Source organism: Paenibacillus sinensis, assembly GCF_019904155.1.
GTDB lineage: Bacteria > Bacillota > Bacilli > Paenibacillales > Paenibacillaceae > Paenibacillus_AQ > Paenibacillus_AQ sinensis.
On record NZ_JAHCMB010000113.1, the window covers coordinates 1 to 88,647 of the forward strand.

The following is an 88,647-nucleotide window of genomic DNA, read 5'->3' on the forward strand; positions in this document are numbered from 1 at the left end:
AAAAAGAGCGAGCCATCTGTACGATGACCTGCTCTTTTTCTTCATTTTTGGGCCTGTGCCTTATCTTAATGACATTGCCGAAGCGGGGGTTCTTTCCGGCTGTGCCTCTTGAATTGACCGTTCTTCATGCCGTGGGCTAATCCCTCGAATAGATTTCAAGGTCGTGAACAGACCAGTAATTTCCGCCGGACCCGGTCTGCACCACTCTTACATAACGCGCCTTCACCTTGGAGAAGGAGTACAGATACTGATCTTTTTTGCCTTTTCCGGTAAAGACCAGATTCCAGTTCTTCCCGTCTGCCGATACATAAATGGCTACCCCTCTGGGATAATCGTATTCCGACCGGGAGCTGTCGAGCAATACCGCCTCAATGCTGTGCTCCGTTCCCATGTCGACCTGAAGGCTCTCGCCTGAGGTCATGTTCTTGCCCGTGTCCCAGCGTGAGCTCAGCTCGCTGTCGATGGCAGCCCAGGGATTCGAAGAATTATTCGTCATGTTGCTTGAGATCGTCCAGCCGGTCCGGTCCAGCGGCACAAGCCCGGTAGCGGTAATCTGGGCCTCCTTAGACAGCGCTTTCTTCCCGGTAATCCGGACCGCGTACCGGTATACAACCCCCTCCTTAACAGCCCGGTCAATGAAGCTCGTCGCTTCCAGACCGGACTCGATGGTCTTCAGTTCCCCCTGTCCCTCCGCCCGCAGCACATCATAGCTTGTGCCGGGGGCTTCATGCCAGTTCAAGCGTACAGCGGTTCCTCTGATCGCAGTCGCGGTCAGACTGTCCGGCGCCTTGTCGCCTACCTCCGTGGAGGGCTGAAGAATATATTGGACCGCTTCGCCAGGTGCAAGCGTCTCGGTAAAGGTCAGCTCAGGCGATGCCTTGAGGCCGGTGACGTAGCTGCGGGCTTCCTCATACGTGTCCCCGTTGCCAAAGCGTTCTCCTTCGTATACCGTCTGCTTCGGCATCGTCACCTTCACACTGACCTTCTGCGTCGTGTTCTCGAAATTCACGAGATTAACCAGCACCTTGTTTGAGGTCGCTCCTGATCCGGGCAGAGGCTCCAGCTTGGAGGTGTCCACCGGACGGATATAGACCAATTTATCAGCCAGTTCGTCTTTATTAAGCAGGTTATAGGTGAGCGGCGCTCCATGCGTGGCATAGGCCGTGCTCAACCGGCGCATAATACTTACCCGTGAATCCTCGTTCTCTTTTGTATAATAAATCTCCGTCTTAGCCGGATCATGGGTTCTCAGATTGATGTCCTTAAATTGAAACAGACTGTAATTGTAAAAGAAGGCGGCATGCTGCACGAACATATCCGCATACCCGATATGAGCTCTCATGATCCGGTCAAAAATGGCAGCGGTCGACTCCTTAGCCCCATAATGCCAATCATCCGTATGCGCATCCGAGGTGCCGAACTCAGTCACCAGCATTTTCTTGGGCAGTCCGTCTTCAGCTCCGCGGAAAGTCTTCAAATTCTCGGTGAAGCTTCCTCCGTCTTTGGCGGCAAATGATCCGCCGTACGAATGGCCGTTAGTCAGATCCGTGATGTTCTCCAGTTCAAGCCGCTGGGCGGGATCGCGCTCCCAGCCGTCCGGGCTCCCGCACTGCTGGACAGTTCCCGTCTGGTTCCCGCAGCGGCGGATTTTGTATTCAGCCGCATAGGCCCAGCCCGGGGCAACGGTCAGAAGATGCGGGGCGATCTTCTTGCCTTCCGTGTTCAGCCATTTGGCTACCGCCAGATTAACGGCCTTGGAGCGGTTGAACAGCCCCGGCTCGTTGTCAACCTCGGCATATTGGATGTAGGAACCGTACTTCTTGAAGTAATCGGTAAGCTTCTTCTTGGCGCTGTCCGGAAGGCTGCCATCCGGGTTCAGCTTGATGTCGCCGGTGTACAGATACAGCGCAACGGCCTGCATGTTGTACTCCGCAAGTGTCTTGTAGTAGTTCTCCATATCCGAATTGGAATTGCCGACATTGCTGGGGCCGCCTGTACGCATAATATTGCCGCTGTATGCCACTCCAAGCCATTTCATTATGTATGGCAGATGGGCGGTGGCGCCTGTATCATAATAAAACTGCTTGTTGGCAAGCATCGTTCCTGTATTTACGTAATTGCCATGAATGGGCTCGCTGATCGGCGAGCTCAGGGAGGCCAGACTAAGGTCGTCCCAGGTCCACCGGGTATACTGATCCTCTTCGCTCGAGGCATATTCGGAACGGGCCGCCAGCAGCCTGAGGGTATTCTCCCCGGTCTTCAGCTGTTCCTTCGGAATGTACAGCTCATAGGTCTTCCTGAACGGATACTCGACTCCCGTCCCTCCTACACCCGCAATCTGAATGATGCCCGACAGCTCGCGGTTGGAGAAGACCGCCATTTGGGGAACCGACTGGTTGGCATCCAGGATGCGAACCGTGAAGAGGACCCCGTTCTGCGGGATTTTGCTCAGATTATAGGTGATTGTCAGTTCGGGGTTGAGCTTGCCGTTGAGGCCCGAGGGCAGCTGCTTCAGCTGCGATGCGCCAAGTGTCTTCGCGTTCAGGCTGAGCGACTGCTTGGCGGACGTAGATGTCTTGGTGGAGAATTCTCCCGCCGAATCATCCTGTGTGCCCAGTTTCCAGATTACATTGGCTTCGGGAACGTCAAAGGCACTATCTTTGGCCGCGGAACTGGTTTCGTTATCTGTTGCTTCATTCTTTCCCAGAAAAGACACGGACAGCAGAAATAAGATGATTAGTCCTGAAAACTTGAGAAGTTCAGATAAAGGTCGTGTTGGTCTCGGTTCTCTCATTCCCTGTCCTCACTTTCAATAGGAAGTCTGGAGCCCGGTTCGATAAGGAGCCCGCTACTCAGGGAGAAACAGTGCCTGCCGGGGAATTACTTCCTCCTGCTTGCCCGGAACTGTCCATAGCAGCTTGATATTAGCTTTTCCTTTGCTCTCGAAGTATTCGACCCGAATGGCATGATACGTGTTTCCCTTGAGCTTCACGGTACCCGTCCGGGCAATGTCGTTCTGCAGAACCCAATTCTTGATAATCGGCTTGCCGTCGATCCACAAGCGCACGCCGTCATCGGCCACCAGCTTGAATGTGTAGGTCCCCGTTGCCGGAGCTTTAATGCGTCCTGTCCATTGAACTGAGAAATAGTCAGCCGGCAGTTCTTTAACCGGAGATTCTGTCTTCCAGGCAAAATTGATCGTGCCGTCTGTCCGGGTGTAGACAGGCTCTCCTTCCAGGAAACGATTGTTGAAGTACTCGCCTTTGAGACCGTTTATGCTGCCATTGCTCCCACCGCTGTTACTGCTGTTACTGCTGTTACTGCTCTTGCCGGCGCTGCTCCCGCTATTTTGCTTGGACTTGATAAAGTCCTCTCTCGAAAGCGTATAGCCCGATTTCATGAAGCTGCTGATCTTCTGCGTGCTGTTGTTCTCGGTGAGCATCTTCCCCCAGGTCATCACGTAGACCCATTGACTCTGCGTCTTGGCCAGCTGCTGCGGGTCTGGCAGTTCGCCGTTTTCACCAATGGCAATCGGCTTGCCATTTGCGAGCTTGAGCAGCTTATCATAATAGGATTGCTGATAATCGTTGTTATAGATGTCGGCTGCCAGGATATCAACTTTACCTGCTCCCGGGTAGTAATCCTCATAAGGCCCCGAATTGCTATTCGGCGCATTGGGATTCCATACCCATATCAAGTTATTTAATTTATGTTTACCCACAAAACGCTCATACATGATATCCCACAGCGCCGAAAAATTATTTTTTTGTCCCCACCAGAACCAGCCGCCGTTCATTTCGTGGTACGGCCGCCACAGCACGGGGACGCCGGCATCCTGCAGCATTTTTAAATATACCGCCACCTGGTCCAGATCTGCTATAAGTTGATTGTACTTGTCAGTTCCGGGTGTAACATAGGCGTTGAACTCATCCTGGCTAATCCATTTGGAGACATTGAACCAGTCGGGAGAAGTTCCGGGAAGATATTCATGGAACGTCATGGCGACGATTCCGCCGCCTTTATACCAATTAATAGCGCTCTGGATAACACCCCGGCGCTGCTTGTCGATCGTGTCTGCATCCTGGCCGCTTATGGGGCCGAGTTCATATCCGTGGAGGATGGCATATTGGCCTGTAAGCTTCTTCAGCTTGTTCATTTGATCGTCCGGAGCTTCCAGATAATCATGCTGGCCCGAGATAAGTCCTTTGCCGCTCTGGTCATACAAATACTGAAGCAGCTCCCGCGCTTCCTTGGTCGCGTTCGGATTAACCGGGGATTGCGCAGTTCTTGTAAGCGTACCGGTTGTAACGCCGGATGAAGGTGCAGATTGAAGTGAATCCATTTCCCTTGTAACCGTCTCTTCCAGACTGGTGCCGGAATTCCAGGGACGCAAGGTAACAAGCAGCATCAGACACAGCACGGCAGCGATAAATCGATACTTGCGGGGAATGTTCAATGTAATCTTCCTTTCTTGGCATATCTGCCGCCGGAAGGTTCCTTTCATATTCCCGGTCTGTCCCATCAACGGTGGTTGATAGTTCAGAGGCCCTGCTATAGAACAAGCAGGGCCCGGCAAGGCTCGAATGAACAAGGTTCGTTATTAGGTTGAAGTATCGGCTGCCGTGCAAGTGTGCCGGACAGCAGTATATTTAGAGCGAATCGGGAAGGAAGAATGCGGATTCGGGCACCGTCTCCTTGGCTTGGCTCGGGCTCTCCCACATCAAGCGGGCATTGGCGCTTCCCGTATTATCGTAATATTCGACTTTAATATCATACAGCTTGCCGGCTTCCAGGTCGATTCTGCCTTTTCGCTCGATCCCGCTCTGATTGGCCCAGCTGTAGATTACCCACACCCCGTTGATCATCACGCGGATGCCGTCATCGGATGTTGTGTAGAAAGAGTAATTCTCACTATATTGCGGCTTGATCTTTCCGCTCCAGCGCACCGCGAAACCGTCGGTATTCACTCCTGTTCCGGGCGATCCCGTCCCCCAATTGAAATTGACCTGGGAGGCATTCTGTACAAGGGCAGGTGTTCCGCTAAATTGGATATTGTTGAAATATTCGCCCAGCAGTCCGCTAACGGGCTTGCCGGCATTCGACTCGGTAGAACCCGAAGTCTGGCCGTCAGAAAGATTCAGGACCGGCGTTTGGATCAGTACCGGAGTTGGCTCCGGTGTTGGTGCTGCCGTCGGTGTTGGTGCTGCCGTCGGTGTTGCTGCCGGCGTCGGCGTTGGAGTAGGCTCCGGTGTTGGCGTCGGTGTCGGTGTAGGTGTTGCTGCCGGCGTCGGTGTCGGTGTTGGGCTAGTTGAAGATGCAGAAGTTGTCAGCGTTCCCGGAAGAAAGAATGCGGATTCGGGCACCGTCTCCTTGGCTTGGCTCGGGCTCTCCCACATCAGGCGGGCATTGGCATTTCCCGTGTTATCGTAATATTCGATTTTAATATCATACAGCTTGCCGGCTTCCAGGTCGATTCTGCCTTTTCGCTCGATCCCGCTCTGATTGGCCCAGCTGTAAATTACCCATACCCCGTTAATCATCACGCGGATGCCATCATCCGATATTGTATAGAAAGAGTAATTCTCACTATATTGCGGCTTGATCTTTCCGCTCCAGCGTACCGCGAAACCGTCGGTATTCACTCCGGCTCCAGGCGATCCCGCTCCCCAGTTGAAATTGACCTGGGAGGCATTCTGTACAAGGGCCGGTGTTCCGCTAAGCTGAAGATTGTTGAAATACTCGCCGGTCAGACCGTTGACGGCTATTCCTGACCCCGGCTCGGAACCATTCTCCTCAAGAGGAGGGACCGGAACGGTAACGGGAATATCACTCACCGGTGTCGGTGTTGGCGTCGGACTTGGCGATGGTGTCGGCGTTGGCGTCGGACTTGGTGATGGCGTCGGCGTCGGCGTTGGTGTCGGTGTAGGCGTTGCAGTCACCGCCTCCATCCCGGATATCACGTCATCCCGGGTCAGCGTAAGACTGCTGTTCATAAAGTTCTTAATGGTAGACGTGCTGTTGTTTTCATAGAGCATTTTGCCCCAGTTCATCATAAAGACCCATTTATTCTGTGTCTGGAGAACCTTCGACGGATCGGGCATCTCGCCGTTCTCGCCAATCGCGATCGGCTTGCCTGCCGCAAGGCTGAGCAGGCTGTCATAATGGCTTTGCTTATAATCATTACTATAGATATCCGCGGCGAGAACATCCACTTTATCGGCGCCCGGATACGTGTTTTCATAAGGATCGGACCATTGGCCGGGAGCATTCGGGCTCCATACCCACAGCAGGTTGTTCAGCTTGTGATAGTTCGTGAACCGGTCATACATAATATTCCAAAGAGCAGCAAAGTTGGACTTCTGTCCCCACCAGAACCAGCCGCCGTTCATTTCATGATAGGGGCGCCACAGGATGGGAACTCCCGCATCCCGCAGAGACTTCAGCGATACGGCTACCTTGTCAAGCTCCGCGATCAGACTGTTGTACTGCGAAGTTCCGGGCGTCACATATTTATTGAATTCCGTCTGGGAGATGCTCTTCTGAACATTACCCCATTCATAAGTCGTACCGGGCAGATTCTCGTGGAACGTCATGGCGACGATTCCACCCGCTTTATACCAGTTCGTTGCGCTCCATACGATATTCTTACGCTGAGCCGCTACAGCCGAGTCGCTCTGGCCGCCGATCGCGCCCATCTCATAACCATGGAGAGCCGCATATTTGCCGCTTGTTGCCTGAAGCTTGTTGCTGAATTCATCCGGGCTTTCGAAGTAGTCGTGCTGACCGGTAATGATGCCCTTGCCGGAGATCGAGTATAGATAATTCAGCAGTTTGACCGCCTGGGGCGAAGCATCCGGGTTGACCGGAACCCGGGCCGCGGATGCCGCCGAGGCCGTGGATAGATTGCGTCCGCCAAGTTCTGGGACAAACGTCAAAATCAGGCTAAAGGACAACAGCATGCAGAACAGCCGATACGTGCGGTTGGTTTTCAATTTCATCTTCCTTTCGGTAACCAGGCTGCCTCAGAGAGGCCCTTGGCTTTGCGTCCCTACCTCGCGATAGGTTTGCCTTTGTCGTATTGGAAGGATTAACCTTCTACCGTACATATCGACGCTATTCCGTTGTTATTAAAGGCTTATTGCGTGAAAGAGCAGGAAATAAGTCGAAAGACCTGTTTAAAATCTTTGAATTTTGGGTAATACATTACTTTTGTACAAGAAGCTCATCCGCCTCAAGGCGGATTCACTTTTATGAAATAAACTGCTGCAGCTCAATGTCTTTCCAGTCCAGCGTAATCCGGATGTTATCCTCTTCCACCAGCTCGGAGCCGGTCTGAACCTCGATAAACTCCACATCGGTCAGCGCCAGGATGCTGTGTTTCGTGCCGGCCGGAATGCGTACCACGTCGCCGGCTTTCACATTATGCTTTTTCTCATTAAGAATAATGCTTGCTTCCCCGCTGATGAACGTCCAGATTTCGCAGCGCTTCAGGTGATACTGGTAGCTGATGTTCTTGCCTTCCGCGATATAAATCCGCTTGGTCAGCGCCTCGTTGCCCTCTTCGTATTTCACGTAATCGATAACGCGATAATGCCCCCAGCGACGCTCTTCGTACATCGGCCGCTGCTCCGTGCCTTTCAGCACTTCCTTGATGCGCGGACTTTCCGATTTTGTTGTAACCAGAATGCCATCGGGGCTGGCTGCAACGATAATGTCCCGGGCTCCAATCACCGTGATCGGAATATCCAGTTCGTTGACCAGGCAGCTTGACGAAGCGTCCTCAGTCAGCAAACCGCGTCCAAGCTTGTTGGTCGCCATCTCCTCGGTGAGCGTATTCCAGGTTCCCAGGTCTTTCCAGAAGCCGTCATACGAATGAACGACGATATTCTCTTCGCGCTCCACGACCTCGTAATCGAAGCTGATGGAGGAGAGCAGCTTATACTGCTTCAGCATGTCGTCATAAGACAGCGGAAGTCCCTTCTGCTGGAGAATATCCAGCAGGTAGCCCAGCTTGAAGGCGAAGACGCCGCAATTCCACAACGCTCCCTGGGCGATGAGCTGTTCGGCGCGGCTGCGGTCCGGCTTCTCCTGGAAGCCTTTAACCTGCCTTGCTCCACCCTTGGACGCTTCCCCGTCCGGAATGATATAGCCGTATTTCTCCGACGCAAGCTCTGGCACAACCCCGATCAGCGCCAGATTCGCTCCGGTTTCGTCCAGCACATTCTCCAGCTGTGCCACGGCATCAAAGAAAGTGCCTTCCACATAAGGATCAACCGGCAGAATGGCGACCGTCTCGTTAGGGAGCACGCCTTCCACCGAATAGAGGTAGACCGCCGTCAGTGCGATGGCCGGGAAGGTATCGCGCCGCTCCGGCTCCACGATGATATTCACGCTGCCGCCGAGCTGGCTCTGGATCATCTCCACCTGTCCGCGGCCCGTCGCCAGATAAGAGGAATCGGCAAGACCGGCTTCGCCAAGCTGCCGCCATACCCGCTGAACCATGGATTCCGATTCGCCCGACGGACCTTCCAGCACCTTCAAGAACTGCTTCGAGCGGGAATCATTGGACAAAGGCCAGAGACGTTTTCCCGAACCGCCAGACAAGAGTACCAGTTTCATAACAAGCAACCTCCCTCAAAATGGTCAATTTAGGACTGCCGTCAGCGCTTAGACCGCGCCCGCCACGCTTGGTGAAAATCCGCTTAATCCGCCCATCCGGGGACGTCCAACCGAGAAATATTCCAGGCCGGTTCCTTCGATTTGCTCTTTGGAGAAGACATTGCGCCCATCGATCAGTATCGGCTTGCGCATGCCCGCGGACACGAGATGGAGATTGATGTCTTTGAAAATGCTCCAGTCGGTCAGCAGACACAGGGCATCGCTGCCCATAGCCGCTTCTTCCGGTACGGCGCACCAGTGAATATTAGGGTGATCGTAATCCTTCCGGAAATTATCCGCAGCGATCGGATCATATACCTTCACAATCGCTCCCTCGTTCACGAGCGCTTCGACGATTTCCCGCGCCGGCGATTCCCGGACATCATCGGTATTCGGCTTAAACGCAAGGCCCCAAATTCCGATGGACGTGCCCTGAAGGCTGCCGATCGATTCGTGGAGCTTCGAGAGGATCATGAAACGCTGGCCCTGATTAACCTCAACCACGGATTTCAACAGCTTGAATTCATAATCGACGTTACCGGCGATTTGAATCAGCGCCTTGGTGTCTTTCGGGAAGCAGGAGCCTCCATACCCAATCCCCGCTTGAAGGAAGGAAGAACCGATTCTCCGGTCCAGGCCCATGCCTTCCGCCACCTCTGTCACATCCGCGCCAACCTTTTCGCAAATATTCGCAATTTCATTAATGAACGAGATTTTGGTCGCCAGGAAAGCGTTGGACGCATACTTGATCATCTCGGCGCTGCGGATATCCGTTACGACAATGTTTTCGGTGAAGCCCTTATGCAGCTCCCGCATCATCGGCTCCAGAACCGGGTTGTCAAGACCGATGATGATCCGGTCCGGATGGAGCGTATCCTGAATGGCGGAGCCTTCGCGCAGGAACTCGGGAGCGGACACGATATCGAACGGATATCCGGTATTCGCGGCAATAATCTGCCGGATCTTCTCGTTCGTGCCGACCGGCACCGTCGATTTCGTCATTATAACCTTGTAGCCTTCCATGGACCGGCCGATTTCAGCGGCTGCGTTCTCGATGTACTGAAGATTTGCTTCGCCGTTCGGGAGGGACGGTGTGCCCACGGCGAGGATGACGATATCCGAGCGGCGCACCGACTCCTGAAGATCGGAAGAGAACGACAGTCGTCCCTCTTTCAGATTCAGTTCGATCAGCGCCTCAATGCCCGGTTCATAGATGGGCGATTTCATCTGGCTCAGTTTGGCTATCTTCTCTTCATCCTTGTCGACACAGATGACATGATTACCCCCAAGTGTAAAGCATACGCCGGATACGAGGCCGACATAGCCGGTGCCGATTACCGCCAGATTCATACCATCATCCTCCTTTTAAAAAGTTGACATATGCCTGCTCGACATATTGTTTGAACTGAACGATAAAGTTCTGTTCATCGAATTTCTGCGCGTGCTTCACGATTTTGCCGATGTCCCACGCGTAGGACTCCACCTCGGCGATTGCCCTTAGCAGGTCGTCAACCTCCTGCCTTTTGAAGAAGACACCGTTGACATACGGCACGATTGTGTCCAGTGCTCCACCCGCCTGATAAGCGATGACCGGTCTTCCTGCGGCGTTTGCTTCAAGCGGGGTGATGCCGAAATCTTCTTCGCCAGGAAAAATATAAGCGCGGCACTGGGCCATGAGCCCCGTAACCTGTTCATCATCCAGCCTGCCGAGAAACTGCACATTGCTCTTCGCCATGCCTTCCAGACGCTTGCGGTCGGGACCGTCGCCAACAATCAGCAGCTTCAGCCCGTTGCGGTTGAAGGCTTCCACCGCCAGATCGATCCGCTTGTAGGACACCAGCCGCGAGACGATCAGGTAATAATCGCCAATCGAGCTGGAGCTGGTGAAGCGGGCCGTATTGATCGGCGGGAAAATCACGTCGGCGTCCCGGTGATAATAATTCCGGATGCGGTTCTTGACGACCGAAGAGTTGGCCACGAACTGATTCACATTTTTGGAAGTCCGCTGGTCCCACATCTTGAGCTGCTGCATGTAGAGCTTCAGCACCCTTTTGAACAGACCGGAGTTGGACTGCCGTTCCATATAGGTGTCGTAATCCCAGGCGAACCTCATCGGAGTATGGCAGTAGCAGAGATGAAAGGTGCGCTTGGGAACCTGAATGCTCTTCATAAACGCGCTGCTGGAGCTCAAGACGATATCGAAACCGCGGAAATCCAGATCGCGAATAGCCATGGGATATAGCGGCAGCACCCCTTTGAAGTTAGCCTTCACTCCCGGAACTTTCTGCAGCCAGGAGGCCCGGATGTCCGCATCCTTGAGATTCTCGGTCAGGCGGCTTCCGTTAAATACCGTCGTGAAGATCGGAGCTTCGGGATACATCTGGTGAAAGACCTCCACCACCCTCTCCGCCCCGCCCATTTGGATTAAGTAATCATGCGCTATCGCAATTTTCATGTGAATCATCCTCAATGTTTGATGGAGCAATTGGTTTCGCCAGTTCGCTTAGGCGCCTGCCAGCAGGCCTTTATAGTAAACTACGATATCTTTCACCGTGTTCTCGATTACAAAATGCTCCTTGACCCGTTTGATTCCCGCCTCCGCCATCATTTCTCTTTCCTCCGGGTGCTCCAGCATCCAGCTAATGGCTTGGGCCAGAACAGCGGAGTCGCCCGGCTGGATGAGCAGTCCGGTCTCATTCTGAACGACGATCTCGACAGGTCCGCCTTCGTTCGAGGCGATGACCGGAAGTCCCGCAGCCATGCCTTCCACAATAACCTGGCCGAAGGGCTCCGGTGTTATGGAGGTATGCACCAGCAAATCCGCCTGCTGCATCAGCCCCTGAATGTCCTCAACATGTCCGAGGAGGCTGACATTGGACAATCCTTCGCGGTCGATCGTGGATACGAGCCGCTTCTTGTACTCGTCTTCGCCGAAGAGTGCGTCGCCCGCCAGCCAGAACTTGATGCGGCTGTTGCTCTTCAGCATTTTGGCCGCTTCCAGCAAAATATGCTGGCCCTTCCATTCGGCCAGCCGGCCGACCAGCAGCACGTTGAAATCCTTCTGCTCCTTGCGGACGGCCGAGGCGGCGATCGCCTTGGCGAAGGCGGAGTAGACAACGAGCGTCTTCTTGGAACGGGGCAGTTCAAGCGCGTTGAGTGTTGATTTCGAATTGGCGATTACGCCGCTCGGAATATAACGCGACATAAGCCGGATGCCTTTCGCGACAACCGGCTTCAGATAAGGCGCGCCGATGTGGTCGCGAATATGCCAGATCAGCGGAACACCCGCTGACTTGGCAGCAATGGTGCCGTACAGCGCCGATTTCAGGGAATTGGTGTGAACGCAGGCTACATGCTCCTCTTTCAGGATCGGCGCCAGCTTGCGCCCGTAAGACAGCAGCTTCAGCGCCGCTGCCGGAGCACCCAGGTTGACGGTGTTGCGTCCGCGGTTGCGGATGCTGTCATCCAGCGGCACAATGCGGACGTCGATTCCCTTCTCGCGCAGCCGATCTGCCAGCGCGCCCTCCTCAGCCAAAATCACCAGCGGATTCACCTGATCTCCAATATGGGTCAGAATGTTGAACAGGGCGACTTCACCGCCGCTCCATCTAGCCGTGTGATCGATATACGCCACTCTCAGCATTGATTGTCTCTCCTTTCCCCATTGCCTCTTTGAATACCGTCTCCACCTGATTGCCCACATGCTGCCACGTATACTTCTGAAGCGCATGCTCTCTGCATTCCTCCCGGGAAGGAAGAAGCCTTCGGTTCCCGAGTGTCCGGGATATGCCTTCAGCCATATCCTCGGCCGTTGGGCCGTTAAAGAGCAGCTCGGGACGGAAATTCTGCAGTATTTCTTTATTGCCGCCGATCGGTGTCGCCATGACCGGAAGGCCACTCGACAACGCTTCGGCGGTGATGAGGCCGAAGCCTTCAAGCGCCTGGGAAGGAACGACGAACAGATCCGCCGCCTGATAATAAGAGGCCAGCTGGTGATCGGGAATGTAACCGAGCAGCCGGACTTTGTTCGATAATCCGTAATCGGCAATTCGTGCTTCCAGCTCGCCGCGAAGCGGTCCTTTGCCGCCGATCAGGAGAATGGAGTTCGGGAACTGTTCCGATACTGTACGCCATGCTTCAAGTAGCTGGAGGAGTCCCATCCGGTTCACGAGCCTGCGGACCGTAAGGACCGTGGTCGCTCCCTCCGGGAGATTCAGCATCCGCCGCACCGCAAGCAGGTTGCTTGCCGGTGTAAAGCGGTCGACATTGGCCGCTCCCGGAATGACGATGATCTTATGGAGCGGGATGCCATGAAGGGAATGGAGAATATTGCGGAAGGTTTCGCTGAGGACGATGAACGTATCCGCCAGCCGGTAAGCCTTGCGCTCAATCGACTTGGCGATCGCCGTCTTGACCTGATGCTTGATCCCCTGTCCCTCGATTTTCATCTCCTCGTTCCAGGGGCCGTGAAAGGTCGTAACGACGGGAATGCCGCGCTTCTTCGCTTCGATGGCAGGTCCTACGCCGTACGGAGCGAAATGGGAGTACAGAATATCGATTTCACCGCGGTCCATCAGTTCCGCCGCTTTACGCTGAAAAGCGTCTTTTCGCTTCCAGATTGACTGCTTGGGATCGCCTGCATTGTGAATAATGAGATTGTCGGGAGTATCCGGCTGATCGTCGCTGCAGATCAAGGCGTGTACCCGGTTCCGGGAAGAAAGCTGCTCGCAGACGGATTTAAAATACGTATTGAGCCCTCCGGGCTGTACAGAAGGCCAGCTCAGGCCCGTCGCCATAATGTTCAGTCCGCCGTTAGTAGGCATTGCTTCTTCCTCCTTTCTCCCTCTCTTGGTTCATCCGGCTGGCTTGTGTTTCCCGCAGCAATCGCAGGACTTGAAGCCGACCATGAATTCGCACATGATCCGGGGAATAGTGCTCATCTTCTTCATTCCCCGCTTCGGCCTTGATCTCTTCGGCGGTTCGGAATACCGGCGCCAGGCCGCGGATTGAACCGGCAAGCTCGCTAGTCAATGAATACATGCTGGTCTCCTCCTTCTTCTAACCGTTCCCATCCATTGTCGATCTCTACATATAGGAATTCATCATCGTCTTCCGGCCGCCTGTAGCTCTAACCATCGGGACCGGGCTGCGGAGCCGTGTAGCGGCAGGCCGCAGCTTCGGAGGAAGCCGCTGTGCCTTCGGGCTTCCGCTGCATCCCCCGCATTTCTCTCACTCCCAGTCCGATGCCGATCAGCATCCAGACGAGGTAAGCCTTGATTCCCGAGAAGCCGTTATCCGATACGAGTCCGATCACCACACCCATCCAGGCCGCCAGTGCCAGCCTCGCGTAGGGCTTCAGCGGAACCGGACCCATTACTCTTCCGACAATCTGTTTGATCACGGCGCCCAGGGCGAGGACAAACAGCAGTGCGCCCGGGGCCCCGAAGGTCAGCATCAGTGCGATAAATCCGTTGTCCATGATGCCGTATTCTCCAAGCTCGCCTCCGTTGCCCAGCTTGGTGCTCTGCCCGACACTGCCAATACCCTGGCCGACCGGATTGGACTTGATAACGGGAAGCATATTCCCCAGCAGGTTGAGCCGGTCATTGTAGGAGCGGTCCTCCTGAATCGAGGAGAATGTCTCCATCCGCGCCGTCAGCACTTCGGCTCCCGGAAGCTTCGGCACGATCCAGTACAACGCCATTGCGACGAAGATAAGCTGGATCAGCGTCTTCCACTTGCCCTTCGAGGAAGAGGAAGCGATATAGGCCAGCAGCATCACGAGCAGAATCAGCCACGCAGCCCGGACCAGTGTAGTGAGCAGACAGATCACTACGAGCAGGACGCCGACCCAGCCGAAGATGCCCCGCCATTTCTTCTCCAGAATCATCGGAACGAGCGCGAACACCAGGAAGGTGGCGGCTGGACCCGGCGAGTTCAGTGTGGAGAAGACCCGTACCTCAAGCGGTTTCGGAATACCGATGGAGTTCATGCCCGCATTCTGCATCCAGAAGGCGTCCCATGGCGGCATCGTCGTATACTGCACAATTCCGTAGACGGCAACCAGTACCGCAACCGCGGCGTATGAGCGAAGCAGCCGGTCCGTGTCCTGTTCCGTAAACGACGTTATCGCAAAATACGGAAGCAGGAGCAGCGGAACCAGGTAATTCATCAAATCATAGACCGAGCCGACACCGTTCTTGGCAAGCCCGATCAGGGTGGCGTAGCCCAGAGGAAGCGCGAAGAGCAGAATCAGCCTCATCCAGGGACGCTGGAGCTTATGTATCTCCCGCATGACCGGAATGGCGACCGTGGCGCCCACTAGAAGCGGGGCCAGACTTAGGAGCGAAACCGAATGATAGGCGCCGACGCTCCAGTCTGCTATCCGGCGAAGCTCCGGGGCGATCGCCCATACCAGGAGAGTGTAGGCTATGAGCTGCCGGGGTCTGAGCAGGGCCAGCAGAAAAGCCGGGAACAGCAGAGCCGCCACAATAGCCAACTGCAGACTGTTCGCCGAGCTGAGCTTGGCGCTGACGTAGCCGATCATCAGCGGAAGAATCGCACAGCCTGCCGCGAAGATGCCGGCGGTTGCCAGAGTACGTATATTTCCGATCAGCGGGTACCCGCTTTGACCCGAATAGCGGCTCGTCATAGCTCCATACACCTCCTGTTCCTGGCGTAAGCCTTTTATTCAAGACTCGGTCCGTTCGCCTTATCCCGTTTGCGCAGTTCTTTCAGCAGAAGGAGCAGGAATTGGGCGTCGTCCACCAAATACCTCTTCCACAGTCTTCCAGGTTCCTGGCTAAGCCGCCAGAACCACTCCAGACCGCTTCTCTGCATGAAATCCGGAGCCCGTTTGACCGAGCCCGAGAGGAAATCAAAGGTTGCTCCGACTCCGATCGAGATGGGTGCGCGATAGGATAAATAATGGCGATAAATCCATTTCTCTTGCTTGGGCGCGCCCACGCCGACAAATACGATATCGGGGCGGGTTTCATTCAGCATGCCGATGATCCGCTTGTTCTCCTCCTCGTTATTCTCGAACCCGTAGGAGGGAGAATAGCACCCCACGACATTGATATCCGGATAAGCCGCCTTCAGATTGGCCGTCGCCCGTTCCGGCACTCCTTCGGCGGAGCCGAGGAAGAAGAGCCGGTATTTCCTCTGCTGGAACGCATTGCCGAGCCTGTTGAACAGGTCGGCCCCGGACACCTTCTGCTTAAGCGGTTTGCCCAGCATTTTGGATGCCCAGATCAGCGGCATGCCATCCGCAACGACTGCGCCTGCCTTCGAGTAGACTGTCCTGAATTCCTTGTCCTTGCGCAGCTTGATCACATGATCCACATTGCAGGTCAGAATGTAGGAATGATTTCTCTCCCGGATTGTTGTATCGATATACTCCAGCAGATCCATGAAATCATAATTGTTAAAATTGACATCGAACATGTTCACTTGATTCATCGTATCACTTCTTTTTGTGGGGAATCGGTTGGCTGCGAAGCACGATACAGGCAGTTCAGGTACCAACAGAATGGAATAATGAATTGGACCGTCGACAGCGTGTTATCAGAAAACGAATAGATCAGAAATCCTAAAAGGAAGAGCAGATAATATTTCCTTACCGGCGGCGTTAGCGCTTTGGCGACCAGAAGGAACACGGTAAGCAGAGCCGCCCAGAGAAGTACGGAGCCGACATACCCGCCGTCGTAATAGAAGCGGATATATTCATTGTGGGGAACCACAAAGCCCTCATACAACGTGCCGTCGTTAGCCACTGTGACGGCGCCGATGCCTCTTCCCGCCACCGGCGAACCGGAAGCTTTCTCCAGGAAGAAGGCCCAGGCTTCCGAGCGTCCCGATAAGTCGATGCCTTCGCCGGTTTGTCTTTCAAATGAGCGTTTCTCGAAATTATCCCATTGCGAGTACACGCCGCCGGCGATTACAACAATCGAACACAGAATCGGAATGATATAGCGTGTCTTGCCTTTCAGATAGCGCCGGAAAATATCAAAGAAGTAATACAGCAGCATCGGCACCAGCGCGAGCAGCGGACCCCGGGTACCCGTAGCGGCCAGCGTCAGAAAGTTGATGCCGAGCACGGTATAGTAGAACTTCACATTCCCGGTTCCACTTCTTAGCTCAATGAATGGAATGGCCGTTCCGATGAAGGCCAGCATCGCCAGGTGAGGCGGAATGTTCGCCCCTTGAAGTCTGATCGCGCCCGTGAACTCCACATTGATCATGGAATGAAGATGCGCCACCTGAAGCAGAATGCCAATCAGCAGGCTAAGCGATGGCAATAGGCAGATCATCCTGATATGCCGCTGGGCCACTTCCTTCTTCCAGTTGATCAGGAGAAATACGAACGGCAGGGATAGTCCGATGAATGCCTTGACCGCAATCTGCGCAGTCATCTGGGGCTCCCAGATGGAGAAGCTGAACGTCATGAACGTCATCGCGACCAAGGCCCACAACGGATAGCTGAGCTTGAATCGCAACCCGTTCACCAGAATGCACGGGATAAGCAGAATCAGCATTCCCAGCTTGTATAGAGACAAAATCTCGATCCCGAACGGGCTGCCGTAATACAGAAAGTTGATGGATACCGCCGTCGTCAGAATGACAAAATAGCTGATCGTATCCGGCCGGGTCAGAGAGACGACAACGAACAGAAGCAGACCGACGGCCAATACCGCAAGAGCCGGCATGTAGATTGCCGCCATTCCGAGAAACAAAGCCGACAGAAGAAACAGCATTCCGTACGGCAAAGCATAAAGTTTTGAAGCCCGGTGCCCGCTTATCATCTTCTACTCACCCCGTCGCCGATTCCCGATTTCGATTCTTCAGCATGTGGAGCGTTCCTCGAACACTCTCCAGCCGGCATTTGTTCAACAGCTTCCGTCCCTCGCTGCCCGATATGACGGAGAGCATGGAATCCACGGCGATGTACAGCAGTTTGGCTCCTGTCTTTCCCCAAATCATCAAGGTCCCGAGCGGCCCTCTGCTGCCAAGCGCATTGGAGAGCCCTTGGCTGTAGTACCGCTTCATAATCCAGCTCTCGGTGAGCCGGCTGGCCGGGACGAAATGATCGACAGCCATCTGCGGATGGTACAGCACAAGCTGTCCTTCCTTGCGGATCTTGCCGAACAGCCAGGTCTCCTCGCCGGAAATGAGCGAATCGCCCTTGCGTCCCAATTCCAGCGGGAACAGGCTCAGATTGAAGACTTCGCTTCTCATCGCCATATTGGCGCCGCAGGGATGATACTTCCCCGGGTACTCTTTGATCCGGTTGCCCAGATCCATGATGGTGTACGGGAATTCGAACGGCTTGATCAGCCAGTTCGGCCGCTTGGTCTCAAAGATCGGAGAAACCTTGCCGCCCATGGCCATTACGGAAGGCCTGCTCTCAAACGTAGTCACGATCGTCGAAATCCAGCTCCGGACCGGCAGCGCATCGTCGTCGAGAAAAGCGATCAGCGATGCTTTGGCGGCCAGGATTCCGGCATTTCGCGCTGCCGACAACCCCTGTACGGGTTCCAGCAGATATTTCATTCTGATAAGGCCTGCGTTTTTGTCCATGAACTGCTTGACTATGGCTGCAGTGTTGTCTGTGGACCGGTTATCCACCAGAATGACCTCAGCCTGATCCAGCATCTCGAGCCCGAGCAGAGAATCCAGCGTTTTGGATAACAGCCCGGCGCGGTTGTAGGTGCAGATGATGATGGACAGCCGGGGTACGTCTCCGTGCTCTAACATGGGCAATCACCTATTTTCCGAAATTAATAAGCGTTTTTCGATCCAAACAGGATCAGGACAGTCTTCACAATAATCTTGAAATCAAGCTTGGTGCTCCGCATCTGAATGTACGTGAGATCCAGCTCGACCATTTCCTCGAAGCCGACGCTGTTCCGGCCGGTGACCTGCCAGTAACCTGTGCAGCCCGGCGTTACGGTCAGCCGTTTCTTGTCGTACTCGGTATACTGCGCCACTTCATCCGGAAGCGGGGGACGCGGTCCCACCAGGCTCATGTTGCCGACCAGCACGTTCCACAGCTGTGGCAGCTCATCGATGCTGGTCTTGCGCAGGAATCTGCCCACCCGCGTAATGCGGGGATCATTCTTCATCTTGAACATCGCGCCGCTGACCTCGTTATACGCCATCAGGTTCTTCTTCAGCTCCTCGGCGTTGGCGATCATCGATCTGAATTTGTACATTTCAAACGGCTTTTCGTCTTTGCCGACCCGGGTCTGGCGGAAGAAGACCTTCCCCTTCGGATCGTCCAGCTTAATCAGCACGGCGATTACAGTGAACAGGGGCAGCAGCAAGAAGAGACACAGAGCGGAAAAAAGAACGTCGATTACCCGTTTGGTCAGCAGGTAAGAATTGGCTTCCTGCGCTTCTTCCTTGGCATGCAGCACATAAGCGCTCGACAGCATCGGCTCAGCGTCATCCGGCATTTTTGGCATGCTCATCTCCCTCTCATTCCTCCTTGATTTATTGCCCATGCGAGCAGTGACCGGCTCCCTTGATTAGACCGTAGTTTGTTCCGCCTTCTTCAACCATTCGGCCATGGCATCCATTACGGGATAACGAAGATCCTTGCTCTGCAGGGCGAATTCCAGTGTGGTCAAAATGTAACCCAGGCGCTCACCGACATCATATCTCGTTCCGTCGAAGTTGTAGGCGTAGACCCGCTCGCTCTGGTTAAGCTTCTGGATCGCGTCGGTCAGCTGGATTTCGCCGCCGGCTCCTTTTTCCTGCAAATCGAGGTATTTGAAGATCTTCGGTGTAAAGACGTAGCGTCCCATAATGGCCAGGTTGGACGGCGCCGACCCGAGCGGCGGCTTCTCCACAAAGTTCTGAACACGGTACAGGCGGCCTTCCTGCATATCAGGATCGATAATCCCGTAGCGGTTCGTGAACTCGTCCGGAATTTCCTGAACGCCGATTACCGAGTTCTGGGTTTCTTCATACTGATCGATCAATTGCTTCAGGCAAGGCGTGCTGCCGGTTACGATATCGTCGCCCAGCATTACGCCGAACGGTTCGTCTCCGATAAAGCGTCTGGCGCACCAAACCGCATGTCCGAGGCCCTTGGGTTCCTTTTGGCGGATATAGTGAATTTCAACCTTGGAGGAACGCTGAACTTCCTTCAGCAATTCAAGCTTGCCGTCCTCAAGCAGCCGGGACTCCAGTTCAAACGCGTTGTCGAAGTGATCCTCAATCGCGCGTTTGCCCTTACCGGTAACGATGATGATATCCTCGATGCCGGATTCAATGGCTTCCTCAACAATGTACTGGATAGTCGGCTTGTTGATGATCGGAAGCATTTCCTTAGGCATCGCTTTGGTGGCAGGCAAGAAGCGGGTTCCGAGTCCGGCGGCGGGAATAATCACTTTCTTCACTTTTTTCATCATCCAGGCCTCCTAAAAGTTTTGTTTTGACTAAACTGCTTGATAGGCTTCACAAAACTTGCTTCGTAAGCGTCGGCTAAGTTTTGTTTTGACTAAACTGCTTGATAGGCTTCNGGGCTTCACAAAACTTGCTTCGTAAGCGTCGGCTAAGTTTTGTTTTGACTAAACTGCTTGATAGGCTTCACAAAACTCGCTTCGTAAGCGTCGGCTAAGTTTTGTGTCTATAAGGGCGTCACGTCTACTTCGCTTGATTTATGGCAATACCGAGAATGGGTGTCCCGGCTTGTTCCATCAGGGTCTTCACCTTGCGGAGCAGTTCACGCTTGGACTTGCCGTAACGGGCGATGATGATCACGCCGTCCGTCAACGGGGCAAGCACGCGGGCATCGCTGTACGGAACGGCCGGAGGCGCATCCAGCAGGACCAGATCATGCGTGGCTTTCAGTTCCTCCAGAAGCTCGACCATCACGCTGTTGCCGAGCAGGTCGGGCGGGCTGCCTACCGTATTTCCGGCAGTCACGATGGTGAGATTGGCAAGATTGCCATACACCGCCACCTTGCCCGGCTCCTTCAGTCCGCTCAGACAATCGGCCAGGCCCGGCGAATTCTCGACACCGAAGACGGTATGCAGAGCAGGCTTCCGAAGATTGCAATCGACAACCGCTACCTTTTTGCCGTCCTGAACGAAAGAAACCGCCAGATTCGCCATAACGGTCGTCTTCCCTTCTCCCGATTCTCCGGATGTGAAGAGAAGAGACTTGCCTCCGTCCTGCAGCAGACCGGACTGCTTAATATAGGTACGAAGGGAGCGGAAGGATTCGGACACATGCGAGTTCGGATTGCTGTCCGCAACCAGAGTATTACTTAATTGCAGCATAAGCGCCCTCCCCTACCGTTGCTTTGGAATCCGTACCAAGATCGCGTTTGCGGATGACGGGAATCGTGCCGATCACCGGAAGACCCAGTTCGTATGCCGCTTCCTTCTCGGAGCGGAGCGTGCCGTTCAAGGTCTCCATCAGAAGGATGATTCCGAGCGCCGCCATCAGCGATACGACGAAGCTGATTACCATGTTCATCATAAAGCCGCTGCCGATCGGAGCGGGGACATCTTCAGGGTCCGCCGGAGTCAGGAAAGCGACGTTATCCATATGCATCAGCCCCGGCAGGGTACGAATGAAGGTTTGCGAAACGGCGTTGATGATGTTAGCCGCCTTCTCGTAATTGGTATCCTGCACGCTGAGGTTGATGATCTGGCTGCCTTCCGTCGATCTGAGAGCCACTTTGGATGCCAATTGATCCCCTGTCAGCTTCAATTCCGGATGTGCGGAGGCTACCTTGTTCATGATGGCCGGTGATTTGATGAGTTCCTTGTAACTCATGATCAAGTTCAGACTGTAGGTCAAGTTATTGTTGTTGTTGCCATCGGGTGACACCGCACCGTTGTTGACCAGCAGCTGACCGGACGCTTCGTAGACCGGAACCACGTAATTCTTGCTGAAATAATAGGTAGTGCCGCAGGAGATCAGAACGAAGAGTACAATCAGCCATAACCTTTTTTTGATCAGGTTCAGGTAATCCAGCATCGTCTTTTCCACAGCGATCCTCCTTCCGTTGGATTTTGAAAAATTCTGAAATTTTCATTAACTTAATTTAATTCTATCAATCCTCTCATTTTGAGGCATGGTCCCTGCCATTACTTTCATTTTCACTTTCGAATAAACGAAATTAATGCTTAAGGGGGAGCTATGGTATACTTTAGTGCCATATCCTCTAGTCCGTATTTCCCGCAACCGCTTTCGTATTAATGCGCGCCAAATAACCCCACACAGTGAGGCTTTTGGTGTAACCAGACATACAAAAAGGGCATGGACTCTAGGTCCATGCCCCGGTATTCAGACGATTAGTCAACCGACATTTCATATTTCGTCAATCCGACAGCATTCGCGTACAAGGCAGCCTGGGTACGGTCCGCAACCTGCAGCTTCGCCAGAATTTGGCTGACATGCTTCTTGACCGTGAACTCGCTGATAAAGAGCCTGGAGGCAATTTCCCGATTGCAGGCACCCTGGCCCAGCTCAATGAGCACTTCCCTCTCTTTTGGCGTCAGCTCATCGGTAGGACTCTTGCCGCTCATGCGCATCTTATCTTCCATAAGACCGGGATCGTAATATTTCCTTCCCTTATACACCAATTGAATGGCAAACAGCAGTTCCTCGGGCAGCGCCTCTTTCAGCACATAGCCATCGACGAGCACTTCTTCCGCCTTGAGGAAATCCTCCCGGCTCGCCGAAGAGGTCAGCAGGATGAACTTGCTGTCAATCCCGCGGCTGCGTGCCATCTTGATTACGTCCAGTCCCGATTCGTCTGCAAGTCTAAGGTCAATCAGCACGAGGTCGGGCCGAGTCTCTTCCAGCACACGTATCGCTTCTTCTCCGTTGGTCGCCTCACCCGCGAAGTTCACATCCGGCTGCATCGAAATTACCGAAGCCAATCCTCTTCTTACAAGGGGATGATCATCCACAATGACGATATCCATAATGCAAAAGACCTCCTTATCATCCTTATGCGTTCTTTAGTTCAACTACGCCTACCGGAATTGAAATCAGAATCTGGGTTCCTGCATTCTCGTTACTCGACAATTGGAAGTCACCGCCCAGCGATTGGGTCAAATGCTGCATATTCTTCATCCCGAGTCCCCCGCTGCCCTCTTCGGAGCGGGTCCACAACAGGTCGGTGTCAAATCCGACGCCATCATCGCGGATCGCAAGCCCTGCCCATCTGGGCTTAAGCGTAAGCTCCACTTCGATTTTTTGGGCTGCGCCATGCCGTATGGCATTGCCTGTAGCTTCTGAAATAATCCGGAAAAGCGCCTTGTGATAAGTATACGGGAGACTAAAGTCATCGCCCTTCACCTTAAAGTCGATTTCCACATCATTCAGCCGCGACAAATTTTTCAAGTGAGACCGCACCATGCCGAGCCATGTCGGCCCGCCGCTTTTCTTGGAGCTGAGGCTGTAAATCGTAATTCGCAGTTCTTTGGCTGCTTTTGTCGCGGAATCATGGATCAGCTCGATCTGTTCCTCAAGCTGCGAAGGGGTCATTTTGCGGAAGGATTGCTTGAGAGAGTGTGCCGCATAGACAATGCCGAACAAGCTCTGGGAGACACTGTCATGCATTTCATCGGCGATCCGATTCTGTTCATTCGTTACAATCAGCCTATTCTCGGCTACACTGAGTTCATGCCTTTCAAGCGTAATCGCGCTCAGTTCGGCCAGGAACATCAGCTGCTGGATGTACCATCTTCTTCCTTCGAGCCCTTCATGCGCCTCGAGCTTTACGCCGATCATGCCGACAAAGCGGGTGCTCATGCGGACGGGCATCAGAAGCAGATCCCCGAACCCCGGAAGACTTTTGAACAGCGGCTCCTTCTGGCGCCGCCAATCGGACTCATGTTTCTTCAGCTCTCCGAACAGGTTATTCTCCTCCTCGGAAAGCCAGCCGGTCTGGCGGCTAACGGGCGAAGGCTCTCCGGCAGTGCCGGCGAACCAGAATAACGCCTTATTGAGCTTCGTCAGCTTCACGGCATAATCCGTAATGACCTGTCCGATATTCATGAAATCATGCTCACTTGAGGTTTCCACGATGTGATAGAGCGATTTGATATGCTCAAGCGTCTCGTCCGTCCGCGCGTTGGCTTCCTCCCGCTGCCGTCTCAGCTTCGACAACAGCTGCATGAAGGTTACCGTAAGCGCAAGCGCAAGAAACAAATTTCCGTTCTCCAGCAAAACAGAGGCAAACGAATCTCCCGCAGATTTATAGAAAAAATAGCAACAACCAAAGAAAATTGCAAAATAACCGACCATCAGGGTCCAGCAAAAATAAAAAGAGAGCGAACCCGCTGCAATCAATATGGGATTCAGCGAATACAGCTTAAAGGGGCTGTTAAATCCGCCGGTAAAAATCGCCAGAAGCAAGATTATCATCATTTCGATGCTGACGTACAGCATCACGGCATGTGGCCTGTAGCGCATGGATCTGTATGTGCTGGTGAACACGAGAGCAAGCAGCACCAGGCCGATTATGATCAGAATTTTATAGACAACTGGAGGACCATTGGGCGTCAACAGGAAAATCAGTGAAGTAAGGGACAGTGAAAAATATCTGAAAAAAGTGATCATTCGATCTTCCGCAGTTAACCTGATATTCATCCCACCACCCAATTCTCCAAATTTGTGGAAAATGCGAGCATGAAGCCTTCCTGGGAACTGCCTCGTTAAAAGCATCATACAAAAGAAAAATCACAATAACAAGTTATCTTTCAGAGTGTGAACGGTTACACGATTAAAAAATCAGCATATTTTTTTTATTTTTCCCTGTTTATTCCGTCTGAAAAAGGGTATTAGGGAAACCTCAAATGTCATTAAGTTCCACTACATGTAAAGACTATGTTCTGTTTCTTTCCTTATGGCTGCCAGCTAAATCCGAGTTGCCCGTCAGGCGCGATGCCGCCGCCGGCATGAATGACTCCCCCCCGTTCCAATTCCCGCTATCTCCAGGTCCGATTTCATCTGCTGAAATTCGGCGCTATTTGGGGGACTGGCCCCTTGTGTATGAATGATCCCGCCATTGGACCCGCTGGCCCGGACTACGGATAGGCCATAAGGATTCCGGTAGGCCAAGCTGGTTATGCCGCTATGTATGTTATACCCCGGATAGCAAGTGGGATAACAGTCCTATTGGACGAGATATGCCAATAGACTGAAAAATATACCTGCGCTCACTCTTTACCATGCTCTTCCCCTTCCCCCTGTTCCCATGATTCGCGGTAAGCCCCAGCAGTTCATCATACTGGTTCTCCAGCATTTGGCGCTCCTTCTGCTTCGACCTTCTCCCGGCCGCCGGTCCAAACCAAGCTCTCCCCATCTTCATAGATGCGCCATAGGTCGGAGAGAGAAGCTGCCTGATCCGAGGCAAGCGCCCCTTTCCGCTCCCCTTCCGTCCAGAACAATCCCCCGGGCCTTCGGACCAGGGTCCGCCCGTCGGGCGTTGCAGCCTTCTGGCCCAGCCGGATATGGATCAGCATTTGCCCGAGTGTATACCATTCCCCTCTTCGATCAGGCTACCGGCCACGGAGCACCGCGGCTTTCAGTCTCTCACGGCGGGCAGCTTGATGATGGCTTCGGTTCCCTTCCCTTTGGTGCTCTGGAATTCGATGGTCCCCTCCATCGCCTCGATAATACGGAAGGAGACCATAAGCCCAAGGCCTGTTCCTTTGGTCTTGTTGGAGAAATAGGGCTCTCCGAGCCGGGCCAGCTCGCTGGCGGTCATGCCTTCGCCCTGGTCGCGGATGCTGACAATGACGAAATTCCCGGATTTCCAGGCGACGATGGTCACGAGCCCCCCGTCCTTATGCGCTTCGATGCCGTTCTTGACCATATTGATAAAAGCCTGTTTGAGCTTGGGTGCGCTGACCTTCACATACAGATCTTCCTCCAGATGCAGTTCAATTCTGCAGCCCTGTGTCTGGGCCAGCGGAAGAAGGATGCCAGCCACATGCCTGAGCTCGCCGCCGAGGTTCACACGGTCCACCTTATCCATCTCCGGTTTGGCGAATGTGAGAAAATCATTGATGATATGCACCGCCCGGTCCAGCTCCGAGATGGCCAGCTGCAAATACTCTTTCTGCTTGCTGTCCGAGCCGTCGCCGATAATTTGCAGAAACCCCCGGGTAACCTGCAGCGGATTCCGGACCTCATGTGCAACCGAAGCGGCCAGCTCGCTGATGATTTCCATTTTCTCCGAACGCTGAAGATCGTTATTGAATTTCTCCAGCTCCTTGGAATATTCCACCACCTGCTCGTGAGTCTTCGCGAACCGGCGCCCCAAGATGACGATGAGCGAGATCAAAAAGGCGACGAATCCCCATTTCCACCAATACAAGTAATACCGCTCGCCTGACGTATAGAAGATCAGCAGCTCAATCAGCGCCGTCATTGCGAATGCCGCAAAACCCGAGGTAAAGATAATCGCTTCAACGTTGTGCCTTACGGCATAACGCACCGCAAGCGTCAACAGAAAGACAAATTGAAGCATCATTAATATACCCGTGATATAGATCGTGAAAATATTATAGATTACGTTCAGTTGGTAGGAGGACAGGATGTTCAGCAGGCTCAGCGATATACAAAAGAGCGAAAATCCGATTTGAAATTTCCTCAGCTTGGTCACAAGCTTGTGACGGCCCGGGCCGAACAGCTTCTCAAAATAAAAGGTGAAGGACGGAAGCAGGGTAAAGAGCGCCAGATCGAAGAATATATCCTTCCATCGTTCCCTCTGGCCGACCAATATCGAGAAGTAAGGGGAGTAATAGATGATCAGCACCCCGGAAGACAGCATAATCAGCATCAGCAGAAATCCGCTGGCGAACAGATTTTTCTTCAGAAACATCGCGCAGATGCCCAAAATAACGGCAGCAAAAATCAGCGATCCGCCGATCACAAGATCCATCAGCGCCTCATTCAAATAATAATTCAGCAACTCGTTGTTGCCGCTCACCACAAATTCCTCCCCTTGGATCCAGACGGCTTCCGGTACAGGGTATTCCGGTCCTGCCGATTAAGAACATCATATTTCAGTATAGGTGCAGGGTCCATTATCCCTTCGACAATGTCGTCTGCTCTCCTCCCGTGGCATAGATCTTCCGGTGCGGTGAAAGACTACATAGGAATACAGGAACCGGAAGCTGCATGGATTCGCTCAGCTTTGGGAGGGTATACATTAAGTATAAGCGTTATCTTTATACTTGAGATACGGAAGGAGGAGCGCTTGATGAAAAACCCCCGGGTCAAGCACGATGCCGAGGACGAAGACCTCATAACCGAACGCGATATAGATGAAGAATTCGGCCTGTTTCAGGAGGGGTCCTTTCCGGATGCCCTGCCAGACGATAATCAAATAGAAGCAATACGCCATGCACTGCCTGAAGATGACGGCAGAACGGCGACACCTTATAATAAGGAGCTGAATGATAATGGCTAACTTCAAAAAAACGGAAGCCGATTTCGAATATGAGCGTTACTCCAAGCTGCGCGGCACCTCGCCGGAACAGGACATTCCCGCTGACGATATCCGTCTCGTCGGAACGGAGACGGCCCAGAGTCTGAGCGGGGAAGCCACCGGCAGCATGCGGACTCCCATCGAATCGCCCTTTGCCAGCCATGAGCGGACGGGAAGCGGCGCGCCCGATGAGGTCGGCCTGTTCGCCCCGGAAGACGAGGTTCTCGCGCTGGACCGTGAAATGGCAGAGGATGTCGGCTTAAGTGCCCCCGCCGCTGTCGGTGCGGCGCCCCCTCATACACTGGGCAGCGGGATTCTGAAAGGGCCTGCCCCCGGAAGAGACGAGCTCCTAAGCTCGGACACTTCCTTCGCCGCCGCCGCGGCAGGGCTAACCCAGGGAACCCAGGACTATCCTGGCGACGAAGCGGTATATGAGGACGGGACCGGTCCTCTTCAGGATGTCCCGGACGCCGAGACAATCGCACCGGGAAGCCCGGTTGACCCTTCCTCCCCGCCGATCGATGTAATGCCGGGTACGGATGTGCTCAACGGATCGACAGGCGAGGACAATGAGTAGGACACGTCTCCTTGTTATTCCCGTTATGCTGCAGCGCATAGACATTCCTAAGAACTAGGATTAGCCGCCGGATACAGGTCCGGCGGCCTTTTTTTGTCAGTTAATATCTATGAATTTTCGGGGTCATGATACCCAGTAACATCCTATTATTGTAAACCTGTTTAGAGTCTCTGCCAATCCCGATTCTTCATTTAATTTTACAAAGTTGAACCGGACAGGTTATGATGACTTCGATAGTACGTTTATAACCAAGGATCTATAAGGAGAGAGATGAACAAGTGAAATCGACGCGTCCGACACGCACCCGACTATTTGCCATTTGGGCGTTTCTGGGACTGGCTCTGCTCGTCCTGATGGCAGGCTGCGGCAGCAAGCCTGGAGCTTCCGGCGAGACGGCGGCTTCCCCTTCCCCGGCTTCCTCCGCAGAGGGCAGCAGTTCCGCAGGTCAGCCTTCGGCGAGCGCCAGCCACCCCATTGTGACCTTCGAGATGCAATCCGGCGGCATCATCAAAGCTGAACTATACCCCGAAGTCGCACCCAATACGGTCAACAACTTCATTTCCCTGATCAACAAGGGATTCTATGACGGCCTTATTTTCCACCGGGTGATCCCTGGCTTCATGATTCAGGGCGGCGATCCGGAGGGAACGGGCACCGGGGGACCTGGATACAGCATTAAAGGCGAGTTCCTCGCCAACGGCTTCACCAATGATCTCAAGCATACGCGAGGCGTGCTGTCGATGGCCCGAGCGAATGATCCCGATTCCGCCGGCTCCCAATTCTTCATTATGACCGATGCGGCGGCGTCTCTCGATGGAAGCTACGCGGCATTCGGCAAGGTAACCGAGGGAATGGATGTCGTAGACGCCATCGTCGCACTGGACCGTGACAGCAACGACCGTCCCAAAGAACCGCCTGTTATTAAAAAAGTGACGGTGGATACGCTGGGCGTAACCTACCCCGAGCCCGTGAAGGTTCAGTAGAATCAGGTTCAGTAGAAGCTCCAAATGAAAAGCCTCCTGGCTTCTGTCCGGCACAGCCGGCAGAGAGCAGGAGGCTTTTGATGTTAGTTCAGCTTTCAAGTCCAACCGGACATGATCCGGGAAGGCGTTCAGGGCCGTCTTCTGCTGATGATGTTATGTCCATCGCGCAGGAAGGTGCTGCGGCTGTTCTTCAGCAGGGCGATCCGTTCCTCGGCCAGATGGTCGGCAGCCGCATGGGGCGGAATGCCCTTCTGGCGGGAAATGTCGAGCACGCGCGTAATGTTGTCGTAAATTTTCGACACCTGCTTCAACGCGCGCTCTTTGTTGTAGCCGTTCAGCTCGTCGGCAATGTTGATCACGCCGCCCGCGTTGATCACATAGTCCGGAGCATAGACGATGCCGCGTTCATAGAGCGCGTCGCCGTGACGCGGCTCCTTGAGCTGGTTGTTGGCGGCGCCTGCAACGACCTTCGCCTTGATGAGCGGCAGCGTCGCATCGTTAATGACCGCTCCGAGCGCGCAGGGCGCGTAAATATCGCATGCTACCGAAGCGATATCCTTCGGATCGACCGGTTTCGCGTCGTAAGCTTCCTCGGCCCGGCGCACCGCTTCCTTGTTGATGTCGGTCACGATCAGCCTTGCGCCTTCTTCCTTTAAATAGCCGCACAGCGCGAAAGCCACGTTGCCGACGCCCTGAACCGCGATGGTCCGCCCTTCGAGCGAATCGCTTCCGAAGGCTTCCTTCGCCGCGGCTTTCATCCCACGGTATACACCGAAGGCCGTAACGGGCGAGGGATTGCCCGATGAGCCGTACGACTGCGAGATTCCGGTCACATAATCGGTCTCCTGGTGGATGATATCCATATCGTCCTCCGTCGTGCCGACATCCTCCGCCGTAATATACCGTCCGCCGAGTCCCTGTATATATCGGCCAAAAGCGCGGAACATCGCTTCATTCTTGTCTTTTTTGGGATCACCGATAATGACGGTCTTACCGCCTCCCAGGTTAAGCCCGGACACGGCATTCTTGTAGGTCATCCCTTTCGCCAGACGAAGCGCGTCCACAATCGCTTCTTCCTCTGTGGCATATGTCCACATCCGGGTTCCGCCCAGAGCGGGTCCCAGCGTCGTATCGTGTATCGCGATAATGGCCTTCAGTCCGGACGCCCGGTCCTGACAGAACACCAGCTCCTCATAGTCACTCTGTTCCATTGCCGAGAAAATATCCATATTCTCCAAATCTCCCGTCCTCTAAAAAAATCCGGCATACTCATTTGGCAGCCATACCCAAATTAGTACACCGGAGCGCAAAAGTCAAACGTCCTGCCTGGAGCCTACTCCCAATACTGGTCGGGCCGGTATTCGATTTCCCGTTCGGCCGTGACCGTCAGATTACCTGTGCCTTCATCATACTCAACCGGATTGTCTCCGACATAGTACCAATGCTTCACGATGGGCGCGCCTTCCGGTTCCTCGAACCGGAAGACGTTAAGCTCGGACTTCAGCTCCAGCACCTGCCGGCCTCTGTCCGGCGACACGCCCCGGATGGTCAAGCGCGTCAGACCGCCGTCCTGCTCGAAGCTGTACGCAAGTCCGTCCGCGCTGCTCAGCAGTGTCCGTCCGGTTACGGCATGCTTGACCAAAACTCTCTCCTGCTGGTTCATCTGTCTATTCCTCCATTCCAGACGGTTTCCTTTCACACAGTTCAGTTCGTTAAGGCAGATCGATCAGCATAATCAAAGCGGACTCTGCCGCCTCAAGCTTAAGCTTCTGCTCATCTATAATCCGGGCGGAATCTCCGGAACGAAGCCCGGCTCCTCCGGCTGAAAGCGTTCCTTCTATTACATATACAAAAATACGGCGGCCCGGCCGCTGCCGGAAGACCTCGCTCTGGCCGGCATGCAGTCGCCCCAGGTAGATGGTCAAATCTTGCCCGATGTCCACCGCACTGTCCTGGCCATCCGGCGTGACTACCGGCAGCAGACCGCCGTTCAGACGCTCCGGCGGATACTGTCCCGCACGGTAGGACGGCTCTTTGCCGCGAACTGCGGGCATGAACCAGAGCTGCAGCAGGCGCACCGGCTCGTCTGCGGATGGGTTATGCTCAGTATGAATGACACCCGTTCCGGCCGACATGCGCTGAACGCCTCCGAAGGTGCTCTCCGCTACATTCCCGAGATTATCTTCATGACGGAGCACGCCGGACAGGACGATCGAGACGATCTCCATATCGCTATGCGGATGGGCGCCAAACCCTCTCCCTGGGGAAATCGTGTCGTCATTGCATACGCGCATGGGACCGAACGCGGTATTATCGGGATCGTAATACTCGCCGAAAGAGAATAAATGGCTGCCGCTCAGCCATCCGTGATCGAACCGGTGAGCCTCTTCGGCCGGGTATACCTGAATCATCGTCATCATCTCCTCCTGTTGATCGGGATGGATTTCCTTGCAAACGGGCTGCGCACTGCCCAAGGCTGTTTACCACGATTGTAGCACGCAGCGGAGTCCTGTTCCAAACCGGCGGGCGAAAGGCGGTCTTCACCGCTCGGAAAGTCCCGCAGACGCTAATGAACCCCCGCCGGACGGCAGGGGTTCATAATATTAACCGGGCGCCGTTAGGAAGCCCGGGAATTGTAGTCGAATCAGATGGCTCAATCCGATAGCTCAGCCTTTGAATTCATTGTAGAACGTCACGTCTGACAGCGGGAGCCGGGTGGTGCGCCGGCCTTCTGCGGCGGCATAGCCCACGGCAATCAGCATAACATTGACATAACGATCCGGAATCTGGAACAACTCACGGAACTCCTGCACGTTGTATCCGCCCATGGGAACCGTATCATAGCCTCTCGCCTTGGCGGCAAGCATCAGCTGCATGGAGATCAGCCCGCCGTCCACCAGCGCGATGTCTTTCTGAATTTCCGGACCGAAGCTGGAATAAGCGTTCCAGCTGTTCTCCGTCATGCGGTTGCGGATCTCCGTAGTGGCGTAGCCCGCTTCAACGGCGGAATCCCAGATTTGATCGACATTGCGATAGGCTTCACGGTCGCCGAGAACAGCGATGACGGCGGAAGCGTCCACAACCTGCTGCTGGTTCTTCGCGATCGGCAGCAGCTGGTCCTTCAGCGCCTGATCCGTGATCACGAGAAACCGCCACGGCTGCAGATTGGAGGAAGACGGCGCCAGAATGGCATCGCTGAGCAGCTCGTTGATCTCCTGCTCGGAGATTTTCCGGCTTGGGTCATAACTTCTCACCGAATGACGCTCATGAATAACCTCTTGAAAAGATGGAGCAACTTGAACTTGATTTTCCATTGGATTCAGCCTCCCGGGATTCCCTTGTATTCTGTGCAGTTAATAACACAGTTATGAACAAAAAAATAACTCACTCGCCAAACTTCCGCCAAATCACAATGCTCAACTTCCAGTTTGATCCTTAACTGTTGCGCAATAAGCACAGTATAGAGCGCCAGAACAGTGTTGTCAATATCCGGCCCTCGCCGCTATATCAGCAACGGTATATTTCTTCAACACACCAAGAACGCCGCTGTCCACCTCATCCAGAATATCTGCGAAAGCCGTCTTCATCTGTCTGCCGAATTCGTTCGTGCATGCCGTTCCGCTGACTGCTTCGTGCCGGGCTTCACCCACCTCGAGCGCACGGTACACCTCTGCCAGGGTAAGCTGGTCAGCCGCCTTGTTCAGCATGTAGCCGCCATCCCTTCCCTCCCGGGTCACCAGAATCGATTCTTTGGCCAGCTTGGCCAGAATACGGCGCAGAAGCGTAGGCTCGGAAGACATCAGCTTGGCGATTTCACAGCTCGGGCATGTTCCGCCTTCCTTGGTCAGCACTACCAGCGCCTGGAGAGCAAGACCGAAAGATTTGTACTGCAGGGAGCCTATATTGCGTTTGGCCATTTGAGTCTCCTCCCTTCCTTCATTCCCCTTCATTGTAACAACGGTTATCCTTGCAGGCAACAGCTGAAGTTCATAAATCCGTACCCGCTCCAAGCTCCCGCATATAAAAAGAGCGCCGCCGCCATTTCAGACGGTGGCGCTCCTGTGCGCTCAAAGGGACAAGCTCCTTCGGACCCTTCCGGCCCTTCGGAGAGTATCCCGGCTGCATCCTTGTACGATGCCGCTCTTCTTACTTGGACAACGTTTCGGTCAGCACCGGAACGATCTGCGATTTACGGGAGACAACGCCCTTCAGGAGGGCCTTGTTGCCGTCCAGCTTCACGTTATAGGCTTGCTCCACAGCTCCAGCCGCGCTGCCCAGCGCGATGCCGACGGAATCGCTGTTCAGAATGTCCGTGATGACGAACAAGAACAGGTCGAGGCCCTTCTCGTCGATGCTGCTCTGCAGAGCAGCTTCGACTTCGGCCTGGCGGGACAGAACATCGTTCGTATCCACAGCATTGACCTGGGCGATTACGACTTTCTTGCTGCCCATCGAGAATTCCTTCGCATCCAGATTAAGCAGCGTGTCAATGCTCTTGTCGAGCAGGGAAGCGCCGGCTTTCAGCATGTCCAGCCCGTATACATCGGCATCCACGCCCGAGATTTCGGCCAGTTCCTTGGCTGCGGCTACATCCTCTTCCGTGCAGGTCGGGGATTTGAACAGCAGGGAGTCGGAGACGATGGCGGACAGCATAAGCCCGGCAACCGGCTTGCTGATTTCTACGCCGTTCTCTTTGTACAGCTTCTTCAGGATCGTCGCCGTACAGCCTACCGGCTCGGCGCGGTAGTAGAGCGGATGAGCTGTCTCGAAATTGGCGATCCGGTGGTGGTCAATGACTTCTACGACGCGCACCTGATCGATGTCGCTTGCGCTCTGCTGGCGCTCGTTATGGTCGACGAGAATAACCTGCTTGGCTTCGCCTGCCACTTGCTCAACCAGGCGGGGAGCTTCAACTCCGAAGTAGTCCAGCGCATATTTCGTTTCGGCGCCGATTTCGCCAAGGCGAATGGCCTCCACGTCCCAGCCCAGCTCTTTCTTGAGAGCGGCATAGGCGATAGCGGAACAAATCGTATCGGTGTCGGGGTTTTTGTGCCCAAAGATCAATGTTTTTTCCATTTCCAAGCTCCTTACTTTGGTTTTTGTTCATTTAATATATCACATAATGATAGGGACAGGCCACAATCCGGAGAGCCAAATGGCATTGTTCCAGAGTATGAGAAAGGCCTTGAATATTACGTATGTTACTGATAAAATTATAGTAACTTAAGTTTAGTTAAACAACAAAATGATTTGGAGGCATATGCCATGGAACTGAAAGGACTTCACCACGTATCCGCATTAACGGCCAAGGCTCCCGAGAATTATAAATTCTACACCGAAGTGCTTGGACTCCGGCTGATCAAGAAGACGGTCAACCAGGACGATATTTCGGTCTATCACTTATTCTACGGAGACGAACGGGGAACCCCCGGCACCGAGGTCACCTTCTTCGAAATTCCGAACGCAGGCCGCAACCGTGACGGCAACAACAGCATTTCCGCCCTGTCTCTGCGCGTGCCGTCGGACGCGGCACTAGCCTATTGGAAGGACCGGCTGGCGCAATTCGGAGCGGAACACGGCGAAATTGAAGAACGCGGCGGACGCCTGACGCTGTTCTTCCGTGATCCCGAAGGCCAACGCTTCTTCCTGGTCTCGGATGAGCATAACACAGGCGTCGCCGCCGGGCAGCCCTGGGAGAAGAGCCCCGTTCCTCATGAATTCGCCATAACCGGACTCGGCCCCGCCCACCTCACGGTGGAGAGCGCCGATCTGACGGCCACAGTGCTGGAGCAGCTGCTTGGCTTCCGCCGCAAGGGAACCTATCCTTCAACCGTTACGGGCCAGCCGGACGTCATCGTCTTTGAGACCGGTGAAGGCGGCTCCGGAGCGGAGGTGCATGTTGAGGAACGCAGCGACCTGCCGAATGAGCGGCTGGGCCGCGGCGGGGTCCATCATGTCGCCTTCCGCGTAGACAACGAGGAGGAGCTGCGGCGCTGGGTCGAACGCATCCGCACCGTCCGGCTGCCGAATTCCGGCTTCGTCGACCGGTATTATTTCCGTTCCCTGTACTTCCGGGAGCCGAACGGCATCCTGTTCGAACTGGCAACGGACGGTCCGGGCTTTGATACCGACGAGCCGTTTGAGAGCCTGGGCGAGGCCCTGGCCCTTCCTCCATTCCTAGAGCCGAAGCGCAGCGAAATCGAGGCGATGCTGAAGCCGCTGGATACGCGGCACTAAGCCTGTCCGCCCTCACCGCTGACGATCGCAACCAGCTCCGACAGCGAGTGGATTTCATAAGTCGGGACAATGCCGGGATCGGCCGGCTGAAGCCGCGGGTTGAACCAGCAGGTGTCGATCCCGTAGGCATTGCCCCCCTTGATGTCGGACGTAAGCGTGTCTCCGATAATGAGCACTTTGGATTTGTCTTCGGGACCAAGCCCGAGCCGGTTAAAGGCATAGTCGAATATGCCCGGCTCGGGCTTTTGGCTGCCCACTTCCTCCGAAATGATAATATGCGAGAATGCGCCGCGCAGCTCCGAGCCCCGGATTCGCGAATACTGGACCTCCTTGATTCCGTTCGTAATAACAGCAAGCGTGCAGCCCGGAAGCGCGCCGCAGAGCTCCAGCGCCCCTTCCATCAGAAAGGACGCCGCACCAAGATGTCTCAGGTAGGAATCGCTGAAGGCCCCCGGGTCCAGCTTGTACCCGTGCTCCGCAAAGAGCCGGGCGAAGCGCTCCACGCGCAGATCGGCCGACGAAACAAGACCAAGCTCCATGTCCTTCCAGAGCGCCTTGTTAATCTGCTGATACGTGGTCAAACTAGCTTCAAAGCCCTCGGGCTTGCCAAACTCCCGAAAAGCCTCCTGAAGCGCATAGCTCTCTCCCATTTTGTAATCAAACAACGTATCGTCCGCATCGAATAACAGTACCTCATACTTCATTCACAAAACCCTCCCGGCTTGAATGGAAATAACAGCAGCACCGGCCGGCAAGCGTCGTGTTGATCAATCCCGGCCAGGCGGTACGATTAGGCTTGACATCTTTGTACATTGTATCCGTCATCCGGGGCTTCCGGCAATGAGAGATAACCTCTTATTTATCGAAAAATACTGTCACTTCCGCTTCACCGCCCCAGATGCGGTATGGACATTCGCCCGCAGACTATCGCTGCCTGCGAGCGGCGCGGAGCAGCTGCGGACGGCACGGAGCTACAGCGGGCGGCGCGGCTGCGGATGGCACGAGCGACTGCGAGCGGCGCGGAGCGGCTTGCTGGCTTAATGATAAAGGCATAACAGCAGCTGGCTTAGCACTAGCGGCTTAACGGCTGCTGTCATAACGGCAAAGAACCTTCAGCCCACACAATCGGCGGGTCTGAAGGTTTCTTCTCGTTAGTCATATTTGAACGTGAATAGCCTTATGGCATCACAGCAAGCTATTCCTCCGCCAACCCGGCAGCTTCCTCCCCCGGCTGTTCCCGGATTTCGCAGGCCAGACGGCGGTAAATCCCGACGATTTCCTCCATCGGCATCCGCACCAGTCCGCTTGAAGAGGGCGCGACGAACTCGCGAACGCCGTCTACCACAGGCGGAACGCCGTCTACCACAGGCGGAACGCCGTCCTGGAATCCCCAGTCCGCCTGTCCGCGGCGGCTGAATTCCGTATAGACGCCTTTTCCCACAAAACAGGCGATCTTCGGCCTGAACCGTTCCAGCTTCGCGCGGAGCTGCTCTCTCCCGCAGTTGTACTCCTCGCGGGTAATTTCCTCCGCAGCCCGGGTTGGACGGGCGACAATATTGGTGAAGCCGTAGCCCAGCTTCAGCAGTTCCCCGTCTTCGGCGGCTTGGTACAGACGCGGAGTCAGCCTGCTTTTTTCGAGGATTCGCCAGAAGTTATTTCGCGGATTCGCGTAATGATGTCCCTCTTCTCCCGACTTCAGACTCGGATTGAAGCCGATAAATACAATCTGCAGGCCAAAATCCAGATGATCCTCCACCGGTTTCATTTCGCTCCCCCCTTCGCTTCACACTGCCCGGTTGCCCCCCACGCCGGATTTCTTTTTTATACGATCAGACTAGTTCAAAATGCCGGGGGGCAGCTCAGCTTTGCTAATGCGGAAATAATCGCCGTTGCCATTAGTGAGCTTCACCTTAATTATGCAGCTGTCCGCGACCGGCTTCAAGGAACGCCGCAGCTTCAGCAGCTCGCTTATCTGCGTTTTGTCCGTCACGGTCACCGCCTGATTTTGCGATTTGGCCTCCGCAAGGTAGGACTCAGGATTATTATTCCGAAGAATGTCCGGTGGAATCCGGGCCAGATCGGCCAGTTCGACGGAGACCACATCCTTCGCCTTGATCAGCACGCGGTCCGCGTATCCCTTCTCTTCCAGCCACGCGCCGAGCTTCCGGTATGAAGGCTTCCAGTCATACCAGTTGAACGAATAACTGCGTCCGATCGAATCATCCGGATAAATCTGTATGTTAGCCAGTGCAGTCCGGTCGTCCCGCTGATCGTTAAAGCTCATTTGCGAGATTTCCTGCTTAAGCAGTTCTCTGAACTCATTCATATCCTCGTCCGCGATCGTTGCGGAATGAAGCCCTGAGCTTAATTCAATCCGGGAATTCGGCTGATCGAGCTGGTCCAGCACATATTCCTTATCCTTGTACGCCTTCGATTCTATAACCGCCTTCAGCTCCGGTTCAAAACCGGCAACAGGAACCGAATACTGTCTCGACAAGCGTGTGCCGTCTTTCAGTTCATACACGATCGTTAAGCTGATGGATGAACGCTCATACCAGGCCAGTGACGAATTCTCTTTCGGCCGCGTCTGCACCACCGCCTCATGCAGCTTGCGGACGGCTGAGATATATCCCGGATCGGAGACAAACGGATCAACGCCATCAAAAGGGCTATGGGCCAGGTTCGTGTCAACCTCGTTCTCATTCCTATTCCGGGACTCAAAATACTGCCAGTATTGTCCGCCCGCATAGACGCCTGCAACTTTGTCCGGGGAAGGAACCCGGCTCTCAAAGCCGGTCAAAGGAGATACAGGCACATACAGAAGTACACCGATAACCGCGGCGTATCCAGTCAGCCGGAGCGGGAGGCTTCGGCTCCAGATTTGCCAGGTTTTGCGGATCACCATTTCCGCTGCAATATAGCCGGCCAATGCGCCAAGAGCATATCCGGCAAACGCCCAGCCGATCTGACCGGCGCGCATTTGCGCGAAGTAGGTACCTGCAATCAGCATGGCGCAGAGCATAACGCCGCCCTTGAACAGCGGATTGAAATAGGTGAACGCCATCGCCTGTCCGGCCGTCTCCGACGAGCGCTTGCGGTACAGCACAAAGGACAGCGCAGCGAAGACCAGTGTCAGTACGGCATACAGGGAAACCTCCCCTCCCTTGAATGGCCGGCTGTACACGTTCATCATATGAATAAGAAGCGACCAGTTCTCTACACCGCTGGTATCCGTTGTCGTAAGAAAACCGTACAGATACAGATTCAGATGCAACAGCACCATCTGCGACAGCAGGAAAGGCAGAATCAGCAGAATATAGACCACAACTCCCTGGAGAACCGTCTGTCCGATGCAAATGCCGACAAATGCAGTAAAGACGAACAGGAACAGCGTCACTACGCTGACGCTTAAGCCCCACCACCAGACCTCGGAGGCCCCGTATTGGAACGGATTGCCGCTCCAAAGCGTTAGCAGACCCGCCGCAAGAGCCGTAAGCCATACCGGAATCAGCAGCATGGCCGCCCCGCTCGCCAAATGATTGGCAAGCAGATGGCTCCGGCGCAGCGGCAGGCTGTGGGCGGCGTCCGCCGCTCCCTTATGCTGGAGATACCGGAACAGGATCAGGCCCGCTCCAACCGGCAGCGTGGCGGTGAACAGCATCGTCGGAGATCCATTCACCATAAACAGGCTCGTGATTTTCCGTGCCGGGTTATCGGGATTTGCGGTCAGCAGCATCTGCAGCGGCAGCGAGAACAGCAGGCCGAGCAAATAGATGACCGAAATCCAGCTGTGCTGCTTCACATCCTGCCGGATAACGCCCCGGTTAAAGAAGTATCGGCGAGATGTCATAGCCGGCCCCCTCCATTTCATAGATAAAGATTTCTTCAAGCGTTAACGGAAGAAGGTCCAGCACAAAGGGCTGGTAAGCGGCGAATGCCTGCTCGGTCTTCTTTCGCTCCCCTTTTACAATGTAGAGACAGACGCTTCCCCGCTTCTCTTGATGAAGAATGGTCAGTCTGGAGCCAATCGCGCTCTCGTGGCGCTCATCCCGGAAGGCGACCTGCACCTTGTGCGTATCGGTCTTCAGCTCATCCAGCTCCTTCTCGATCAGCAGCTCGCCGTTGTGCATGATGCCGACATGGTCGCACAGGTCCTCTAACTCGCGCAGATTATGCGATGAAATGACAGCGGTCAGTCCGCGATCGGCCACTTCCTGGAACAGCACGTTCTTGACGAGCCTGCGCATTACCGGATCAAGGCCGTCCAGCGGCTCATCCATGATCAGCATATCGGGCATGCAGCTCAGCGCCAGCCAGAACGCCGCCTGCTGACGCATCCCTTTGGACATGCGGTTCAGCTTGCGCTTGACGTCCAGAGGGAACAGCTCCCCAAGCTCTCTGAAGCGATTGCCGTTCCACCCCTCATAGACCGACTCGTAGAACAGGGCCATCTGCTGAATCGTAGCCTGCGGAAAAAAATACGGATAATCCGGCATGAACCAGACTCTGCGCTTGATGTCCGGATTCTCGTACACCGGCTTGCCGTCCATCAGCACGCTTCCCGCGTCGGGCCGGTAAATGCCCGCAGCGGTCTTCAGAAGCGTGGTTTTGCCCGCGCCATTCGAGCCGAGCAATCCGAATATGCTCCCTTTATGTATGTTCAAGGTAACTCCGGCGACCGCCTGGCGGTCCTGAAATCTTTTGCTGACCTCATGAAGTTCAATCATCTCCGCTCTCCTCTCCTCTTTTCTCCGACGCTTCGTGGTACAGCTCCCCGATCTCCGCCTCTGTAAAACCCAGATAGACGGCCTCCGCCATCAGGCGCAGCAGCGAAGCGCGCAGTTCGGCCCGCTTGATTGCAAGAGTTCCCTGCTGCGCCGGGGAGATGAAGCTTCCTTTGCCCGGACGGGAGTAAATATAACCTTCCCGCTCCAGCTCCCGGTAAGCCTTCTGGATCGTATTCGGGTTGACGGTGAGCTGCGCCGACAGCGTCCGCACCGACGGCAGCTGCTCATCGGGCTTCAGAATGCCGTACAGGATCATTTCCTTAATCTTGTCCGTGAGCTGCTCGTAAATCGGCTTCCGGCTGCGGATATCCAGCTCGAACACGGTCAATTCCTCCTTCCCCTCTCCTGCAGGACTGTTGCAGTACCCTGCAGATCAGACGTATTAACTGTACTATAATTAATAATACAGTTGATCGTCAAGAAAAAATCCCCGCCTGTGCAATTCGCACACACGGGGATAGACTCGAACTTCATTTATGCTCTTGCCTATGATATCTCGCTCTCCGCGGCAGACTTGATCTCGCGGCGGCCCCGGCGGTATGGCCGGTCGCTGATCACCGCAAACGCGATGCCGGGAAGCAGCAGCAGCGAAGCAACAGCGAAGGTGCGGCCGAAGCCTTGCACGGCCGCTTCCTTCAGCCCGGCCGAGATCCGGCCGGCGAGCTTCTCCGCCTCCGCCGACTGGGCGGGGATCGCCCGCTCCAGCGCGGCTCGCTGCGCAGGCGCAAGGCTCGCGGCGGCGCTGCGCAGCTGCTTCTCGACCGCCAGCGCGGTCTGCCCCGCCGGCGGAGCGCTGGTGGTACCCTCCGCAGCGGCGCCGGCGTTCTTCAGCGAAGCCAACAGCGCCTCCTTCACAGGAGGCAGCAGAACGCTGTCCTCGCTGACGATCTGGAGCGCACTGGCCTCGGCAGGCTTCATCTCATCCGCGATATTCTGCTGCAGGAGGGTGACGACGATGGCAACGCCGAGTACGCTGCCCAGCGACTTGGTCATATTCGTCACACCGGAGGCGATGCCAACCTTGTCCTCCGGCACATTTCGGACTGCGGACGACATAACCGGCGCCATCGTTAGCCCTATGCCAAGCCCCGCTAAGGCAAGCCGCAGCAGAACGGCGCCTACCGGCGAATTCGCCTCAAGTCCGCCGAGCGAATACGTGGCGCCGGCTATGACGGCCACACCCGCAGCGGCAAACCAGCGGCTGCCGAATTTTCCGGACAGCGGCCCGCACAGCGCCGAGGTCAGTGTGGAGCCAATGGCCATCATCGACAGAATCAGTCCGGCCTTCAGCTCCGTCATTCCCATCATCCTCGTAAGAAAGAACGAAGTCAGAAGAGATATGTTCATCAGTCCCGCTCCGACGATCAGCAGGGTAAGCGATGCGCCGTTGAACGGCTTGATCTTCAGCAGCTCAAGAGGAAGCATCGGCTCCTTCCCTCTCCGCTCAGCCAGCAGGAAGAACAGCAGGCCCAGCAGCCCGGCGGCGAACAGAATAAGGACAGCCGGCGAGGTCCAGCCTAAGTCCGATACCCGGATCAGTCCGTAGACGAGACAGAACAGGCTTGCCGTAATCCAAAAGGTTCCCGGATAGTCAATCCGCCGCCCGGCCGTCTCGTCTTTCGATTCCCGGATAAACAGCGGCGTCAAAATAAGGCTCAGAACCCCGAGGGGCACGTTGACGTAGAAAATCCACTGCCACCCCAATTGGTCCATCAGCAGTCCGCCAAGCGCCGGCCCGCTGGCCGCCGCCAGCCCCGATACCGCGCCCCATATGCCGATGATCGCACCGTGCATCTCCTTGGGGAACGTCGTGGTCGTGAGCGGAATTGTCACTGGAACAATGATGGCTCCGGCCAGCCCCTGAATGACCCGCAGCGCGATCAGAATGCCGAGACTCGGCGCAAATCCCGCAAGCAGCGAGGTTAGCGTGAACAGCGCGATGCCGAACATGAACACCTTGCGCCGCCCGAACTGGTCCGCCAGCCGGGACGCCGTGAGGATGAATACGGCGAATGCCAGATTATAGCCGTTCATCACCCAGGAAATGTCGCTGACATTCCCGCCGAAATAACGCGTCATCTCCGGCAATGCGATATTGACGATTGTCGTGTCCAGCAGCGCCATAAAAAAACCGAGTATGATGGCGGTGAACGCCATCACTCTGGCTGTCTTCTCATTCATTTTCATAATCACTCCCCGCATAAATGTGAACTATAGTTCATGTTCTTGATTATATGAACCTTAGTTCATGTTTGTCAACGATAAATATGAACTTCGGTTCAACTTTTATTGACAGGGGTTCCCCTCATAATTACAATCGAATCAAGGAGGGTTTGAACGTGAAGGACAGCGAAGAACTCATACAGGACAAGACGAGGCAGCCGCAGCAGGACCGCAGCATCAGGACCAAGGAAGCGATCGTACAGGCGGCTTCCCGGCTTTTTTCGGAGAAGGGCTATCACGGAACCAACACGAAGCAGATTGCCGCTGCCGCAGGCGTATCTACCGGCAGCTTTTATTCCTACTTTGTGGATAAGCGCGCCGTCTTCATAGAAGTGCTGAGGATCAACAGCAAGGCTATTCATGCGCATGTTGATGAGACGATCGAGAAGTTCAATCTTCATCTTGCGGACAAACGGGAGATTATTTCCGGGCTGATTGATGCTCTCGTCAAGTCCCATGCCCCCTATATCACCTTCCACCGTGAGCTGTCGGCCATGATGGTAACGGACGAGGAAGTCCAGGAAATTATGGAGGATCAGTTCGATCAGGCCAGACGCAAGACGCTGGAGGTGCTGAAGCTGAGCGAACCCGAGCTTCGCGTCCGCGACCTGGAGGCTGCGGCCGCTGTTATGTTCGAAGCGGTGAACAGCGCCGTTGACCGCATGGTCTTCTTTCGGGGCGGCATCGAACCAGACCGGATCAAGGCCGAGCTGACCGATATGCTGCTCATTTACGCATTTGGGGAATAACCCCCTTGACGGATTCATACCGGTTACGGTTAAGCAGGCAGCTGATCCTCTCTCATTGGTACACAAAAAACGTTCCCGAACCGCATAGCGGCCGGGAACGTTTTTTGTGCTGCAAATTATCGTACATCTTTCCAGAAGTTAACCGGGGTGAGATCGGATGTGATGATTTCGAATTGATACCCATGGGATTGGAGATAATCCAGTATACGGGGCAGAACGTTAAGAGTGGTCTTCTGATCATGCATCAGAATGATCGGCGCCGTTCCGCTCTTCTGGAGCTTGGTCAGCTGGTTGACCACCCCCCGGTAGATCGATGCGCTGTCGCTCTTGTACTTCCAATCAAGGGAGTCGATGTTCCAGTCCCACAGATGGTAACCATCAGACAGCACCTTGTCGCGGAACGCGCCTGTGAAATAGGGCTTGCTGCCGTAAGGCGTCCGGATCAGCCGGGTCGTTACGCCCGCAGCCTTCTTCAGAGCAGCGTTGTCCTGATTCATTTCATTCAGCGCCGCCGCTGGCGAAGCATAGAACTTGTTCTTCACATGGCTCATGCCGTGAAGCCCGAGCCCGTGGCCGCTTGCAGTCATGCGCTTGACCTGTGACGGATATTTCCCGATGTTCGGACCCAGCATGAAGAATGTTGCCTTCACTCCATGTTTATCCAGAATATCGAGCAGCCTGCCTGTGTTGGCAGAAGGCCCATCATCGAATGTGAGGTAGACGGTCTTGGCTGTCGGCTTCGGGGTACCTGGCTTCGGAGTGCTCGGCTTCGGCTGCGTAACACCTGCGGATGGCAGTGTCGGAGCTTTTGGCTTCAATTGATCCTGATACTTCGAAGCGAAAGCTTTGTCATCCAGCTTCTGAGAGCCGTCCGTCAGCCTAAGCAGATACAATTCGGGCTTATAGGATACGGAATACCCGAGCAGCGTTGCCACTTTGACCGGGACCATAATACTGCCGCCCCGAACAAAAGTAGTCACCGCCATCTCCGTTCCGTTGCCAGAGATCGCCTTGCTTCCTCCGGTGATCCTCAGACTGACGGAATTACTGGACAGCACCAGATCTTGAGGCGTCCCCCCCAGATTCAGCTTCAACTGCTCCGCCATCGCCCGAAGCGGAACGTAGAAGGTGTCATCCACGGCTGTTGCTTTCACATCTGTCAGACTGTCGTTGATCCCAAGCTTCAGACTTGTGCTCCCTACGGCCCAGGCCGAAGAAGCCATTCCCAGCAGCATCATACAAATAAGTGCGGTAATCCCAAACTTTCTGAACAATTTCGACAAATCTCCTGTCTATGTAGTTTTGATCTCTCCTCCCCCTACGATAACACAAACCAAGGGTGGTAAATTTGAGAGAATGTAACCGACAGGGCAAAATTTTGTTACTTTTCCGTGTGAAAGTTCGTCGCTCTTCCGATCGATATTTGTGACAAAGTTAGCAACATTTTTGGATTCATGAACAAATTATGAACAATACAAAATTGCCGCAATATAGCGCTTTTCCAGTGATTTATATCATATTTTCTTTGTTTTTGTGATATAATTTACACAGAATGTTAACGGAATGTTCATTTTTCTGGATTTATATAGGAATAAAAAAATAATTTGGTTTTTGCATTGTCTTTAAGGAATTTTTAATATAGATACAGGTTGATGTTTTCCGGTTAATTAGAACCAGTATTAAAGGAAAGGAGTTCATCATGAACAAAAAGGGGCCGTTATACGCATTGTTCTTCAGCCTTGTTCTGCTGCTTCCCGGCTGCAGCTCGCTTACGGTGCTGAATCCGAAGGGGCCGGCGGCTAGAACGCTGTCCGACACGATCATCCTGTCAATCCTCACGATGCTCGGGGTTCTGGCTGTGGTCTACATCCTCTACATTATCATGTTAGTGAAGTATCGTGCAAAAAAGAGCAACGAAGGATACATTCCACCGCATGAGGAAGGAAATAAATGGCTGGAGACGATCTGGATCGCAATCCCGATCATTATCGTCGCATTCCTGTCAGTTGTAACCGTTAAAACAACAAATGCCGTGGAAAATGTGCCTACGGATTACAAAGACCAGAAGCCGCTTGTCATTTATGCTTCGGCTTCGAACTGGAAATGGCATTTCAGCTATCCGGAGGAAGACATTGAGACCGTCAATTACGTCAACTTCCCCGTGAACCGTCCGGTCGAGTTCAGACTGTACTCCTTCGGACCGATCGCGAGCTTCTGGATTCCGCAGCTTGGCGGACAGAAGTACGCCATGAGCGACATGGTTACCTACCTGAATCTCGCCGCTGACGCCCAGGGAGACTTCCTGGGAAGAAACACGAACTTCAGCGGTAAGGGATACGCCCAAATGGAATTCACCGCCCGCTCCATGAGCAGCGATGATTACGACAAGTGGGTGAAGGACGTTAAGGAAACCGCTCAACCGCTGACTGAAGACCGATTCAAGACGCTGCTGGCGACCGCCCATGTCGGGCAGGAAACCTACTCGTCGAATCACCTGAGCTTCAGCCCTCCTCCAGGCGAGCATAGCGAGCATATGGGCGGAGACAGCGGAATGGATATGGGCAACGGCAGCACGGAGCATCAGGACAACAAGGAAGTTCATCCTTCTCCCGCTACAACCGAGGAGACCGAGTTCAACACAAAGCCAGACTCTGAACTGAACTCACCACTGCCGAGCTCTCCGGTTGATGAGCAGACACACCAGGGCCACTAGCCTTAGACTTACCCAATTACCCGAAAGGAGACCTCCCAAATGAATTTTGATTTGGAGAAATTCAAGGTTCCCGGCGAGCCTCTGATATACGGGGCAATGGCCAGCATTGCCCTTGCCTCGATCGCGATTGTTGTCGGTTTAACCGTTACCAAGAAATGGGGCTGGCTGTGGCGGGAATGGCTGACAACCGTGGATCACAAACGGATCGGCGTGATGTACATTCTGTCCGCCTTGCTCATGCTCTTCCGCGGGGGCGTCGACGCTCTGATGATGCGTCTGCAGACAGCCGCACCTGACATGAAGTTTCTGAACGCCCAGCACTATAACGAGGTCTTTACGACTCACGGCCTCATTATGATTTTGTTCATGGCGATGCCGTTTATTATCGGTCTTATGAACGTTGTCATCCCGCTGCAGATCGGCGCCCGCGACGTGGCCTTCCCGCGTCTGAACGCGGTCAGCTTCTGGCTCTTCTTCTTCGGCGCAATGCTGCTGAACATTTCGTTCGTCGTCGGCGGATCGCCTGACGCCGGCTGGTCGGCTTACTTCCCGCTGGCGAGCACTGAGTTCAGCCCGACCGTCGGCAACAACTACTATGCCATCGCCCTGCAGATTGCCGGTATCGGTACGCTGATGACAGGCGTCAACTTCATCGTGACGATCCTGAAGATGCGCGCCCCTGGCATGACGCTGATGAAGATGCCGATGTTCACCTGGTCCATTCTCATCACCAGCGTAATCATCGTCTTCGCCTTCCCGGTTCTGACCGTTGCTCTGGCGCTGATGATGTTCGACAGGTTGTTCGGCTCCCAGTTCTTCACAATGGCCAACGGCGGCATGGATATGCTGTGGGCGAACCTGTTCTGGGTATGGGGCCATCCGGAGGTCTACATCGTTATATTGCCGGCCTTCGGTATATACAGTGAAATTATCGCAACCTTCTCGAAAAAGAACCTGTACGGCTACACCTCAATGGTCGCCAGTATGCTGATCATCTCTCTCCTGTCCTTTCTCGTGTGGGCGCATCACTTCTACACAATGGGTCAAGGCGTTATGGTCAACGGCTTCTTCTCCATCACCACGATGGCGATTGCCGTGCCGACAGGGGTCAAGATATTCAACTGGCTGTTTACCTTGCGAAAAGGGCGAATCAGCTTCACGACGCCGATGCTGTACTCGCTTGCCTTTATTCCGATCTTTACGATCGGCGGTGTAACAGGCGTCATGCTGGCTATGGCCAGCGCCGACTATCAGTACCATAACACGATGTTCCTTGTGGCGCATTTCCACTACGTTCTGATTCCGGGCGCGGTATTCGCTGTTATCGCCGGCTTCCACTACTGGTGGCCGAAGGTTTTCGGCTTCCGTCTGAACGAACGGATTGGCAGACACTCCTTCTGGTGGATCGTGGTTTCCTTCAACGTCACCTTCTTCCCGCTGTTCATTCTCGGTCTGAAGGGCATGACGCGCCGGATGTACACCTATTCGCCGGAGACGGGCTTCGGTCCGCTTAACATGATTTCCTTTATCGGAGCGCTCGGCCTTGCCATCGGCTTCGTCCTTCTCGTCTACAATATTTACTGGAGCACGCGCTACATGCCGCGCGACGAGAATGGAGACCCTTGGGATGCCCGCACGCTCGAATGGGCAACGCACAGCCCGGTTCCGGAATACAACTTCGCAATTGAGCCGAAGGTCAGCACCCGCGATCCGTTCTGGGCAGCCAAGATCGACAAGAAGCCTTTGTTCGAAGGGGAGATCACGAAGATCCATATGCCGAACAACACCGGCAAGCCGTTCGTACTCGGCGTCATCTTCTTCCTGGCAGGATTCTTCATGGTATTCAGCATGTGGATTCCGGCCATCGTTACTGGCGTGGCAATCCTGATTACACTGGCCGCCATGTCCTTTGAACAGGATCACGGCCGTTATATTTCAGCTGCCGAAGTCACGCGGACAGAACAGAAGTTGGGGGGTAGAACGGTATGAAAGTAGATACCTCCAAACCGCTTGAATACTCAACACATGAGAACAGCAACCGCATTTTTGGCTTCTGGATTTTCCTTGGAGCGGAAATCGCACTGTTTGCCACTCTTTTCACCGTATATTTCGTGCTGGTGAATCGCTTCGCGTCAGGACCGAATGGCTCCGAGCTGTTTGAAATCGGACCGGTGCTAATCGAGACGTTCCTGCTGCTCACCAGCTCCTTTACCATCGGCCTGGCCATCCACGCCATGCGTCACGGCTATAAACGCGCAGTGATGGTGTTCTTCGCGATCACGCTGCTGATGGGCCTGGGCTTCCTGGGCATCGAAATCTCGGAGTTCGTTACTTATGTGAACGAAGGGGCCACGCTGCAGACCAGCGCGTTCCTGTCCAGCCTGTTCGTGCTTCTCGGCACTCACGGCGCACACGTAACCTTTGGCTTCCTGTGGGGAACCGGCATCCTGATTCAGATCTGGCGCAGAGGCCTCAACCCGGCTATCGCCAACAAATCGTTTATCTTCTCGCTGTACTGGCACTATTTGGACGTTGTCTGGATTTTCATCTTCAGCTTCGTCTACCTGAAAGGACTGATGTAACATGTTGAAGACGCTGTTTCCCATTCGCCATGTGATAGGCTACATCGCCTCTTTGGTCCTTTCCGCCGCCGCGTTGGCCGTCATCTATGGCGACTTCTCCCATGGGACCAACATGGCAATCCTCATCATCACTGCGGTAATCCAGGCTTCCCTGCAGCTCTTCCTCTTCATGCATATCGGCGAATCCGCCGACAACAAGAAAGAGCTGTACATCAACATCGTCTACGCACTGTTCGTTGCCCTGGTCACCATCTTCGGAACCCTGTTCATCTTTGTATGGGGCTGGTACAAGTAAAGCTCAGCTTCAATTTCTCAGACAAGAAAGCGTCCCTTCCGCTTCGGCGGGGGACGCTTTCTTTATACTATAGAAGGATTCGGCAGCCTCTTCGGGAAGACTCCGGTTAGCGTTTTTCTTATTGAACCGCGGATAAACTGGCAGCCGTCTCCTTATACTAATGAACACTACAGGAGGTGAATGGCATGCCCAAGAATAACGCCGATTCCAAAAAGGACCGCTCTGACAACCGGGCCGACGTTAAGAACAGTCCGCATAACTATGACCATTTTACCGAGGAGCATCCAACGCTGAAAGACGGCAAGACTGCCGACTATCCGGCCAGTCTGAACGGATTCCCCAAGAACGAAGGTTAGCAGCTGAGTTGAAGGAGCGGGCCGTCTTCCGAAGCGTAGTATCACAGAAGTACAAGGAAGCGGCTCCGTTCTAAGGCTGCGCCCCAAGCTCAAGCACCATCAAATCCTCATCGTGGTAAGTGCCGCCGGCCTTCAGCGCCTTCCGTTCCACCCCGTACACCTGGAAACCGACCGACTGGTACAGCCGGCATGCAGGCTCATTGTCCGACACCACAGTCAAGTTCAGGCGTTCCACCCCTTGACAGTCCTCCGCTCTTCGGATCAGTTCCAACAGCAGCGCTTTACCGATCCCGATTCCCCTGGCCTCAGGGGCGGTGTACATGCCATACAGATTCGCTTTATGGGAAGTCTTGGCGCCCGGCTCCCGCACAAAGGTAACGATGGCGGTGAGCCTACCGTCAACGAATGCGCCCAGAGCAAATTTATCACCGGACGGAGCGATTCGTTCCCTTACGATGTCCATGGAAAAAGCCGCCTCCCGTTCATAGGTCGAACCGAAGGCCGCAGGGCTGAGAGTCAAAGCGCGCAGCCGCAATTCCTGATAAGCTTCAGCATCCGATTCGTCAAGAACCCTTATATTCAGGTTATCCAATGTTACCTTCTCCCTTCCGCCTCTCCGGTTCACAAGGACCAGCGAATCACCGCTCCCGCGTAGACAAGCCCTCCTCCGAAGCCGAACAGCAGCAGTTTATCATCCTGCCTGACACGTCCGTCCCGAACGGCCAAATCCAGCGCAAGTGGAATGGAAGCCGCCGACGTATTGCCGAAGAGCTCCAGACTCAGCAGCGTCCGTTCAAGCGGAAACCCGGTGCGCTCGCAGATGGATTCGATCATCCGCAGATTGGAGCTGTGCGGCACGAACCAATCGATCTCGTCCACGGCCGTACCCGCCGCTTGTGCAAGCCGTTTCGTTCCCGCCGTAACCGTCTGAACGGCCCAGCGGTACACCTCACGCCCGTTCTGGTAGAAGTACCCGGCCGGATCAAAGTCGATCCCGTCCAGCGACTTCGCCAGCCCGGCGCGGTGTATGACCGCTCCGCCCGAGCCGTCGGAGCCGAGATCGCTGGCCAGTACGCAGGATGCGTCCGGTGCAAGCGTCCGCTCCATCAGCACAGCCCCGGAACCGTCGCCGAACAGAATGCAGGACGAACGGTCCGTGTAGTCCGTAATTTTGCTCATGGTATCGCCGGCGGCTACCAGAATTTTGCGGAAGGCTCCGGAGCGGAGCAGGCCATCCGCCATAACAAGCCCGTACACAAATCCGGCACAGGTCGCATTAAGGTCAACCGCACCTGCCTTCTCAATCCCGAAATGACGCTGGAGCAGACACGCCGTTCCCGGAAAAGGGTAATCGGGAGTATGGGTACACATCAAAATCAGATCGGCGTCGGTCACATCCACTCCGAAGCGGTCAATCATATTTTGCACGGCGGAAGCGGCCATATGACTCGTAAATTCCAGTTCACCGGCTATCCGGCGTTCCCGGATTCCGGTCCGTGTGACGATCCATTCATCATTGGTATCTACCATAGCCTCAAGATCGGCATTGGTCAACTTTCTCTCGGGTACATAGGTTCCGATTCCCGTAATGGCGGAGCCAAATGGACTGTGTGCTTGCATATGATCTCCTCCTGTTCACTTTCTTCCATATTAATTCAAATCAATTGCCACTCGAATCAATGATATTCAAATCAATGACATCCAAAGAAATTAGCACTTGATACTAGTACTTGGTACTAATAATAACAACCTCAATTTACACTGCCAGCGAGGCGCTGTCAAGTCGATTGTAGGCGTATATCGAGTGTGCGCGTGTGTCGATTGCGGGCGTACAGCGCTTTTTCAACATGGCCTGATCAAATTTCCGGACAAGACCTCTTCTCTTTAGCGGACTCAGATGACCTTAGCTCAGGTAAACCGGGCATATCCTTTACTCTTGCGGACCATGAGGAACTTATCCCATGCAGCAGCATCCATAAATCCTGGCAAATCAACCCATAATGGCCCTGGGGTCCGTAAGCTTCGAAAAATGGCTGTAATTTCCGAAATAATGACTCTGGAGTCCGCAGGTCCTAATAGAAGACCCATAGCCGCATTTGGCTCGGCCAGGGATTCGGCCAAGGAATTGCTTCAAATGCAAAAAGCCTGCTGAGAGCAGGCTCCAGCAGACTTATGCAGGTCCGTTCTTCCCTGTAATAAAGGGATAACCAACCCAATCCAATCACAGCTGATTCTACAGCTTGAATTCCGAAAGATCCTTCTGCAATTCCTCGGCGACCGTCGCCACATAGCGGGCGGAATTGGACATCTCTTCCATGGCCGACATTTGCTCCTGGCTGGACGCGCTGACATCCTCGACGCCCGCCGCCCCTTTCTGGGTGACCTCATTCACCATATTCATGACCTCGACCAGGTCGCCGCATTCATCGGACACATGAGAGACGGACTTGTTCATCTTCTGCATCTGATGAATGGCATCCTGAATGGAGCCGACGATTTGACCGAAGGCTTCCGCGATCTCGCGGCTTCCCTCTACGCCCTCCGACGCCAGCCTTGCCCCGCCATCCATCGACTCAACCGCAACGCGGGTCTGCTGTTGAATCTGTGTAATGATGTCGGTAATATGCAGCGAGCTCTTGGCCGTCTCTTCAGACAGCTTGCGGATTTCCCCCGCCACCACGGCGAAGCCCCTGCCCGCTTCGCCCGCTCTGGCCGCTTCAATGGAAGCATTGAGCGAGAGCAGATTCGTCTGCCCGGCGATGTCGTTAATAGTCGTGATGATTTCGCTGATTTGGCCGGACAGCCTTGCCAGAGAATCGATGGTGTCCTGCGACTGTATCATGCTCGTATTGATTTCGGTCATCTGCTCCGACACCCAGGCAACCTTCTCCGCTCCCCGGTCGGCGGAATCCGAAGCCAGCGCCATCAGCTCCGACATCTGTCCCGTCCCCTTCTGGACCGAACCGATATCCTCCGCCATCGCCTGAACGGAAGCATGGGTCTCCGCGATGGCGTTCACCTGGATCTCAAAGCCCGATGCAAGCTCGGTAGCGGTGGAGGCAATCAGATTGGAGGCAAGCGACGTCTGTTCGGCGCTTGCGCTCATCTGCTCGGATGAAGCGGACAGGGTCTCGGCACTCTCAGAAACACTGTGCAACATTCGCCGCAGGCTCTCCATCATCGTATTATAGGACTGGATAATCTGACCGATTTCATCTCTCGACGAATACGAGGCCATGGCCGTAAGATCTCCCTTCTCCGCCCGGCTCATCAGGTTCCGCAGTTCAGCCAGCGGCTTGGTGATAAGCCCGAGAATGAGACGGGATGCCGCAATACTGATCAGGACATAGACCACGATCAGAATAATGTTGGTGTTTCTCGCCTTATCAGCCTGCGAGGTAGCAGCCTCATACGTATTCTCTGCATCCTGCTGAAGCTGGCTGCCGATATCATTCAGCAGACCGTACATTTTGTCATTCAGCGTGTTGAATTCACCCGAGTACAGCTTGTAAGCCTGTGTGTTCTGATTAGCCTTGCCGAACACGATAATCTGCTCCCGCTTGGCGCGGTATTCCGGCAGCAGTGCTTCATACTCGTTCAGCTTCTGAGGGATGACCGCATTGCCAAAGCTGAGCTGCTTCAGCTTCTTGGTCGCTTCGTCATTGCCCGCTATCTTGGCTTCGATGTCTTTCGTAAGCTTGTCATTGGTTGCCAGATCCTCCGTCAGCAGAAGCGCCAGCACATCGGACTTAATCATTTCATTGTTCAGACGAATCTGTGAAATCCATTGTGCAGGCAGCAGATTATGCTGATAGATATCCTTGGAACGGCCGGCCAGCTGTTGACCCGTGATTGTGCCCGATATCCCCACACTTAGCAGAGACAGCAGCACGATGATCGTGAGCAGCCACATTTTTGTTCTTAATTTTAAATTTTTCATATTTGGTCTGATCCTCGCCTTCCCGGATGACTTTTTCTCCTTTCTTTTTTATCGGCGTTTGTAATTGTTTAAATGAATGATTTTAAAATTTGGATAAAATAGGCAAATATGAGATCGATTTATCAAACCTACCATATAGAGCTTCGAAAGCAAGCCGCAGCGGACCCTAAACGCAAAATAGCGACCCTCCAATAACAGAGAATCGCTACTTTTCATTTTTTCCCAGCAATCTTATCTGAGTGGGCTGTTGCAAGTGGAGGAGAAATCCACTTTTGGACGGCCTCTTACACACTATGGCGCCGTTTAACGCAGCAGCCCGTACTTTTGTCGGAAGCGCTCCAGCACCTTGATCCACCCTCCCGCAAGAATGGACAGGAAGAGGACGTTCGATACCGCATGCGCCAAGTCAAAATAAAAGCTCTGGGCATATACCGTCAGCACCAGCCCCCAGCTGAACGCATCCGGGAGCCCGATTAGGGTCCAGATATTCATAATCCAGCCGAACAGAAATCCCCATACAAAACCGAATGTCAAAAGTCCCAGGCGGCTTCTCATGAAGCCGGTATTCCGCAGCCAGCCGGCGGTCATCCCGACCATGCCCCAGGCGAACATCTGCCAGGGTGTCCATGGCCCCTGTCCGAAATACAGATTGGAGACGAGCGCCGCCACCGCTCCGATCACAAAGCCCGCTTCAGCCCCGAATACATAAGCCGATAAAATAACAATGGCCGACACCGGCTTGACGCTCGGCAGAGCGGCGAACGGAATGCGGCTCACGGCAGCGACCGCTGCAAGGACGGCAAGCAGAACCAGCTCGCGGGGCTCCAGCTTACGGCGCTCCAGCCGAAGGAACAACGGCAGCATAGCCGCGCCCAGCAGCACGAAGCTGAGAAGCAGATAATGCCGGTCCTTCAATGCGGATGAGAGCGCCAGACCTCCGATGAACAGGCCCAGGCCGATCAGCAGCGGCAGACGGAGCTTGGCCATCGCTTCATCACATCCTCAATCGTCAGTGCTTCAGGCAGCCAATCGCGCACCATCCGGCCAACGGCTGTCGTGTAGAAATAATTGGCGCCGAAAAAGGCAGGCGGCGCTCCCTCCGCCGCTATGCCTCCGTCAAACAGCATAGCGCAGCGGGTGGCGTAACGAGCCGCAAATTCGACGTCATGCGTAACTATAGTAACATTCCGGCCCTCCGAGGCAAGAGCGCCCAGCAGCTCCGCCAGTTCCTCCTTGGCGGCCGGGTCCAGCCCTTTGGTCGGCTCGTCCAGCAGCAGAATATCCGGCCGCAGCAGCAGCACCAGGGCAAGCGCCGCCCGCTGCTGCTCCCCACCGCTGATATCCTGCGGATGGCTGTCCAGCACGCCGCCAAGCCCCAGCTTATCCGCCAACGTGCCGATTTCCCTCTCTGCATCCGCCGCTGACAGCCCCGCATAACGGGCCATATGCGCCAGTTCCTCCGCCACGGTATCGTGGCTGAAATAGAGCAGCGGGTTCTGCGCCAGATAGCCGGCTGTTACGCCGCTTCCCGGCTTCAGACGTCCACGCTGCGGCTTGAGCAGGCCGGCCATTACCTGAAGCAGTGTCGATTTGCCGGCCCCATTGCCGCCGAGAATCGCAGTGAGCTCGCTCCTGTAGAGGGAGAAATTCAGCTTCTTCAGAACCTCGGGGCCGTCCTTCTCGTAGCGGAATGAGATTTCCCGGCATTCAAGCAGCGGCTTTGAGGCGCCGATGCTCCTGCCCTCACCGCCGGCCGTGCCATGACGGGAGGCAAGGCCGGGCAAAGGCTGACTAGCGGCAGGATCGGGCGAAGGCTGACTGGCGGTAGGACCGGCCGAAGCCGCTTCCGGCTGGAGCCGCCCGCTCCCGGCGAATTCAGTGAGCCAGCGTTTGCCTTCGCGGACGGTCAACGGGACCTGCTCCGGCCGCCGACCGCCCGGCTCGGGAGACAGCGCCAGGTATAGGCGCGATGCCGACGGAAGGTACGGCTCAAGCCCTCTTCCCGCCTCCCGGCCAGTGGCCAGCACAAGCTCCCGGGGGGCTCCAAAGGCGGTGAGCCTGCCCTGCTCCATCACCATCACCCGGTCTGCGAGCGGCATTGCTTCTTCCAGGCGATGTTCGCTTAGAATAACCGTCATCGACAGCTCCTCGTTCAGCCTCCGCAGCAGATGGATGAACTCCCGGGACGCCACAGGGTCGAGCTGGGAGGTCGGTTCGTCCAGCAGCAGCAATCGGGGATGAAGCAGCAGAACAGAAGCGAGATTGACCAGCTGCTTCTGGCCGCCTGACAGCTCGTGGACCGGCTTGTAGAGCAGCGGCTCCAGATTGAACAATCCGGCGAACTCCGCCAGTCTGCCGCGCATTACGGAAGGCGGAAGCCCCATATTCTCCATGGAGAAGGCCAGCTCCTGCCACACGGTCTCCATGACAATCTGCGCATCCGGATTCTGAAAGACCATGCCAATCTCGCCGGCAGCCGCCTTGGGCGGGAGCTGGCCAAGCTCCATCCCCCTGTACATCACAGTCCCGCTCTTGTCCCCAACCGGCGCCAGCTCCCGTTTGAGATGCCGCAGCAGCGTCGTCTTCCCGCTGCCCGAAGGTCCGCAGAGAACGATGAACTCCCCTTCCTCTACTCCGAACGATAATCGGTCCAATGAAGGCCGGGACGCCTCGGGATAGCGGAACGAAAGCTCCTGCGCGCGGAGTATTTCCATAACCAGATCTCCTTCCCTTCCACCCACAGCGGAAGCAACGTAAAAAAGCAAAAGGCGGCATACATCCCCGCTTCGGCAGTCGTAAAGACATGCGGCCGCATCCGGGGATAGATCATGAGAAATCCAAATCCTTCGTACCAGCCCCATAAAATGCCGGCGGCCGTGGCTCCCAGCACGATTAGAGCCGCCCTATCCCGGCGCTCCAGCCGGTGTACCGCATAGGAACTGCGTCTGCAGATTCCGTAGCCGCGGGCTTTCATGGAGTCCGCGGTCTGCAGCGCCTCCTCCAGCGACCAGGTCAGGAGCGTCTTCAGCAGCGTCATGCCGCTTGCCATGCGGGCGCGGAGATTGCCCTTAGACACGGTAATCCCCCGCGTTCCCTGAACAAGCGTGATCTTCCGCAGCCGCCGCTGAAAGAGCGGCACGAAGCGGAGCGTCATTAGCGCGAGCAGAGCGGTCGTGGGGGCCGCTGAGCCGAACAGATACAGGAAACGGTCCGGCGTCACCGTATAGTTGTAAGACAGAAACAGAATAATTACCGACAGCAGTACGAGCATCATCATGAGCCCGTAGAGCACGGCTTCCAGTGTAACGGGCTGATCCATAAAATAGAACAGGATGACTGCCCCCCGATGCGAGAATAGCGGATTGAGCAGCGCGGCAGGCACTGCGACGATCAGGACAAAGGGAAGACTCCGTACCAGCGTTCTCCCCTGCCCCTGCAGAACGAGCAGCCCGGTCAGCGCCGCGATTTCCGTAATCAGAAACAACGGATGAAATAGCAGCAGCGTGAACGCCAGCAGACCGGCGTAATAGACAATCGTCACCGCCGGGTGCATGGACCGGAAGCCGCTCATTTCGGGGCTCCCAGGTCTTTGCCCATATCCAGCGTATACAGCCAATCGAGCTTATCCCCCGGCGAGAGCCGGTACGCTCCCGCGCTCTCGCTCGGGAATTCGCCGTTCACCCGGTACATCCAGCCGCTCTCCGCGCCCCTGTCCTGCTCGTACAGATTATCGATTCCCCGGACATAGCTGAAGGCCTTCGCTCCGCTGTACTCCATCTGGATTTTGCGAGCGCGGGTCACCCGCTTCAGCACCTCCAGCGCCGTATCCCCCTCCTGTACGTCTATCGCAGTCGGCGGCAAAATCGTTCCGGTCTGGTCATCGCCTACGATCGACACCGTGACGGACGTCGCCTTGGGCGAGGGGGATGGCGATGGCGCCGGAGCCTGGGACGGCTTGGCCGTAGCCGCCGGCTTCACGGAACCGGCGGAAGCTGTAGGCGAGGCAGCGGAAGCTGCCTTCGAGGCGGCAGGCTTCGCCGCCGCCGATGCCTTCGGCGCCGCGCTGCCGGCCGGCGCGCTCTTGCCCGGGCCGTCAGCCCCGGCCCGGGGCGATGCCGCCGGCGCTGTGCCTGCGGCGGCGGTTCCGGCTCCCGGCTGCACAGCGCCGGGAGCTGCGGATGGCCGGGGTGACGCTACCCCGGCCGAGGCTACTGCGGCCGCGGGTGTTCCGGCGGCCGCAGTTATGCCCGGCGAAGCGCTTGCGCCGGGCGTGGAACCGGCTTCCGGCGAAGCGGAAGCCGGTTCCAAAGCGCCGCCGATGCCTGCGGCGGCGGTCTCTAAGGCGGGCGGCGCACTGCCCGCCGGGGCCGCTCCGCGGTCCGAAGCGCAGCCGGACAGCAGAGCGGCGGACAGCAGCAGCGCCGGTAGCAATCTTGCGCCGACTTGACGGAACGTAATTCTCATCGTTGACCTGCACCTCCATTTAAACGGGAAAGAACGGGGGCACTCTTGCCTCCCCCGTTCGATGTGGAATGTAATTGGCGCGCGGGCGCCGCCAAGGTTCCGGCGGCGATCCGCACCTTCGATTATTCAAATACTCCTGCTTGGCGAGCAGGACTGCCCTGAGCTAAGTTAAGAGTTAAGGGTTCAACTTCTTGCTTAAGTTAAGGCTTAAGGCAATCTGGAGGCTACTACAGCCGCCATCTCGCGCGTCACCAGACCCTGCGGATCAAAGGTCGAGCCGACGCCGGTCATATAGCCTTTTTCCGTCATAGCGTTCACAGCGTTCAGCGCGTACGAGCTAATTTTGCCGCTGTCGGTGAAGCTGGTCTTCGTCAATGGAGACATCTTGTAAGCCCGCGCGATCATGACCGCCATATCCTGGCGGGTGATGTACGCGTCCGGCTTGAACGACGTAGCGGTTACGCCTCCGACCAGGCCGAGCGCCTTCGCTTTTGCAACATAACCATAATACCACGAACCGGCTTTCACGTCGCTGAAGCTTACGGTGCCGGAAGCTGACGGTTCATTGCCCGTAAGACGGAGCAGCAGGGCTGCGAACTGGGCGCGGGTGATCTTCGCCTTCGGAGCGAAGGTCGGCTTGCCGCTGCCTACGCCTTCCATCAGCTTGTTGTTATATACGGCGTGCACGGATGCCACCGCCCAAGGTGAAATCTGCTTCTCGTCGCTGAAGATCGTCAGAGATGTCACTTTCACGGAGCCCGTATACCGGACTACAGACGGAACTGCGTTCTCCCGGTGGCCCGTAATTTCCACCGTCTGGCTGCCCGGAGGCAGATCGGAGCCGAACGATGCAACGCCCTTGTCGTCGGTTACCGCCGTCTTTCCGCCGATGGAGACAGTGACGCCCGCTGCGCCTGCGGTTACAGGGTTGCCGTCAAAGTCCCAGGCAATACTGTTCACTGTGACTTGAAGCGGTGTGCCCTCCTTCGGTTCAGCCGGTTGATAGGAGACGGAGTCCACCAGCTTCGTTACGCCATAATCCCCGTAGTAGAACACGAGATGATCGCCTGCCTGCAGCGCAAGCTGGTCAACCGCGTCATAAACGTTAAGCCACTTGCCTCCGCGCTGAATCGTGTACATCCATCCGTCATATCCGCCGAATCTTGCCGATTCCACACCGCCGATACCGGCTACGAAGATGCCGAACGAACTGGATTTCGTCTCAACCGCGAAGCCTTCGGCCTGGGCCAGCTTGTTCAACGCGTCCAGGGCGATGCCGCTATAGACCGTGCCGCCGCCGATGGAAGCTGTCGGTCCTTCTACGTCAACCCTTACCTGCACTTTCGGCTTCGCAGCCGGCGGGTTGGCGGTAAAGTCATACAGATTGCCGCTGCCTTTAGCGTACAAGCCATAAGCCGCAAGCGCTTCAAGCGCCTGCTCAGTCGCCAGCAGATTGCTGCCGGTGCCCAGTGTGTGCGAGAAGCTGCCGTCCGCGAGGCGGAAGCTCAACAGGTGGCTGATCAGCGTCGCGCCACTCTTGGTAAAATCGGCTCCGGCAGGGTCAATGCCATAAGCCGTCAAGGCGATAATCGCCTGCGCTACGCTTTCGCTGCTCGCGCCATAGCCGCCATTCGATGACTGCTGCTTGGACAGCCAGGCTACCGCTTTTTTGCCGGCCGCCGCCACGTCGGCTTGTCCTTTATAAGGCGACAGCGCGGTAAGCGCCATAGCCGTCATGTCGGGATCGCTTGCGCTTCCGGCAACCAGCGTGAAGCCGCCGTCACTGTTCTGGCTCTTCAGAATCTGCTGAACGAGCTTGTCTTTGGTCCACACCGCGCCGGCCGGGATGCTGTAATCTCCGGAGCCCAGAGCGATCAGGCTGAACACATAGCCGTTGAGCGTTCCTTTCAGCCCGGTGTTGCCGTATACCTTCTCTACCAGATTGATTCCGGCATAGGAAGTCGGGTCCTGGCCGGACGCTTTAACCGCCAGCACCGTGCGTGCAAAGTCCGTTGCCGAGAACTTGGCGGCGCCGGCCTTGACCTGGCTCTCCAGAAACGTTACATAGGAAGCGGGAAGCTGATATCCTGCCTGTACCAGTCCGATCGCCTGCCAATCGGAAGAAACCCCCTGGCCCAGAACATACTCGGCGGCCGAATAGACAGCCTCGGTTGCGCTAACAGAGCTCCCGGAAGCTGCCACAGAAGCAGAGCTGCCGGATGCAGCCGCCGCTGCCGTTCCTGCTCCGGAGGCGAAAGATCCGCCAACCAGTGAAATAACTAACAATAATGCCATTCCGAGCGCGCTTGCTCTCGAAGAAAGTCTGTGCAGCATTGCCTCATCCTCTTTCCTGTTCAAAATATTCGGGGTTCGTTCATCCAAGGATAATCGCGAAGGCGCATCTTTTTTAGACGCCAAATGATCACCGAAGAATATAAGGCCGGCTATGAATACGCGGCTTATAGGACCTTCTATTCCCAAAAAAAGACCGCCCTCAAGAGGGCGGTCTTCTCAAACAGCCGGAAACGATGTCGCATCCTTTCCGGATATCGGCTGGTACTTCCGCGCGAATGTCCTCACCCCCCGAAGGACACCCGCTCCTGTGATCCGGGCGAAGCGGACCGAAAGCTCTGTCCGACACCCGAATAACATACGCCGCGAAGCGATATCGTCTACCGCTTCGCGCTGCCGTATGTGAAAAAAAGGCAGGTCTCCTGGCTTATGCCTCACCGCTTCCCTCCGGCCTTCCCGCTCCATCAAAAGAGCAGTGACCAGCTACCTCGGAGGGACGCTCCGCAATTACAGTGGCGGGACCGCGCCGGATTCCAACCGGCTTCCCTTTTAAGCGGGCCCGCAAGGGACCCGCACCTTTTTTTATGACGTATTCCATTATAAACATCATTAATCATATCGGTAATTGTTAAGGTTGTCCATATCCTAAAGTCTTACAGCGCAAAGATTATAACCGCGGCATCCCTCTATCGCAAAAATAACCCCGCAAGACGGACCTCGCAGCTCGAAATAGAAGAATGTATAAGCTGAGCGCTTATCAGGGTCTTCTATTTCCCGGTAAACGCATGGCGTCAGAAGACACCATAAGGCGCTTATCCTTGGGAGGCGAAGGCGCTGTGCAGGGTATGATATCGCGTGGCGGACTCCCGCTATTCCGCGGCCGGCGCTGCGGTTTCGCCCGCAGAGGGCGACGGCGACGCAGACGCCGCCTGCGGGTTGTCCATCAGGACGAGCGTGTAGTCCTCAGCCTTGATCGTGCTTCCGGCCGATAGCTTGGGCTTGGAGGCGAGCGTTACGGTCACCTGGTAGGGCGCGATTCCGCTTCCCGCCGCGCCCTGGCCACCGCCGGGAGCGGGCGAAGCCGTCCCGCCCGGCGACGCGGACGCTGCGGCCGTGCCGCTGGCGGCATCATCCCCGGAAGCTGCCGGGGATGCCAATGCATCATCTCCCCCGGCTGCGGGAGATGGTGAAGCGCCGCCTGCCGCGTTATCTGCGGCGGCTGCGCTATCGTCCGCTCCCGCGCTTGGCGCCGGGAGCGCGCTGCCTTCCGGCGCGGCCGTGCCGGATGCCGCGCCGGAGCCGCCGGGCAGCGAGCAGCCGTGGGACAGGCTGCTCACCTTGTAGATGACGGGCTCGCCTGCGCCCGTCTCCACCGTGACTTCCGCCGGGTTGAACTGGCGGCAGTCATCTGCGCTCGCGAAGGCGAACAGCAGCGAGCGTTCGTCTTCGCCGCCGCCGAGATACACGGCGGCGGGGAGATAGGCCGGGGCCGACGGCATCGCGGTCCCGGTAGGCGCCGGTGAAGCGGCCGGCGCTGCTTCGTTGCCGCCGCCCCTCGTCAGCAGGACGACGAGCAGCGTCGCGGCCAGCAGCACGATCACCGCCGTCCCGAGGAGAAAGGGAAAGCGGCGGGACGCCCATTTCCGGAGCGGCGGCGCCACTTGATTGCGGGCCTCCGTGTAGACTCCCTGCAGGGCAGGACCTGCGGCGGCCAGCTCATTCTTGCGGAAATCGCGGCTCTTGAACGCTTCCCTGTCATGAGCCGCAAAATGCTTCAATATCGCCCGCCGGAAGCCCGGATACAGCTTCTTGGACGAGACGGCGAACAACGGCTTGTCCTGCGACCAGGCGAGGAAGCGGTACACGGTCTCCTTGTCACCGGCCTTGCGCCGCACATGATCCAGCACGGAGTCATATTCCAGCGGTCCGCCTTCACGGTTCATGCTGTGATAGAAGGCGAGCGGAATCCGGGCAAAGGGCTCCGCTCCCCGGCTCTCTTTCAGCCAGCGCTGCCCCAGAAGCTGCACATCGTCCAGCTCCTGCGGCGCGAGCTTCTCGAAAATCCCGGCATCCGGGTCTTCCTCGCCGAACCAGCGGTAAGCAGCCCGCAGCACATTGGCCTTCCGTCTGCTCTGAAGATCGAGCGGCGGGTCCCACTCGCCCATATCGAGCGAGTAGCGGACAAAATTAAGCTCAAGCAGCTGCTCCTGCGTAATCTCCTCAAGCGACAGCCGGGACAGCAGGTAGCGGTCGGCTGCAGCCGCCAGCTCCTTCATCAGCGCCAGCGCGTCCATGCCGATGCCGGCTCCCCGGCGGCGGCTCTTCTCCGCCTGCTCGATATAGTCGTGGATCGCGGCCACCGCCATGACGGAGTCCTCTTCCCTCTCCAGCTTCTCGGGCAAATAATCGCGCAGCCCGTCCCGGAGCGCAGGAAGACGTAGCGCTTCCGGCATGAAGCGGTCCCAATCCGCCACAAATTCCATCAGATCCGCAGTCCGTTCGGCCGACGCCAGCCGGGCATCCACATACGGCTGGAACAGCAGCCGCGCGAACACAGGGGTGCCCAGCAGCTTGCCGAAGAACGCGGCCGCCAGCTCGCTGCTGCTCTCCACTACCCCGAATGCCCCCGCCAGATTGTCATCCCGTCCGGCGTTCTGCGCGTTCAGCATGCCGTTGATGAAATAATCGACGATGCGTGTCCGGTAATTGTGGCCCTTCAGCGAGAAATAATCCCGGAAGCTCTCCAGTATAGCCAGCTCCGGTACGCCCTTCTGCCGGACCTCGTCGAACTCCCGGTCAAACCGTTCCAGGAACAGATCGTTCAGCCGGATTTTCGTCTCCAGCGCGCCTTCCCGATCCAGATAGCTCAGCAGCCCGCCGAGTACAGCGGCCTTGTTCTCCCGGTACAATTCCTCGTCGCCCTGCTCGATCCGGTAGAACACCGCCAGCTCATTGTACGCCGCAAGCGACAGCTTCCGCTCGAAGCCTTCTCCCTGGAGCATCCCGTCCGCGAACGCGCCGAAATCATCCGAAGCCTCTTTGCCCCGCCGGAGCAGCTCCCACGCGAGATCGAGGAACGGCTTCGGGCTATTTGGAGCCAGGTCCGTATTTTGCGTCCGTCCAGCGGCCAGATCGAAGAGATATTCCTTCTCGATTTCCCGGTCGCCGGGACGCAGCGAGCCGGATTCCACGAAGGTCAGGTGGATGTACTTCCGGCTCTGCGGCTCTGCCGCGTATGTAAGCACGCCCAATCTGCGCCGGAACTCGAATGGCAGCGCGCCGAGCAGCACACCGGTCAGGTCCGCCGCCGCCTTGGGCAGCTGCGCCACCGGCACGTTCAGCGTGACGTAGATTTTCTTCTTGCCGGCAATGGACTGCATCGCGGCATGCAGCAGACTTTTGAACAGATCCTCGCTGATGCCGAGCGTTCGCAGCACCTCTTCCGGACGGAGACGAGGGCTTCCTGAAGCGGGAACGGCCGCCAGCTCCGGCAGCGCCTCTCCCGGCTCTCCGGTAAATCCATCCGCAAATTCCGCATTCAGATAATCGCTGAACCGGGTGACGATTTCATCGGCCCGCGAAGGAGGAAGAACATAGTTGTGCGTGAAGAACGCGCTTCGCAGTCCCGTGAAATCCGCGGATTGAAACCGGCTCTGTCCCAGCACCGTCTCCCCGCTCTCCAGATGGAACAAATGCAGGGCAAGCGGATACTGCGACTCGTCCTTCTCCCCCTTGGCCGCAAGCTCCGCCGGAGCGTCGTAGAAGCAGAAGGGATGGAGCACTTTTTTGATAAAATTATTGTCGAGACCGCCTGACTTCGCCACCGTATCGAAGCCTTCCGTTGACCGGAAAACCCCGCTCCGCTGGCGCGTATACATCTGCTGCTGGACGGCCGTCTCCATTTGAATGCCCACCGCTTAATCGCCCCCCTCGATGAACTTCAGCTTATGCAGCAGCCAGAGGAAAGGCTCGTCCACGCGGATCGGGCTGACGACGCCCTCGATCTTCTGATTCACCGGATTGCTGCCCAGCGCCGACACCGCGAAATACGCCGTATCCGAAAAATACACGTCCATCGTATCCTTGAACGGACGATCCACTTTGGCGAGAAACCGGCTGATTTCCCCGTCGATATTGTTCACTTCGCTGAGATTCAGTGTGCCGCGGTGCACGTAGTTGTTGAACACGTTGCTATTCGCCTTGATGTAGTCCCCGTCCTCGTCCTTCAGGGAATACAGCATATCGCTCTTGGCCAGCACGACCGCTGTCGGAATGTCGGTTCTGCTCTTCTCCTGATAGGCGATGAAGTCGCCGAAGAGCGTCAGCACCACGTCGCGCGGCTCATCATATTGGGATACCCATTCGCCGGGACGGTCGCCGATGTTGATGTGGATTTTATCCCGGATGGACCGGATTTGCAGCGGATCGACCATGAACAGAATGCCCGCCGAGTTCTTGATATGCTGGCCGTGCAGCCCGAGATAATCCTGGTCGACCATGCCTTCGCCCGCCACGTCGAAGAAGACGAGCGTCAGCGGCGGCTTCTCTTCATCCTTGAACACGAATTGGAAAATGAACGGCTCCTGCATTTTCTCCTTCTGGGTGGAGGACAGCAAATCGCCCCGCTGGAACAGCGGATCTTCGTACAGAGAGCGGAATTTCCGGCTGATCTCGGCGTTCAGCGGCATGCAGGCAGCGTCGAAATGACCGGCCGTCGTATGCTGGAGCGTGTGGATCAACGAGGTCATATAGACGGATTTGCCGACCTGGGATGCGCCGATGATGGAAATGATGTTGCTCGGCACCTTGCCCGCCGTCACCGGCAGCTCGTTGTGGCAGTACGGGCAGAGCCGCTTGCGCGTCAGGACGCCGTACCGATCGGTCAGCCCGGTCAGCACGTTGTCGCTGTAGTGGTGGTATTCCTCCGGGATGTCAGCCGGTACCAGGATCGCTTCCAGATCGTCCACCGAATCGAGACCGAAGCGCTCGCGGTACCGGTTCAGCGCGTCGTCTTCGCCGAGCGCGTAGTCCTCGTCATCCTCCCGGCTGTGCGCCGCGCGGAAGACGGCCTGCGAGGGCTCGAATTTGCTGAAGCAGTAGGGACATACGATATCGTAGAACAGCGGCCGCGGCTGCGGCTGGTTCTTCTTCAGAAACCTGCTGAAAAATGACATGATTATTCCTCCTAAGAAGAAACGGCTGCGCCGTCCTATGAAGGACGGCACCCGTTTCTCGGAAAAATTTAGGGCCTATTTAAGCGTACAGCTTATAATCCATAAATTTCAAGGATAACCGTCTGGAGGCGTCCTGTTGACGCCGGGCGTTTACCGAGAAATAGAAGACCTGTTTATTGTGCTTGCCAATGGACCCTTATATTTTCAAGAAGAAACGGCTGCGCCGTCCTATGAAGGACGGTATCCGTTTCTCGGAAAAGTTTAGGGCTCAAGACTTTGACTAAAATCAAATTCACCTTCAAAGCAATTCCCTTCTCAACGGACTCAGATGACGCTATTTGATGAAAACCGGCATATTCTCAACTCTTACGGAACGAGGGGACCTTATTCCGTGCAGAAGCAGCAAAATATACCGGCAAATCAGCCAATAAGGGTTCTGGAGTCCGTACGCGCCGATGAATGGTTGATATTCTCGAAATAAGGACTTTGGAGTCCGCAAGATCGGAAGACCACCGGATCGGAGGCCCGCTGGATCGCACACCTACAGGAGCGCAGATCGGCGGTTATAACAAATAAATGAATTAACAGGGCTTATGCTAAAGGCTGACGCCAGTTCTACCTGCCAATCGTTCGCGGTAAACAACCAACGAAATCGTTTAGATAGAAGACCAATGCTCACATTTGTTCCCAATTAAGCTATTAGTAAAGCGTATAGCTTATAATCCATAAATTTAAGGATAACGCCCGGAGGCGTCCTTTGACACCGGACAGGGGCGTCCATCAACGTTTAACGCACCGGCACCAGCTCGTAATAGCGGCCGTAGCGGGGGCCGTCGGTGAAGAAAATCCGGACGTAGTCATCCCGGCCAACCTCGATCGGCGGAAGCTCATTGCGTCCCGGCGCGAAATCCTTCACGAACGGAAACAGTGTCCCGTCCTCCTTCGCGGTGGGGTAGCCACCGCGTTTCTTGACATAGCACAGTACGTCCTTGCCGACAGGCACTTCGGCCGTTACCGTCATCCGGATGCTCTGCTCCCTGCGGAACAAGCCGCGCTTGCGGTCAATATCCACATAGATCCGGGCCTTGCCCGCGCTTACTGTAATCCGGTTCCCTCCGTCATCCTGCCGGATAAGCACCGTCTCCCCGTCTTCTGTATGACGGGCGAGTACGGTGTATACCACAGGTCCGATCTCCTCCAGCCGGTCCTGAAAGCCCGAGCCCGCCTTGTACTCCTCCCGGGTGTACAGCTTCAAACCGGTGAGAGCGGCGGATTCAGCAGGCTCTGCGCCCTCCGGGCTTTTGTGGATGTATACGGCCTGGAGCCCTTCCGGCCAGTGCCATCTCAGCATGCAGATCCGGTCCTCCACGCGGGAGGTGAGGCTTCCGATGGCGGGAAGACCCGGCGATTGCTCGATGTACCTCATCGACGCCAAGCTCCTTTCCTTATAGTTGGGCGCAGTTAGTACGGTCTTGCCCGGTCGTCCGGGCTAAAAGCCCTTGCTGCCCCTGCCCCCGCGTGACGGGAGGTCACGCGTCGGACGCGCCGGCTGCGCAGCCCTGCTGCCCCGGCGGGTCAGGCGCCCTTCGCCAACCGGAACGACGCCGGTGAACAGCGCCATCACGGCGGCGAGCAGCAGCACAGCCAGCAGCCGAACCATAACGTCAAGCACCGATCCCCCGCCAAGCCCGTATTCCAGAGTCAGGCCCGCGAGCAGTCCGGACACGAGGCCGCCGAGCCCGAAGCTTTTGGCCAAATGGCGGTTGTCGAACAGGATGCCGAGCCCGAGACCCAGCGCCCCGCCGATCAGAAGCAGCGAAAGGATGCGGACGACCGCGTAATACGGGCTGTTCTGCGCAGCGTCCGTCCGCTCGGTCAGCAGCGTCCGGTCGCCGAGCCGGTCATAAATCTGCCGGAACACATCAGCCAGCCGGTCCGCATCCGATACATCGTAATACTGTCCGCCCGTTACCGAAGCGATATCCTTCAGCAGGGTCGATCCGTCAGAACTGCTGAGACCCAGTCCGACCGTGTTCACGGCAACTCCCCGGTCCAAGTACGGCTGAAGCTCCGTGGCGGTATCCAGCTGGCTCACCCCGTCCGACAGCAGAATGACCATCGCTCCCCGGCCGGAGCCGCCGCCGCTCAACACATCCAGTGCGGCCGTCAGCGCGCCGCTGAGGTTCGTTCCGCCTGTGGTCGTCTGAAGACCCTGAATGGCCTTCACGACCTGCTCCCGCTTCTCCGTTCCCGACAGCGAGGTCAGCGGCTGCGCCACAGAAGCCTCGTCGCTGAACGTCAGCACTGCAACGCGATTGTCGTTGTCCATCCGTCCGACAAGCTCGCTTGCGGCTGCGTAGCGCCGGTTGTTCGGATCATTCTGTCCCATGCTGCCGGAATCGTCAATCACCATGACGATATCCTTGACCGGCCTCAGACCGCCGAAATTCAGCTCGTAGATAAATTCGGTCAGCACGCCGGCGCCGAGCACAATCGCTACGGTCAGCGGAAGCAGCTTCCACGATAACCCGAGATAGCGCTGCTTCCAGGAGAAGCCGTTGAGTTTCGGCGAGATAATCTCCGCCAGCAGGCAGCCAAGACCGACACCGAGCGCCACAATGGCAAAGTACACGCCGACCGCGAGAATGGAAGGCCAATTCTCCAGCAGGCTGCCGAGCAGAGCCTCACCGACGATCCAAGCGACCGCTCCGCCGATCAGACTGAACAACAAGAGTAGCAGATTCACCTTTCGCTGCATATCCATCCATCATCCTTTCGGCAGGGCTTCTAGCGAAGAGGGGGAAGCGACGCTTCATCCACACCGTGCAGCCCGTAGCCGTTCTTCAAATACGTTTCATAATAAACTCTGCCGTTCCGGTAGTAGAGCAGATCCTGCAGATGGAAGCCGCCCATCAAATTCAGCTTCTCCACACCGCTGCGCCGCCGTTCGTGCACGAAGCCCAGCCGGTAGATGCGCGTCGTCTCATCCGCGGACAGGGCGTAGCGCATAAATTCGGAATTGCTGTCGCCGAAGAAATACTTTTCCTCATGCCGATGCTCCTGGGTGTATTCAAAGAGCCGGACATTGATGGACGCCTCCTCCTCCAAGAGACGGTACAGCCGCCGGAACAGCTCCTCCTTCGTGAGAACCTCACGGTTCTCATAGGCCGCCGCGACATTCGCCCGCCGCAGCAGTTCCTCTTCAAAGGACAGCGCGAACGGATCTTTCGTCAAAATCTCGCGTCCGCATACCAGCGTCAGCCTGGATAGCCCCGCCTCGGCCCCCTGGTCCAGCAGTTCCGTCAAATCTCCCAGATAGCGATCGCTCTGCAGCGCATCCGATCCGCGGCGGGTCTCGATGTCGCCGATCACCTCTTCGGTCACGACCCGGTAGTACTCCATGATATTCCGGCCGACATCGCCCTCCGCACGGCCAATGCTGCCGAGCGCCGCCGCTTTCAGTTCTTCCTCCAGCCGCTCCATGGTGCGCAGCCGCCGGACGCTGGATTCATGCAGCGATTCCAGTGCGGCTTCGATCCTCAGGCAGAGGGCAAGCTCCGTCTCAAGCAGCAGCAGCTCGTATTTCAGGCCGTATCCTTCCGTAAAAAGATAATGGATCAAGTTCCGGACCGTCCGTTTATCCATCAGCGGAACGCGGGGGAACGGCAGCGATTCCACCCGCTCGCCGAACAATCGGCCGAGTTCTTCCCGCGACGCGGCGATCCCGGCTCTTAGGCCGGCCATATGCTGCCGCAGGCCGTGCAGGACACTGCCGGCGTTCTCAGTGTCGGCTGTCCATTCGACCAGCTGAACGAACGTCACGCGCGGTCCGGCTCCGTCATCGGGCGCCAGCAGCGTCTTCCAATCCACCAGCGGATTGACGCTCTCCAGCTGACGGGATGATGGTCCTACGAAGTTGCTGCGGAAGTAAGCCTCCCCGCCGGAGCCGAAGAGCATATCCTCCGCCTCGCCCAGCGCCAGGCGCTTAAGCTCGCCGTAGGACGGACGTCCGTAGCTCATCAGCCCGGTCATCTCGTTCAGCCCTTCCTTGTCCGGAAGGAGCCGGAGAGCCGCTTCCCGCAGCCGTCCCGGCGTTAAGCCCATCAGCTCCATCCGCTCTCGCGGAGCGGGGCCGCTTCCCTCCAGCAGCTTTTCTCGGAAACGCCGGAACGTATGGTACAGCACGGCCAGCGCAATCTGCCGGTTCGGACGCCGGACGCCGGAGAAGCCGGCGGAAGCGTATCCCTGCCGGCCCGTGCTGCCTCTTATGCCGCTTTTGAACGCCATATTATTGTAGCCGCCTTGATCCGGTCCGGAATCGCCGGCAGGCCGCATGACATTCTTGAGCAGACTGATGTGGGAGATAATATCGTAATTGTCCTGCATGCCGTTCACCGGCGAGGTTCCCCGCTCGTTCTTGTCCGACAGCACATAGACCAGATCGAATAGCGGCGAAGGCCCGTGCGAGACCGGAATGGAAAGCCCGTCCTCGGTTACGAGCAGCTGAGCCTCCATTCGGTAGTCCGGCGCTTGCATGCCGTCCAGTTCGCGCAGGAAGGCAAGGCCCTCCGAGCTGGACAGCCCGTAGCTCTCGGCCTGCTCACGCTCGCTGATCAGCGCGAACAAATCGGTCTGCACCGATTTGAACGACTGCCCGAGAATCGCCCGGGCGAGCAATGCAATCTCCGGCAGCAGCACATTGCAGGGGTCATCGACCCGGGTAACGATAGACAGATGAACGACATCGAAGGACGAATACATCCGGCCGAAATCGGCCATGTTTCCCGTCAGGCGGCGGAGCGCGGTATTCATCTCTGCCAGGTAGCGGCTGTCCCCGTGAAACGCCCGGTACAAATCCCGGCGGACGGTCTTCGGGTCCAGTCCCGCAACTGCCGGAAGCGTCAGCGTCCGGACGGTCTCTCCTAGTCCTTCATCCGGTCTGCTTCCGCCTTCAGGCCCGGCATAAATGCCGAGCACACCGCCGGCATTATCCCACTTGCGGCGGCAGCTCTCAAGCACGGGCAGGACGGCGGAGGCGCATTTATCCCCGACGAAGAGGAACAGAGCCGGGTAGTGGATACTGCTGCGGCCGTCTCCCAAATCCTGCAGCCTCTCCTCCCGGGCGGCATATTCCTCCGCGAACGATAAGACTTGCGAATAAGTCATAGACTTATTTCAGCTTTCTGCGGATGCTGCCGAGCTTGCCGGTCATCCCTTTATAGAAGGCATACATGTCGTCGCCGTCCGCATGCTCGACCTTCTCGTACTCCAGGGCATCTCGCGATTCAAGGAAGCTGACGTACAGGCTCTCCAGCTTGTAGAGCAGCGGCGAGACGTCCTCAACCGAGGTCATCTCACCCGCGCGCCGGGCCGCCTTGCGCAGCAGCTGGCTGCGGTTCTTCTCGTCCAGCCCGCGGAAGTGGCGGTACACCGCGTACTCCACATAGTTGCGTTCCTTCATGAGGTTGGCGAACGGCTCCCAGGATTCCTCTTCTTCATCCTTGTCGTAGACGTACAGGGCACCCTTCTTCACAATGGTGTCCGTATAGAGGGCTTCGAGGAATTGGTCCATCCATTTCTCTTCATCCAGGAACCGGCCCAGCACAGCGTCCAGCTCTGCAGCCTTGGCGGCCAGCGCCTCGTATTTCGCCAGTTCTTCCCGCACTCTGGCGGTGAGCAGCGGCGTGCGGATCAGGTTCTCCTGAGCCAGCTCCCGGTTGATGCTGCCGAAAATATCCTTCGACTCCTCGCGCTCCAGTCCGCTCTCACGGAGCCGGCGCAGCTCGTCGGCAGCCTTCTTCACCTCGCCCAGATTCGGGCGCGGCGCATCCAGTTGAAGATCGAAGCCCTTCAGGAATGATTCGAGATCAAATGGCTTGGTGAATATGACCGTATAGCGGTTGCTTGTGTTCTCGTCCAGACCTTTTTCCAGGATGACACCGGCTTCCAGCGCTTTTGCAAACTCGGTGCGTACTCTTGCGTTATACTCGCGGACGCGCGCGTTGCTGTACGTATCGCCCCAGGACTGCTCCGGAATCGGCGAAGGCAGATAGGTCCAGTTGTTCTTGTCCGTCTGCACCAGATGGCGTCCGATGCCCTCCTTGTCCAGAATTGTACGCTCATAGTTCTCTTCATAGACGCGGAGCGGCGTATAGACGAACAGCGGCACGCCATTGCGCGTATTCAGCCAGAAAATCCGGTTCTTGACCTCGCTCTCCTTGACGGTGAACTGGGATTTGCCGAGGGCGTTGTTCTGGTAGTTGCGAATGCCCTTCAGAATGCCGGGCGCCTTGACCGGAACGGATACGAAGCCCCAGGACGGGAAGTGCAGGCTGCCCGAGCTGTTGCTGAGATGGAATACCGGAACGGCCTCTTCATCAAGCTTGCCAGCGATGGTTCGCTCCACAAGCTTGTCGAGCGGCTCTTCGCTGCCGTACTTCATGACCAGGAAATCCTCCATCGACCGGGTAATCAGATCCCCGAACTTGTCGCTCAGGAACTCTGAAATGGAGCGGACGATGTCGATCTCCTGCTCCCGGACCCAGCGGCTGGAATTGCGAAGCATTTCCCGGGCGAAGTCGCGGATCAGGTCATCGCCGTCTTTTTGATCCATAATCTTCGAGATCGTCTTGGAAATATCCGGCACGCTGACGATGTTCCAGTAATACGTCTTATTGCCCTTATGGTCGGTCTGTTCTTCGTTGCTCGTCAGAATGTCGCCGTTCTTCTCAAAAATGGAGCTCAGCGCGTTCAGAATCTCCGTGAATACGCCGTAAATCCGGCTGTTCTCCTCGTTCAGCAGCTCGAACAGATCCTCGTAGAATTCGATCATGCGCTCGGTGCGCTCGGTGTCGGCATGGAGCCAGTACTCATTGATTTTGGCTTCGATGTAGGCGTTCTTCTTCTTCTCCTTGGAGACAAAAGCGCTCCGCGCATCGCCCAGCTTATCCTCCGCCGCTTCGCGCGCCGTCTCGATGTCGCGCGGCAGACGGAGCAGATTCTCGCGCAGCGCTTCGATATACGACTGGATCAATTTCAGGAGGCAGAAGCCTTTTTCCGTAAAAATCAGCCGCGACACATAGAACGGACCCTGCTCTGGATGCAGGAACGTCCGCTCCATCTCCTCACCGAACCGGCCGACGATATCGCCGGGCAGCTGTTTGCTTACCTTGATGTATTCCTCGCGCGCACGGGCCAGGAAACTCTGCTCCAGCTCGGTGTCCATATCGACCACCTGATGCTTGATAACATTGCCGTGGCTCAGGCGTTCGCTGTTCTCATAACCCGGCAGCGGCTCCGGAACGCGGGCCTCGAACGACTTGATGACGCTCTCCAGGTCGATGCCGAGCTTGCGCGCCAGCTTCTCGATATCCTCCTGGCCGGGGGCCTGGTGGAACATTTTATCCATCTTGTCGAAGAGGCGGAACGCCAGATAGGTTGTCATTTCCTCAATCGGCAGCACGGCGGACGAAGCCCCGATGATGTTGTATTCGTAGTTGGCGGGATAGCTCTTGTGCATCTGCGCGATATTCGTGCGGATATTGCTGATATAGTCGTGGATCGCGAATTCCTCTCCCGACTGCTTATCCTCGCTCGCCATGAAGTTCGTGATATTCTCCGCCGTCACGTTCATGCAGTAATCGTAGGCGCTCTCCAGCAGCTTGCCTTCCGTGTTCGTTGCGGAGATCAGATGGCACAGGTTGAACGGAGGCAGCGGCGAATTGACCGTAAGGATGTTGCCGTACTGCTGGCGGAACCGCTCGCCCCGGCTGTCCACGTTCATCCAGTAATCCAGCTCTTTCAGCGCCGCATAGCCGTTCTTGCGAATGTATTCGCGGGTATGCTCGCTGAGACTCTTATTGGATAGGTTGACGTCAGGCGTGAACAAATAGCCGAGCGTATTGACCCGGTCGATGCCGGCAGAGCCGTAATCGCGCTCGATGATGCCGCGGACGATATAGGCGATGTCCAGAAAAGCGCCGCTTCCCGTACCGCCCGACAGACCTGTCAGCAGGAAGACCATCAGCTTCTTGTTCGTGCCCACACTGAGCGTCTTGATCTTCTTGTCGATCGCGCCGACAACCTGATTGATCTTCGTGAACAGCAGCAGCCGTCCCGCCTGGCGCACGCCGGCGGCGCCGTTCATGCCGTCCGTAATGCTGAGCTCCGGCGACAGCCATTCGGTAATGTAGGGATCAAGGATGCTGCGGTTTTGCAGCAGGCCGCCGATCTCCGCGTTGGCCAGCAGGACGAATTCGTTCTGCGGATCGAGGCCGATGCCTTTGTAACGCTTGCCGCGGTCCTGTTCGTTCGTCTCGAAAGCCAGGAATTCGACGTTGTCCGGCTTGTCGCGTTTTTTCTTCGAGATCGGGTCTTCCGGCAGCTTGAACCTGCGGTTAATCTGATATTTAAGACGGAGAAGCGCGTCGATCCCGGTACCGCCCAGACCGATAATGAGCATCGGATTGTCGATGGTGTCGACCCTGATCTTGTCGCTGACAATGCCTCCCCCGAGTGAAACGTCGAGCTGTTGGATATGTTCTCTTACGACCGGTTTCATGTTCTCAACTCCTAAAAGTTTTACGATGAATTAACTTCTTGGCTTATGCTCCAGCAAAACTGGCTTCGGAAGCATTTCGCTCTTATACCAGATATTCTAGCAAAATTGTTTTATCCACGCTGTGCAGCGGCACCGATATCCGGTCTCCGCTCTTCAGCTCCAGCCCCCGGGTTACATCAGCTGCCCGTCCGGACTTCTCAACCGCGATGTCGCTGCCCCGAAGCACCAGTCTGTCGCCTGCGCCGGGCATGAAGACCAGCTTCTCCGACTCCTTAAGCTCTGGAGCGAGCTGGAGCAGCTGATGCAGATTGAACTTGCCCCGGAAGCCGTTCAGCTTCTTGTACTGCGGGTATGTCTTCTCCCCGGTGTTGGCGTCGAGCACCTCGACAACCAGCTGACCGACAAAGCCTTTATTCGCTTTCTTCATGAACATCCAGACGGCCGCAGCGCCCGCCAGAATCAGTATCGCCGCCGCAATCAGCGCGATCTTCACCCAGCTGAGACCGCCGCCCGTTCCAGCCTGTTCCGCCGGTGCCGGAGCTGTGCTCGGCGCCGGTGTGCCGGTGCCTCCGGCTTTAACCTCCACCGCGTTGCTCTCCCGGTAGAAGCTGCTCTCTTCGGCCCGCACCTTCAATTGATAATTATGATTGTCTTTGACTTCAAAATCCCCTTTAAATTCGCCGCCGCTGTTATCCAGCGGAAGCTCCTCGGTCTTCCCGGTGTCCAGGTCGGTTGCAAGCAGCACGGCCTTCATCTGACCGTACAGCTCCTGCTCCGTTACCTGTGTCCCGTTACTGAACAGATGCGCCGAGACCGGAACTGTGTCGCCCTTCTTGTAAGTCTTGGAAGGAACGGCTTCCAGCTGCAAATCCAAATCGTAGTTGAAAATCAGATTGATATCGATCTTGTCCTTCGGAACGCCTTTGACCTGCAGCTTCCAGTCTCCTTCCTGCGGAGACAGCAGCTTCAGCAGGCTGTAGGTTGACGATTTCGACAAAAGGACATCGTTCGACGGAATAGCGACCTCCTTGCCCGAAGGATCGGTCAGCTTCGCCGTAACCGGCTGCGAGGAGATGATGGAAATGTTGGCCTCCAGCACGCTGGCGTTCGGCACATTTACCGTGACCTCCTGATAGGCGCCGTTTGCGGTAATGGACTGCACCGGAACAACCTTCAGCTTCAGATGGTCGGCGAAAATCTCGCTCAGGATCTGTGGCAGATCATCCGCCGAATTCGTTACGAACGCTTTGCCGCCCGTCTGCGAGGACAGATCGGACAGGCTGTTCTTGTTCAGCTTGCCATCCGCGTTCAGCCCGATCGTATAGATCGGGTAACCGTTCTTCTTCGCAGTTTGCACCGCAGCGTCCAGTTCCTGATTGGACTGGCTCTCGGTACGTCCCGTCGATTTATTAAAATCATTGTTGCCGTCCGCCAGCAGTACGATCATCGGCTCATGATTCGGGTCGCTGCCGTTCTGGAGCACTTTCACCGCTTCATCTACCCCAACGGCGATATCCGTATAGGGTCCTTTATCCAGTCCGTCGATAAAATTCTTCAAATCCTGCTTGTCCGATGCCGAGTTGATGGTCAGGAGCGCCTTCTCGCGCTGAACCTTGTCGGTATAGGCGACAACGCCGACCTTGTCTCCCTTCGTTGCGAGCATGTCGATGAACATCTTCATCGCCTCGTCTGCGATGCCGCCCGGGTCGCTCGTCTTCATCGAATTGCTGACATCCAGAACGAGAACGGCATCGATCTGCGACGAAGCCCCGGCGGAAACCGCCGATCCCGAGCCTGCCGCATAGACGGAAGATGCGGCTGGTGGAACCAGCAGCATGAGAATCGCCAGCAGCGGAACCAGTACCCGCCCGAGCATTGTCAGAAATCTTCTATTAGAGTGAATGGAAAGCACTTCATTTTTCTTGGTGTGAACCTCATTACGATGCATGACATGACTCCTCTTGTGATTGGATTAGCGGCATGAGGGCCTATTCTAATTTCTGTCAATAGCATGCCATTATGATATAATTAAACCCTGTAAACTTCAACTTAAGGAACGCTGAGCAGCAATCGCCACGCTTCCTTCCCCGGAGCGGGACTCCTACTGCGGAGCGGATTTCCGTCTACGAAGGGAGATTTCTTTGGAAGAAACAGGATACCTGCGATAGCGGGTTCAGAGCGCTTCGTACTGCGATGTTCCCGGGACCGCCGTCTCTTCCCGAACAAGTCTAATCTTTTCAGAAAGGATCATTCCATGATTTCATACGTGATACTAGCCGCTGCGTTTCTTTATACATGCATCCAGATTCTCCGGCTCTTTATCCGGGGCCGCCGTCCGTTATCCAAAGAGGAGATCGACGAGAAGCTGCTGGCTACACTGAACGGAGGCGACCGGACCCATGGCTAATAAGAAGCCGGTTGTGCTGCGCCCATTCCGGCGGCCGCGCCATTCCTTCGACCGGCTGCGCGTCTGCACCCGCTGCGGAACCTTCACCGCGCTTCCCGGTGACCGCTGCGGCCACTGCGGTCGCTCCGCTCTGGCCCTGGTGGAAGTCCGGGCGGCAGCCCTTGTCGGCCGCCGCATGATGTACGCCAGGCTGCTCGTTGCGCTCCTGACGCTAGCCGCGGCCTATTTCGCCGCGGATACCCTGCAGCTGGCACTCAGCCTGGCAGCCGGCGTTATTCTGCTGCTGGTGCTCTCCACCGCCCAGCGCAGGGCAAGATCGGCCGAGAACTTACGCGGCCTGGATAGGCTCTTCGCCCGGGACATCGACCGGATCAGGGAAGGCCTGGAGCTTAACCGGCAGGAGGCCGTCTCCATTCTGCGTGAGAACGATACGCTGGCCTACGAGAAGCTGCGCGAAATCGCCGTGCTGCTGCGAGGCGACCGGGTGGCGAGGCAGCGTGTCGCCCTGCTGCACGGCTTCCGCCTGCGCAAGGACATGGATCTGGAGATGGAAAGTCTGCTGCTGAAGGACTTCGAGCCTCTGCTTGCCGAGTACATTGGCGAAGTCGCCCGGCTGCGGCGGGAGCTGATCAAAGACCGCACCTTCCGATACGTCATCAAACACGAAGCACAAATTGCGGAAATGAAGGAGGGCGCGGCGATCCTCGCCCTGGTCGCCGGAGCGGCCGTACGGCTGAAACGCTACGCCCTGTTGTATTCCGGCTTTATCGGCCGTTACGTCCACCTGCTGCCGCGCGACCGATTCCTAAGACTGCATCAGCTGATCTCATCCTATCCTCACGAGGCCTGGAACGGACTGGATGCCAGAGTCATGCATATTGCGGATACCAAATACCGCTGGGACTCTGAACTCGGGAGAAACATCCCCGACGCCTAAACAAAGCCCGCTTCTATATGACGAACGAATCGCGGCGAATCCTGCAGAAAATTGTGAATTTTTTGGGACCGAAAGCCCCTTGATGGAGAATTTCACATCTGTGAATTTCGATCCGGGAGGAATGATGGAACGATTCTATGTATGATGGGCAGGCAATGCCTGAAGTTAAATGGGGCTTATTTTGAACCGGACAAAAAATGTAGTTCCTTCCGGTCCCGTAACGACATCGATTTTGGCACCGTGCTTGTCCGCCACATTGAAGCAGACAGCCAGCCCCAGCCCAGATCCGCCATCCTTGGTCGTATAGAACGGCTTCCAGATATGCTCGATCTGGTCGGCCGGAATGCCCTTCCCGCTGTCCTTCACCGCCAGTACGACGAATTCCCCCTCCGGATAGGTACGGATGTTAAGCCTGCCGTCTGGCGGCATCGCTTCCAGCCCGTTGCGGACCATGTTCAGAATCAGCTGGCGGATCAGCTTCTCGTCGATGAACAGCAGCGGGATTTCGCCGAGCTCGGCGGATACCGACTTTCCTCCGACCGTCGCATCCGCCTGGATCAGCGGAAGAATTTTGCCGATAAGCGAGTTCAACTGGGCATACCTCATATCCAGCCGTTGATTTTTAGCCAAGCCGAGAAACTCGGAAATAATGGAATTCGCCCGATCCAATTCCTCGATCATCACGTCGATATAAACGGAATTGCCAATATCCTTCTTCTGCATCAGCTGCAGAAATCCTCGGACGGTCGTAAGCGGATTTCTCACCTCATGGCCGATCCCGGCCGCCATTTCCCCGATCAGATGAAGCTGATCCAGCCGTACCATCTCTTTCTCATATTCTTTGTGCTCGGTCAAGTCGCTAAAGACGGTCAGCATGCAGGGCTTCTGATTCAGCTCAAGCGTGACGGCGTGGCATAGGCAGATTTTGGACCGTCCATAGGCAGTGAACAGCGCGATTTCCACATTCCCGCCCTGCTGAAGCGATTGCAGCGAACCTTCCAGAATCCGCATGAACAGTGAGCCCGGCTCGCTGCGCTGCGGCCAGTAGCATTCCTCCAGCTCCTCGCTTCCGATCTCCAGCAGGGACAACAACGCCTCGTTCGAAGCGACGATCTTCTGATCCACCAGCGAAATGACCAGCACCGGACTTGGGATGACGGCAAAGATTGAGGCCAACTGCTCCTCCGAATGCCTGAGCTCCCTGTTCTTCTGGGCCAGCTCATGGTTCTTGGTCTTTAGCGCCGAAATCAGCGTGATGCGTTCCAGCACGATCGACACCTGGCTGACGATGGTGTGTATAATATCCAGCTCCAGATCGGAGAATGCCGTCCGCTTGCGGGAGCCGAACGATAGTGTGCCCACCAGTTTGCCGTACGAGATAAGGGGATATGCAACATAGGCCTGCAGGCCGAAGCGCTTGATCATAGCGAACCGGGAGTCAGAAGAATGGGCGACATCCGTAACGATAATCCGGGTCATCTTCTGGGCTGCGCCGCCGCAGATCCCTTCGCCAAGATGAATCCATTCAATCAGCGGATATTCCTCATCGGGAATCCCATGGTAGTTCATCAGATGAAGCCGTGATGTGTCCTCGTCAAAAATATAGTTCAGGTAAATATCGAGATCCAGATAGGCTGAGAGCTTTTGAAACAGATTGTCCAGCAGCTTCTGCGGGTCCTCGTTCAAAATCAGCTCCTGCGCAGCCTCCGACAAGACCATGAGCTTAAACCGGCTTTCTTCCTTGTCCAACTTGACTCCCTCTTCCGCATAAAATAACTCGGGTCGTTCTGTACGACCGCTCCATTCATTCATTTCGTCCCGTCATCGCCCGGAGAAACGCTCCTCCCGCATTCCCGGCCAGCGAGATCAGACCGTAAGCCGCGGCATAGAGAAGGCCGGTTGCATTCCCGTAGAACACAGTGTATACCGCCAGCACGAACAGCAGTGCCGGAAGCAGCGCTGGCAGCGGAGTGAAGCCGCATCTAAAACCCAGTTCAGCCGATAGCAGAAGCACGGCCAACGGGCAGACAATCAGCAGCAGCGTGACCAGTGCGCCCAAATCGCTCATCGTCCCGGTGAGGTTCCGGAGCACTGGCGGCATAGCGTAGAACAGCACGGCATATACGGCGAAATGGATCGCCAATCGTCTATATAAAGGGTTCACATGGCTCCTCTCCCAGAATTAAACTATTTTCCATTCCTCATCATAACGCGGTCCAAGAACAAAGCCAATATAAAAAAAACGGACTCTTTTTCAGCAGAAAGGAGGCCGTTACAAGAAGTTTTGGTTTTCATATCGAACAGTAGCGAAAAAGTCGGAAATCTGTCTGTTTAGGATTTCGTAAGCACTAATTCGAGCCGGACTTCGAATTCATTTTCCGTCTCAAGCACCACATTATGCGGATTGGTCATGCCGAAGTCGGAGAAGGTCACCTGTGTCGTTCCCGACAGCAGCAGCTGTCCACCGCTATATGCCGCCTCGCTCTTGAACACAACCTCTTTGGAAATGCCTTTTACGGTCAAATTCCCCTTGATTTCAACCGGGACGGAAGTACCCTCCGTCCATTCCTTCGGCAGTTCCGAGAACGAAGCCGCGGTAAAGGCAGACTCGGGATAAGTGCCGATGGCCAGGAAATCGTCGCTCTTCACATGCTCGTCCCTCTGCCCGTTCCCGGAATCGAGCCCGCTCATATCCACCTTGCCCTCGCCCTTCATGGCGGAAGGATCGTTCAGATCGACCGTCCAGCTCCCCGTTACGGCGTCATCGACGAAATTGACCGTTTCCCGTGAGGTCGTCACCGACCAATAGACTTTGGAAGCATCCGCGATTGTCCACTGGCCATTGAACTGGTCCTCGCTTACGGCGGCTCCTCCGGTGGACGTCGTATCGCCCCCTGCCGAAGGCGACGCGCTCTGCGACGGAATGACGGATTCAATCTCCACATTGTTGCCCAGCGAGCGCTCCATGATCATGTAGCCGATGATAACCGCCACTACGGCGATTCCGGCAATCCACCATATCCATTTTCTAGTCTTCAATATCGGTTCCTCCATTTCCATTTGTCTTCCATATCCGTTCACAGGCCATTCTATCAGCCCAATATGTCGGGAAGAAGTCAAAGCGGAGGCGGGGTTCCTGTGGTACACTACCTGTATGATATATCTACAATTTAAGCATTCCAAAATTAATACATCAAAGGTCAATCGTCTGCGGCTTCTTTCCGATCCCGGACGTTGCCTTTTACTAGAAGGAGGCTCCAGGCTATGAAACCGATTCTGATTGTCGAAGATGAAGAGGCCATTTCCAGAGTACTGGCGGCCTATCTCAAAAAAGCGGGCTTCTCCGTCAACCGCGCAGCCGACGGCACGGCGGCGGTGGAGTCCTTTGCGCTTTCTCCGCCCTCACTTGTGCTGCTTGATGTCATGCTTCCGGGAGCCGGCGGCTTTGAACTGCTGGAGCATATCCGCAGCAGAAGCAGCTGCCCCGTCATCATGCTGACCGCAAGGGACGGCATCGACGACCGTCTTGCGGGACTGGACGGCGGGGCCGACGACTATATGACCAAGCCTTTTGTGCCAGAGGAGGTCGTCGCCCGCGTCAAAGCCGTGCTGCGGCGTCCTTCCGTATGGTCCGATGGCAGCCGAAAACGCCACTTCGGCAGCCTGCTCATCGACTATACGTCAGGCCGGGTCTTCCTTAGCGGCGTAGAGGTCAGCCTCTCCCCCCGCGACCAGTCTTTGCTGCTCTTCCTCGCCGAGCATCCGAACCGGATGTTCACCCGGGAGCAGCTGATCGAACAGGTCTGGGGGATGGATTACGACGGCAGCGACCGGGCCGTAGACCTGTCGGTCAAGCGGCTGCGGCAGGCGCTGCTGGGCTGGCCGGCGGATGAGGGCGAAATCCGGACGCTGCGGGGAACGGGGTATCAGCTATGCTCCACATAAAGCGCGCGGGCTTCGGGAATCCAAGCCGCCGGACTTCCATTTTGAAATATTGGACGGTTCGCTATTTGATAATCATCAGCGTGGGCCTGGTGGCCGCAGCGCTGCTCACCTTCTGGTGGATTCGCCAGGAAGCGACCTCGAACCGGCTGCAGACTGCCGGACTGCTCGCTCAGGAAATTGCCGATCAGATGAATGACAGCGGCGTCCTGAAGGTTCCCCCGAATCTCGGACCGCTGATCGAGGACCGCAAACGGTTCTTCAAGCTGACCAATGATATGTGCGTCATCGTAACAGGCGAAAGCGGCGGGCTTCTGTATTCCTCTCCCCCGATGAACGATCAGCAGATGCGGCAGGAACTGAATGACAGCCTGACCGATGCCCGGAGTCCGGAATTCAAAGCGGCTTCCGCCCCGGTATCGTCCGGAGGGACACTGCTGGGCAAGGTGTTCGTGCTGCAGTCCAAGAAGTCGCTGTCCTACATTCCCAGGGAGGAGGTCATCTTCTTCTCCGTCCTGCTGCTGGCCCTTATTGGCCTCAGCTGGTTGACGATCTATCTGCTGTCCCGCAAGCTGGCCCGCCCGATCCAGCGGGTGGCCGCAGCTGCAGCCGAGATCAGCCTCGGCCGCTACGACGTTACGCTGAACGTGGAGGCGAAGGAACAGGAAATCCATGAGCTGCTGGGCTCTTTTCGCGAAATGGCGGGCCGGCTTCATCAATTGGAGCATTCCCGGAGTCTCATGCTGGCCGGCGTATCGCATGAGCTGAAGACGCCGGTGACCTCGATCAAGGGATTGGTTCACGCCGTCCGCGGGAAGGTTGTTGAAGCGGATGAAGCCGAGGAATTTCTGGACATCGCGCTGCTTGAGGCGGAACGGCTGCAGCGGATGGTGGCGGATCTGCTCGATTACAACGCTCTTGCGGCCGGCATGGTCAGTGTCCGGCATGAGCGGCTGGAGGCTTCGCGCCTGCTGTCCGAGATTATGTACCAATGGAGGCTGACGAAGCATGAGGACATGGAAGAACCGGAGCTCGTTCTTCCCGATACGCCGGTCTATCTGTCCGGCGATCCTCTTCGCATTCAGCAGATTGTAACCAATCTGCTGAACAACAGCCTGCAGGCGAAGCGCAGGGAGGCTTCGCTGCGGCTGTCCGTCCGGCTGACAGCCCGGGACGGACAGGCCGAAATCGCCCTCGCGGACAACGGCGAGGGCATACCCGAAGACCGGCGCAGCAGGGTCTTCGAGCCCTTCTTCCGCAGCAGCGAGCGCCAGACGGCCGCCATGCGCGGCCTCGGGCTCGGGCTGACCTTCAGCCGTCTGCTGGCCGAGGCCATGCACGGCTCGCTGGAGCTGTCCGAGCGCTCCCAGGACTTCGGCTGCACCGTCGTGCTCAGGCTGCCGCTCTGGAGCGCGCCGGTCCAGGCCGCATCCGTTGCCGCCAAGCCCAAAGGTTCCCAGCTCAAGAGTGCTCTGCCAGGCTTACCGGCGCAGGAAGCGCTCCGGCAGGCGCAGGCGGGCTTGAGGCAGACGACCTGACCGGACACGCCGGTCCATGGAGCAATCAGGCTTCTCCGAACCGGGTGAAATTAGCGGTAGCGGGATGTTCATAGAACAAGTTGCCAAACGCCTGGTGGCGTGGCGGTGAAAGTCAGTATCAAACATCATGAAGAAATAATAAATGCGTCCCTGCCAGCAGCACCGGCAGGGACGCATTGATCCATTTATGCTTATTTTTCTCCGGGATATTTCAATCCCCACTCGGAACGGACGGCATCCAGCAGCTTCATAATCTCGATGGACTCGTCCAGCGGTATAACCGGGCTCTCGGTCAGCCCTTCGGCCAGGCATCGGTTCACTTCATCCGCCTCGAAAGCGTAGCCCTGACACTCCCGCGTGTCGTTGAAGGTCTCCGCTAGCTCACCGCCGATATACAGCTCTACCTTATTCGGATTCACCACCGAAGACAGAACGATCCGGCCTTCAGTTCCATAAATATAGGCCGGATCGTCCAGTGTCAATCGGACGGCGCCATTCAATGAGGCTGTCACGCCGGAGCCGTACGACAGCAGGAGCGAGAAGTGCTCGTCGACACCCGTCTCCCCGATATGTACAGTGCTGGAGGCCTGCTTCGGATGCGGTCCGAACAGCATCGAGGACAGCGAGATTGGATAAATACCAACATCCAGCAGCGCTCCGCCACCCAGCGCCGGGTTCAGCAATCGGCCTTCCGGGTTCCAGTCGGCGCGAAATCCCAGATCCGCCTTTAGCAGCCGCACCTCCCCGATTCTGCCTTCCTTGATCCACTCCCTGACCTTGACGACAGCGGGAATGAACCGGCTCCACATGGCCTCCATAAGGAACAGGTTCTTCTCCCGGGCATACGTTACCAGTTCCTCCAGTTCTCCGCTGTTCACAGTGAACGGCTTCTCGCACAGCACCGCTTTCCCTGTGCTAAGCGCCAGTATGGCGTTCTCCTTGTGGAACGGATGCGGCGTGCCGATATAGACGGCATCCACCTCGGGATCGGCAACCAGCTCCTCATAGCTTCCGTAAGCCTTCGGAATGCCCAACTCCGCTGCAAACCGCTCGGCGCTTTCCGCCGTACGGGAACCCGCCGCCCACAGAATGGAGTCCTTGCTGTAGGCCAGATCCTTCGCAAATTTTTGCGAAATCCCGCCTGTGCCGATAATACCCCATTTAATTTTACGAATGTTTCCGGTTGTCATCATGTTCTCTCCCATCTTAAATCATTTCAAACAACGCGCGGATGCTGATTCCGGCGAACAACAGGGTAACCGCGGGTATGGCAATCCGCCAGACGGCATCGCCTTCCCGTCCCCCTCCGGGCAGACGTCCCTGAGGCAGCATTCCTCCAAGGAACGCCCGGATCAGCAGCATCACGACTAGTCCAACCTCTCCCACCCCGGCGAGCAGCAGCAGCTCGAAGCCCCATTTCCCGGTAAAACGGTCCGCCGTCCCTCCGGTGAAATGAACGGGAACTTGATCCGGCATCTTCGGGTAGAGTACAGCATACGCGATAAAAGGAATAAGGCCGAGGACAGCGCTCGCCGCTACGATGAATCTTGCTCTTCTCTTCATCTTCACTCCCTCCCCGCGCGAGACTCCAAGACCAGCTTCCGGACAAACGGAATATCCGCCGCCGCAAAAGGATAAGCCTCCAGCCGGCCCGCCTCCTCCCAGCGGTAATCGTCATGATCGGTCAGGCGGATGGCTCCGCCGATATACCGTGACTTCCACGCCGTGAGCCGGATATGCAGGGCTCCGTAAGCGTGCTCATTTTCCCCGAAAAAAGCATAGGGCTCCACCTCGATGTCCATCTCCTCAGCCAGCTCGCGCCGCAGACAATCGCAGATGTTCTCCCCCTCTTCAAGCTTGCCGCCGGGGAATTCCCACATTCCCGCCTGCGCTTTCCCTTCTCGTCGGCGGGCGATCAGAATCCGACCCTCTGCATTATATATCACGGCCGCAGCCACCTGAATCAATTGTCGTCACCTCCGAGCGGGTTTATGAGAAATATACCGTTCCCATCCCCGATTAGCAAGCGGCCTTCCGCCGGAAAGAGGAGCGGCTGTATCCGGGGCATGCTATAATCAGACAAGGAGAAACGGAGGGTTCGTCCTTCTGAGAGGAAGCCTATCCGTACCGGAGGTTAACCTTGCCATGGCTTTATGTCGAAAATGCCCGGTCTGCCTGATCCAACTGTTCTTGTCGAACCGAGCCGGATTTTCCGGTTTCCATTTACAGACCTAGGTTTTCTCACCCAAGTTTTCTTATCCAGATTTCCCTATCCAACTTACCGGAGGCTGATTATGCTTACTTTTGAACAAAAGATTCAAATTCTGGACTCTTATCCGCAGCTTGAGCGCAAAAACGTCTCGCTCGGCAGAGTCAATTACCACTTCGAAGGAAGTCTTCATGAGAAAAAGACCGTCGCGTATCATCTCCATCCGAACGGCAACGGTTATGTATTTGGCGGCTTGCTTCAAGGATATGATGCGGACGCCAAAGGCTTCGTCAATGTCCGGGAATTCTCGAAGGAAGAGCTTCGCCGTCTGGTGGACGCCTCAATCGCCTCTCTCTCCGAGCCCGCTCCCGAGGCTCCGGCTCCCGCACGCAAGAAGGCCAAGCGGCTTCCAGCCGAGAGTGAATGGGCCAATGCCAAGGGAGAGAAGCTGGTTCTTCGGGCCGAGGACGATCTGTGGTATCTCTACTCCGGACTGAGCCTGGAAATGGCGTTCGAGACGCCGGATGAGGCCAAGGAATATTTGGCGGAGGAAGGCTTCTCACCGTCGGCTCCCGGCGTATAATTATTATTAAAGTAAACGATTACAAAGGTGTAATCAGGAAGGAAGATGCCGCCCATGTCATTTGACATTGTGGAAGCAACAATCGACGATCTTCAGAAGGCCATGAATGCCGGCGAACTTACTTCACGCGAGCTGGTGCTGACCTATCTCGAGCGAATCGCCGAGCATGACAAGAACGGCTTGACCGTCAACTCTGTGATCGAAATCAATCCCGACGCGCTGTTCCTTGCGGAAGCGATGGACCAGGAGCGCAAGCTTCTGGGCGCCCGCGGGCCCCTTCACGGAATCCCGGTCCTTCTCAAGGACAACATCAACACGGGAGACCGCATGCATACAAGTGCCGGATCGCTGGCGCTGGCGGATTCGTATGCCGGAGAGGACGCATTCATCGTCGCCCGGCTCCGCGAAGCCGGAGCGGTCATTCTCGGGAAGGCGAACATGACGGAGTTCGCCAATTTCATGACCACCGGCATGCCCTCTGGTTACAGCTCGCGCGGCGGACAGACCTTAAATCCCTATAACGTCCTGATGCCGACGGGGGGATCAAGCGCCGGCTCCGCCGTGGCGGTATCCTGCAACTTCTGCACTGTGTCCGTCGGTACGGAAACGTCCGGCTCCATCCTGAATCCGTCAAGCCTTGGCTCCATCGTCGGCATTAAGCCGACAGTCGGCCTGCTTAGCCGATCAGGGATTCTGCCGCTCTCCCCCTCCCAGGATACGGCCGGGCCAATGGCTAGAACAGTCCACGACGCAGCCCTGATGTTGAACGCCATGCTTGGCATCGACGATTCCGACGCCGCGATGGGCGCTGGAGTCGGCAGAACGCATGGCGATTATACCGCTTATCTCGACGAGAACGCGCTGAAGGGTGCCCGTATCGGCATTCCCCGCGATTACTACTTCGAGGAAGTTGGCGAAAAACGGACGGAGTTATTTAATGCCGCCGTCCGCCTTATGAAAGAACGCGGAGCCGTTATTGTGGACCCGGCCGACATTCCTACAGCGCGGGAGATCCGTTATTCGTCCGTACTGCTGAACGAATTCAAAACCGCGCTGAACGGCTATCTGGCCAAGCTCGGACCGGGCGCTCCCATGCGCACATTGAAGGATATTATCCGCTTCAACGATGCTCACCCGATGGAGACGCTCCGCTATGGCCAGACCACTCTGCTCGATGCCGAATACCGGACATCGGGGGCCATGACAGAGCCGCAGTATTTGCGCGACCGGGTCCTTGATCTGAAGCTGTGCAAGGAGGAAGGCATCGACGCCGTCATGCGGGAGCACCGCCTGGACGCGCTGCTGTTCCCTGCCGACTTCGGCTCGCGCATCTCCGCCCGCGCAGGCTATCCGTCGGTTATCGTGCCCGCCGGCTACACCTCGGAGAACGAGCCGCTCGGTGTCACATTTTGCGGCCCTGCCTACAGCGAGCCTACGCTCATCCGGCTGGCCTACGCCTACGAGCGGCATTCAAAGGCCCGCCGGGCGCCCTCGCTGCGCAGCCTGATCTAGACATTGCCCTGTCTCGGACAGGGCTTTTTCGTTGTCCGTTTCGTTGCCCGGTTACTCCGATTACTGGGAATCATAGTCGGCCATCTGCCGATCCTCGTCCGCCATGCTCTGGATATCCTCCATTGTGACGGTCAGGAGCGCATAGCCCGTCTCCTCATGCAGCTTGAGCGCTTCTCCCTTAATGTATTTCGGGCTTCCCTGTGCAGCCTCCTCGTCATAGACAAGCAGGATACCGTCGCTCTTGCGCATGAGAAGCTCGTCTCTGGCCCTGAACTGCCAGCTTCCTTCGAACGGACGGTTGCTGATCGAGCCATAATAATCTGCTCTGGCTACAATCCGGCGGAATTCCTCCTGCTTCTCTTCCTTCCAGCGGCTCTCCGGCTCAGCATGGGCAGCGATGATGCCCAGTTTAAGCTCCGGATATAGAGCTTTCAGTTCAAGCGCCGTCTCGCATGCCCATAGATCGACCCCGTACTGTCCGGGAGTAATGATCCACTCCAGCCCTTCGTCCAGCAGAGGCGTGATTCGGGCAGCCAACGCTTTTTTAATATAGGGAATGCCGGGATGCTTGCTGCTGAAAATACCGATCTCATGCGCCCGGTAGCCCGTAACGAGCAAGGTCTTCACTTATGTTCCTCCTTCTGTTAATCGGATGTTCATTCAGGCTGATGTCCGCCTAACCCACGCTGTAATCGGCTGCCGCCACAGCAAGACAGTCGCGGATTCGGGAAGCATATTCGTTATCCGTCAGTATGATCAAGTAATCGCCCCCCTGCAGTCGGGCTTCCCCTCCGGGGATCAGCTCCAACTCTCCCCGCCGGATCGCAACGATCAGACAATACTCCGGCCATGTATGTTCCTTGATTCGTCTTCCGTCAAGCGTCGAACCCGGGTGAACGGGAATTTCGATCAGCGTTTTGCCGGAAACCTCCGGCTCATCCGGACCGTTTTTGTCCACAATCCGGCTCAGCAGCACCTCGTATACCGGCCGCGAACGGAACAGCTCCGCAATCATGTAAGCGGTCAGGCACACAACGCCTGTCGACAACAAATTGGAGAAAGAACCCGTCATCTCCGTAATCAAAAGAATACCCGTAATCGGCGCCTTCACGCTGGCGGTTAAATAACCGGCCATCGCCAAAATGAGAAAGCGGCTTGGCTCCAGCACGAAATGTCCAGCAAGGCCGTTGACCGCCTGCGCATAGAGAACACCCGTAATGCTCCCCAGAACCAGCATCGGCAGAAAAATCCCTCCGGGAGCCGAGGACCCGAAGCTTATAGCAGTGAACACCCATTTGACCGCAAGCAGCAGAAGCAGAGCCGCTATCGTATAGCGATTCGTAACAAGATCATCCACCAAGACGTTGCCTCCGCCAAGCACGGACGGCATGAAGATCCCTACTATGCCAGCCAGCACAAAAGGCAGCACAGGCTTGAATTCCTGTCGGATCGGCAGACGGCGGTACACGCTCTGGAATCGGTACAGCACATTGTTAAAAGCGATCCCCATACAGCCAACCACTGCGCCAAGACCAAGCAAATGCCCATACTGACTCAGCGGAACGGCGCCCAAACCCGATATGTGAAAAATCGGACTAAGTCCGAAAAACTCCTTCGACACAAAGTCGGCGGTAAGCGACGCCGCCAATGCCGACATCATAACGAATGGTGAGAAGCTGGAATGCAGCTCCTCCAGTGCGAAAATCACCCCGGCAATCGGCGCATTAAAAGCCGCGGCCAACCCGGCGCTGGCTCCGCATGTTATCAGAAAATTTTCTTCCGTTTTCATCTTTCCCGTCAACCGGCTGAAGCCTTGCGCAAGACTTGCCCCGATCTGTATGGAAGGTCCCTCCCGTCCGAGCGAAAGACCTGCGCCGATGCTGAGCGTTCCTCCGATAAACTTGCCCAGAAATACCCGCCACCAGTTCATCGCAAGCTTGCCCTTCAGCACTCCCTTTACCTGGGGAATTCCGCTGCCCGCTATCATCGGCTGTTTCTTCACCAACAGTCCGGTTATCCATCCGCCGGCAATCAGCACAGCGAACCATAGTGGAATGAGCCATAGATGAGTGCGCTGATACGCATAAATATTCAGAGCTGCGTCAAGGGCCGTTTCCAGAGAGTAGCGGTACAGCACCACACCTACTCCGGATATCAGACCAACTGCCAATCCTCCGGCCAGCAGTTTGAATTTAAAATCAAACCATGTAGACAGCACACTACCAGTGCTTCCGGTTTCTACTTTTCCCGTCATTTTCACTAACCTTCTTTGCTCTTCTCATTGCCGCACTTAGTCTATTATAGCGCAAATATGTAATCCGGACGGCCTTCTCCGGTCGTTTATTGAAGAGTCCGAATACAAAAAACCACTGCTGAATACTCAGCAGTGGTTCATGTGCTTGGCAGCTTCCTACTCTCCCAGGACCCTTCGGTCCAAGTACCATCGGCGCTGGAGGGCT

General features: G+C 56.1%; 74 protein-coding genes and 2 riboswitches. Of the genes, 17 read left to right on the forward strand and 57 right to left on the reverse strand.

The annotated features are described in order from the left end of the window. Positions 1 to 136: 136 nt before the first annotated feature. From KIH86_RS10885 to KIH86_RS10985, 21 genes are all read right to left on the reverse strand, one after another. On the reverse strand, positions 137 to 2,716 hold the full coding sequence (locus KIH86_RS10885; protein WP_235775357.1) for a discoidin domain-containing protein: 2,580 nt from the start codon (positions 2,714 to 2,716) through the stop codon (positions 137 to 139). Between the two features lie 132 nt (positions 2,717 to 2,848). Beyond that, entirely contained in the window at positions 2,849 to 4,456 is a 1,608-nt protein-coding gene (locus KIH86_RS10890) for a glycosyl hydrolase (RefSeq protein ID WP_235775358.1), read from the reverse strand. 193 nt (positions 4,457 to 4,649) lie between these two features. Continuing rightward, positions 4,650 to 6,998 carry a glycosyl hydrolase gene (locus KIH86_RS10895; protein WP_223081139.1) on the reverse strand — a complete coding sequence of 783 codons (2,349 nt, stop codon included), beginning with the start codon at positions 6,996 to 6,998 and terminating at the stop codon, positions 4,650 to 4,652. A gap of 6 nt (positions 6,999 to 7,004) precedes the next feature. Further along, a riboswitch (cyclic di-GMP riboswitch) is annotated at positions 7,005 to 7,079 on the reverse strand. A 169-nt stretch (positions 7,080 to 7,248) separates the two neighbouring features. Further along, positions 7,249 to 8,619, reverse strand: coding sequence for a sugar phosphate nucleotidyltransferase (locus tag KIH86_RS10900; protein ID WP_223081138.1), 1,371 nt, complete (start codon positions 8,617 to 8,619; stop codon positions 7,249 to 7,251). A gap of 48 nt (positions 8,620 to 8,667) precedes the next feature. Next, positions 8,668 to 10,008, reverse strand: a complete 1,341-nt coding sequence (locus KIH86_RS10905) for a UDP-glucose dehydrogenase family protein (protein ID WP_223081137.1) — start codon at positions 10,006 to 10,008, stop codon at positions 8,668 to 8,670. A 4-nt stretch (positions 10,009 to 10,012) separates the two neighbouring features. Beyond that, complete coding sequence (locus KIH86_RS10910; RefSeq protein ID WP_223081136.1) at positions 10,013 to 11,113, reverse strand: glycosyltransferase; 1,101 nt, start codon at positions 11,111 to 11,113, stop codon at positions 10,013 to 10,015. Positions 11,114 to 11,161: 48 nt separating this feature from the next. Further along, on the reverse strand, positions 11,162 to 12,301 hold the full coding sequence (locus KIH86_RS10915) for a glycosyltransferase family 4 protein (protein ID WP_223081135.1): 1,140 nt from the start codon (positions 12,299 to 12,301) through the stop codon (positions 11,162 to 11,164). Beyond that, on the reverse strand, positions 12,267 to 13,481 hold the full coding sequence (locus tag KIH86_RS10920) for a glycosyltransferase family 4 protein (RefSeq protein ID WP_223081134.1): 1,215 nt from the start codon (positions 13,479 to 13,481) through the stop codon (positions 12,267 to 12,269). The genes KIH86_RS10915 and KIH86_RS10920 overlap by 35 nt, the downstream gene beginning before the upstream one ends. Next, positions 13,471 to 13,698, reverse strand: coding sequence for a hypothetical protein (locus tag KIH86_RS10925; RefSeq protein WP_223081133.1), 228 nt, complete (start codon positions 13,696 to 13,698; stop codon positions 13,471 to 13,473). The genes KIH86_RS10920 and KIH86_RS10925 overlap by 11 nt, the downstream gene beginning before the upstream one ends. An 88-nt stretch (positions 13,699 to 13,786) precedes the next feature. Continuing rightward, positions 13,787 to 15,310, reverse strand: coding sequence for an O-antigen ligase family protein (locus KIH86_RS10930; RefSeq protein WP_223081132.1), 1,524 nt, complete (start codon positions 15,308 to 15,310; stop codon positions 13,787 to 13,789). 35 nt (positions 15,311 to 15,345) lie between these two features. Beyond that, positions 15,346 to 16,119: a WecB/TagA/CpsF family glycosyltransferase gene (locus tag KIH86_RS10935; protein ID WP_223081131.1), complete on the reverse strand. Its 774-nt coding sequence runs from the start codon at positions 16,117 to 16,119 to the stop codon at positions 15,346 to 15,348. Then, entirely contained in the window at positions 16,116 to 17,381 is a 1,266-nt protein-coding gene (locus KIH86_RS10940) for an O-antigen ligase family protein (RefSeq protein ID WP_235775359.1), read from the reverse strand. Before KIH86_RS10940 ends, KIH86_RS10935 begins: the two co-directional genes overlap by 4 nt. A gap of 88 nt (positions 17,382 to 17,469) precedes the next feature. Beyond that, entirely contained in the window at positions 17,470 to 18,414 is a 945-nt protein-coding gene (locus KIH86_RS10945; RefSeq protein WP_223081129.1) for a glycosyltransferase, read from the reverse strand. A 23-nt stretch (positions 18,415 to 18,437) separates the two neighbouring features. Continuing rightward, positions 18,438 to 19,130: a sugar transferase gene (locus KIH86_RS10950; RefSeq protein WP_223081128.1), complete on the reverse strand. Its 693-nt coding sequence runs from the start codon at positions 19,128 to 19,130 to the stop codon at positions 18,438 to 18,440. Between the two features lie 57 nt (positions 19,131 to 19,187). Continuing rightward, the gene (gene galU, locus KIH86_RS10955) at positions 19,188 to 20,072 is read right to left on the reverse strand and encodes a UTP--glucose-1-phosphate uridylyltransferase GalU (protein ID WP_223081127.1); all 885 of its coding nucleotides are present in this window, start codon (positions 20,070 to 20,072) and stop codon (positions 19,188 to 19,190) included. A 238-nt stretch (positions 20,073 to 20,310) separates the two neighbouring features. After that, a complete protein-coding gene (locus KIH86_RS10960; protein WP_223081126.1) occupies positions 20,311 to 20,949 on the reverse strand; it encodes a CpsD/CapB family tyrosine-protein kinase in 639 nt (212 codons plus the stop codon). Continuing rightward, positions 20,933 to 21,667, reverse strand: a complete 735-nt coding sequence (locus KIH86_RS10965) for a YveK family protein (protein ID WP_223081125.1) — start codon at positions 21,665 to 21,667, stop codon at positions 20,933 to 20,935. Before KIH86_RS10965 ends, KIH86_RS10960 begins: the two co-directional genes overlap by 17 nt. A 305-nt stretch (positions 21,668 to 21,972) precedes the next feature. Further along, a complete protein-coding gene (locus KIH86_RS10970; RefSeq protein ID WP_223081124.1) occupies positions 21,973 to 22,608 on the reverse strand; it encodes a response regulator in 636 nt (211 codons plus the stop codon). Positions 22,609 to 22,633: 25 nt separating this feature from the next. Beyond that, positions 22,634 to 24,280, reverse strand: coding sequence for a sensor histidine kinase (locus KIH86_RS10975; RefSeq protein ID WP_223081123.1), 1,647 nt, complete (start codon positions 24,278 to 24,280; stop codon positions 22,634 to 22,636). A 635-nt stretch (positions 24,281 to 24,915) separates the two neighbouring features. Continuing rightward, complete coding sequence (locus KIH86_RS10980; RefSeq protein ID WP_223081122.1) at positions 24,916 to 25,155, reverse strand: hypothetical protein; 240 nt, start codon at positions 25,153 to 25,155, stop codon at positions 24,916 to 24,918. A gap of 62 nt (positions 25,156 to 25,217) precedes the next feature. Next, a complete protein-coding gene (locus KIH86_RS10985) occupies positions 25,218 to 26,627 on the reverse strand; it encodes a sensor histidine kinase (RefSeq protein ID WP_223081121.1) in 1,410 nt (469 codons plus the stop codon). Positions 26,628 to 26,900: 273 nt separating this feature from the next. Between KIH86_RS10985 and KIH86_RS10990 the strand changes: the two genes are divergently transcribed. The 3 genes from KIH86_RS10990 (at position 26,901) to KIH86_RS11000 (ending at position 28,688) form a co-directional block, all read left to right on the forward strand. Further along, entirely contained in the window at positions 26,901 to 27,110 is a 210-nt protein-coding gene (locus KIH86_RS10990; RefSeq protein WP_223081120.1) for a hypothetical protein, read from the forward strand. After that, a complete protein-coding gene (locus tag KIH86_RS10995) occupies positions 27,103 to 27,705 on the forward strand; it encodes a hypothetical protein (RefSeq protein ID WP_223081119.1) in 603 nt (200 codons plus the stop codon). Before KIH86_RS10990 ends, KIH86_RS10995 begins: the two co-directional genes overlap by 8 nt. Positions 27,706 to 28,058: 353 nt before the next feature. Continuing rightward, positions 28,059 to 28,688, forward strand: coding sequence for a peptidylprolyl isomerase (locus tag KIH86_RS11000; protein ID WP_223081145.1), 630 nt, complete (start codon positions 28,059 to 28,061; stop codon positions 28,686 to 28,688). Between the two features lie 128 nt (positions 28,689 to 28,816). On the opposite strand, the gene KIH86_RS11005 is transcribed toward KIH86_RS11000, so the two are convergent. From KIH86_RS11005 to KIH86_RS11030, 6 genes are all read right to left on the reverse strand, one after another. After that, positions 28,817 to 29,917, reverse strand: coding sequence for a Glu/Leu/Phe/Val family dehydrogenase (locus tag KIH86_RS11005; RefSeq protein ID WP_223081118.1), 1,101 nt, complete (start codon positions 29,915 to 29,917; stop codon positions 28,817 to 28,819). Positions 29,918 to 30,021: 104 nt separating this feature from the next. Then, complete coding sequence (locus KIH86_RS11010) at positions 30,022 to 30,351, reverse strand: hypothetical protein (RefSeq protein WP_223081117.1); 330 nt, start codon at positions 30,349 to 30,351, stop codon at positions 30,022 to 30,024. Between the two features lie 49 nt (positions 30,352 to 30,400). Next, entirely contained in the window at positions 30,401 to 31,099 is a 699-nt protein-coding gene (locus tag KIH86_RS11015) for a pirin family protein (protein ID WP_223081116.1), read from the reverse strand. Positions 31,100 to 31,354: 255 nt separating this feature from the next. Beyond that, complete coding sequence (locus KIH86_RS11020) at positions 31,355 to 32,002, reverse strand: nitroreductase family protein (protein ID WP_223081115.1); 648 nt, start codon at positions 32,000 to 32,002, stop codon at positions 31,355 to 31,357. Between the two features lie 168 nt (positions 32,003 to 32,170). Beyond that, positions 32,171 to 32,605 carry an RrF2 family transcriptional regulator gene (locus KIH86_RS11025; RefSeq protein WP_223081114.1) on the reverse strand — a complete coding sequence of 145 codons (435 nt, stop codon included), beginning with the start codon at positions 32,603 to 32,605 and terminating at the stop codon, positions 32,171 to 32,173. 229 nt (positions 32,606 to 32,834) lie between these two features. Beyond that, positions 32,835 to 33,764 (reverse strand): manganese-dependent inorganic pyrophosphatase, encoded by a 930-nt coding sequence (locus tag KIH86_RS11030; RefSeq protein ID WP_223081113.1) that lies wholly within the window; start codon positions 33,762 to 33,764, stop codon positions 32,835 to 32,837. 189 nt (positions 33,765 to 33,953) lie between these two features. On the opposite strand from KIH86_RS11030, the gene KIH86_RS11035 reads away from it, so the two are divergent. Then, entirely contained in the window at positions 33,954 to 34,925 is a 972-nt protein-coding gene (locus KIH86_RS11035; protein WP_223081112.1) for a ring-cleaving dioxygenase, read from the forward strand. On the opposite strand, the gene KIH86_RS11040 is transcribed toward KIH86_RS11035, so the two are convergent. Continuing rightward, the gene (locus tag KIH86_RS11040) at positions 34,922 to 35,629 is read right to left on the reverse strand and encodes a YjjG family noncanonical pyrimidine nucleotidase (RefSeq protein ID WP_223081111.1); all 708 of its coding nucleotides are present in this window, start codon (positions 35,627 to 35,629) and stop codon (positions 34,922 to 34,924) included. The genes KIH86_RS11035 and KIH86_RS11040 overlap by 4 nt on opposite strands. A 136-nt stretch (positions 35,630 to 35,765) precedes the next feature. Between KIH86_RS11040 and KIH86_RS11045 the strand changes: the two genes are divergently transcribed. Beyond that, positions 35,766 to 35,966 carry a hypothetical protein gene (locus KIH86_RS11045; RefSeq protein WP_223081110.1) on the forward strand — a complete coding sequence of 67 codons (201 nt, stop codon included), beginning with the start codon at positions 35,766 to 35,768 and terminating at the stop codon, positions 35,964 to 35,966. A gap of 154 nt (positions 35,967 to 36,120) precedes the next feature. On the opposite strand, the gene KIH86_RS11050 is transcribed toward KIH86_RS11045, so the two are convergent. The 5 genes from KIH86_RS11050 to KIH86_RS11070 form a co-directional block, all read right to left on the reverse strand. Beyond that, positions 36,121 to 36,690 carry a mismatch-specific DNA-glycosylase gene (locus tag KIH86_RS11050; protein ID WP_223081109.1) on the reverse strand — a complete coding sequence of 190 codons (570 nt, stop codon included), beginning with the start codon at positions 36,688 to 36,690 and terminating at the stop codon, positions 36,121 to 36,123. Between the two features lie 69 nt (positions 36,691 to 36,759). Beyond that, positions 36,760 to 38,775 carry a DUF6449 domain-containing protein gene (locus KIH86_RS11055; protein ID WP_223081108.1) on the reverse strand — a complete coding sequence of 672 codons (2,016 nt, stop codon included), beginning with the start codon at positions 38,773 to 38,775 and terminating at the stop codon, positions 36,760 to 36,762. Then, complete coding sequence (locus tag KIH86_RS11060; RefSeq protein ID WP_223081107.1) at positions 38,750 to 39,652, reverse strand: ABC transporter ATP-binding protein; 903 nt, start codon at positions 39,650 to 39,652, stop codon at positions 38,750 to 38,752. The genes KIH86_RS11055 and KIH86_RS11060 overlap by 26 nt, the downstream gene beginning before the upstream one ends. Next, positions 39,645 to 40,034: a GntR family transcriptional regulator gene (locus KIH86_RS11065; protein ID WP_223081106.1), complete on the reverse strand. Its 390-nt coding sequence runs from the start codon at positions 40,032 to 40,034 to the stop codon at positions 39,645 to 39,647. The genes KIH86_RS11060 and KIH86_RS11065 overlap by 8 nt, the downstream gene beginning before the upstream one ends. Positions 40,035 to 40,198: 164 nt before the next feature. Further along, a complete protein-coding gene (locus KIH86_RS11070; protein ID WP_223081105.1) occupies positions 40,199 to 41,893 on the reverse strand; it encodes an MFS transporter in 1,695 nt (564 codons plus the stop codon). A 158-nt stretch (positions 41,894 to 42,051) separates the two neighbouring features. Between KIH86_RS11070 and KIH86_RS11075 the strand changes: the two genes are divergently transcribed. Beyond that, positions 42,052 to 42,684 carry a TetR/AcrR family transcriptional regulator gene (locus KIH86_RS11075; protein ID WP_235775360.1) on the forward strand — a complete coding sequence of 211 codons (633 nt, stop codon included), beginning with the start codon at positions 42,052 to 42,054 and terminating at the stop codon, positions 42,682 to 42,684. 116 nt (positions 42,685 to 42,800) lie between these two features. Here KIH86_RS11075 and KIH86_RS11080 read toward each other — a convergent pair whose 3' ends face one another. Beyond that, entirely contained in the window at positions 42,801 to 43,958 is a 1,158-nt protein-coding gene (locus KIH86_RS11080; RefSeq protein ID WP_223081104.1) for a polysaccharide deacetylase, read from the reverse strand. Positions 43,959 to 44,383: 425 nt separating this feature from the next. Here KIH86_RS11080 and qoxA point away from each other — a divergent pair, with 425 nt between their 5' ends. The 5 genes from qoxA (at position 44,384) to KIH86_RS11105 (ending at position 48,630) form a co-directional block, all read left to right on the forward strand. Next, the gene (gene qoxA, locus KIH86_RS11085) at positions 44,384 to 45,397 is read left to right on the forward strand and encodes a cytochrome aa3 quinol oxidase subunit II (RefSeq protein ID WP_223081103.1); all 1,014 of its coding nucleotides are present in this window, start codon (positions 44,384 to 44,386) and stop codon (positions 45,395 to 45,397) included. Positions 45,398 to 45,436: 39 nt separating this feature from the next. Next, positions 45,437 to 47,386, forward strand: coding sequence for a cytochrome aa3 quinol oxidase subunit I (qoxB, locus tag KIH86_RS11090; RefSeq protein WP_223081102.1), 1,950 nt, complete (start codon positions 45,437 to 45,439; stop codon positions 47,384 to 47,386). After that, positions 47,383 to 47,979, forward strand: a complete 597-nt coding sequence (qoxC, locus tag KIH86_RS11095; RefSeq protein WP_223081101.1) for a cytochrome aa3 quinol oxidase subunit III — start codon at positions 47,383 to 47,385, stop codon at positions 47,977 to 47,979. Before qoxB ends, qoxC begins: the two co-directional genes overlap by 4 nt. A 1-nt stretch (position 47,980) precedes the next feature. Continuing rightward, complete coding sequence (gene qoxD, locus KIH86_RS11100; protein ID WP_223081100.1) at positions 47,981 to 48,274, forward strand: cytochrome aa3 quinol oxidase subunit IV; 294 nt, start codon at positions 47,981 to 47,983, stop codon at positions 48,272 to 48,274. A gap of 185 nt (positions 48,275 to 48,459) precedes the next feature. Continuing rightward, complete coding sequence (locus KIH86_RS11105) at positions 48,460 to 48,630, forward strand: hypothetical protein (protein ID WP_223081099.1); 171 nt, start codon at positions 48,460 to 48,462, stop codon at positions 48,628 to 48,630. Between the two features lie 70 nt (positions 48,631 to 48,700). Here KIH86_RS11105 and KIH86_RS11110 read toward each other — a convergent pair whose 3' ends face one another. The 15 genes from KIH86_RS11110 to KIH86_RS11180 all read right to left on the reverse strand — a co-directional run bounded on the left by KIH86_RS11110 (position 48,701) and on the right by KIH86_RS11180 (position 74,897). Further along, complete coding sequence (locus tag KIH86_RS11110) at positions 48,701 to 49,222, reverse strand: GNAT family N-acetyltransferase (protein WP_235775361.1); 522 nt, start codon at positions 49,220 to 49,222, stop codon at positions 48,701 to 48,703. A gap of 29 nt (positions 49,223 to 49,251) precedes the next feature. After that, positions 49,252 to 50,250 (reverse strand): ketoacyl-ACP synthase III, encoded by a 999-nt coding sequence (locus tag KIH86_RS11115; protein ID WP_223081098.1) that lies wholly within the window; start codon positions 50,248 to 50,250, stop codon positions 49,252 to 49,254. A gap of 613 nt (positions 50,251 to 50,863) precedes the next feature. After that, a complete protein-coding gene (locus KIH86_RS11120; protein ID WP_223081097.1) occupies positions 50,864 to 52,570 on the reverse strand; it encodes a methyl-accepting chemotaxis protein in 1,707 nt (568 codons plus the stop codon). A gap of 303 nt (positions 52,571 to 52,873) precedes the next feature. Continuing rightward, positions 52,874 to 53,557 (reverse strand): ECF transporter S component, encoded by a 684-nt coding sequence (locus KIH86_RS11125; protein WP_223081096.1) that lies wholly within the window; start codon positions 53,555 to 53,557, stop codon positions 52,874 to 52,876. Continuing rightward, on the reverse strand, positions 53,530 to 55,284 hold the full coding sequence (locus KIH86_RS11130; protein WP_235775362.1) for an ABC transporter ATP-binding protein: 1,755 nt from the start codon (positions 55,282 to 55,284) through the stop codon (positions 53,530 to 53,532). The genes KIH86_RS11125 and KIH86_RS11130 overlap by 28 nt, the downstream gene beginning before the upstream one ends. Beyond that, positions 55,200 to 56,141, reverse strand: coding sequence for an energy-coupling factor transporter transmembrane component T (locus tag KIH86_RS11135; RefSeq protein ID WP_223081095.1), 942 nt, complete (start codon positions 56,139 to 56,141; stop codon positions 55,200 to 55,202). Before KIH86_RS11135 ends, KIH86_RS11130 begins: the two co-directional genes overlap by 85 nt. Next, positions 56,138 to 57,034 (reverse strand): DUF4430 domain-containing protein, encoded by an 897-nt coding sequence (locus KIH86_RS11140; protein WP_223081094.1) that lies wholly within the window; start codon positions 57,032 to 57,034, stop codon positions 56,138 to 56,140. The genes KIH86_RS11135 and KIH86_RS11140 overlap by 4 nt, the downstream gene beginning before the upstream one ends. Before the next feature lie 207 nt (positions 57,035 to 57,241). Further along, complete coding sequence (locus KIH86_RS11145) at positions 57,242 to 59,368, reverse strand: S-layer homology domain-containing protein (RefSeq protein WP_223081093.1); 2,127 nt, start codon at positions 59,366 to 59,368, stop codon at positions 57,242 to 57,244. Positions 59,369 to 59,721: 353 nt separating this feature from the next. Next, a riboswitch (cobalamin riboswitch) is annotated at positions 59,722 to 59,921 on the reverse strand. A gap of 274 nt (positions 59,922 to 60,195) precedes the next feature. Beyond that, on the reverse strand, positions 60,196 to 63,240 hold the full coding sequence (locus KIH86_RS11150; RefSeq protein WP_223081092.1) for a GAP1-N2 domain-containing protein: 3,045 nt from the start codon (positions 63,238 to 63,240) through the stop codon (positions 60,196 to 60,198). 3 nt (positions 63,241 to 63,243) lie between these two features. Then, a complete protein-coding gene (locus KIH86_RS11155) occupies positions 63,244 to 64,500 on the reverse strand; it encodes a hypothetical protein (RefSeq protein ID WP_223081091.1) in 1,257 nt (418 codons plus the stop codon). 787 nt (positions 64,501 to 65,287) lie between these two features. Beyond that, positions 65,288 to 65,926, reverse strand: coding sequence for a beta-mannanase (locus tag KIH86_RS11160; RefSeq protein ID WP_223081090.1), 639 nt, complete (start codon positions 65,924 to 65,926; stop codon positions 65,288 to 65,290). 63 nt (positions 65,927 to 65,989) lie between these two features. Further along, on the reverse strand, positions 65,990 to 67,264 hold the full coding sequence (locus KIH86_RS11165) for a vWA domain-containing protein (RefSeq protein WP_235775363.1): 1,275 nt from the start codon (positions 67,262 to 67,264) through the stop codon (positions 65,990 to 65,992). A 23-nt stretch (positions 67,265 to 67,287) separates the two neighbouring features. Beyond that, positions 67,288 to 69,666 carry a transcription initiation factor TFIID gene (locus KIH86_RS11170; protein WP_223081088.1) on the reverse strand — a complete coding sequence of 793 codons (2,379 nt, stop codon included), beginning with the start codon at positions 69,664 to 69,666 and terminating at the stop codon, positions 67,288 to 67,290. A gap of 4 nt (positions 69,667 to 69,670) precedes the next feature. After that, entirely contained in the window at positions 69,671 to 73,060 is a 3,390-nt protein-coding gene (locus tag KIH86_RS11175) for a tubulin-like doman-containing protein (RefSeq protein WP_223081087.1), read from the reverse strand. 82 nt (positions 73,061 to 73,142) lie between these two features. Continuing rightward, positions 73,143 to 74,897, reverse strand: coding sequence for a vWA domain-containing protein (locus KIH86_RS11180; RefSeq protein WP_235775366.1), 1,755 nt, complete (start codon positions 74,895 to 74,897; stop codon positions 73,143 to 73,145). A 417-nt stretch (positions 74,898 to 75,314) separates the two neighbouring features. Here KIH86_RS11180 and KIH86_RS11185 point away from each other — a divergent pair, with 417 nt between their 5' ends. Together KIH86_RS11185 and KIH86_RS11190 are read left to right on the forward strand one after the other, a co-directional pair. Next, positions 75,315 to 75,467: a hypothetical protein gene (locus tag KIH86_RS11185; RefSeq protein WP_223081086.1), complete on the forward strand. Its 153-nt coding sequence runs from the start codon at positions 75,315 to 75,317 to the stop codon at positions 75,465 to 75,467. Continuing rightward, positions 75,460 to 76,404, forward strand: coding sequence for a hypothetical protein (locus KIH86_RS11190; RefSeq protein ID WP_223081085.1), 945 nt, complete (start codon positions 75,460 to 75,462; stop codon positions 76,402 to 76,404). The genes KIH86_RS11185 and KIH86_RS11190 overlap by 8 nt, the downstream gene beginning before the upstream one ends. A 165-nt stretch (positions 76,405 to 76,569) precedes the next feature. Here the strand turns inward: KIH86_RS11190 and KIH86_RS11195 are convergent, their stop codons facing one another. The 3 genes from KIH86_RS11195 to KIH86_RS11205 all read right to left on the reverse strand — a co-directional run bounded on the left by KIH86_RS11195 (position 76,570) and on the right by KIH86_RS11205 (position 79,443). Next, a complete protein-coding gene (locus KIH86_RS11195) occupies positions 76,570 to 78,153 on the reverse strand; it encodes an ATP-binding protein (RefSeq protein ID WP_223081084.1) in 1,584 nt (527 codons plus the stop codon). A gap of 55 nt (positions 78,154 to 78,208) precedes the next feature. Beyond that, positions 78,209 to 78,568: a hypothetical protein gene (locus KIH86_RS11200; RefSeq protein WP_223081083.1), complete on the reverse strand. Its 360-nt coding sequence runs from the start codon at positions 78,566 to 78,568 to the stop codon at positions 78,209 to 78,211. Between the two features lie 167 nt (positions 78,569 to 78,735). Continuing rightward, positions 78,736 to 79,443 (reverse strand): YceI family protein, encoded by a 708-nt coding sequence (locus KIH86_RS11205; RefSeq protein ID WP_235775364.1) that lies wholly within the window; start codon positions 79,441 to 79,443, stop codon positions 78,736 to 78,738. A 225-nt stretch (positions 79,444 to 79,668) separates the two neighbouring features. Between KIH86_RS11205 and KIH86_RS11210 the strand changes: the two genes are divergently transcribed. Further along, positions 79,669 to 80,349: a response regulator transcription factor gene (locus tag KIH86_RS11210; RefSeq protein ID WP_223081081.1), complete on the forward strand. Its 681-nt coding sequence runs from the start codon at positions 79,669 to 79,671 to the stop codon at positions 80,347 to 80,349. Next, entirely contained in the window at positions 80,337 to 81,884 is a 1,548-nt protein-coding gene (locus tag KIH86_RS11215; RefSeq protein ID WP_223081080.1) for a HAMP domain-containing sensor histidine kinase, read from the forward strand. Before KIH86_RS11210 ends, KIH86_RS11215 begins: the two co-directional genes overlap by 13 nt. A gap of 191 nt (positions 81,885 to 82,075) precedes the next feature. On the opposite strand, the gene KIH86_RS11220 is transcribed toward KIH86_RS11215, so the two are convergent. Genes KIH86_RS11220 through KIH86_RS11230 form a run of 3 tightly spaced genes read right to left on the reverse strand, consistent with a single transcriptional unit; the run spans position 82,076 to position 83,842 of the window. Beyond that, positions 82,076 to 83,074, reverse strand: a complete 999-nt coding sequence (locus KIH86_RS11220) for a Gfo/Idh/MocA family protein (protein ID WP_223081079.1) — start codon at positions 83,072 to 83,074, stop codon at positions 82,076 to 82,078. A gap of 16 nt (positions 83,075 to 83,090) precedes the next feature. After that, positions 83,091 to 83,447 carry a DUF1648 domain-containing protein gene (locus tag KIH86_RS11225; RefSeq protein WP_223081078.1) on the reverse strand — a complete coding sequence of 119 codons (357 nt, stop codon included), beginning with the start codon at positions 83,445 to 83,447 and terminating at the stop codon, positions 83,091 to 83,093. A gap of 2 nt (positions 83,448 to 83,449) precedes the next feature. Next, on the reverse strand, positions 83,450 to 83,842 hold the full coding sequence (locus tag KIH86_RS11230) for a (deoxy)nucleoside triphosphate pyrophosphohydrolase (protein ID WP_235775367.1): 393 nt from the start codon (positions 83,840 to 83,842) through the stop codon (positions 83,450 to 83,452). A gap of 336 nt (positions 83,843 to 84,178) precedes the next feature. Here KIH86_RS11230 and KIH86_RS11235 point away from each other — a divergent pair, with 336 nt between their 5' ends. Next, complete coding sequence (locus KIH86_RS11235) at positions 84,179 to 84,676, forward strand: hypothetical protein (protein WP_223081076.1); 498 nt, start codon at positions 84,179 to 84,181, stop codon at positions 84,674 to 84,676. Between the two features lie 54 nt (positions 84,677 to 84,730). Beyond that, on the forward strand, positions 84,731 to 86,188 hold the full coding sequence (locus tag KIH86_RS11240) for an amidase family protein (protein WP_223081075.1): 1,458 nt from the start codon (positions 84,731 to 84,733) through the stop codon (positions 86,186 to 86,188). A 60-nt stretch (positions 86,189 to 86,248) separates the two neighbouring features. On the opposite strand, the gene KIH86_RS11245 is transcribed toward KIH86_RS11240, so the two are convergent. Together KIH86_RS11245 and KIH86_RS11250 are read right to left on the reverse strand one after the other, a co-directional pair. Further along, a complete protein-coding gene (locus KIH86_RS11245; protein ID WP_223081074.1) occupies positions 86,249 to 86,815 on the reverse strand; it encodes a DUF1273 domain-containing protein in 567 nt (188 codons plus the stop codon). Positions 86,816 to 86,864: 49 nt separating this feature from the next. After that, a complete protein-coding gene (locus tag KIH86_RS11250) occupies positions 86,865 to 88,442 on the reverse strand; it encodes a ClC family H(+)/Cl(-) exchange transporter (RefSeq protein WP_223081073.1) in 1,578 nt (525 codons plus the stop codon). Between the last annotated feature and the right edge of the window lie 205 nt (positions 88,443 to 88,647).

Coding starts and splice junctions, on each gene's coding strand:
- KIH86_RS11035 (WP_223081112.1), top strand. CDS start 33,954: ATGGAACTGAAAGGACTTCACCACGTATCCGCATTAACGGCCAAGGCT.
- KIH86_RS11040 (WP_223081111.1), bottom strand. CDS start 35,629: ATGAAGTATGAGGTACTGTTATTCGATGCGGACGATACGTTGTTTGAT.
- KIH86_RS11010 (WP_223081117.1), bottom strand. CDS start 30,351: ATGAACCAGCAGGAGAGAGTTTTGGTCAAGCATGCCGTAACCGGACGG.
- KIH86_RS11185 (WP_223081086.1), top strand. CDS start 75,315: ATGATTTCATACGTGATACTAGCCGCTGCGTTTCTTTATACATGCATC.
- KIH86_RS10940 (WP_235775359.1), bottom strand. CDS start 17,381: ATGGCGGCAATCTACATGCCGGCTCTTGCGGTATTGGCCGTCGGTCTG.
- KIH86_RS10935 (WP_223081131.1), bottom strand. CDS start 16,119: ATGAATCAAGTGAACATGTTCGATGTCAATTTTAACAATTATGATTTC.
- qoxB (WP_223081102.1), top strand. CDS start 45,437: ATGAATTTTGATTTGGAGAAATTCAAGGTTCCCGGCGAGCCTCTGATA.
- KIH86_RS10990 (WP_223081120.1), top strand. CDS start 26,901: ATGAAAAACCCCCGGGTCAAGCACGATGCCGAGGACGAAGACCTCATA.
- KIH86_RS11120 (WP_223081097.1), bottom strand. CDS start 52,570: ATGAAAAATTTAAAATTAAGAACAAAAATGTGGCTGCTCACGATCATC.
- galU (WP_223081127.1), bottom strand. CDS start 20,072: ATGAAAAAAGTGAAGAAAGTGATTATTCCCGCCGCCGGACTCGGAACC.
- KIH86_RS10905 (WP_223081137.1), bottom strand. CDS start 10,008: ATGAATCTGGCGGTAATCGGCACCGGCTATGTCGGCCTCGTATCCGGC.
- KIH86_RS11060 (WP_223081107.1), bottom strand. CDS start 39,652: ATGATTGAACTTCATGAGGTCAGCAAAAGATTTCAGGACCGCCAGGCG.
- KIH86_RS11025 (WP_223081114.1), bottom strand. CDS start 32,605: ATGGCCAAACGCAATATAGGCTCCCTGCAGTACAAATCTTTCGGTCTT.
- KIH86_RS11170 (WP_223081088.1), bottom strand. CDS start 69,666: ATGACTTATTCGCAAGTCTTATCGTTCGCGGAGGAATATGCCGCCCGG.
- KIH86_RS11175 (WP_223081087.1), bottom strand. CDS start 73,060: ATGAAACCGGTCGTAAGAGAACATATCCAACAGCTCGACGTTTCACTC.
- KIH86_RS11045 (WP_223081110.1), top strand. CDS start 35,766: ATGAGAGATAACCTCTTATTTATCGAAAAATACTGTCACTTCCGCTTC.
- qoxD (WP_223081100.1), top strand. CDS start 47,981: ATGTTGAAGACGCTGTTTCCCATTCGCCATGTGATAGGCTACATCGCC.
- KIH86_RS11140 (WP_223081094.1), bottom strand. CDS start 57,034: ATGAGAATTACGTTCCGTCAAGTCGGCGCAAGATTGCTACCGGCGCTG.
- KIH86_RS10930 (WP_223081132.1), bottom strand. CDS start 15,310: ATGACGAGCCGCTATTCGGGTCAAAGCGGGTACCCGCTGATCGGAAAT.
- KIH86_RS10925 (WP_223081133.1), bottom strand. CDS start 13,698: ATGTATTCATTGACTAGCGAGCTTGCCGGTTCAATCCGCGGCCTGGCG.
- KIH86_RS11070 (WP_223081105.1), bottom strand. CDS start 41,893: ATGAATGAGAAGACAGCCAGAGTGATGGCGTTCACCGCCATCATACTC.
- KIH86_RS11015 (WP_223081116.1), bottom strand. CDS start 31,099: ATGATTCAGGTATACCCGGCCGAAGAGGCTCACCGGTTCGATCACGGA.
- KIH86_RS11155 (WP_223081091.1), bottom strand. CDS start 64,500: ATGTCATTTTTCAGCAGGTTTCTGAAGAAGAACCAGCCGCAGCCGCGG.
- KIH86_RS11125 (WP_223081096.1), bottom strand. CDS start 53,557: ATGGCCAAGCTCCGTCTGCCGCTGCTGATCGGCCTGGGCCTGTTCATC.
- KIH86_RS11250 (WP_223081073.1), bottom strand. CDS start 88,442: ATGACGGGAAAAGTAGAAACCGGAAGCACTGGTAGTGTGCTGTCTACA.
- KIH86_RS10970 (WP_223081124.1), bottom strand. CDS start 22,608: ATGGATATCGTCATTGTGGATGATCATCCCCTTGTAAGAAGAGGATTG.
- KIH86_RS11160 (WP_223081090.1), bottom strand. CDS start 65,926: ATGAGGTACATCGAGCAATCGCCGGGTCTTCCCGCCATCGGAAGCCTC.
- KIH86_RS11220 (WP_223081079.1), bottom strand. CDS start 83,074: ATGACAACCGGAAACATTCGTAAAATTAAATGGGGTATTATCGGCACA.
- KIH86_RS11145 (WP_223081093.1), bottom strand. CDS start 59,368: ATGCTGCACAGACTTTCTTCGAGAGCAAGCGCGCTCGGAATGGCATTA.
- KIH86_RS11115 (WP_223081098.1), bottom strand. CDS start 50,250: ATGCAAGCACACAGTCCATTTGGCTCCGCCATTACGGGAATCGGAACC.
- qoxC (WP_223081101.1), top strand. CDS start 47,383: ATGAAAGTAGATACCTCCAAACCGCTTGAATACTCAACACATGAGAAC.
- KIH86_RS11105 (WP_223081099.1), top strand. CDS start 48,460: ATGCCCAAGAATAACGCCGATTCCAAAAAGGACCGCTCTGACAACCGG.
- KIH86_RS11005 (WP_223081118.1), bottom strand. CDS start 29,917: ATGGATATTTTCTCGGCAATGGAACAGAGTGACTATGAGGAGCTGGTG.
- KIH86_RS10960 (WP_223081126.1), bottom strand. CDS start 20,949: ATGCTGCAATTAAGTAATACTCTGGTTGCGGACAGCAATCCGAACTCG.
- KIH86_RS10980 (WP_223081122.1), bottom strand. CDS start 25,155: ATGCTGATCCATATCCGGCTGGGCCAGAAGGCTGCAACGCCCGACGGG.
- KIH86_RS11020 (WP_223081115.1), bottom strand. CDS start 32,002: ATGGAAAATCAAGTTCAAGTTGCTCCATCTTTTCAAGAGGTTATTCAT.
- qoxA (WP_223081103.1), top strand. CDS start 44,384: ATGAACAAAAAGGGGCCGTTATACGCATTGTTCTTCAGCCTTGTTCTG.
- KIH86_RS11130 (WP_235775362.1), bottom strand. CDS start 55,284: ATGGAAATACTCCGCGCGCAGGAGCTTTCGTTCCGCTATCCCGAGGCG.
- KIH86_RS11030 (WP_223081113.1), bottom strand. CDS start 33,764: ATGGAAAAAACATTGATCTTTGGGCACAAAAACCCCGACACCGATACG.
- KIH86_RS10915 (WP_223081135.1), bottom strand. CDS start 12,301: ATGCTGAGAGTGGCGTATATCGATCACACGGCTAGATGGAGCGGCGGT.
- KIH86_RS11190 (WP_223081085.1), top strand. CDS start 75,460: ATGGCTAATAAGAAGCCGGTTGTGCTGCGCCCATTCCGGCGGCCGCGC.
- KIH86_RS11055 (WP_223081108.1), bottom strand. CDS start 38,775: ATGACATCTCGCCGATACTTCTTTAACCGGGGCGTTATCCGGCAGGAT.
- KIH86_RS10900 (WP_223081138.1), bottom strand. CDS start 8,619: ATGAAACTGGTACTCTTGTCTGGCGGTTCGGGAAAACGTCTCTGGCCT.
- KIH86_RS11240 (WP_223081075.1), top strand. CDS start 84,731: ATGTCATTTGACATTGTGGAAGCAACAATCGACGATCTTCAGAAGGCC.
- KIH86_RS11135 (WP_223081095.1), bottom strand. CDS start 56,141: ATGAGCGGCTTCCGGTCCATGCACCCGGCGGTGACGATTGTCTATTAC.
- KIH86_RS11215 (WP_223081080.1), top strand. CDS start 80,337: ATGCTCCACATAAAGCGCGCGGGCTTCGGGAATCCAAGCCGCCGGACT.
- KIH86_RS10975 (WP_223081123.1), bottom strand. CDS start 24,280: ATGAATATCAGGTTAACTGCGGAAGATCGAATGATCACTTTTTTCAGA.
- KIH86_RS11210 (WP_223081081.1), top strand. CDS start 79,669: ATGAAACCGATTCTGATTGTCGAAGATGAAGAGGCCATTTCCAGAGTA.
- KIH86_RS11000 (WP_223081145.1), top strand. CDS start 28,059: ATGGCAGGCTGCGGCAGCAAGCCTGGAGCTTCCGGCGAGACGGCGGCT.
- KIH86_RS10950 (WP_223081128.1), bottom strand. CDS start 19,130: ATGAGCATGCCAAAAATGCCGGATGACGCTGAGCCGATGCTGTCGAGC.
- KIH86_RS10910 (WP_223081136.1), bottom strand. CDS start 11,113: ATGAAAATTGCGATAGCGCATGATTACTTAATCCAAATGGGCGGGGCG.
- KIH86_RS10995 (WP_223081119.1), top strand. CDS start 27,103: ATGGCTAACTTCAAAAAAACGGAAGCCGATTTCGAATATGAGCGTTAC.
- KIH86_RS10895 (WP_223081139.1), bottom strand. CDS start 6,998: ATGAAATTGAAAACCAACCGCACGTATCGGCTGTTCTGCATGCTGTTG.
- KIH86_RS11225 (WP_223081078.1), bottom strand. CDS start 83,447: ATGAAGAGAAGAGCAAGATTCATCGTAGCGGCGAGCGCTGTCCTCGGC.
- KIH86_RS11235 (WP_223081076.1), top strand. CDS start 84,179: ATGCTTACTTTTGAACAAAAGATTCAAATTCTGGACTCTTATCCGCAG.
- KIH86_RS11050 (WP_223081109.1), bottom strand. CDS start 36,690: ATGAAACCGGTGGAGGATCATCTGGATTTTGGCCTGCAGATTGTATTT.
- KIH86_RS10920 (WP_223081134.1), bottom strand. CDS start 13,481: ATGCCTACTAACGGCGGACTGAACATTATGGCGACGGGCCTGAGCTGG.
- KIH86_RS11165 (WP_235775363.1), bottom strand. CDS start 67,264: ATGGATATGCAGCGAAAGGTGAATCTGCTACTCTTGTTGTTCAGTCTG.
- KIH86_RS11180 (WP_235775366.1), bottom strand. CDS start 74,897: ATGCTGCTGGTTCCACCAGCCGCATCTTCCGTCTATGCGGCAGGCTCG.
- KIH86_RS10945 (WP_223081129.1), bottom strand. CDS start 18,414: ATGTTAGAGCACGGAGACGTACCCCGGCTGTCCATCATCATCTGCACC.